We start from the raw sequence: 104,683 nt of genomic DNA on the forward strand, positions 1-104,683 counted from the left end.
TCGCAACTATCGTGCGGCGCTCCGCGTCGCATGCCTTTCTGGACGCTTCGCGTCCTCTTGTGGCGTACGGCGACTAAAGCCTCACACTCGCGAACGTCGATTCATTACGCGCCTGACTCAACGCCGACATCGGTCCGGACAATGGGGCGAGCACCATTGCCTGTGGGATCGGCATCATCGCGACCTGCTGTGCGGTGTTGGAACCTACGCGCTCGTCACGCGGCGGAATGCCAAAGTATTCGCGGTAGCATTTTGAGAAGTGTGGCGTCGATACGAAGCCGCAAACCGACGCCACTTCGATGATCGACATCGGTGTCTGCTTGAGCAGTTGCCGGGCGCGGATCAGGCGCAGTTTCAGGTAATAGCGCGACGGCGAGCAGTGCAGGTATTTCTGGAACAGTCGCTCCAGCTGCCTGCGCGACACGGCGACGTACACCGCCAGCTCGTCAAGGTCGATCGGCTCTTCAAGATTGGCCTCCATCAACGCCACAATTTCCTGCAGTTTTGGCTGATTGGTACCCAGCATGTGCTTGAGCGGCACGCGCTGATGATCCTGTTCGTTGCGAATGCGCTCGTAGACGAACATCTCGGAAATCGCGGCCGACAATTCACGACCATGATCGCGGCTGATCAGGTGCAGCATCATGTCCAGTGGTGCGGTGCCACCCGAACTGGTGAAGCGGTTGCGGTCCAGGGTGAACAGCCGGGTGCTCATCGACACGCGTGGAAAGGCTTCCTGCATTGAAGCCAGACACTCCCAATGCACACTGCAATCGAAGCCATCCAGCAAGCCGGCACACGCCAGCGCCCAACTGCCGGTGCACACCGCGCCGAGGCGACGTGACTGACGCGCCTGGCTCTGCAGCCAACTCACGTGTTCACGCGTTACGGTGCGCTGAATGCCGACACCACCACAGACGATGACGGTGTCGAGTGCCGGGGCCTTGTGCATGGCGGCATCCGGTGTGATCTGCAAACCGTCACTGGCCCACACCTGACCGCCGTCCACGCTCAACGTGGTCCAGCGATACAGCTCGCGGCCCGACAGCTGATTGGCCATGCGAAGAGGTTCTACCGCCGATGCGAGGGAGATCAGGGTGAAGTTATCCAGCAGCAGAAAGCCGATGGATTGTGGCGCGCGGTTCTGAGGTTGAGCCCCTTGATTGAACGATGTCATCACACTATCTCCTCACATATGGCATAGGTTGGCCCCAGGACAGGCTCTTCTTATAGCCCTCGTCATTGATGGGCTTTGTGATGACATCGCAAATCCCATGCCGGAAATTGATCAGCCATTCAATAACACCTGAAAACGACGTCGCGAAGTGTCTATCCGGCAGCGACCCGAGTGTCTGTTTGCGACGCCAAGGCGCGCTGGCCGTACTCCTGATGAGCAATTCGGTAGCACACTGGGAAACGCCATCGGGCTGAACGTGCACCAAGTGCTACTCAAGGCACTCCCTGAAAAATCAGGTCGTCAGCAGGTTTTCGCGCTAAAAGGTGGCGGCCACCGAGACGTGTGATCAAAAACCGCGCAGCCATCAAAAGTGATGGTCAGACCTGGCGTCACGACCGCATGGGCTGACCCGATAATGAACTTGTCGGCGTTACCTCCCTCCAAAAGACCGCGTTCGCGCAGGCACCGACCTGCCAACCGACCGCTGCCGACCTGCGCAGCGACTGTGTAACGTACTGGCCGCTTTTCAGCAGTTCCAACACTGCAACCGGGCGTGTGTACGATGCAACGAATCTGTAAGCGACCTTGCGCGCACTGGATACGACGCCTCCTGCACTGGATACGACGCCCCCTGTAGGCGTTTGATTTTCCCTGTTACATGATCGGTTCCGACTCGATCGCCCGGCGCAGTGATGGAGCTTCGCGAAAAGCCTCGCCAACCCATAAGCCGCGTCAGCGTTCACCTGCTGATGACTAGAAGAAACTCACAGGAGTCCACCCATGAAAGGTTCCAAATCGTTGCTGTTGGCCGCTACGCTCTGTATGCCGGTGCTTGCTCAGGCAGCCGAGCCAGAGGCCTGTCATACGGTCAACTTCTCCGACGTAGGCTGGACCGATATCACCGTTACCACTGCGGTCACCAGCGCTGTACTCGAGTCACTGGGCTACAAGACCAAGACCACCATGATTTCCGTACCGGTGACCTACAAGTCGCTGGCCGACGGCAAGAACATGGACGTGTTCCTCGGCAACTGGATGCCGACCATGGAAAACGACATCAAGCCTTACCGCGAAGCCGGGACCGTCGAAACCGTGCGTGCCAACCTGGAGAACGCCAAGTACACCCTGGCCGTCCCGGAAGCGCTCTACGACAAAGGCCTGCATGACTTCGCCGACATCGTCAAATTCAAGAAGGAGCTGGGCGGCAAGATCTACGGCATCGAGCCCGGCAACGACGGCAATCGCCTGATCCAGAGCATGATCGACAAGAACGCCTTCGGCCTGAAGGACGCAGGCTTCAAGGTTGTAGAGTCGAGCGAAGCCGCAATGCTTTCGCAGGTTGACCGCGCCGTGAAACGCAAAAACGACGTCGTGTTCCTCGGCTGGGAACCGCATCCGATGAACACGCGTTTCAAGATGAAATATCTGACTGGCGGTGATGACTTCTTCGGCCCCAACTATGGCCAGGCGACCATCTACACCAACACCCGCAAAGGCTACAGTCAGGAATGCAGCAACGTAGGTCAGTTGCTCAAGAACCTGTCCTTCACACTGGACATGGAAAGCACCCTGATGGGCAACGTCCTGGACGACAAAATGAAGCCTGATGCCGCCGCCAAGGCGTGGATCAAGAAAAACCCGCAAGTACTCGACACCTGGCTCGCCGGCGTGACCACCGTCGATGGCAAGCCAGGCCTGGAGGCAGCCAAAGCCAAGTTGACCCAGTAAGCCGACAGCAGGCGGGGCTGACCCGCCTGCTGCCCTCTTCACCTTCCGCAAGCGGACACCCGAAATCATGCTGACTGACCATAAAATCCCTCTGGGCGAGTACATCGCCGCATTTGTCGATTGGTTGACGGCCAACGGCGCCGACTACTTCGACGCGATTGCCTCGACACTGGAAATGATGATCCACGGGTTCACTTTCGCGCTGACCTGGTTCAATCCATTCGTACTGATCGGCCTTATCGCCGCCCTCGCGCATTTCATCCAGCGCAAGTGGGGCCTGACGGTTTTCGTCATCCTTTCGTTTCTGCTGATCCTCAACCTGCATTACTGGCAGGAAACCATGGAAACCCTGGCGCAGGTGCTCTTCGCCACGCTGGTGTGTGTCGTCATCGGCGTGCCGCTGGGCATCATTGCCGCGCACAAGCCGCTGTTCTACACCATCATCCGGCCATTGCTCGATCTGATGCAGACTGTTCCCACGTTCGTCTATCTGATCCCGACCCTTACGCTATTCGGTCTGGGCGTGGTGCCCGGCCTGATCTCGACCGTGGTCTTCGCCATTGCTGCACCGATTCGCCTGACGTATCTGGGCATCCGCGATGTACCCCAGGAATTGCTGGACGCCGGCAAGGCCTTCGGCTCGTCGCGCCGCCAGTTGCTGACCCGCATCGAACTGCCCTACGCCATGCCCAGCATCGCTGCCGGGATCACCCAGTGCATCATGCTGTCGTTGTCGATGGTAGTGATTGCCGCGCTGGTCGGTGCCGATGGTCTGGGCAAACCCGTGGTCAACGCACTGAACACAGCCGATATCGCGCTCGGCTTCGAAGCCGGTCTGGCAATCGTATTGCTGGCCATCATGCTCGACCGTATCTGCAAACAACCCGAAGCCAAGGTAGGGTCCGACGCATGAGTATCATCAAATTCGACAAGGTAGACGTCATCTTCTCCAAGGACCCGCGTGAAGCCCTCAAGCTGCTGGACGAAGGCCTCACGCGTGACCAGATTCTGAAGAAAACCGGGCAGATCGTCGGCGTCGAGAACGCCAGTCTGGACATCGAGAAAGGCGAAATCTGCGTGTTGATGGGCTTGTCCGGCTCGGGTAAATCCAGCCTGTTGCGCTGCATCAACGGCCTCAATACCGTCAGCCGTGGCTCGTTGTTCGTCGAGCATGAAGGCTCGCAGATCAACATCGCCAACTGCAGCGCGGCCGAGCTGAAAATGATGCGCACCAAGCGCATTGCTATGGTCTTTCAGAAGTTCGCCCTGATGCCTTGGCTGACAGTACGCGAGAACATCAGCTTCGGCCTGGAAATGCAGGGTCGCCCGGAAAAGGAACGACGCAAGCTGGTCGATGAAAAGCTCGAGCTGGTGGGCCTGACACAGTGGCGCAACAAGAAGCCGGACGAGCTGTCCGGTGGCATGCAGCAGCGAGTGGGGCTGGCCCGCGCACTGGCAATGGATGCCGACATTCTGCTGATGGACGAACCGTTCTCGGCGCTTGACCCGCTCATCCGCCAAGGCTTGCAGGACGAACTGCTGGCCCTGCAAAGCAAGCTGAGCAAGACCATCGTCTTCGTCAGCCACGATCTGGATGAAGCCCTGAAGCTCGGCAGCCGAATCGCGATCATGAAAGATGGCCGCATCGTCCAGTACAGCGTGCCGGAACAGATCGTCCTCAACCCGGCAGATGAATACGTTCGTACCTTCGTTGCGCACACTAATCCACTGAACGTGCTGTGTGGTCGTAGCCTGATGCGCACGGTCGATGAGTGCACGCACGTCAACGATTCGGTGTGCCTGGACCCGAGCGGCGACTCATGGCTCGACCTGGCCGAAGGCAATGTGATCAAGGGCGCACGGCAAGGTGCTACGCCCCTCGATCTGCAGAACTGGACCCCCGGCCAGGACGTCGGCACGCTCGACCGTCGCCCTACCCTGGTGCACTCCAACATCGGCATGCGCGACGCATTGCAGATCCGCTACCAGACCGGCAACAAGCTGGTCCTGCAGGACGGCAACAAAGTGGTCGGCATTCTCGGGGATACCGAGCTGTATCACGCACTGCTGGGCAAAAACCACGGCTAAGGCCTGAAAATTAAAGTCTGAAACCGACAAGCCCGCTTCCCTGTGCTGGAATCACTCCAGCCGGGAGCGGGCTTTTTCGTTTGCGGCCTCGTCACTGCACAACGCCTCTTCTGCTATTTCCGTTCCCTTGGCCCCCATGTCGTAAACGCACCTTTGTGTGGCGTCCATAGGCATTTGGCGACTTCGGTCCGGCCCTACCATCGCTCTCAGAGGGCTCTGTTCGGCCCTAACGACAAGTCAGGCGCCGCGCCGCCGCTGGGAGATCCGCGATGTTCAGCAAGCAAGACCAGATCCAGGGTTATGACGACGCACTGTTGTCGGCAATGAACGCCGAGGAGCAGCGTCAGGAAGACCATATCGAGCTGATCGCCTCGGAGAACTACACCAGCAAACGCGTGATGCAGGCGCAGGGCAGCGGCCTGACCAACAAGTACGCAGAGGGCTACCCTGGCAAGCGTTACTACGGCGGCTGCGAGCACGTCGACAAGGTCGAGCAACTGGCCATCGAGCGCGCCAAACAGCTGTTCGGGGCCGATTACGCCAACGTCCAGCCACACTCCGGCAGCCAGGCCAACGCAGCGGTCTATCTGGCGTTGCTGCAAGCAGGCGACACTGTATTGGGTATGAGCCTGGCGCACGGCGGTCATCTGACCCACGGTGCCAAGGTCAGCTTCTCGGGCAAACTCTACAACGCCGTGCAGTACGGCATCGACACCACCACCGGGCTGATCGATTACGACGAAGTCGAACGCATCGCCGTCGAATGCCAGCCGAAAATGATCATTGCCGGTTTCTCGGCCTATTCGAAGACGCTGGATTTTCCGCGCCTCCGTGAAATAGCCGACAAGGTAGGTGCCTACCTGTTCGTCGACATGGCACACGTTGCAGGTCTGGTGGCTGCCGGTCTCTATCCGAACCCGCTGCCGTATGCCGATGTGGTCACCACCACCACGCACAAGACACTGCGTGGCCCACGCGGCGGCCTGATTCTCGCCAAGGCCAACGAAGAGCTGGAGAAGAAATTCAATTCTGCCGTCTTCCCCGGCGGTCAGGGCGGCCCGCTGATGCACGTTATCGCCGCCAAGGCCGTGTGCTTCAAGGAAGCGATGGAGCCAGGTTTCAAGGCTTATCAACAGCAGGTCATCGACAACGCACAAGCGATGGCGCAGATATTCATCGACCGCGGCTTCGATGTGGTTTCAGGCGGGACCGACAACCATTTGTTTCTGGTCAGCCTGATCCGTCAGGGCCTGACCGGCAAGGACGCCGACGCCGCTCTGGGCCGTGCGCACATCACCGTCAACAAGAACTCGGTGCCCAACGACCCGCAGTCGCCGTTCGTGACCTCCGGTCTGCGCATCGGCACGCCGGCCGTCACCACCCGCGGCTTCAAGGTGACCCAATGCGTCGAGCTGGCGGGCTGGATCTGCGACATTCTCGATAACCTCGGTGATGCCGATGTCGAGGCCAACGTCGCCAGCCAGGTAGCAGCCTTGTGCGCCGATTTCCCGGTTTATCGCTGAGTCAGGAGTAGCCTTACATGCAGCATTACTCAGGCTTCGGCCTTCTCAAGCATTCCCTCAGCCATCACGAAAACTGGCAGCGCATGTGGCGCACGCCGACCCCGAAAAAGGTCTACGACGTGGTCATCGTCGGCGGTGGCGGGCACGGTCTGGCGACTGCCTACTATCTGGCCAAGGAGCACGGCATCACCAATGTGGCCGTGGTCGAGAAAGGCTGGCTGGGCGGCGGCAACACCGCGCGTAACACCACCATCGTGCGCTCCAACTACCTGTGGGACGAGTCGGCCCACCTTTATGAGCACGCGATGAAACTGTGGGAAGGCCTGTCTCAGGACCTGAACTACAACGTCATGTTTTCCCAGCGCGGCGTCTACAACCTGTGCCACACCTTGCAGGACATGCGCGACTCCGAGCGGCGTGTCAGCGCCAACCGCCTGAACGGTGTAGATGGCGAACTGCTCAACGGCAAGCAGGTCGCTGAGGAAATCCCATACCTGGACTGCTCGAAAAACACCCGCTACCCGATCATCGGCGCAACCGTTCAGCGCCGTGGCGGCGTAGCTCGTCACGACGCAGTGGCCTGGGGCTTTGCGCGTGCCGCCGACGCCCTGGGCGTGGACCTTATCCAGCAGACCGAAGTCATCGGCTTTCGCAAGGAAAACGGCGTGTGCATCGGCGTCGAAACCAACAAGGGTTTCATCGGTGCCAAACGTGTCGGCGTGGTAACCGCCGGTAACTCCGGGCACATGGCCAAACTGGCGGGCTTTCGTCTGCCGATCGAATCACATCCTTTGCAGGCACTGGTCTCCGAGCCGATCAAGCCGATTATCGACAGCGTCATCATGTCCAACGCCGTGCATGGCTACATCAGCCAGTCCGACAAGGGCGACTTGGTGATCGGTGCCGGTATCGACAGTTGGGTCGGTTATGGCCAGCGTGGCTCTTACCCGGTGATCGAACACACTATTCAGGCCATCGTTGAGATGTTTCCGGTGCTGTCGCGTGTGCGCATGAACCGCCAGTGGGGCGGCATCGTCGACACCACGCCGGACGCCTGCCCGATCATTTCCAAGACGCCGGTGCCGAACATGTTCTTCAACTGCGGCTGGGGCACAGGCGGCTTCAAGGCCACGCCGGGCTCGGGCAACGTGTTTGCCGCCAGTCTGGCCAAGGGCGAGATGCACCCGCTGGCCAAGCCGTTCTCCATCGACCGTTTCCACAACGGCGCGCTCATCGACGAACACGGCGCTGCAGCCGTAGCCCACTAACAGGAGAACCCGACCATGCTGCATATCTTCTGTCCTCACTGTGGCGAACTGCGCTCCGAAGAGGAATTCCACCCGTCCGGTCAGGCGCATATCCCGCGCCCGCTGGACCCCGGTGCCTGCACCGATGAGCAATGGGGCGACTACATGTTCTTTCGCGATAACCCGCGCGGCCTGCACCACGAGCTGTGGATACACGCTGCCGGTTGCCGCCAGTACTTCAACATGACGCGCAATACCGTGACCTACGAGATTCTCGAAACCTATCCGATTGGTACGAAACCGCAGTTCACGGATCAGGGAGACAAGGTATGAGCCAGACCCAGCGCCTGCCCAACGGCGGCCGTATCAATCGCAGCAAGGTGCTCAACTTCACCTTCAACGGCCAGACCTATCAGGGCTTTGAAGGCGACTCGCTGGCCTCTGCCCTGCTGGCCAACGGCGTCGATATCATCGGCCGCAGCTTCAAATACTCCCGCCCGCGCGGCATCTTCGCAGCGGGTTCGGAAGAGCCAAACGCCGTGTTGCAGATCGGCGCGACCGAAGCGACGCAAATCCCCAACGTGCGCGCCACGCAACAAGCGCTCTATGCGGGACTGGTAGCCACCAGCACCAACGGCTGGCCAAGCGTGAACACCGACGTCATGGGCATTCTGGGCAAGGTTGGCGGCAAGCTGATGCCACCGGGCTTCTACTACAAAACCTTCATGTACCCGCAATCGTTCTGGATGACTTACGAGAAGTACATCCGCAAGGCAGCGGGCCTGGGGCGCTCGCCGACCGAGAATGATCCGGACAGCTACGACGCGATGAACCAGCACTGTGACGTGCTGATCGTCGGCGCAGGCCCTGCCGGTCTGGCCGCCGCGCTGGCTGCGGGCCGCAGTGGTGCCCGGGTGATCGTTGCGGATGAACAGGAAGAGTTCGGCGGCAGCCTGCTCGACAGCCGTGAAAGTCTCGATGGCAAACCCGCTGCCGAATGGGTGGCTACGGTGGTCGCCGAGCTGAAAAGCCTGCGCAACGTGACATTGCTGCCGCGCGCCACGGTCAACGGCTACCACGATCACAATTTCCTGACCATTCACGAACGTCTGACCGATCACCTCGGTGATCGCGCCCCTATCGGCATGGTTCGCCAACGCATGCACCGGGTACGCGCCAAGCGTGTGGTGCTGGCTGCCGGCACTCACGAGCGCCCGCTGGTTTACGGCAACAACGATGTGCCGGGAAACATGCTGGCCGGCGCCGTTTCGACCTATGTCCGGCGTTACGGCGTAGCGCCGGGAAAAAAACTGGTGCTGTCCACGAACAACGACCATGCCTACCGCGTTGCGCTGGACTGGCTCGACGCCAGCCTGCATGTGGTTGCGATTGCCGATGCGCGGCACAACCCGCGCGGCCCGCTGGTTGAGGAAGCCCGTGCCAAAGGCATTCGCATCCTGACCGGCAGCGCAGTGATTGAAGCGCGTGGCAGCAAACGCGTGACAGCTGCCCGCGTCGCCGCAATCGACGTCAAGACGCACGCAGTCACCAGCCCCGGCGAATGGCTTGATTGCGATCTGGTGGCCAGTTCCGGCGGCTACAGCCCGATTGTGCACCTGGCCTCGCACTTGGGTGGCAAGCCGGTATGGCGTGAGGACATCCTCGGGTTTGTACCGGGCGAAGCACCGCAGAAACGTATCTGCGTAGGCGGCGTCAACGGCGTCTACAGTCTGGCTGACAGCCTGGCCGATGGCTTCGAAGGTGGCGTGCGCGCGGCCAGCGAAGCGGGCTTCAAGGTGGTCGAAGGCGTGATGCCCAAAGCCCTCAGCCGTGCGGAAGAGCCGACGCTGGCGTTGTTTCAGGTGCCGCACGAGAAAGGCACCGCTCGGGCCCCCAAGCAATTCGTCGACCTGCAGAACGACGTGACCGCTGCCGCCATCGAGCTGGCGACCCGTGAAGGTTTCGAGTCGGTCGAGCACGTAAAACGCTACACCGCGCTGGGTTTCGGTACCGATCAAGGCAAGCTGGGCAACGTCAACGGTCTGGCCATCGCCGCGCGTTCGTTGAACGTGCCGATCCCGGAAATGGGCACCACCATGTTCCGCCCCAACTACACGCCGGTCACGTTCGGCGCGATAGCCGGGCGTCATTGCAAACACATCTTCGAACCCGTGCGTTTCACCGCACTGCACGCCTGGCATGTCAAAAACGGTGCCGAATTCGAAGACGTCGGTCAGTGGAAACGCCCGTGGTACTTCCCGAAAAACGGTGAAGACCTGCCCGCAGCCGTCGCTCGCGAATGCAAGGCTGTGCGTGACAGTGTGGGTCTGCTGGACGCTTCGACGCTGGGCAAGATCGACATTCAAGGCCCGGATGCCCGCGAATTCCTCAACCGCATCTACACCAACGCGTGGACCAAACTGGACGTGGGCAAGGCCCGCTACGGTCTGATGTGCAAGGAAGACGGCATGGTCTTCGATGATGGCGTGACTGCCTGCCTTGCCGACAACCACTTCCTGATGACCACCACTACAGGCGGCGCTGCACGCGTCCTGCAATGGCTGGAAATCTATCAGCAGACCGAATGGCCGGACCTGAAGGTGTATTTCACATCAGTGACCGATCACTGGGCGACCCTGACGCTGTCCGGCCCCAACAGCCGCAAGCTGCTCAGCGAAGTCACCGATATCGATCTGGGCCGTGAAGCCTTCCCGTTCATGACCTGGAAAGAAGGTCTGGTCGCAGGCGTGCCGGCACGCGTGTTCCGTATCTCGTTTACCGGTGAGCTTTCCTACGAGGTCAACATTCAGGCTGACTACGCCATGGGCGTTCTGGAAAAGATCGCCGAGGCAGGCAAACAGTACAACCTGACGCCTTACGGCACTGAAACCATGCACGTACTGCGCGCTGAAAAGGGCTTCATCATCGTCGGCCAGGACACCGATGGCTCGATGACCCCGGACGACCTGAACATGGGCTGGTGTGTCGGCCGGACCAAGCCATTCTCCTGGATCGGCTGGCGCGGTATGAATCGCGAAGACTGTGTACGCGAACAACGCAAGCAACTGGTCGGCCTCAAGCCTGTCGACCCGACCAAATGGCTGCCAGAGGGTGCGCAACTGGTGTTCGACACCAAACAGACCATCCCGATGAGCATGGTCGGTCACGTGACCTCCAGCTATGCACACAACTCGCTGGGCTATTCGTTCGCGATGGGCGTGGTCAAAGGCGGCCTGGCGCGTATGGGCGAGCGGGTGTTCGCGCCTCTGGCAGACGGCAGCGTGATCGAAGCCGAGATCGTTTCCTCGGTGTTCTTCGATCCAAAGGGTGAGCGCCAGAATGTCGAGTAACACGCGGAGCGCCGATCATCAGCAGCACACAGAATTCAAGGCAGGTGATTCATGACCACAGCGAACGTTTACCAGCAGCGCCCGACCACCGATGTCAAAGCCGAGTCGCCGCTGTTCCATGCAAACCTCGACAGCCTGATCGGCAAGGGTCGCGCCAGCCCCGGCGTGTTCCTGCGCGAGAAAAAGCTGTTGGGCCATCTGACTATTCGCGGTGATGCCCACGACCAGGCCTTCGCCGCTGGCGTGCACAAGGCGCTGGGCATGGAACTGCCAGCGGCACTGATGCTGGTGGTCAACGGCGAAAGCTCACTGCAATGGCTTGGCCCGGATGAATGGCTGCTGATCGTGCCGAGTGGCGAAGAGTTTGCGGCAGAGCAAAAGCTGCGCGAGGCGCTGACCGGGCTGCATATCTCCATCGTCAACGTCAGCGGCGGCCAGTCGATACTTGAACTGACCGGGCCGAAAGTGCGTCAGGTGCTGATGAAGTCCACCAGCTACGACGTGCACCCGGACAACTTCCCGGTGGGCAAGGCCGTCGGCACGGTGTTCGCCAAATCACAACTGGTGATCCGCCGCACTGGCGAAGAAACCTGGGAACTGCTGGTCCGCCGCAGCTTCTCGGATTACTGGTGGCTGTGGTTGCAGGATGCGAGCGCAGAGTACGGGCTGAGCATTCAGGCGTGAAGAGCCGGGAACCGGGGCTGAAACCGTAGCGTCGGTCTCAATGAAGACTCTTGGATTATCGTTCCCACGCTCCGCGTGGGAACGCAGTTCCGGACGCTCTGCGTCCTGCCCAAGCCTACAGGCTGGCACTGTCAGTCATATTTGCGGATAACAAATACTCTGGAGCATTGATTCAATGAGCCGCGCGCCCGATACATGGATTTTGACCGCCGACTGCCCCAGCATGCTGGGTACGGTAGACGCAGTGACGCGCTTTCTGTTCGAGCAGGGTTGCTACGTCACAGAACATCACTCCTTCGATGACCGTCTCTCGGGACGCTTCTTCATCCGTGTGGAATTTCGTCAGCCCGAGGCTTTCGACGAGCAGGCGTTCAGGGCCGGGCTGAGCGCGCGCGGTGAAACGTTCGGCATGATCTTCGAACTCACGGCGCCCAACTACCGGCCAAAAGTAGTAATCATGGTCTCGAAAGCCGATCACTGCCTCAATGACCTGCTCTACCGCCAGCGTATCAATCAACTGTCCATGGACGTGGTCGCGGTGGTGTCCAATCACCCGGATCTTGAGCCATTGGCTGGCTGGCACGGCATTCCGTACTACCATTTCCCACTGGACCCGAACGACAAGCCCGCGCAGGAAGCCAAAGTCTGGCAGGTCATTGAAGAGTCTGGTGCAGAACTGGTGATTCTTGCCCGCTACATGCAGGTCCTTTCACCCGATTTGTGCCGCAAGCTGGACGGCAAGGCGATCAACATCCACCACTCGCTGCTGCCCGGTTTCAAGGGTGCCAAGCCTTACCATCAGGCTTACAACAAGGGTGTGAAACTGGTGGGTGCCACCGCGCATTACATCAACAACGATCTGGACGAAGGCCCGATCATTGCTCAAGGCGTGGAAGTGGTTGATCACAGCCACTATCCCGAAGACCTGATTGCCAAAGGTCGAGACATCGAAGGACTGACACTGGCCCGTGCGGTCGGTTATCACATCGAACGGCGGGTGTTTCTCAACGCCAACAGGACGGTGGTTTTATAGCTGCAACGGCTTCTCTCTGCTCCACCACAATAAAAGCGAGGTGACATGTATGTCTGGTAATCGCGGTGTAGTGTATCTCGGCGCTGGCAAGGTCGAAGTGCAATCAATTCCTTTCCCGAAAATGGAAGACCCACGCGGCAAGCGCATCGAACACGGCGTGATCCTGCGCGTAGTCTCCACCAATATCTGCGGCTCTGATCAGCACATGGTGCGTGGTCGCACGACGGCGCAAACCGGGTTGGTACTCGGTCATGAAATCACCGGCGAGGTGCTGGAAGCCGGGCGCGACGTGGAACATCTGAAAGTCGGTGATCTGGTTTCTGTGCCGTTCAACGTGGCGTGCGGTCGCTGCCGCAGTTGCAAGGAACAGAACACCGGCGTCTGCCTGACGGTCAACCCGGCCCGCCCCGGCGGTGCATACGGCTACGTCGACATGGGCGACTGGGTCGGCGGTCAGGCCGAGTACGTGCTGGTGCCTTACGCTGACTTCAACCTGCTCAAACTCCCGGACCGCGACGCGGCAATGGAAAAAATCCGCGACCTGACCTGCCTGTCCGACATCCTGCCCACCGGCTACCACGGCGCAGTGACTGCCGGGGTTGGCCCTGGCAGTACGGTTTATGTTGCAGGCGCCGGCCCGGTCGGCCTGGCTGCGGCGGCGTCAGCACGCTTGCTGGGCGCTGCCGTGGTGATCGTCGGCGACGTCAACCCGACGCGTCTGGTTCATGCCAAGGCTCAGGGCTTCGAAATTGCCGACCTGTCCCAGGACACCCCTTTGCACGAGCAGATCGCTGCCCTGCTCGGCGAGCCTGAAGTGGATTGCGCCATCGACGCGGTGGGCTTTGAGGCTCGCGGCCACGGTCACGCCGGAGCACAGGCCGAAGCACCCGCCACCGTTCTCAACTCGTTGATGGGCGTGGTGCGCGTCGCAGGCAAGATCGGCATCCCCGGCCTGTACGTCACCGAAGACCCGGGAGCCGTGGACGCCGCCGCAAAAATGGGCAGCCTGAGCATTCGCTTCGGCCTGGGCTGGGCCAAATCCCACAGCTTCCATACCGGCCAGACCCCGGTCATGAAATACAACCGCCAGTTGATGCAGGCCATCATGTGGGACCGCATCAAGATCGCCGACATAGTGGGTGTCGAGGTGATCAGTCTGGATGAGGCTCCGCGGGGTTATGGCGAGTTTGATTCGGGCGTGCCGAAGAAGTTTGTGATTGATCCGCATGGGTTGTTCGGTGCTGTGTAGGCATCTAACAGCAAATGGGTTTATTGACTAATTACGTCAGCAGATTCAAGAGCGGGGAATGCTCTTTCACATCTGCTGGCGTATTAATCTTAACTCTTTTTCAGCACTAGCAATTTTAGGGGCTAATTTGTAAGAGGGTGGCGTCGATAGATCCTGAATAGGGTTAGCGAGGTTTTTCTGCGATTTCTTGTATTGTTGAACCAGATCATACTCATAAGGGAGACCATCCTCATCATACAAACTTAACGCAGTGTTTGCCTCTTTTTTCAGCTGTGTAGCCCTTTCAACATACTGACGATAAAGCTTATCGTTGGCCTTAAACTCTTTTGCAGATTTTCTATAGTCAAGACCTGCTTGTTTATTCAATTTTTTTGCAGACACACTCACTGACTTGACTTGTCGCACCGCTGCAGAGCGACTTAACTGTGGCGCACTCGCACTTAAGTTCATCCCGTCAGAACCGCGCAACATAGAACTACCAATAACGCCATCCGTAGACAAACGCCGGGAAGGCTTCATTATTTTAAAAGCTCTTAAAAGTCCCTTCATCAAGGTTGGTGTACTCCCTGTCAAGTCAACCCAATTAACCGGATCCCCCTCACAATACCCATACGCATTCACCCCACCCTCACCAAACGGGCTCAGACTGTCCGGGCTGTTGAACCTCATCAACACCGGGTTAAACGCCCGATACCCATTCCCCAGCAAATAGTGCCCCGTCACCGGGTCAACTCGCTGGCCGGTAAAGCCCGGCAGGCTTGCGGGGCCTGAAGGATGACGATGTCCGTAAGGCGTGTAGGCAAACTCCAACCCCTGAGCGGCAATCACTGACTGCTGTTGATCCGTCGCCAACAACGCGCCGTCGCGCTGATTATTTTCTGCACTCAGGCACGCCAGCAAATGCTCATCCGTGCGCATAAGCGTGTGCTGGACCTGCCCCTGAATCTGCGTAGCCAAGAGTATCTTCTGATAAAAAAGGCGAGTGCTGCCCTGCCCCGCAGCCGAAGAATCGGCCAGGCGATCCAATGGATCGTAGCGGTAGACACAGAGCACGGATTGCCCGGACGAAGCCATGGTTTCACTCCTTTGAAGTCAGCCATGGCAGCAAGTCTGGGCTGAGTCCGTGCTTCCGCACAGCTAGCAGAACTAATAGGTGCCAGGCCGAAAGGCGCTGAACACAGTCATGCCGGCGCTCAGACCGAAGCGCCCGCCATCGTGGAGTTTGATGCGGACGTGACGAAGAAATTTGTAATTAATCCGCATAAGTTGTTGGGTACGACTTGAGCACTGCAACCTTACTATCGCCTTCATGATTAAAAGCCCCCCACCTAACCTCTAACCAACCGGGTGATTGGCCTTTATCCGAATCGACTTGGCACGTCTACAGGCTTGTGCAACGCGCCATTGCCATGTCGAAGTTTTTAACGACCGTTTTATAATAGCTAACATAATTAACTACAACACGCGATACCTGCTTACCCTTGCCAGCAAATTATTCACGCTTTCGGGATCCATTGTTCCAACTTTCTAACGGCTTCACGAATATCCATTTTTTCACCTGCTATAGACACAATCGTTCGACGAGGGGGTGATGGGGAATTAACGGCCTGCCCGTTCTTGGGAGGAAGGGGTGGTGGTGGCATGTTTTTGGGAGGACGGGGTGGTTGGGGTGGGATAACACTCGATCGCGCGTTTCTGGGAGGAAGGACCGGCGGAATGCCGTTCAGCTGTCCTGTCTTGGGAGGGCGGGGTGGTGGGACAACAAATTGTGACCCATCGATAACATCAGGTGCAGACGTATGCGAGCTCACCGAGTTAGTTGAAGTAGTTACCTGTGTGGACCCGGAACGATCAAGCAACGGGGAAGATAGAGAATCCTGGCTACCTTTTCGACCAAGTAAACGCTGTTTCACACGGCTTGCTCTTTTCAAAATTTTCACTAAAAACGTTGGCCAATGTCCGCCCGGATCAACCCGATTAACCGGATCCGCCTCACAGTACCCATACGCATTCACCCCGCCCTCACCAAACGGGCTCAGACTGTCCGGGCTGTTGAACCTCATCAACACCGGGTTAAACGCCCGATACCCATTCCCCAGCAAATAGTGCCCCGTCACCGGGTCAACTCGCTGGCCAGCGTAGCCAGGCAGGCTCATCGACCCTGCTGATGGATGACGATGGCCGTATGGCGTATAAGCAAACGCCGAACCCTGAGCCACAATCACGGATTGCTGTTGGTCCGTCGCCAGCAAAGCACAGTCGCTCTGGTTGTTTTGCGTACGCCGTTGCGCCAGCAAATGCTCGTCCGTACGCAGAAGCGTGTGCTGTATCTGCCCCTGAATTTGCGTCGCCAAGCGGCTCTTCTGATAAAAAAGCCGCGTCCTGCCCTGCCCCGCAGGCGAGCAGTCGGCCAAGCGATCCGTTGCGTCGTAATGGTAAGTGCAGAGCACTACAGGGCTGGCAGAAGACATGAACATCACCTGCGGCGATCGATGATAGAACCGTAATTCTGGGCGTGTGATCTCGTGCTGCACAGCTAGCAGAAATGCTAGGGAGCCCACCTCGTCTGCCAGAGCCGATTCAGGCAAATGAAATAACTGCCTGTCTTCAGCGCGTTGGGAACAAGCCTCTGTTGATCACAGTCAAACCGTCTGCTTTACCGCCCACTCATGGGCGGTTCAGGTTTGATAAGGGTGACGCAATGAAAACTGCACGCGGTATGGCTTTGGTAACGTTGATGGCACTGGCTGCAAGCCCGGTGTTTGCCTTCAATCTGAATGACGCCGCAAATGCGGTTTCCAATGCCACGAGTGGCAATCAGAAAGCCACGGCGGCCCCTGAAGTCGCAGGACTGCTTAATACCCTTGGCACCCAGCTCAATGTCACCCCTGAACAAGCCGTTGGCGGAACAGGCGCATTGCTCGGGCTGGCAAAAAATAAACTGACCAGCACTGATTACTCGCAACTGGCCAAATCCGTTCCTGGCCTGGAGCAGATGTCCGGCACCTCCGCACTGGACAGCCTGGGAGGCGCAAACGGGCTGGGCAGTCTGCTCGGTGGCAAGTCCGGCGATAACTCGATGCTCAACAGCGCACTGGGCAACGTGCAGAGCATGGGTGATGTGAATAACGCCTTCAAGGCACTGGGCATGGACAGCACAATGGTCAGCCAGTTTGCCCCGCTGATTCTGCAATACCTCGGGCAGCAAGGTGCCAGCGGTTCGGCGTTGCAGAGCCTGAGTGGGTTATGGCGTACCGGCAGCTGATTCAAGCCGCAACGCCGCAATACGCGCATCTTTCTCCACCCAGAGCTGGTTGACCCAGCTCTGGATTTTCTCGCGAAACACCGGATCGTTCTCGTAATCGCCCTGCCACAGTGCCGGGTCCATTTCGCGAGTCCTGATGTCGACGATCACCTTGGGCACGCGTCCGCACAGCATGTCCCAGAACCCGGGAATGCCTGAACCCGGATAGACCACAGTGACATCCAGAATGGCGTCCAGTTGCTCACCCATGGCAGCCAGCACGAATGCGACGCCACCGGCCTTGGGCTTGAGCAGATGGGTATAGGGCGATGCTTGAGTCGCATGTTTGCCCGGAGTAAAGCGCGTGCCTTCCAGATAGTTGACGATGGTCACTGGCTGACGCTTGAACAGCTCGCAGGCGGCCTTGGTGATTTCCAGATCCTTGCCCTTCAGTTCCGGGTGCTTCGCCAGAAACGCCTTGCTGTAGCGCTTCATGAACGGGTAATCCAGCCCCCACCACGCCAGGCCCAGCAGGGGCACCCAGATCAGTTCTTTTTTCAGGAAAAACTTGAAGAAGGGTGTGCGCCGGTTGAGTGCCTGGACCAGCGCAGGAATATCCACCCACGACTGATGATTGCTGATGACCAGATACGAAGTATCACTGCGCAACCCCTCATCGCCACGAATATCCCATTGCGTCGGTACACAGGTTGCGAAGATAACCTTATCAATCTCGGCCCAGGTTTCGGCAATCCACATAACGGCGACTGAACAGCGATCGCGCATTCGGCCTCTGAACAGCAGCTTGAGCAAGGCAAAAACCAATAACGGACCTATCAACACCAGCGTATTGATCAGTAACAGCAAAGCAACAAAACAGCCGGTGAGCAGACGGCGCATGGCGGACTCTTGAAGGTTCAGGGGCGGCAATAATAAAGACCCACGCGTTTTACGCCAATTACACAGGTGCTTACAAATGTTTCACGTCCGGGCATTTATGCTGGCCTGACACTCTTGCTGGCGAACCTACTGCAGGTTCGCTGTCTAAAAACGCGCGCCAATCAGGCGCTGACCATTGCGAGGAACCTCTCACGTGAAACCGATCCTGGCGCTATTGTCGTTGCTGGCCCTGCCGGTCATGGCTGCTGAACCGACGCTGTATGGCCGCTACGAGAACATCAAGGTTCTGGACGTAGACCAGACCTTCAAGGCCAAGATGGACACCGGCGCACTGACTGCATCGCTGTCGGCCAAGGACATCGAGCTGTTCCAGCGTGATGGCGATGACTGGGTGCGATTCCGTCTGGCAACCAAGGGCGCCGACAACAAGGTGTATGAGCACAAGGTGTCGCGGATCAGCAAGATCAAAGGGCGTGCAGAAGGTGATGACGAAGACGACGAAGGCATCAACCCTGCCAAGCGTCCTGTTGTAGACCTGGAACTGTGCCTGGGAAACAAGAAGCGTACGGTCGAAGTCAACCTGGTCGATCGCAGCCACTTCAACTTCCCGCTATTGATCGGCGCCAAGGCGCTGCGCGAGTTCGACGCAGCGGTTAATCCGGCACGCCGCTATACCGCTGACCAGCCTGACTGCTGAGGCGTCTCTCATCCCCAACTATCGTGCGACGCTCCGCGTCGCATGCCGTTCTGGACGCTCTGCGTCCGATCTTGAGGGCGTGGCGCGGCGCAGATCTGTGACGCAGAGCGTCACCCACGGCATTCCCACGCTGGAGCGTGAGGAACGATAGCCGCACGCGAGAACACCATCGTGCCCATGCTCCGCGTGGGTACGCCGTTCTGAGCGTGAGGCGCGACGCAGATTGACTCAAACTGGCGGCAGGGTCGCGATCATCGACGGGCGTTGACTGACGTCCAGATACCAGGCGGCCAGTCGCGGATAAGTGCTGCGCCAGTTCAGATCCGGCTGGCGAAAGTCCAGATAACCGAGCGCCACGGCGACGCTGATCGATGCGACATCGAAGGATGTGCTGAGCTCGGTGACCGCATCGCTTTCGAAGTAATGCAGCGAGCGTTCAATCTTCTGCTGCTGGTTGTCCAGCCACTGGTCCCAGTGTTTTTCCTGCGGACGCAAGGCAGTTTCGTAGCGGATCATTACCGCTGCATCCAACACCGCATCGGCCAGCGAAGCCAGGGTCAGGCGCCTCCAGCGTGCCGAGCCTTCCCGGGGGATCAGTGGCAGGCCCACGTGCTGGTGGTCGAGATAATCAAGAATCACCCGGCTGTCGTGAATGACGTTGCCGTCAGCCAGCCTTAGCGCGGGAAGTTTACCGGCCGGGTTGTCTTCATTGAGCTCGGCAGACGGGCTGATCGGTGTCAGCACTGTGGTCTGCAACTCGACGCGATCGAGCTGAGCGGTTTCATGAAGCATCACCATCACCTTGCGGGCAAAAGGCGAGGCGGCGTTGAAGTACAACGTCATCGTGGGCGCTGACATGGGTGTTCCTCGAATGAGACAGGATCCTAGACTAGTCAGCCTGTGACGCGCCTGCAATGAGCGTTTCAATCAGCCGCGCCGCACCAGCAAGCCCTTGATGCTCAACAGGGCAGCCGTCCCCATGCCCAGCCACGCCAGCGTATCCCACCAGCCATCACCCAGCAGCGCGGCGAACAAGCCGACGCCGATAAGCAGCGCTATCAAGGCGGGTATCGCAATGGTCTTCCAGAATCGCGATGGCCTGGAACTCATTGCGCCGCCTGAGCGCGAATCACGCTCACCGAGCGCGTGGCACGCCGTCTCACCCACCACAGGTACACCCCGCTGCCGAGCACAATGATGGTCAGCACATCCAGTACCGCCCAGAGAATCTTCATCGGCATGCCGCCATAATCACCGAAATGCAGAGGCTGCGACATACCCAATGCATCCATGTACCAGGGACGCTCGACCACGGCCGTGACTTGCAGCGTCTGCGCGTCGATCAGCACTGGCGTGGCCAGGTGCGCAGTCAAGTGCGTGTTGCCTTTGAGGAACACCGCGTAATGATGCTCGCTGGAGAAGCGCGTACCGGGGAAAGCGATGAAATCGGCCTGCATGCCGGGCGCAGCGGATTCAGCAATTTCCAGCAATCGAGTCGCCGGGGCGCGCTGGGTCAATGGCGGCGCGTCCTTGTAAGGGGCGATCATGGTGGCCAGCGCATCATTGCGCCAGGAGGCAATCAGCAGATCGGCACAGGCACTGATCACCCCCGTCACGCCCACCACCAGCGCCCAGGTCAATGTGACTACGCCAATCAGGTTGTGCAGGTCCAGCCAACGCGTACGCCTGGATTTATTGACCCGCACCTGGCCGAACTCCAGCTTGCGCATGAACGGCGCATACAACACGGTCCCGGAAACAATCGCCACCACAAACAGCAAACCCATGAACGCCAGCAGCAATTTGCCGGGCAGGTTGGCGTACATGTCTACGTGCAGGCGCAGCATGACCATCATGAAGCCGCCATTGGCAGAAGGCATTTCCAGCGCTTCACCGGTGCGTGCATCAAGGGCGAAGGTATGCGATGAGTTGGGCTCGGTATCTGCGGTTGCCGCGGTGATGGCCATCACGCCATTGGGGTCTTCGTCATCCCAGCCGAAATACTGCATCACCTCGCCGGGGCGATGCGCTTCGGCAGCCCTGGCCAGTTGCTCCAGGTTCAGATGCGGCGTGTCGGCAGGCATCTCCCGGTAATGCGGAGCGTCGCCGAGCAGATGATCGATTTCATGATGAAAGATCAACGGCAGGCCTGTAACCGCGAGCATCAACAAAAACAGGGTGCACATCAGGCTGCTCCAGGTATGCACGATGGACCAGCGGCGTACGGTTTGGCTTTTCATGGTTTATCCACAGGCGAAGGGACGCAAAACCGAGCGTGCCCCCGAAATGACTTGTAAGACTAAGCCGCTCGAAACCGGAAAAGTGTCAGGGCGATCCGGTGCAGGCATGAAGAGGTATGTTTCAGAGTTTTGCCGGATTGCTGCTGGCCTGCTCATCCCTGGCCAGCACAGTGACCCACCACGCGGTGTGCTGTTCGATCTGCACGGGCAAGGTCGGCAACAACGCCTTGAGCGCCAGGTCAGTGTCGGCCAGCGGGAATGTGCCGGTAATACGCAGATCAGCCACGGTCGAGTCGACACCCAGATGGCCTGTACGGTAACGACCCAGTTCAGCAAGCATGTCCGCCAGCCGGGCGTTGTCCACCACCAACATGCCGCGCGTCCAGGCGTCGACGCCGGAAGGCATGCTGAGCAACGGGCCAAGGCCATTGCGCGTGAGGAGAACCTGCTGGCCCTCGCGCAGAACCTGTTCACCGGACGCATTGCGCGCATTGGCGGCAACCGCTGATTGCAGCACGCTGAGCAGTGTTCCGTCTGGCTCGCGACGGACCAGAAAGCGCGTACCCAGGGCGCGCATTTTGCCATCCGCAGTTTCGACGATGAAGGGACGCGGATCGTCATGATTGCCGGTCTGCACCATTATTTCGCCGTCCTGCAGAATCACCCGACGTTGCTGCGCATCGAAGCGCACATCAATCGCGCTGTGGGTGTTAAGGCGAATCAGGGTGTTGTCCGCCAGACGCACGTCACGCTGTTCACCGGTGGCGGTGCGCTGATCGGCAAGCCAGTAATCTATCGGCAGGTAGCGGTCGCCGACGAATAATGCCAGCCCCAACGCCATGAACACGCCGACCAGACCGCCGCCAAGCTTGCGCAAGCTATGCCGCTGGGCACCAGGCGAGTGCTGCAATGCCTTGCGCGCCGGACCTGCTGGCAAGGCAAAACGCTGATTGACCATGCCCAACTGGCTCCAGGCCCTGGCATGCTCTTCGTCGGCGGCCAGCCAGCGAGCAAGTTCAGCGTCATTGCCGCTGCTGCCATCCATGTTCAATTGCCACTGGATCGCGGCGTCCAGAACATGAGCGGATACCGGCCTGGTGTTCATGTCGGCTCACCGTAGAGCGCCACATAGCACTGACGCATGGCTTGAGCCAGGTATTGCCTGACGCGCGAAACCGAGACGCCCAGCCGCTCGGCAATTTCGCCGTGGCTCAGCCCGTCGAGGCGACTGTACAGAAAGGCTGCCCGTGCTTTGCTGGAGAGACTGCCCAGCATACGGTCGATCGCTTTGAGATCTTCCAGAATCAGCATCTGCTCTTCCGGCGAAGGCTGCTCGGCCTCGGGAACCTGCATCAACTCCACGAGATAAGCCTGCTCCAGCGCAGCGCGGCGGAAGTAGTCGAACATCAGCCCCTTGGCAACGGCTGCCAGGTAAGCTCGCGGTTCTCTGGGCGTCAGCAATTCCTGACGCCCGAGCAAACGCAAGAACGTGTCCTGACTCAAATCCTGAGCACGCTGTGGACAGGCGACATTGCGTCTGAGCCAGGCCAGCAGCCAACCACGATGATCGCGATACAGCGCGCCAACAATCTCGCTATGAGTGCTTGGGACTGACGACACGAATAGCCTCGATGAGAAAGATCTAACTAAAGAGAATCATTCGCGATTGTGGCAGAGCGGAGGGATGGTGGCAATTCGCGTCTGTCGGGAGGAGGGTCTGAATCGAGTTGGCGCTCGTACCAATGCTCCGCGTCCATTGCGACGCGGAGCGTCGGGAAATGCATTCCCACGCTGGAGCGTGAGGAACGAGAATCTTATAACTATCGTGCCCATGCTCCGCGTTGGCATGCCGTTCTGGACGCTCCGCGTCCATTGCGACGCGGAGCGTCGAGAAATGCATTCCCACGCTGGAGCGTGAGGAACGAGAATCTTATAACTATCGTGCCCATGCTCCGCGTTGGCATGCCGTTCTGGACGCTCCGCGTCCATTGCGACGCGGAGCGTCGAGAAATGCATTCCCACGCTGGAGCGTGAGGAACGAGAATCTTGTAACTATCGTGCCAATGCTCCGCGTTGGCATGCCGTTCTGGACGCTCCGCGTCCTCTTGCGACGGGAACCGCCGTGAAATGCATTCACGCTGGAGCATGCACAACGAAAGGCGTCCAGGGAGGACGCCCATCGTCAGATCAGGCCTGGTGGCTGATTTCGCGCAGCGGCTTGCCACGTGCAGGTTTGTCGCCTGCAACGAAGTAGTCGGCGGTGCTGCGAGGCAGGGGCTGACGACCGCGGATCTTGTCGGCGATTTTCTCGGCGATCATGATTGTCGGTGCATTCAGGTTGCCCGTGGTGATGATCGGCATGATCGAGGCATCGACTACGCGCAGGCTTTGCAGGCCATGCACACGGCCCTGACCGTCGACAACGGCCATCTCGTCGGTGCCCATCTTGCACGAGCAGGACGGGTGGTAAGCCGTTTCGGCATGCTCACGTACGAACTGGTCCAGCGCTTCATCAGATTGCACATCGATACCAGGGCTGATTTCGCGGCCACGGTACGGGTCCAGAGCCGGTTGCTGCATGATCTCGCGCGTCAGGCGGATGCCATCACGGAACTCCTGCCAGTCCTGCTCGCTGGACATGTAGTTGAACAGGATGCTCGGGTACTCGCGCGGGTCTTTGGATTTGACCTGCACACGACCACGGCTCGGCGAACGCATGGAGCCGACGTGAGCCTGGAACCCGTGTTCCTGAACGCCCTTGGTGCCGTTGTAGTTAATCGCGACCGGCAGGAAGTGGTACTGAATGTTCGGCCATTCAAACGCTTCGCTGGAGCGAATGAAACCACCGGCTTCAAACTGGTTGCTCGCACCGATACCCGTACCGAGGAACATCCACTCGGCACCAATGGCAGGCTGGTTCCACCACTTCAGCGAAGGGTACAGCGACACCGGCTGGGTGCAGGCGTACTGCAGGTACATCTCCAGGTGATCCTGAAGGTTCTGGCCAACGCCCGGCAGGTCATGAACCACCGGAATATCCAGCTTGTTCAGCACTTCGGCCGGGCCGACACCGGAACGCTGGAGAATCTGCGGCGAAGCGATTGCGCCGCCACACAACAGCACTTCCTTGCGGGCACGGGCCTGGATGCGGGTGTCGCTGTCGCCTACCAGGTACGCCACGCCGACGGCACGCTTGCCTTCGAACAGAATGCGATCGGTCAGCGCGTGAGTGACGATGGTCAGGGTCGAGCGCTTCTTGGCCTCGTCCAGATAACCACGGGCGGTACTGGCACGACGACCGTTAGGCGTCACGGTGCGGTCCATCGGACCGAAGCCTTCCTGCTGATAACCATTGAGGTCGTCAGTGCGCGGGAAACCGGCTTGCACGCCCGCCTCGACCATCGCATGGAACAGCGGATTGTTGCCCGCCTTGGGCGTGGTCACGCTGACCGGACCTTCACCACCGTGGTAGTCATTCGGGCCGATGTCGCGGGTTTCGGCCTTGCGGAAGTACGGCAGGCAGTCGACGTAGCTCCAGTCTTCGAGACCCGGCTCCTTGGCCCAGCCGTCATAGTCCATCGCGTTGCCGCGGATGTAGCACATGCCGTTGATCAGCGACGAACCGCCCAGGCCTTTACCACGACCGCATTCCATGCGGCGGTTGTTCATGTGTGGCTCTGGCTCGGTCTCGTAGGCCCAGTTATAGCGGCGTCCCTGTAGCGGGAATGCCAGTGCGGCTGGCATCTGGGTACGGAAATCCAGACGATAGTCCGGGCCACCGGCTTCCAGCAGCAGAACAGTGACGCCCGCGTCTTCGGTGAGACGGGCTGCCAGGGTGTTACCGGCAGAGCCGGCACCAATGATGATGTAGTCGTATTCGGATTGAGTCGTCATAGAGGCTCCCTCATAGAGCTGCAAGTCTCAAGCCTTGGCTGCAAGCAGAAGCAGCGAGGCGATACTTGTGAAAATGGGGTGCGGCAAACCGCTTTTGATTGCGTCTGCTTGAGGTTTGCCGCGTGCCACTTGAACCGTGTTTAGAAAACCGAGGCGTAGTCGCCCAGTTCGATCTGTACCGACTTGATCCGCGTGTACTGCGCCAGCGAGCTGATACCGTTTTCACGACCAACCCCCGACTGCTTGTAACCGCCGACCGGCATTTGTGCCGCCGACTCGCCCCAGGCGTTGATCCAGCAGATACCGGCTTCCAGCAGATGAATCACGCGGTGTGCGCGGTTCAGGTCACGGGTCACGATGCCTGCGGCCAGACCGAAATCGGTGTCGTTGGCGCGGCGCACCACTTCTTCTTCGGTGTCGTAGCCGAGGATGCTCATCACCGGGCCGAAGATTTCTTCACGCACGATGGTCATCTCGTCGGTGCAGTCGGTGAACACGGTTGGCGCAACGAAAGCGCCCTTGTCGAACACACCACCGGTCAAGCGATCGCCGCCGCACAACAGGCGTGCGCCCTGCTCTTTGCCCTTGGCGATATAACCCAACACGCTTTCCATGTGCTCGAAGCTGACCAGCGGGCCGAAATTGATATTTTCGTCTTCCGGGTTGCCGGCGCGGATGCGCTTCACACGCTCGAGGATTTTCGCTTCGAACTCGGCTTTCAGAGCGTTCGGCACGAACACGCGGGTGCCGTTGGTGCAGACCTGACCGGAACTGTAAAAGTTGGCCATCATCGCGATATCGGCCGCACGGTCCAGATCGGCGTCGTCGAACACGATCAGCGGTGATTTGCCGCCCAGCTCCATGGTCACTTCCTTGAGCGACGAGCTCGAGGCGCTGGCCATGACTTTCTTGCCAGTGTCAGTACCGCCGGTGAAGGAGACTTTCTCGATGCGCGGGTGCTCGGTGATCCAGGTACCTACTTCACGGCCGCTGCCGGTCAGCACGTTGAATACGCCGTTCGGTACGCCCGCTTCGGTGTAGATTTCTGCCAGCTTCAGGGTGGTCAGCGAAGTGACTTCACTCGGCTTGAAGATCATCGCGTTACCCGCGGCCAGCGCCGGGGCGGATTTCCACAGTGCGATCTGGATCGGGTAGTTCCAGGCGCCGATACCGGCCACCACACCCAGCGGCTCGCGGCGGGTGTACACGAATGAAGAGTCGCGCAGCGGAATCTGCTCACCTTCGATGGCGGGTACAAGACCGGCGTAGTATTCCAGCACGTCGGCACCGGTCACGATGTCCACGTAGCGGGTTTCGGAGATGGCTTTGCCGGTGTCCAGCGTTTCCAGCGCGGCCAGTTCGTCGTTGCGCTCACGCAGGATATCGACAGCACGACGCAGGATGCGCGAACGCTCGACAGCGGTCATGGCAGCCCAGATCTTCTGGCCTTTTTCAGCAGCAACGACTGCGCGCTCGACGTCTTCCTTGCCGGCACGCTGGATCTGCGCCAGTACTTCGCCGTTCGCCGGGTTGATGGCATCGAAGGTTTCAGTGTTGCTGGCATCGACGTAACCGCCATCGATGTAAAGTTTCTGCAGTTCAAAACGGGCCATAAAGTCCTCGCAAATTCAATTGGGGGGGGCGATGACTGATTTCAGCGTGCCGGAAACATTGGGCAACACGGTTTTGCAGTCGTTCGGCAGGCAGGCTTCTAAAGCTCTCAGCCAGCCGATTTCGCCAGTTGAAAATCCATGTATTCGTAGGCAATCCGTTGTGCTTGCTCGGTGTCGAATGCATCGCCTGACAGCGCGCCTCTCAGCCACAGCCCGTCTATCAGGGCGGCAAGCCCGCGGGCGGCGCTGCGTGCCTGTTCCAGTGGCAAGGTGCGGCGGAACTGACAGCACAGGTTCGAATACAAACGGTGGTCGTTGATACGCTGCAATCGGTGCAGCGAAGGGTGATGCATGCTGGTCGCCCAGAAGGCCAGCCAGGTTTTCATGGCCGGGCCGCTGACCTGACTGGCATCGAAGTTACCTTCGATGATCACTTGCAGATGAGCCCTTGGGCTGTCTTCGGTCAGCGCCTGCCGACGTTCGCGGACGTTCAGAATCAAGGCGTTCATCAGATGCCGCATGGTGGCGGCAATCAGGCCGTTCTTGTCCTGAAAATAGTGACTGATGATGCCGTTGGACACGCCCGCCAGTCGCGCAATCAGAGCAATGCTGGCGTCGCCCATACCGACCTGATCGACCGCTGTGAGCGTGGCCTGGATCAGTTGTTGGCGGCGGATGGGTTGCATTCCGACCTTGGGCATTGGCGCGATTCTCCCGGGTGTCTGCAATGATCGTTGTACCAAAACGGTGAGGCCAGTCTAAAGATTTTTTATTGAACGATCAATCAATAAAAAATAATCGGCAGGTTTTCGCCGGTAAACGGCACGCTGAAAAGCGCCTGAATGCGGGGGTTCTGGAGGATGCGTCAAGGCGCAGATTTGTGACGCGGAGCGTCACCCACGGCATTCCCACGCTGGAGCGATATCTCAACTATCGTGCGACGCTCCGCGTCGCATGCAGTTCTGGACGCTCTGCGTCCGGTCTTCAGCGCCGGAACAGTCAATCCTGCAAAACCACATCCGCCAGTTGATCAATCGCTTCCTGCCGCTCAGCCTGATTCGGTTTGGCGTGCGGGTTGAGTGTTGACCATTGCGGGTGGGCACGGGCGCGGGTGAGCGGCTCGGGGATTTTGCCTTTGCGCCAGGTTTTGTCCTGCGGCGTGGTCAATTCCATGCTGTGAATGGCCGCATGGCCTCTCACTCCCAACGCCAGCAACAAGTGCCCCTGTCGCAGAGCAAGCAGGCGCAACACTGCATCGTCCACCGTCAACTCCCTGCGGCCCTTCAACTTGCCCAGCAAGCGTCCGCCGTAGCTGCGCGCCGTCAACAGGGCACCGCCTGCAATCGCACCGACCAAAGCCGCCGCGCCAAGCGTTACGCCGCCGACCATCAGATCGACCCCTGCCCCGGCCGCCGCACCGGCTGCCACGCCGCCACCAACCCGTACGCCCATCAACCTGAGGGTTTCCGGATTGAACAGATCATCGCCCCAACGGCCGTCCATCAACGGCAAATCGCTGGTAGACACGTCGTCCTTGCGAAAGGCGTACAGCTTGAGCAGCGCCTCGACACATTGCTGCTCACGCTGACGAACAGCCTTGCGCAACGCTTCCACCGCCTGCTGTTCCTGCTCGGCACTGGTCTCGACGCTACGCCGACACGCTGCACAGTCAATCAACAGTTCGGCGATGAGACGAGCCGCGCTGTGTTTTCTGGCTCGACGTTGTTTCTCCTGATCCTCAATCAAACGTTCAAGCCGAGGCCGCGCGCTTTCCAGCAGCAGCGCCAGGCTTTCATACAGACGACGGCCGCCATCTTCCGGCGGTGCGACGCTGTCGAAGCGCACCAATGCATGCAGCCCCAGGCGTGAAAGTGCCTCTCGCCATTCCGGCTCGCGGTGCTCGCGCGCACTGACGAAATTCAGCACCGGCAGCAACGGCTTGCCACAACTGGCCAGCACCACCAGCTCGTCACGGTACTTGGCGAGCACCGGTTCGCGTGCATCGATCACATACAGCCCGGCGTCCGAGCCGAGCAACTGGCGCATGACCTTGGCCTCTTGCTCAAAGCGCTGGCGTGCTTCACTGCCCTCCAGAAAACGCGCCAGTCGCGCCGGGCCATCCAGACGTTCGCCGGGACGATCCAGGCGTTCCAGATAATCGAGCAGCGCAATGGCGTCTTCCAGACCGGGCGTGTCGTACAGATCGACCAGCGCCTGACCGTCCACCGACAGGCGCGCGCCTTCCACATGACGGGTGGTGCTGGGCCGGTGAGACACTTCACCGAAGCTGACATCGCCGGTCAGGGTGCGCAGCAGCGAGGTCTTGCCGACGTTGGTGTGGCCGACCACCGCCAGCTTGATGGCACGGGCATTGTCTGCTTCAGTCATGGCCTGTCTCCAGCCAGTTCAAGGGCGCGCTGTCGGTGCGCGGCAACTGCAACCCATCCAGAGCGGCGTGCCAGTCGCCCAGACGCTCCAGATCGAGCACCTGCCCGGCAGGCGCGGGCAGCAGCCAGACGCGTGTCGCCCCCGCGCTGCGCGCCAGTTCGGCCATCAGCGCCAGACTGCCGCGATCCGGTGAACGGCGAGGATCACAGGCGACCACTATGCGCGCAGGCGGATAGTGAGTCAGTTGTTCCAGCAGCTTGTGTCGCGACTCGCGGCTGTCGAGAATGCCCGCATCGACCACGCCGGACGGCAGTTCTGGCGGCCAGACGTGTTGATCATCCAGCTCGATGGCCACCAGCAACGCGCCATTGCTGTCGGACGCACCTACGCCGGGCTGAACCTGATGCAACGCGGCGGGTTCGACGTCATTGACGCCCAATCGCTCGCTGCTGGGCATCAATCGTTCACGCAGTTCAAGGTACTCGGGCAATTCAAGATCGAGACGCAACCCCGCACGCCCCTGCTTCCAGCGCCACAGGCAGAACGCTGCCAGCAACAGACGCGGCACAATGCCGTAGACCAGCAGCACGCCCACCAGCCACGCAGCCCAGGCCTGACGCGCATTCTCGATACTCAAAGCGCCATTGCCGCTGGCGCGAATCATGGCTTCGTCCGGCACACTGAAGCCCAGCCACGCCGGGACGGTACTGAGTGTCTGGGTCATGCTGACAAAAGTGTCGCTGCTCAAAATGGTGGTTTCCCAGACAAACCCGTAGCGTCGGGTCGCCATCAGCATCAACAGCACCACCAGCGCACTGACCAGCGCCAGCAGCCACAGGCTGTGAACCACCAGGCCGAGCACCCAGCGATTCAGGCGCTTGCGTTGCAGCAGCAGAACCAGCGCGGGGGCGAGCTGCGCAGCCTGGGCGTCACGGGCAAGCTTTTCACTCAACCACAGCCATAACCGGCCCAGCCCACTGTTGCTGCGGCCAGCGAAGATCAAGCCCAGCGCCCACGCAGCCAGCAGCACCAGATTAAGCCCAAGCAGACTGCCCAGTGCCCAGAACACATTGACCGGTGCCTGCCCGTCGCCCATTGCGGCGAAGGCCAGGCCCGCGCCACTGATGACAGCGAACACCGCCAGCGCAACCAACGCCAACCGCGCGCCCTGCTTCCAGTGGTGCAATGCGCCGAGCATGCCGTCACGCTGTGCCAGCCCAAGGGCGCGATGGGTAATACGGGCAGTCAGGTCGCCTCCAGCGGCCCGGGCGCGGCGATTGGCTTCCTGATCATCCAGCACGCCAGCCTGTTGTTCACGCAGGCGCACGGCTTCGGTCAGCCAGAGGGTATCGAGTGGGGTCAGTGCAGTCACACAGTGTCTCTTGGTTGAATTCAGCGGTGAGCATAACCGCAGTCATGGGACTGAGCACGGCGCATGTCAGTTCATTCGCCTGCCCCGCGACCTCTGATATCCTCGGCGCATGAAAACTCATCTCCCCCTCAGCCTGATTGCCGCCCTTGGTGAAAACCGAGTGATTGGCGTCGACAATTCCATGCCCTGGCATTTGCCGGGGGATTTCAAATACTTCAAGGCCACGACGCTCGGCAAGCCGATCATCATGGGTCGCAAGACCTGGGATTCGCTGGGCCGCCCGCTGCCCGGTCGCCTCAACCTGGTGGTCAGCCGCCAGACTGATTTGCAGCTTGAGGGCGCGGAAGTCTTCCCTTCGCTGGACGCCGCAGTCGTGCGCGCCGAGCAATGGGCGCAAGAACAGGGTGTCGATGAAGTGATGCTGATCGGCGGCGCGCAGCTGTACGCCCAAGGCCTTGCACAGGCGGATCGCCTGTACCTGACTCGCGTAGCGCTTAGCCCTGATGGCGACGCGTGGTTTCCAGAAATCGATACGGCGCAATGGGCGCTGGTGTCCGATACCGAGAACGCGGCTGTCGATGACAAGCCTGCTTACAACTTTGAAGTCTGGGAACGCGTCTGATAAGCGTTTTTCGGCGCATTTGAGGTCGCTGACGAAAAACTGCAATAAAAGTGTCGCTTTTGGTTTAACTGTCGCAAATAAAGGGGCAAACGGCGTCTTTTGGCCTTTTTCGGGTCGCTGACGTACTTTTGCCTTCACAATAATTTGTTACGGTCTGCCCCTTCGTTTTTTCGACAAGGGGAAATCGCCTATGAAACTCGTGCCAAAACTGTTGGCTGCTGCCGTCTGCTTCGGGCTTGCCAGCCAGGCTATCGCAGCCACCGAATTGAAGCATTGGCCCGAGCCTGCCGCCAAGGCGCTCGACGCGATGATTGCGGCGAATGCCAACAAGGGCAATTACGCAGTCTTCGACATGGACAACACCAGCTACCGCTTCGACCTCGAAGAGTCGCTGCTGCCGTACATGGAAAACAAAGGCCTGATCACCCGCGAAAAACTCGATCCCTCGCTCAAGCTGATCCCCTTCAAAGACACCGCCGAGCACAAGGAAAGCCTGTTCAGCTACTACTATCGCCTTTGCGAAATAGACGACATGGTCTGCTACCCGTGGGTCGCGCAGGTGTTTTCCGGCTTTACGCTGCAGGAGCTCAAAGGCTATGTCGATGAGCTGATGGCCCTGAAAAAGCCGATCCCGGCGACCTATTACGACGGCGATACCGTCAAGCAGCTCAATGTCGAGCCGCCGCGCGTATTCACCGGGCAGACCGAGCTGTACAACAAGCTGATGGAAAACGGCATCGAGGTGTATGTGATGACCGCCGCGTCCGAAGAGCTGGTGCGTATGGTCGCTGCCGATCCGAAGTACGGCTACAACGTCAAACCGCAGAATGTGATCGGCGTGAGCACGCTGCTCAAGGACCGCAAGACAGGCGAGCTGACCACGGCACGCAAGCAGATCACGGCGGGTAAATACGATCCGAAAAGCAACATGGGTCTGGAGCTGACGCCATACCTGTGGACACCGGCAACCTGGATGGCGGGCAAGCAGGCGGCCATTCTGACCTACATCGACCAGTGGAAAAAACCGGTCCTGGTCGGCGGCGATACCCCGACCAGCGACGGCTACATGCTGTTTCACAGCGTCGACGTGAGCAAGGGCGGCGTGCACTTGTGGATCAACCGCAAGGACAAGTACATGACCCAGCTGAACGGCATGATCAAGGACAATGCCGAAGCTCAGGCCAAGGAGAAGCTGCCGGTCACGGCGGACAAGAACTGGGTGATCGTCAAGCCGGACGAGATTCAGTAACGGGCTTCATACTGCGTGATCGTGCCCATGCAACCGGGCACGATCAGCACGCTCAGTCGACTTTCTCGAACTTCAGATCCCATACGCCGTGTCCGAGCTTCTCGCCACGGCGCTCGAACTTGGTGATCGGCCGTTCCGCAGGGCGCGGAACGTACTGGTTGTCTTCAGCCTGATTGCGATAACCAGGCGCTACGCTCATCACTTCCAGCATGTATTCCGCGTAAGGCCCCCAATCGGTGGCCATGTGGAACACGCCGCCTGCCTTCAGCTTGCTGCGCACCAGTGCGGCGAATTCAGGCTGCACGATGCGGCGCTTGTGGTGACGGCTCTTGTGCCACGGATCCGGGAAGAACAGCATCAGGCGATCAAGGCTGTTATCGGCGACGCAGCGGTTCAGCACTTCAATGGCGTCGCAATCGTAGACGCGCACATTGGTCAGCCCTTGGGTCAGCACACCGTTGAGCAGCGCGCCTACGCCTGGGGAATGCACCTCGACACCGATGAAATCGTGCTCGGGAGCCGCTGCCGCCATTTCCAGCAACGAGTGGCCCATGCCGAAGCCGATTTCCAGCGTGCGCGGCGCAGCGCGACCGAACACCTGATCGAAATCCACCGGCGCATCGGTCAGCGACAGGCCATACAGCGGGAGACCTTGATCAAGGCCGCGCTGCTGACCTTCGGTCATGCGACCGGCACGCATCACGAAACTCTTGATGCGGCGGTGCGGGCGCTCTTCGCCTTCTTCGACAGCAGGCGACTCTGGGTGCGGAACGTGCGAATCAGTCATCAACGGGCTCTTACTTGATCAGGCCATCCAGCGGCGAAGATGCGCTGGCATAGAGTTTTCGAGGCATGCGTCCGGCGAGGTACGCCAGACGACCGGCAATTACAGCGTGCTTCATGGCTTCGGCCATCATCACCGGCTGCTGGGCATGGGCGATGGCCGAGTTCATCAATACGGCTTCACAGCCCAGCTCCATTGCGATGGTGGCGTCGGAGGCAGTGCCGACACCGGCATCGACCAATACCGGGACCTTGGTTTCTTCAAGGATGATCTGCAGGTTGTATGGGTTGCAGATCCCCAGACCACTGCCGATCAGCCCTGCCAGCGGCATGATCGCGATGCAGCCGATTTCGGCCAGCTGGCGGGCGATGATCGGGTCATCGCTGGTGTAGACCATCACGTCGAAACCGTCCTTGACCAGGATCTCGGCGGCCTTGAGGGTTTCGATCACATTCGGAAACAGGGTTTTCTGGTCAGCCAGGACTTCGAGCTTGACCAGATTGCGACCGTCGAGCAGTTCCCGCGAAAGGCGGCAGGTGCGCACGGCCTCGGTTGCATCGAAGCAGCCAGCGGTGTTCGGCAAGATGGTGTAGCGATCAGGTGGCAGCACATCCAGCAGGTTCGGCTCGCCGGGGTTCTGGCCGAGGTTGGTGCGACGCACGGCAACAGTCACGATCTCGGCACCCGAGGCTTCAATGGCCAGACGGGTCTGTTCCATATCGATGTACTTGCCGGTGCCTACCAACAGACGCGACTCGAAAGTCCGACCGGCCAGGACGAAGGGCTTGTCGCTGCGAACATTGCTCATCGGAAATCCTCATAACGTGCAGATGGGGGTTGGGCTGAGTGCAGGTTGCGAGCTAGCCACCGCCAATGGCATGAACCACTTCGACCTGATCGCCTTCACTCAGGACGGTCGCCGCATGCTGACTGCGCGGCACGATATCCAGGTTCAGTTCCACCGCAACCCGGCGTCCGGCAAGGTCCAGGCGGGTCAGTAATGCCGCGACGGTTTCGCCATCGGGCAATTCAAAGGGTTCACCGTTCAACTGAATGTGCATGCGAGAGCAGCCATCATTTTTGGGGGGCCAGCATTCTAGCCCGATCAGCGGGTATGACCAAGGCAAAGCCACGCCATTCGTCTCAAGCGCGATCTGCCGTGCAAGCCGTCACTCAAGGAGCAGAGCCCAACCGCCAGGCAGCCAGACCCAACATCGACCAGCCAAACAGAAAGGCCAGACCACCGAACGGGGTGATGATGCCCAGCTTGCCGATGCCGGTCAGGGTCAGCGCGTACAGGCTGCCGGAGAACAACAGTATCCCGATAGCGAACGAGAATCCGGCCCAAGTGACGAGACGCCCGGGGATGTGCGTCGCCAGTATCGCCACACCGAGCAGGGCCAGCGCGTGGATTAGTTGATAAAGCACACCCGTATGGAACACCGCCAGGTACTCGGCACTCAGGCGTTCCTTGAGACCGTGAGCGGCAAATGCGCCCAACGCCACACCCGTGAAGCCGAAGAAGGCAGCAAGCATCAAAAAGCTACGAAGCATCAGGAACTCCAGTGAAAAATCGTCGAAAGGCGCACGGTCTGTATAATGGCCCGCTCAACGGGTTCGGCCAAGCCATCTCTATGCTGCAGTTTATCCTTCGTCGCATCGTCAAAGCCCTGCTGTGGTTCGCCGCAGGCAGTGTTCTCGTGGTTCTGGTTCTGCGCTGGGTACCGCCACCAGGCACCGCGCTGATGGTCGAACGCAAGGTCGAATCCTGGGTTGACGGCGAGCCTATCGACCTGCAACGCGACTGGGAACCGTGGGACAGGATCTCCGACAACCTTAAAATTGCGGTCATTGCCGGCGAGGATCAGAAATTCGCCGAGCATTGGGGTTTCGACGTCGACGCCATTCAAGCGGCCATCCTGCACAACGAGCGCGGCGGCTCGATCCGTGGCGCCAGTACGCTTAGCCAGCAGGTATCGAAAAACCTGTTCCTTTGGTCCGGCCGCAGCTACCTGCGCAAGGGGCTGGAGGCGTGGTTCACTATGCTCATCGAGCTGCTGTGGTCCAAGGAGCGCATCCTTGAGGTGTACCTGAACAGCGTCGAATGGGACGAAGGCGTATTCGGCGCGCAGGCAGCAGCGCAACATCACTTCCGCACCAGCGCCAGCGCGCTTTCTGTACAACAGGCCAGCTACCTCGCCGCCGTCCTCCCCAACCCGCGCGAGTGGAGCGCCAGCCACCCGAGCAGCTACGTCTCGCGTCGCGCCGGCTGGATTCGTCAGCAAATGCGTCAGTTGGGTGGGGATGAGTATTTGCAGGGACTCAATAGCAGCCGTCGGTGGTGATTGCGTCACAAAAGGTGATTGCGTCACAAAAGAGGACGCGAAGCGTCCGAAGCGGCATGCGACGCGGAGCGACGCACGATAGCTGGTACACAAACAAAAACGCCCCGATCATCTCGGGGCGTTTTTCGTTGCCGGGTAGCCTTACGCAGCTATCGACGTCTTGAGCTTGTTCATCGCGCTTTTTTCCAGCTGACGAATACGCTCGGCGGAGACGTTGTACTTCTGCGCCAGGTCGTGCAGCGTGGCTTTTTCTTCTGCCAGCCAGCGCTGGTAGAGGATGTCGCGGCTGCGTTCGTCCAGCACGTCCAGCGCCTGATGCAGGTTGGCGGTGGAGTTGTCGGTCCAGTCGGAATCTTCCAGCTGACGCGCCGGGTCGTAGCGGTGGTCTTCCAGATAGTTGGCTGGAGACTGGAACGCACTGTCGTCGTCTGCTTCGGCTGCCGGGTCAAAGGCCATGTCATGACCGGTCAGACGGCTTTCCATCTCACGCACTTCACGCGGCTCGACGCCCAGGCTTTCAGCGACGCGATGCACCTCGTCGTTGTTCAGCCAGGCCAGACGCTTCTTCTGGCTGCGCAGGTTGAAGAACAGCTTGCGCTGCGCCTTGGTGGTGGCGACCTTGACGATGCGCCAGTTACGCAGGATGAACTCGTGAATCTCGGCCTTGATCCAGTGCACGGCAAAGGACACCAGACGCACGCCCATTTCGGGGTTGAAGCGCTTCACGGCCTTCATCAGACCGACGTTACCTTCCTGAATCAGGTCAGCCTGAGCCAGACCGTAACCCGAATAACTGCGCGCGATGTGCACGACAAAGCGCAGGTGGGCGAGGACCATTTGTCGGGCCGCGTCCAGATCCTGCTCATAGTAGAGACTTTCAGCCAGTTCACGCTCCTGCTCGGGCGTCAGCAAGGGAATGCTGTTGACCGTGTGCACATAGGCCTCAAGGTTCGCACCCGGGACTAAAGCATAAGCAGGTTGCAAAGAAGTGGTCATACGAAAAAACCTCCAGCGCACAGGTTATGTGCAGTTCAGCAATAGCCAGATTGACCCGGAACCGCTAACCAAGTTCCTTGATTTTCAGAAGCCAGTCTGGTGAACGAAAAATTTGCCTCTAACGGGGCGCCAGTTCACGCAAGTGACGAGCGACCGCAATCCAGGCACCGATATACCCTAACAGAACCGCTCCAAGCAAGAGCGAAAGACCATCACCCATCGGAACACCTGCCAGCGCAAAGTCGCTTCCATAGAGACCTGCCAGCCCGACGACCGCACCGTTCAGCCAGTTCAGGCCATAAGCCAGAACGCCCCAGGACAGGATACCTGCCCCGAAACCGTACAGCGCGCCCATATAAAGGAAGGGTCTGCGCACGTAGCTGTCAGTACCGCCCACCAGCTTGATGACTTCGATTTCGATACGGCGGTTTTCAATATGTAGACGAATTGTGTTACCAATTACTAACAGCAAAGCTGAGACAAGCAAAACCGTCAAGCCGAAAACGAATCGGTCACCCAGCTTGAGGATCGCGGCCAGTCTTTCGACCCAGACCAGATCCAGTTGCGCCTGCTCGACTTTAGGCAGTTCTGCCAAGCGCGTGCGCAAGGCTTCCAGTGCAGGTTTGTCCACTTCATCCGGCGTTACCAGTACCACACCCGGAAGCGGGTTCTCTGGCAATTCCTTGAGCGCCTCGCCAAGACCGGACTGTTGCTTGAATTCACCCAATGCCTGCTCGCTGCTGATGTACTCGGCATCTGCGACGCCGGGCATCGACTTGATTTCATCACGCAGGCGAGTGCCATCAGCAGTATTGGCATCCAGCTTCAGGTAGATGGAAATCTGTGCAGCGCGCTGCCACGAACCACCCAGACGCTCGACATTGCTCAGTAGCAATGACAGGCCCATCGGCAAGCTCAAGGCAATCGCCATCACCAGACAGGTAAAGAAACTGCCAATCGGTTGTTTTCCCAGACGTCGCAGGCTGTCCAGCAGACTGGAACGATGGCTTTCCAGCCACGCCGACAACAACGCACTGAAATCCGGGCCATCGTCATCGTGGTCGTGGCGCTGTTTTTTCTGTTTCGGCGGTAGCGGATCGGCCGCTTTTGGCGCGACGCGCTCTGAAACCTTGGGGCTGCGTGTGGCACTCATACTCCGGCCTCCCCATCACCGATCAGACGACCGCGCTGCAGGGTCAGCATGCGATGACGCATGCGGGCGATCAATGCCAGGTCGTGACTGGCAATCAGCACGCTGGTCCCCAGTCGGTTGATATCTTCAAACACGCCCATGATTTCCGCCGCCAGACGTGGGTCGAGGTTACCGGTAGGTTCATCGGCCAGCAGCAAGGCCGGGCGATGGACAATGGCGCGGGCAATCCCGACACGCTGTTGCTGACCGGTGGACAGGTCGCCGGGGTACAGCTCGGCCTTATCGGATAGCGCCACACGCTCAAGGGCCGAATCGACCCGTTTGGCAATCTCGGGCTTGGACAGACCAAGGATCTGCAAGGGCAAAGCGATGTTGTTGAACACCGTGCGATCGAACAGCAACTGGTGATTCTGGAACACCACGCCGATCTGACGACGCAGAAACGGGATCTGTGCGTTGCTGATCTGCCCAAGGTCCTGGCCGGCAAGCATCAGTTTGCCGGTAGTTGGACGCTCCATGGCCAGCAACAGGCGTAACAGCGTGCTTTTGCCGGCACCGGAATGACCAGTGACAAACAAAAACTCGCCGCGACGTACTCGAAAGCTCAGTTCATGCAACCCGACATGTCCATTCGGGTAGCGCTTACCGACCTGCTCGAATCGAATCATGGACGCTCCCGCTCCGCAAACAGTGCCTGAACAAAGGGTTCGGCCTCGAAGGTACGCAAGTCATCGATACCTTCACCGACGCCGATATAGCGAATCGGCAAGCCGAACTGCTTGGCCAGGGCGAAAATCACGCCGCCTTTGGCTGTGCCATCCAGCTTGGTCAGCGCCAGCCCGGTCAACGTAACCGTCTGGTTGAATTGCTTGGCCTGATTGATAGCGTTCTGCCCGGTGCCTGCATCGAGGACCAGCAGGACTTCGTGAGGAGCATCTGCGTCCAGCTTGCCGATCACGCGGCGAACCTTCTTCAACTCCTCCATCAGGTTGTCCTTGGTGTGCAGGCGACCTGCGGTGTCGGCGATCAACACATCAATGCCACGGGCCTTGGCGGCCTGCACGGCATCGAAAATCACCGAGGCGGAATCGGCACCGGTGTGCTGGGCGATCACCGGAATGTGATTGCGCTCACCCCAGACCTGCAACTGCTCGACGGCCGCAGCGCGGAAGGTGTCGCCCGCTGCCAGCATGACTTTCTTGCCTTCCAGTTGCAGCTTCTTGGCCAGCTTGCCGATGGTCGTGGTCTTGCCCGCGCCATTGACGCCGACCACCAGAATCACGAACGGCTTGTGCTCGACCTTGATCACCAGCGGTTGCTCGACAGGCTTGAGCATCGCGGCCAGTTCACCCTGCAACGAGGTGTACAACGCCTGGGCGTCGGTCAACTGCTTGCGCGCGACTTTCTGGGTCAGGCTCTTGATGATGACTGAGGTGGCTTCAACGCCGACATCGGCGGTCAGCAGACGGGTTTCGATTTCTTCCAGCAGATCATCATCGATGGCCTTCTTGCCCAGAAACAGGCTGGCCATGCCTTCGCCGATGCTGGCGCTGGTTTTCGACAGCCCCTGCTTCAGACGAGCAAAAAAGCCGACCTTGCCGGTTTCGGGCTCTTGTACCGGAGCAGAGGCCAGAGCAGGAACCACTTGCGGAACAGGCGCTACCGGTTGTGGCACAGCCTGCGCGACGACGGGTTCTGGTTCTGGTTCTGGTTCTGGTTCTGGTTCTGGTTCTGGAACAGGCTGAACCAGCAGCGGCTCGGGAACACTCAGCGGCACGATATCGGCCACAGGTTCCGCCGCGACCGGCTCGGGCACGGCCTGAGCCTGACTTTGCTCCGGGATTGGCGGGGTGATGTGCGGCTCGCGCTCGTCACTCAGTGCCACTGGCTCTTCGGTTACCGGCAAGGTCAGCCACGGCTGAGGCGACGGCGCACCCGGCTCGACGTGGCCTTGCTGCGAATGCGCAACCGGTTCGACGATGCTCTCGGGTACAGATTGCGAGGCAACAGGAGGCTCAACCTGCGGCGTGGTCACAACCGGGTCGTGGACCGGATCGGGTTGCGTCGGGGATGATTCTTGTGGCGCTGGCTCGGCTTGCTGCGGTTTCTTGCGCAGCCATCCGAACAGGCCTTTCTTCTCTCCAGCCTCGGCTGGGGTCTTCTTGTCGTCGTTGGAACCAAACATGGAGGACGGCTATCTCAAGGTTGCGGGGCGCCAGAGGGCGACCCGGAAAAATTCGGACATGCAAAACAGACTGCGTTTAGGACTTCTTGTTCACTCAACGGCCGCGTGAAGCGCTACCTTTACCTGCGTTTCAGACAGGTTTCACTCGCAATCGGCCAGTGAAGGCTGTCTCTGAAGCAAACGGATCAGTATCCTAACACCCCCGCGCCCGCCGACGCTAAGTTCACGCGGGCCGTCCTACAGGTTCAAACTACGAATGAATGCTCTAGCCCGCCGCGCCGCAGGCCTGCTGCTCAGCACTATTTGTCTGCCTTTGACAGCATTGGCTGCTGATTCGCAACCGACCCATGAATTTACCCTGGACAATGGCCTGAAGGTTGTCGTCCGCGAAGATCACCGCGCTCCGGTGGTGGTTTCCCAAATCTGGTACAAGGTCGGCTCCAGCTACGAAACACCCGGCCAGACCGGCCTGTCCCATGCCCTTGAACACATGATGTTCAAGGGCAGCAGCAAGACCGGGCCGGGTGAGTCTTCACTGATTCTGCGCGATCTGGGCGCTGAAGAGAATGCGTTCACCAGCGATGACTATACCGCCTACTATCAGGTCCTGGCCCGCGATCGTCTGAGCGTCGCCCTGGAACTGGAAGCCGATCGCATGGCAACCCTGAAATTGCCCGCCGATGAGTTCAGCCGCGAGATCGAAGTCATCAAGGAAGAGCGTCGCCTGCGCACCGATGACAAGCCGATGGGCAAGGCATTCGAACGTTTCAAGGCGATGGCCTACCCTGCCAGCGGCTACCACACGCCGACCATTGGCTGGATGGCGGATCTGGAGCGCATGAAGGTTGAAGAGCTGCGCCACTGGTACGAATCCTGGTACGCACCGAACAACGCCACGCTGGTGGTGGTTGGCGATGTGCAACCGGACGAGGTCAAAGCCCTGGCAGAGCGTTTCTTCGGCCCGATCCCGCGCCGCGACGTGCCGCCCTCGAAAAAACCGCTGGAACTGGCCGAGCCGGGCGAGCGCAAGATCACTCTGCACGTCAAAACCCAGTTGCCGAGCCTGATTTACGGCTTCAACGTGCCAAGCGTTGCGACCGCTGAAGACCCACGTTCGGCGAATGCCCTGCGCCTGATTGCGGCACTGCTCGACGGTGGTTACAGCGCACGCATTTCCTCACGCCTGGAACGTGGCGAAGAACTGGTCTCCGGCGCATCGTCGCGCTACGACGCATTTGCTCGCGGCGACAGCCTGTTCATGATCAGCGCCACACCCAACCTGCAAAAGAAAAAGACCCTGGCCGATGTGGAAGCCGGCATCTGGCGTCTGCTCGACGAGCTGAAAACCAAGGCACCGTCCGCCGAAGAACTGGAGCGCGTTCGGGCTCAGGTCATTGCCGGTGTGGTCTACGAGCGCGACTCGATTACCAGCCAGGCGACCATGATCGGCGAGCTTGAAACCGTCGGCCTGTCCTGGAAGCTGATGGACAATGAGCTGGAAGCCCTGCAGAGCGTAACCCCGCAGGACATCCAGAAAGCAGCCAACACCTATTTCACCCGTGAGCGCCTCAGCGTTGCGCACGTTCTGCCTGAGGAGAAAGCCAAATGATCACGCGCAACGCTCCACGTCATGCGCTGCTTGGCCTGATCCTGGCCGGTTCGCTCGGCACCTTTGTCGCACTGCCAGCCGTGGCCGACAACGCCGCCCCTGCCGAGCCTGGCCAGGCTGCTCCGGCACTGGGCAGTAACCTGCAAACCCTCAAGGAGCTGGACGGCAAGGCACCGGCCCGTCGCGCCCTGAACATCCAGACCTGGAATACCGCCGAGGGTGCCAGGGTGCTGTTCGTGGAATCGCGCGAATTGCCGATGTTCGACATGCGCCTGACATTCGCCGCAGGCAGCAGCCAGGACCAGAAATCGCCCGGCATTGCCCTGTTGACCAACGCCATGCTCAATGAGGGCGTCAAAGGCAAGGACGTCAACGCCATCGCTCAGGGCTTCGAAGGCCTGGGAGCGGATTTCAGCAACGGTTCCTACCGCGACATGGCGGTCACGTCCTTGCGCAGCCTGAGTACTGCCGACAAACGCGACCCGGCCCTGAAGCTGTTCAGCGAAGTCGTGGGCAAGCCTACCTTCCCTGCCGATTCTCTGGCCCGTATCAAAAACCAGTTGATCGCCAGTTTCGAGAATCAGAAACAGAACCCCGGCGCTATCGCCAGCAAGGAACTGTTCAACCGTCTGTACGGCGACCATCCCTACGCTCATCCGAGCGAAGGCGACGCAAAAAGCATCAATGCCATTACCCTGGCTCAGCTCAAGGCTTTCCACGCCAGAGGCTATGCGGCAGGCAACGCGGTGATTGCTCTGGTAGGCGATCTGTCGCGGGACGAAGCGCAAGCCGTCGCGGCGCAGGTTTCCGCCTCGCTGCCCAAAGGCCCGGCACTGGCGAAGGTCGCTGATCCGGTTGAGCCGAAGGCAGGCACCACGCATATCGAATTCGCGTCCAACCAGACCCACCTGATGCTCGCGCAACTGGGCATCGACCGTAACGACCCGGACTACGCGGCGCTGACCGTGGGTAACTCGGTATTGGGTGGTGGCGGCTTCGGCAGCCGACTGATGACCGAAGTGCGGGAAAAACGCGGCCTGACCTACGGCGTGTCATCTGGCTTCACCGCCATGCAGGTTGCCGGACCGTTCATGATCGGCCTGCAAACGCGTGCGGAAATGAGCGAAAACACCCTCAAGCTGGTGCAGGACATCGTTCGCGACTTCCTCGCCAACGGCCCGACCCAGAAAGAAGTCGACGATGTGAAGCGCGAACTGACCGGCAGCTTCCCGCTTACCGCAGCCAGCAATTCGGCCATCGTGGGTCAGCTAGGTGCAATCGGCTTCTACAACCTGCCGCTGACCTACCTTGAGGACTACATGGCCGCCGCCCAGAGCGTGACCGTCGAACAGGTGAAAGCTGCGATGAGCAAGCACCTGAGCGCCGACAAGATGGTCATTGTTACCGTTGGCCCGACCGTGGAGCAAAAGCCATTGCCAGCGCCGACCGACAAACCCACCCGCCAACCTGTAGGGGTCCCGGAACACTGATGGCCAATCCACGTCCGAAGGGCCACAACGGCCTGGGTCAGCTTCGTATCATCGGCGGAGAATGGGGCAGCCGTCGCCTGACCTTCCCCGACGCCCCCGGCCTGCGCCCGACGCCTGACCGGGTGCGCGAAACCCTGTTCAATTGGCTGGCACCCTACATCGCTGGTGCCAGGGTGCTGGACGTTTTCACTGGCAGCGGCGCACTGTATTTCGAAGCCCTGTCCCGTGGCGCCAGCATGGGCCTGGCGCTGGACAGCAACGCGGCGGCCATCGCCAGCCTGCGCCAGAACCTCAACGCACTGAACTGCACCAGCGGCCAGGTCTCCCAGACCGACGCCCTGCGCCATCTGGAAACCGCCACGGCATCGCCCTTTGACGTGGTGTTCCTCGACCCGCCCTTCCATCAAGGCCTGCTGGCTTCAGCCTGCAACCTGCTGGAAAGCCACGGCTGGCTGGCCGACACCGCCTGGATCTACACCGAAAGCGAAACCCCGCCATCGACCACCGGCTTGCCGGGAAGCTGGCGATTGCACCGCGAGAAAAAGGCTGGTCAGGTGTATTACGCGTTGTGGCAGCGGGGCTAGGCCGCTTTCATACGCTACTGGGTGGAGCGCATGGCGCGCTCCATTCTTGCCTCAATATCCCTCTCAGATCATGCGACCTACTTGAATTAAAGACCCATCCTACGTCGCACTCGTTGACCCGTAATCGCAAAAATAGTCCCATTTGCTCACGACATTTACACGTTCTGCATGGCCTCTGCGTGCATGAAGGAAAGTTATGAACAAAGAAAACAGGACAGCAAAATGGCGATTGCGGAGTGTGATGTGCCGCATCACAATCACAGCTTGATTGTCAGCTGGAGACACAAGGGTCTCAGGATTTTTTTTGAAACCGGCTCTACAAGCGGAATCAGGGCAGATCATTCAAGACGTATCGCACATGTCCTGATGGTTCTGAATCGAGCGAAAGTGCCAGCTAACATCAATATACCCGGCTGGCGGCTTCACCCCCTCAGGGGAGAACTGGAAGGGTTCTGGTCAATAACTGTAAACGCCAACTGGCGTATTATTTTTCGTTTCCTAGAGACAGATGTCGAGCTGGTCGATTATCTGGATTACCACTGAGCGGAGGTCCCTGTGGAAATGCATAACCCCCCACATCCGGGTGAAATCCTGCTTGAAGAGGTGATTCCTGGTCTGCAGACCACCGTTTCGGAGTTCGCCAGTCATCTGGGCTTTGCCAAAGAGACCCTTTCAGAAATACTGAATGGGCTTGCACCTGTGAGTCCTGACCTGGCAGTAAGGCTTGAGCGGGCGGGCATCAGCAGCGCGCGTCTTTGGCTGAGCATTCAGGCTGATCACGACCTGTGGCAGGCCGAGCGTCGCGAGCAGCCGCCAATCGAGCCTTACGTCAGAGCGGGTCAAGGTTAGCAACGCATCACGGGGACACGCCACCACGCTACTTGAATCTCCCCTTACATCCCGGTCCACTTAATGGCAACGTACAGCTTCAGTCACTGCACCGATCGTTGAGCAAGCACGTGTCCACACGCCCTACCTTTCTGTCCCATGCCAATCCATTCATCCCGGCCGTCGGCATGGGCAATCCGCATTTGCAGACGCTGTGGGGGCCGCTGCTGCGCAGGCCGACGTTGCTGGCGCGCACTCGCGAGCGGTTGTGGTTGAAGGATGGGGATTTTCTGGACATGGACTGGCATGGTCCGGATGAGCCCGATAAACCCCTGGTTCTTGTACTGCACGGCCTGACCGGGTCGTCCAATTCGCCGTATGTAGCCGGTCTGCAAAAGGCCATGGCGGCGCAGGGCTGGCCCAGTGTGGCGCTGAACTGGCGCGGGTGCTCGGGAGAGCCGAACCTGCTGTCGCGCAGCTATCACTCAGGCGCGAGCGAGGATCTGGCCGAGGTGATCGCTCATTTGCGTTCGCTGCGGCCATTGGCTCCGATTTATGCGGCGGGGTATTCGCTGGGCGGCAATGTGTTGCTCAAGTACCTGGGGGAGTCCGGCGCCAGCAGTGATCTTCGGGGCGCGGTGGCGGTGTCAGTGCCGTTTCGGCTGGACGAATGCGCCAACCGCATCGGCCAAGGGTTCTCCAGGGTTTATCAACGACACTTCATGCGCGAAATGCTGGCGTATATCCGTGACAAGCAGCACCGCTTCCAGCATGAAGGCATCAGCGAGGGGCTGGCCGAACTCGCCGCGCTGGGCTCGCTGGAGAACATGCGAACGTTCTGGGACTTCGATGGACGGGTGACTGCACCGCTGCATGGTTTTACCGACGCCACGGATTACTATCGCAGGGCATCCAGCCGCTACTATCTGGGTCAGATTCAGACGCCGACGCTGATCATCCAGTCCAGCGACGACCCGTTCGTGTTCCCCCACAGCCTGCCCGAACCGAGCGAGCTGTCGCCCTGCACCGAGTTTGAGCTACACGCCAGAGGCGGGCATGTCGGTTTCGTCGACGGCTCGTTGCGCAATCCGGGCTATTACCTTGAGCGCCGCATCCCGCTTTGGCTAAGCGCCGCACATCAGCGCGAAAACGCCTGATCAGGCTGACGACGGATCAAGCGGCGCCCGTGGCGATTTCATGCTCAGGATCGTTGATCCACTCGCTCCACGAGCCCGCATAAAGCGTTGCCAGCGGATACCCGGCCAGACACAGGGCGAACAGGTTATGGCAGGCCGTGACGCCTGATCCGCAGTAAGACACCAGACTTTCCGGCGGACGACCCTGCAGTTTTTCGGCAAAACGCTGCCTGAGCTGCTCAGGTGGCAAAAAGCGTCCATCCGGCCCGAGGTTATCGGTGCAGGCCGCACACTGAGCACCGGGAATATGCCCGGCGACCGGGTCCAGAGGCTCTACTTCACCTCGGAAGCGCGCTTCGGCGCGGGCGTCGATCAAGGTCATTTCCGGGCGACCGAGGCGGCCGTGCAGGCGACTGCCGCTGAGCACCATCGACATGTCCGGCTCACCGCTGAAACTGCCCGGTTCACGATTCGGCGCGTCGAGGCTCAACGGCAGGCCTGCAGCGTGCCAGGCTTTCAGCCCTCCATCGAGCAGGTACACGCCTTCGCGCTTGCCCATCCAGGCCAGCAACCACCAGGCGCGCGCGGCATACATTCCAGGTCCGTCGTCGTACAGCACGACATCGCTGTCAGCGTTGATGCCCCATGCCTGAAAACACTGTAACAAGACTTCCGGGTCCGGCAGCGGGTGGCGGCCTGTTTTGCCTTTGATCGCTGGCCCGCTGAGGTCGCGCTTCAGATCGGCAAAGGACGCGCCCTCGATACGCCCCTGGGCGTAACTGCGCTGACCGTAATCGGAATCTTCAAGCGCATAACGGCAATCGAGAATCACCAGACCTGGGGTTTTCTGTCGTGCAGCCAGTTGCTCGGGGCTGATCAGTTGCGCAATGGACATGACACACTCCTGTGGCAGAGAACCGACAAGCGGGCCGCTCATCGGCTCTGAAATTCACATCAGAACCTCAGGCAACGTCGAGTGAAACGTTTCGCATAGCGCGTCGAACGCTTCGCGAGCCTGAGGCGCGACAAACACAGATTCGAGCATAAGTACCTGATAGACGCCACGTCGAATCGCCGATTCGTTCAACTCTGTAGCGTTTTCCCGGTTGGTGCACAGAAAACGCACCCACGACGTCAGAACGATCCAGGTGTTGAGACTGGTCCACTCGATCTGCGATTCATCCATTTTCAGGATGCCAGCCTTGATAAACCCCCGATAGATAGTCATCGCCTGCATCAGGCAGCGATACGAAAAGCGCCGGTAACGCCTCGCCAGCTCTGCATCCGACGTCAGTAGATGCTCAAGGTCGCGGTGCAGAAAACGGTAGCGCCACATGGCGTCCATTATCGCCAGAAAATAGTCGCGCTTGTCTTCGATGGTCGGCGGGCGGTCGGCAGGCAGGGTCAGAAAACTGCCCACCAGCGTTTCATACTCGGTGAACAGCTCGGCGATGATCACCTGCTTGTTGGCGAAGTGGTAATAGAGATTGCCGGGCGAGATTTCCATGTGCGCAGCAATATGATTGGTGGTCACGCTTCGTTCGCCCTGCTGATTGAACAGCTCCAGACTGGTTTGCACGATGCGTTCACGGGTTTTGGTACGGGTTGCCATGCGGACAAGGCCACTCTAAGTGCTAATCAGATGATGGCAATCTTAACGCAGGCAGATGCCGCAATGGTGGCAGAATCGAAGCAGCACCAGTGACGAGTCGACGCAGGCAAGCTGAACACAAGGTGTCTTAGCCAATTGCTGCGCGTCGAGCATCATCCGCACCACAGTAAATAGCCCCAAAATCGGGGGTTTGGGCTGAAACATGGCCGATAATCGGCGCAATACGACACTTGGCGCTTATTACGCAGCTTGGCCCATCGGGAAGGCTGCGATACCATCCGAGTCCCACAACGGACTCCGACCAGGACGACGCGATGAACCGAGTGTTGTACCCAGGCACCTTCGACCCGATTACCAAGGGCCATGGAGATTTGGTCGAGCGCGCCTCGCGCCTGTTCGACCACGTGGTCATTGCGGTTGCCGCCAGCCCGAAGAAAAACCCGCTGTTTCCTCTGGAACAACGTGTCGAGCTGGCCCGCGAAGTCACCAAACACCTGCCTAACGTAGAAGTTGTCGGCTTTTCGACGCTGCTCGCGCATTTTGCCAAGGAACAGAATGCCAACGTCTTTCTGCGCGGTCTTCGCGCGGTGTCGGACTTCGAGTACGAGTTTCAGTTGGCCAACATGAATCGTCAGCTGGCACCGGACGTCGAAAGCCTGTTCCTCACACCTTCAGAGCGCTACTCGTTCATTTCCTCGACGTTGGTGCGTGAAATCGCGGCGTTGGGCGGTGATATCACCAAATTCGTTCATCCTGCTGTCGCTCAGGCGCTGACCGAACGTTTCAAGCGCTAGACGCACTGCATGTGAAGGTGCATCCCGAAGCCTAATGCGGCACAATTCGCCGCATTGGTTTTAATGTGCCCCGGCGTCGGCTGCGGCAGGAGCAATTCATGTCCCTTATCATCACTGACGATTGCATCAACTGCGACGTCTGCGAACCCGAGTGCCCAAACGAGGCGATTTCACAAGGCGAGGAGATCTACGTGATCAACCCGAACCTGTGCACCGAATGTGTGGGTCACTACGACGAGCCTCAATGCCAGCAGGTTTGCCCGGTCGACTGCATCCCCCTGGATGAAAATCACGTCGAGAGCAAAGAACAGCTGATGGACAAGTACCGGATCATCACCAGCAAAGCCTGATACAGCCTTTACTGCTGCTTGCCATACCCGTCACCGGTGCAACCCAGGCAACGCACAAAGGCTGCCTTGCCCGGATCGACCACCAGCGCCTTGCCCGTTGCGCCGAGGTTGCCGCCTGCCGCTGCAAAAGGCGCAGCAATCACGAACAGCCCTGTACCGATGACCGTGGCCGCGATCAACAGCGGTCGGGCGATCAGCAGATCGCCGATCATCGCGAACGCTGGCGGGTTCTGAATGGTGTAGACCGGATCGCCGCTGCCGGTGGAGACATCGGCGGCAATCGCAGGCAGTGCCTGCAGGCCGACAAACAGCGCCAGCGTGGCAGCAAGAATACGAAACGGGCTCATGGCTTGGTCCTTCAGGCGTAGCAAATAATTAAGGTGCCATCACTATAAACAGGGGTGCAGCTTAAGCAAGTGGCCTTATGCTCTGCGCCTCTCGTATTTCAGCGCTGGCATTTTGGACAATAAACACTGGCGCGCTGCCCCAGCTTGATTTCACGCAACGTTGTACCGCAGACCTTGCATGGCTGGCCGCCACGCCCGTAGACAAACAATTCCTGCTGGAAATACCCCGGCTTGCCGTCGCCGCCGATGAAGTCACGCAGCGTGGTGCCGCCGCGTTCTATAGCGTAGGCCAGAATGCGCTTGATCTCGATGGCGAGCTTGAGATAACGCGCCCGTGAAATTCCTCTGGCTTCGCGTCGCGGGTCTATACCTGCCGCGAACAGCGCTTCGGTCGCGTAGATATTGCCCACCCCGACCACCACGGCGTTGTCCATGACAAACGGTTTGACCGCAATCGACTTGCCGCGCGAGCGCTCGTAAAGGCGCTCACCGTCGAACAGATCGGTCAGCGGCTCCGGCCCCAGACGAATCAACAATTCGTGGTTATGCGGATCAAGGCTCCAGAGCATCGCCCCGAATCGACGCGGGTCGGTATAGCGCAAGGCCAGCCCGGACTCCAGTTCGATATCGACATGCTCGTGCTTGAGCGCCGGAAGCCCGGCCTCGACGAGGCGCAGATTGCCCGACATGCCCAAGTGGCTGATCAGCGTACCCACTTCGGCCTGAATCAGCAGGTACTTGGCGCGCCGGTCCACCTGCACGATGCGCTGTCCGGAAAGTCGGATGTCCAGGTCTTCGGGAATGGGCCAGCGCAAACGGCTGTCGCGCACGATAACGCGGCTGACACGCTGACCTTCAAGATGGGGCGCAATGCCGCGACGGGTGGTTTCTACTTCGGGTAATTCAGGCATGGATAACTCGGTTTTACAGGGATGACAAGCCAGCGCACAGACTCAACGTGCGCCCAGCTCGCGGATGCTTTCCCTCAGGTATTCAAAGTCATATTCGGACAAGCCCACGTAGTCCAGCACCAGCGCACCAATGCATTCCCATTCGTGATCTTCGTCCTGATTGCCCAGTACCTGGTAGGACTGGCAGATGTGCTCAGCCATTTTCAGGGGCGCCAGGAGGTTCTTGAGCGGGGCATTGCGACTGGTATCGTCCTGAAAAATCGCCAACGCGTTGTGATGATTGGCGATCGCGTCAGTCACGTGCGCAGGCAAGCGCCATGACTTGGCCGTGTAATAGCCGACCACCGAGTGGTTGGTATCGAACGCGGCGTTTTCAGTATCGACGATGCGACAATCAGGCCCTGCGTTGGCGTAGGCTTCTTCAAGGACCGGCATGTAATTCGGGAAACGCTTGAGCATCAGCGGAATACCGCAGTCATGGAACAGGCCCAATGCGTAGGATTCATCCACAGTCTGCGAGCCAATGCGCTTGGCCAGGGTCAGACTGGTCATTGCGACATCCTGCGCGGTATCCCAGAAGCGGTTGAGCGCGACGATGGTCTCATCGGTCATCTCGCCCCTGATCGACTGCGCGTTGATCAGATTGATCACGGTACGGCTGCCCAGCAGATTCACAGCCTTGTCAATCGAGGCGATCTTGTTGGACAGGCCATAGTGCGCAGAGTTGACGATCTTCAGCAGCGCCCCGGACAACCCCGGATCTTGCGCAATCAACCGCGCAATTACACCCAGGTCCGGATCGGGCATGTACTGCTCCATCTGCAGATCCACCATGATCTGCGGCTGCGGAGGCACACTGATGCCCTGCAACGCTTGCTGGATCTGTTCTGGGCTTAGCTCTTCGGACATAGGAATTTACTCACCGTAATGACTGGATTCTGACCCCTTGCGGGGAAACGGTCCATCACCCGAGACGAAGATATTCTCGGAACTTTGCCACATGCCAGGCTTCGGACCTTGTGTTGAGGGCGTATATAGCGGCCTCAAAACGGCCGCCAGACGCCACCCTGAAAGCCCGACACTGGAGGATCCCATGTCTAAAGCACTGACTGGCAAACGCATCGCAATTCTTGTAACCGACGGTTTCGAACAGGTCGAACTGACCGGTCCGAAAGAAGCGCTGGAGCAAGCAGGTGCCACCGTGGAAATCCTTTCCACCGAAGAAGGCCAGGTCAAAGGCTGGAATCACGACAAGCCTGCCGATGATTTCAAGATCGACCGCACGTTCAAGGCGGCCAACGCCAGCGACTACCATGGCGTGGTTCTGCCAGGCGGCGTACAGAACTCCGACACCATCCGCATAGACACTGACGCCCAGAAGCTCGTCAAGGACATTGAGGGTTCCGGCAAACCAGTGGCGGTTATCTGCCACGGCGGCTGGCTGTTGATATCTGCAGGCCTGGTGAAGGGTAAGACCCTGACCAGCTTCAAGACGCTGAAAGATGACCTGGTCAACGCTGGCGCCAAGTGGGTTGATCAGGAAGTTGTCACCGACGGCACGCTGATCAGCAGTCGTCAGCCTGATGACATCCCGGCCTTCAACAGCAAATTGATTGAAGCGCTGTCGGCTTGATCGGTTGCGATTATTGCAGTCATCCCGGCGCACTACCGGGATGACGCGCTATAATCCCGCTCTTTTTTCAGGAGCGACGTCATGTCCCTGCCTAGCTTGCGCCTCAAAGCCAACGCCGACCGCCGCCTGCGCGCCGGTCACTTGTGGGTCTACAGCAACGAAATCGACGTAGCCGCCACCCCGCTGCATGGTTTTGCAGCCGGTGATCAGGCAATCCTCGAAGCTGCTGGCGGCAAGCCGCTGGGCATTGTCGCCATGAGCCCCAACAACCTGATCTGCGCACGCTTGCTGTCGCGCGATATCAAGCTGCCGCTCGATAAGTCTCTGCTGGTCCATCGCCTGAACGTGGCGCTGTCGCTGCGCGAGCGCCTGTTCGACAAGCCTTTCTACCGCCTGGTCTACGGCGATTCAGACCTGATGCCGGGTCTGGTGGTGGATCGGTTCGGTGACATTCTGGTTGTCCAGCTGGCGTCGGCCACCATGGAAAACCACAAGGAAGACATCATTGCCGCGCTGGTTCAGGTCATCAAGCCAAGCGGCATCCTGTTCAAGAACGACTCAGCCGCGCGCGATGCGGAAGGCCTGAATCGTTATGTCGAAACCGTGTTCGGCCTGGTTCCCGAATGGGTTGCGCTGGAAGAAAACGGTGTGAAGTTCGAAGCACCGGTGATGGCCGGGCAGAAGACCGGCTGGTTCTACGACCATCGCATGAACCGCGCGCGCATTGCCCCCTACGTCAAAGACAAGCGTGTGCTGGACCTGTACAGCTACATCGGTGGCTGGGGAATTCAGGCAGCAGCCTTCGGTGCCAGCGACGTGACCTGCGTCGACGCATCGTCCTTCGCCCTTGATGGCGTGGAGCGCAACGCAGCCCTGAATGGCTTCGCAGAAAAAATGACCTGCATCGAAGGCGATGTCTTTGAAGCGCTGAAAGAGCTGAAGGCCGGTGAAGAGCGTTTCGACGTGATCGTTGCCGACCCGCCTGCGTTCATCAAACGCAAGAAAGATATGAAAAACGGCGAAGGCGCTTACCGCCGCCTGAACGAGCAAGCCATGCGCCTGCTCAGCAAGGACGGCATTCTGGTCAGCGCTTCCTGCTCCATGCACCTGCCGGAAGACGACCTGCAAAACATCCTCCTGACCAGCGCCCGCCATCTGGACCGCAACATCCAGCTACTGGAACGCGGCGGCCAGGGCCCGGATCACCCGGTACACCCGGCAATTGCCGAAACGCGCTACATCAAGAGCATTACTTGCCGGTTGCTGCCTAATAGCTGATGCCTCCAGCATCGGAATGCAGTTCACGACGCTCTGCCTTGCAAGAGGACACAGAGCGTCCGGAACGGCATGCGACGCGGAGCGTCGCACGCACGATAGTTGAAGTTATCGTTCAGCCACGCTCCAACGCCGTCCGCAAACCCAGCAATACCATAAAGTGCAGCGGGTAGATCGCATAGGCCCAGCGCCGCATCGGGATCACTGCGAACTTCGGTTTGGTGCGCAGTAGCGCTATGCCCAGCGCAGGTGCCACCAGGCAGGCGGCTATCGAGCCAATGGAAATCGGGTCGCCCCAGCTCGCGCCGGCAATCATCTGCGGCCAGGCATTGGCTGCGAGACAGAAAACTGCCGGAAACACCGAATACCAAAGGCGCTTTTGCAGCACCAACAGAAAAACCAGCGGTAGCAGCACGCCAGCAAAACCAAACATCAATTGTTGCTGAAAAACCGCCCCAAACAGCAGGGCCACGATGGCCATGATCCGCGTCGTCACGTTGCGATGCTGCCAGCCTTGAGCAATCAGCAGCCCCAGCAACAGGGTCGGCATCACGTTCAGCACGGTCACGTCCGCCATGAACAGCCGATACGGGATTTCTGCTAGCGCTGCGAATACCAGCAGCCAGCCCAGATAGCGCCATTGCACCCGCGGGGCCAGAATGGCTGCGCTGCGCCGGGAAAGGTTTACGGCAATTGCCAGACAGAACCAGGGAAAGGCGAAACGCCCCGGTACGTAAAGAAAATCAACTGACCAGCCCACATAGCGAAGATGATCGAGCACCATGCTCAGCATCGCCAGCCACTTGAGCAGGTCCAGCGCCTTGTTGCGTCCGGGCAGAAAAGGCGGGTTGGACAGATCCATATCGCTCCTGAATAGGGAATTGCGTCATGCAGTCAACACATGACCGAACCTTATATTGTCGCTACAGTGCGCACCATAATCGCCCATAAGGAATCGGCCATGACAGACCAAAGCCAACAGTTCGCCAGCGACAACTATTCCGGTATCTGCCCTGAAGCCTGGGCAGCCATGGAGCAGGCGAACAAGGGGCATCAACGTGCCTATGGTGACGATCAATGGACTGCACGCGCATCAGATGATTTCCGCCGTCTGTTCGAAACCGACTGCGAAGTGTTTTTTGCCTTCAACGGCACAGCGGCCAACTCGCTGGCGCTGTCATCGCTGTGCCAGAGTTACCACAGTGTCATCTGTTCGGAAACGGCTCACGTTGAAACCGATGAATGCGGCGCGCCGGAGTTTTTCTCCAACGGCTCCAAACTGCTGACAGCACGCAGCGCAGGCGGCAAGCTGACCCCGGAGTCGATTCGCGAAGTGGCGCTCAAGCGTCAGGATATTCACTACCCCAAACCGCGCGTCGTGACGCTGACCCAGGCCACCGAGGTAGGCGGCGTTTATCAGCCCGAAGAACTCAAGGCAATCAGTGCGACCTGCAAGGAGCTGGGCCTGCATCTGCACATGGACGGTGCCCGCTTCTCCAATGCCTGCGCCTTTCTGGAGGCCTCACCGGCAGAACTGACCTGGAAATCCGGCGTCGATGTGCTGTGCTTCGGCGGTACGAAAAACGGCATGGCGGTGGGTGAAGCCATCCTGTTTTTCAACCATGACCTGGCTGAAGACTTCGATTACCGCTGCAAACAGGCCGGGCAACTGGCGTCGAAAATGCGCTTTCTGTCTGCCCCGTGGGTCGGGCTGCTGGAAAACGACGCCTGGCTCAAACATGCACGCCACGCCAACCATTGCGCACAACTGCTGGCCGAACTGGTCAAGGATATTCCAGGCGTGGAGCTGATGTTTCCGGTACAGGCCAATGGCGTGTTTCTGCAATTGTCGGAACCGGCCATTGCAGCATTGACCGCCAGGGGCTGGCGTTTCTATACCTTCATCGGCAACGGCGGCGCACGCTTTATGTGCTCTTGGGACACCGAAGAAGAGCGCGTGCGTGAACTGGCCGCCGATATCAAGCTGGTGATGCAGGGCTGAAGCGTCTGGCTCAAAGCTTGCAGGTGCAGCCTGGCAATCGTGGAGGGTAATCTCCCTCTCAACGGTAATCGGCTCAAAAGGCCGCCCGGACTTCACTGACCACCCTCAAGAAGGAGCTTGTCTGCATGTTCGATTTCTCCGCCCGGCTCAAGCAGCATTTCGCTGCTCTGCAGAGTGAAGCGCAATTTTTTTCCGTACGTTACGTGCACCGCACCGGCCAGCGCCTGTGCGTGCGCAAGAATGTGGCCGAGCCACCGTCGCTGAGCAGCGACGAGGGCGCAATGCTGACCGTGCGCCTGAACGGTGTTGAAGCCTACGCCGCCACCAACGACATTTCCCTTCGGGGTTTGCAAGCCGCCTTGCAGCAGGCCGAAGCGCTGGCACGTCGCCTGGCACCACACGCGTTGCTGAACCTGAGCGATCAAGCCGTCTCGGCTGCCAAAGCTGACTATCTGTCGCCACACATGGATCAGGCCTTCCCGCCACTGAGCGACTGCATCGGCCTGCTGATGGCCGAGTCCAGCGCCGTCCCGAAAGACGAACGGCTGGTCAACTGGCAGGCCGTACTGGGGCTGGAAACGGTTGAGCAGATTTACCTGAACACCGCGGGCGCAGAGCTTCGTCAGGCGCAGCGCTTCGTTTTTCCGGGCCTGAGCGTCACCGCCTACGATGGCCGTGACAGCCAGACGCGTAACCTGGGCGGCGACAACTTCGGCCAACAGGGCGGTCTTGAAGTGCTGAGCAGTTGCGGTCTGATCGGCTCTGCGGCCAACGTCGCCGATGAGGCCTTGCAGCTTATCCTCGCCCCCAACACACCGTCAGGCCCACGCGACCTGCTGCTGATGCCGGATCAGATGGTGCTGCAGATTCACGAGTCCATCGGCCATCCGCTGGAACTGGACCGGATTCTCGGCGACGAGCGTAATTACGCAGGTACCAGCTTCGTCAAGACGACCGATTTCGGCACCCTGCAATACGGCTCCAGCCTGCTGAACGTGACGTTCGACCCGGACATTCCTGAACAACTGGCCAGCTACGCGCACGACGACGATGGCACGGCCGCCAGTAAACAGTTCCTGATTCGTGACGGCCTGTTGCAACGCCCGCTCGGCGGCGCACTGTCGCAATACCGCAGCGGCCTGGACGGGGTCGCCAACAGCCGCGCCTGCGGCTGGAACCGTGCGCCCATCGATCGCATGGCCAACCTGAACATCGAACCGGGCGACCAGTCACTGGACGGCCTGATCGGTAACATCGAGCACGGCATCCTGATGTCGAGCAATCGCTCCTGGTCCATCGACGACGCGCGCAACAAGTTCCAGTTCGGCTGCGAATGGGGCCAATTAATTGAAAACGGTGAACTCAAGGGCGTGGTGAAGAACCCCAACTATCGGGCGATTTCTGCTCAGTTCTGGAAAAACCTCAGCGCAGTCGGTGACGCCAGTACCTTCAAAGTGCTGGGCACGCCCAACTGTGGCAAGGGTGAACCCAATCAGGTGATCCGTGTAGGCCATGCCTCTCCGGCGTGTGTGTTTGCCAATGTCGATGTGTTTGGAGGGGATGCCTGATGTCACACCAACAGCAGTTCGAGGCGCTGGTCGCCGTGCTCAAGGCTGCCATCAGCCCGACGGAACACTTCACCCTCGCCTACGACGCCGAAGCGTCCGATTTCATTCGTTTCAACCACGGCCAGGTTCGGCAGGCCGGGAGCGTGCAGCAGGTCATTGCGACCTTCAAACTGATCGACGACGGGCGTCATGCCAACCTGGAAGTGACCCTGTCCGGAGATCAGGAGACCGACACTCGGCGCCTTTCCAACGCCTTGCAGCAGTTGCGCGAAACCCTGCCTTCGCTGGCGAAAGACCCGTATCTGTTGCCTAACACACAGGCCTGGCAGAGCATCAATGTGCAGGACTTACCGCTGCCGGACAGTGCAAAAGTGGTCGAGCAGATCAGCCAACTGTCAGGCGACCTCGATCTGGTGGGTTTTTACGCGGCTGGCCCGCTGTACCGGGGTTTCGCCAGTTCGTGGGGAGCGCTGGGCTGGCATCAGGCCAACAGCTTCAACTTCGACTGGAGCCTGTTTCATGAAAACGGCCAGGCGGTGAAAGCCAATTACGCAGGTCACGACTGGAACAACGAAGCGTTCGTGCAACGCTTTCAGCAGGCCCGTGAGCAGCTCGAATTTCTCGGCCGCCCACTGCACACCCTCAAGCCCGGTCAATACCGAGCCTATCTGGCTCCGGCGGCGCTGGACGAAGTCATTGGCATGCTCAGCTGGGGCGGCTTTTCCGCGCAAGCGGTGGCCAGCAAGCGCAGCCCGTTGCAAAGGCTGTATGACGGCGAGACTCATTTCAGCCCGCTGATCAGCTTCGACGAGCAAGTCAGTGGCTCGCTCTCGCCAGCCTTCTCGCGCGAAGGCTACCCGCGCAAGGACCTGAAGCTGATCGTCAACGGGCAGGCCCGCGAGCGACTGGTGGACTCGAGCAGCGCCGCTGAGTACGACCTGCCTGCCAACGGCGCGGATTATGGCGAAGGTCCAAGCGCGTTGAGCATTGCCGGCGGCTCGCTGGAGCTGGACCAGATCCTTGAAAAGCTAGGCACAGGCCTTTACATCAGCAACCTGTGGTACCTGAACTTTTCGGATCGCGCTGCCGCACGTCTGACCGGGATGACACGTTTCGCAACATTCTGGGTCGAAGACGGCAAGATCGTCGCACCGGTCAGCACCATGCGTTTCGATGACAGCGCCTACAGCCTGTTGGGTAGCGCACTGGAGGACCTGACTCGCGAGCGGGAACTGATTCTTCAATCGAGTACCTACACTCAGCGCCAGACGGGGTCGATTCAACTGCCCGGCGCTCTGATAAGCCGACTCACCCTAACCTTGTAGCAGGAGCTTATGTCGAACTCAGCAGCGCCAATCATGGATGAAAAGACCCTGCGCTGGATGCCCTGGGTCATCGCCATTGCGTTCTTCATGCAAAGCCTGGACGGCACGATCCTCAACACCGCCCTGCCGTCCATGGCCAGCTCGCTGGCGCAAGACCCCCTGCGCATGCAGTCGGTGGTTATCGCCTACATGCTGACCATCGCACTGCTGATCCCGGCCTCGGGCTGGATTGCCGATCGTTTCGGGATCAAGCGCATCTTCTTCAGCGCCATTTTGCTGTTCAGCTTCGGCTCGCTGCTGTGCGCGCTGTCCTGGTCGCTCAATGTGCTGGTGGCGGCGCGGGTGATTCAGGGGCTGGGTGGCGCGCTGATGCTGCCCATCGGACGCCTGATCGTCTTACGTGCGTATCCGCGGTCGGAGCTGGTACGGATCATGGGCTTTATCACCGTGCCCGGTCTTCTGGGACCGTTGCTGGGGCCGACGCTTGGCGGCTGGATGGTCGAGTACCTGAGCTGGCACTGGATTTTCCTGCTCAATATTCCAGTCGGGATTATCGGCTGCTATGCCGTCAAACACTTCATCCCCGACCTTCCCGGAGGCGGTCGAACGCGTTTTGACGGCATCGGGTTCATCCTGTTTGGCGCGGCAATGGTGCTGATCACCATTGCCCTCGAGGGGCTGGGCGAGCTGAACCTGCCACACATGCGCGTGGTGCTTCTGCTGTTTGCCGGGATGGGCTGCCTGGCAGCCTACTGGCTGCGCGCCGGGCACATTGAATCGCCATTGTTTGCCCCTTCGCTTTTTCGCACCCGCACGTTTGCCGTTGGCATTCTGGGCAATCTGTTCGCCCGTCTGGGCAGCGGAGCCTTGCCGTTCCTGATCCCGCTGCTGCTGCAAGTGGCGCTGGGGTATTCGCCCTCCGAGGCGGGCATGAGCATGTTGCCGCTGGCAGCTGCAGGAATGTTCGCCAAGACGGTAGCGCGTTGGCTGATCGAGCATATGGGCTATCGCCTCATTCTGACCGGTAACACATTGCTGCTGGGCATCCTGCTGGCAAGCCTGGCACTGGTCGATGTGCAGACGCCGTACTGGGTTTTGCTGGTGCATCTGGGCCTGCTCGGCGCGGTCAACTCCTTGCAGTTCACAGCGATGAATACCGTCACCCTGATCGATCTGGACGATGCCAGCGCGGCAAGCGGCAACAGCCTGCTCTCGGTGGTGGCCCAACTCTCACTGAGCCTTGGGGTCGCAAGCGCTGCGGCCTTGCTGGGCGGTTTCAGCGAAGAAGTTGCCACCGGCGAGCTCAGCAGCGTGCTGGAGGCTTTCCAGCTGACGTTCCTGAGCGTCGGAGTTCTGGCCATGTTTGCCGCCGGGATTTTCCTGCAGTTGCCAGCGAAGGAGGCCAAGGCCGCGACAACCTGATTGACAACCCTTCTGGACAAGAGCAAACCTGCATGGCGAAATCCCCCTTTAAAACAGGGACTTTGCCCGAAAAACGAGCAGTTTCAAGTATCCGACCAGATACATTGAAGAACCTGGGCAACCGGCCGACACTTTTATAGCACTAAGCCACTGTGGTCTCTTGTAAGCACGAGCCGCATCATGCAACCTTGCCATACGCGAAAGTGGGGTTTACGCCCGTCGCGACTAGTATTTCGGAAGCGAGTTTGTTCATGAAAAGCCAAACCGATGCTGCCGGTAGATCCGCAGCCGAGGTAGTGACGCAATTGCCAGTGCCTTCGCGCCTGGGCATGCTGCGTTTCGAGCGGCTGAATGAAGCCAATTGGGCGCTATTGTTTCTCGATCCGAATTGCGAAAAGCAGTTCGGCCTGCCCGCCGTCGACCTTTGCGCCTTGATTGGATCCCCTTATGCCAGCCTCATGGAGCCGCAAGCACGTTATCAACTGCATGACGACATCCAGCAGCAACTGGCTTCTTCTCCGAATTACCTGATTCGCTACACCCTGCACAGCCCCAAGGGTACGCTTGGTTTGCTGGAAATCGGCGAAGCCTACAAGCAGCACAATCGTCATCTGCTGCGTGGTTATTTTCTGATCGTCGATGGCCTTGTCACAGAAAGCGAGAGCGCCACTGACTCCGATCTCGAAACCCGCAACCTGCGCCTGCAGATTGCCCTTGAACTCAACCAGCGCGCCCAGCGTGACCAGTTTGCCCACCTGGAACGCGTGCGTGCCCAGCAGGACCTGATCCTGCGCCTGACCCGGCATCGTTACACCACAGCCAATACGCTGCTGGAAGCGGCAAAGCTGATCACCAAAAGCGCTTGCGACATTTATGACGTCGATCATGTCAGTATCTGGAACCTCACCGACAAGCGTCTGGAGCCGATCACCGACTATCGTCGCGAAAGCGGCGACTATCAGTCGCGTACTCCGATTGATATCAGCGCCTACCCCACCTATCTGCAAGCGCTTAATACCAGCAGGGCGATTGACGCCAGCAATATCCAGACCGACCCGCGCACCCGCGAAATGGCCGAAAGCCTGACGCCTGGAGAAGACAAGGCGGTCCTCGATGCGAGTATTCGTATCGATGGCCAGGTCATTGGCGTGCTTTGCCTGGAACAGTCCGGCTCGATACGCGAGTGGCAGTCCGACGAGATCGCCTTCGCTGGCGAGTTGGCCGACCAGTTCGCCCAGGTCATCAACAACCACAACCGTCGGGCCGCGACCAATGCGCTGCACCTGTTCCAGCGTGCGGTCGAACAAAGCGCCAACGCCTTTCTGCTGGTCAACTGCAACGGCGTGGTCGAATACGTCAACCCAAGCTTCACGGCGATCACGCAGTACAGTTCCGATGAGGTCTCCGGGCACAAGCTCTCGGAACTGCCTGCGCTGGAAAACCTCAACCAGTTGTTGCTGGAAGCCAACTCCAGCCTGACCAACAGCAACAGCTGGCAGGGCGAGTTCAAAAGTCGACGCAAGAACCTCGAACCCTACTGGGGCCAGCTGTCGATTTCCAAGGTGTATGGCGATAATCGCGAGCTGACGCACTACATCGGCATCTATGAAGACATCACTCAGAGCAAGCTGGCCCAGCAGCGTATCGAGCGCCTGGCCTACACTGACAACCTGACCAATCTGGGCAACCGTCCGGCCTTCATCCGCAACCTGGACGAACGTTTTGCCCGTGACACCGACACGCCGATGAGCCTGTTGCTGGTCGACATCGACAACTTCAAGCGCATCAACGACAGCCTCGGCCACCAGACCGGCGACAAACTGCTGATCAGTCTGGCGCGCCGCCTGCGTAACACCCTGAGCCCGACCGACGTGCTGGCGCGCTTTGCCAGTAACGAATTCGCCGTTCTGCTCGACAACACGGATCAGGAAGCCGGACAGGCCACCGCCAGTCAGGTACTGGCCACGCTGGACAAGCCGATGTTCGTCGATAATCAGCTGATCAGCGTTACCGGCTCGGTGGGCCTTGCCTGCGCGCCGCTGCACGGCCGTGACCCGCAGACCTTAATGAAAAACGCCGGCCTGGCCCTGCATAAGGCCAAAGCCAACGGCAAGCACCAGGTTCAGGTGTTTACCGAAGCCTTGAATGCCGAGGCCAGCTACAAGCTGTTTGTGGAAAACAATCTGCGCCGCGCCCTGACCCAGAACGAGCTGGAGGTGTTCTACCAGCCCAAGCTGTGCCTGCTGACCGGTCGTCTGCTGGGCATGGAAGCGCTGCTGCGCTGGAATCATCCTGAAAAAGGCATGATCCGCCCCGATCAGTTCATCAGCGTGGCGGAAGAAACCGGCCTGATCATCCCCATCGGCAAGTGGGTCGCTCGCCAGTCCTGCCGCATGAGCAAGGACCTCACCGCCGCTGGTTTCGGCAATTTGCAGGTGGCGATCAACGTGTCACCCAAGCAGTTTTCCGACCCCGAACTGGTGTCATCGATTGCCGCTATCCTCAGAGAAGAAGAGCTGGATCCTTCGCTGCTGGAACTGGAACTGACCGAAGGCCTGCTGTTGGAAGCCACCGAAGACACGCGCCAGCAGCTGGACTCGCTGAAGAAGCTTGGCCTGTCGTTGGCCATGGATGACTTCGGCACCGGTTACTCCTCATTCAGCTACCTGAAGAAATTCCCCATTGATGTGATCAAGATCGATCGCAGCTTCATCCGCGATATTCCGGATGATGAAGACGACATGGAAATCACCTCTGCGGTCATCGCGATGGCCCACAACCTCAAGCTCAAAGTGGTCGCCGAAGGCATTGAAACCGCTGCACAGCTGGCGTTCCTGCGCCGTCATCGTTGCGATGTGGGCCAGGGCTATCTGTTCGACAAGCCTATCCCTGGCGAAGAGCTGATCGAGAAACTGAAGCGCTACCCGCGTCGTCCGTCCGCCTGACAACCTTCCCTGCACCCTGCTCTCTCGGGCACACTGTCAGGCTGTTATTACACGGCAGCACTAGTTTGTGCGTGTAACGGGACCTATGTAACTCTGCTCATCTGTCCTGGCCCCTGCTGCCTGTCTCTAAACGAGAGGATATGGTTCATGACTCTGCGCTCGGAAATTCTAGTGAACAAAAACGTACTGCCCACCGCCGAACAAGCACTGCCAGGTCGTGAAACGCCTATGGCGCTTCCGGAAACTCATTTCGTCAACGGCAACCCGTTGCTGGGACCGTTTTCGAGCAATGTGGAATTCGCCATCTTCGGCCTGGGTTGCTTCTGGGGCGCAGAACGCCGCCTTTGGCAACAGGAAGGTGTGGTGAGCACCGTCGTGGGGTATGCGGGCGGATTTACCCCGAACCCGACTTACGAAGAAGTCTGCTCCGGTCTGACTGGCCACACTGAAGTGGTGCTGGTTGTCTACGAGCCCGAGAAAATCAGCTACAAGTCGTTGCTCAAGGTGTTCTGGGAAGCGCACAACCCGACCCAGGGTATGCGTCAGGGTAACGACATCGGTACTCAGTACCGCTCGGTGATCTACTGCACCACTCCCGAACAGCTCGACGCCGCCAAGACCAGCGCTGCAGAATTCCAGGCGGAACTGAGCAAGGCCGGGCTAGGCGCAATTACCACTGAAATAGAAGAAGCTCCGACGGTCTACTTTGCCGAGGCATACCACCAGCAATATCTGGCCAAGAACCCTCAGGGTTATTGCGGCCTTGGTGGTACCGGAGTTTGTCTGCCAGCTTGAGCTGGCTGATTGGCAGGAAAAGGGGACTGATGCCTTGTTAGCAGGATAAGTGGGAGCGAGCTTGCTCGCGAAGGCAATGGTTCAAACGCCCTGTTTTCGAGGACTGCACTGGCCCTTTCGCGAGCAAGCTCGCTCCCACAAAAGCTCATTCATTGCTGCGTTTGGGAATACAAGAGCTATCTCCTGAACCTCTCGCACCCTTCGGGCTTCAGAGTGGTCACGACTGGTTCAATTACTCGGCGATCAACCAGTCCATCTTCCAGCCGCCCTGGGTCTGGCCCAGTTTGTCTGCCAGATAAGGCATCAGTTCACGCAGCTCTTCTTCCAGGCCCCACGGCGGGTTGGCGATGGCCAGGCCTGAACCGTTGAGGCTGGCCGGGGTATCCAGCGGGTGGACGAACAGCTCGACGCGCAACAACTTGGGTGCGCCGGTCTCGGCCAGGTCCTGATAAAAACGCCGCAGCAGGCGCGGGTCCTTGATCGGGTACCAGATAGCAGCCACCGTTTGACGCATGCGTCCGATGGTTTCCTTGAGCGCTACAGCGCAGCGTTTCATTTCATCGAGCTGCTCGAACGGCGGGTCGATGAGCATCACGGCACGCTTTTCAGCCACCGGCAGCAAGGCGCGTGGCACATGCCAGCCCTCCCCCAGATGCACCGCCACGCGGCGGTCGCCCTTCATGTTTTCCTTGAGCAGACGCCCGTCTTCGGGGTGCTTCTCGTTGAGCAGCACACGCTCGCGCTCGCGGGTCAGGCGACGGGCCAGCTCCGGCGAGCCGGGGTAGTAGCGCAGCTCGCCGTCGGGGTTCATGTCGTGCAGCACTTGCAAGTAATCGGAGGCCAGCGCGGGCAAATCCGGTGCATCCCAAAGACGGCCGATACCCTCCAGCCACTCTCCGGTGCGGGTGGCCTGATCGCCCTTGAGGTCGTATAACCCCAACCCCGCGTGGGTGTCGAGATAGGCGAACGGCTGCTCCTTGCGCGCCATGAGGGCGATCAAGCGAGTCAGAGTCAGGTGTTTGAACACGTCGGCGTGGTTGCCGGCATGGTAGGCGTGACGGTAATTCATGGCAGCTCCTGGCAAGCTGCGCAGTTTAGCAAACCTGAGCAATGAACAAGAATTTGTAACGAATTTGCGGGACTCGTCTCTTTCGTTTGAAGGAAATTTCCGAGAAACTCCCGCCCCCTTGTGCCTGCCGATTTCGATCACTACTCTGCGCCCGTCGCTGCATATTCAGCGATGAGGATTAGTAGCCCTCGTTAAATCCAGGCGCATTGCGCCACCTTGTGCAGGTGCCCTTTCACGGCCTGCATTTTTTATGGTGGTCGTGCGTGGGGCATCTTCGGATGCACCGGGGTTCCTGGACCGGGCTACTACCTGCGCATGATCACCACCCTCGCTTAGTAGCCGACGGTGATGGTCTTCTAAAACTCCAGGAGATACATCACATGCTGAAAATCGTCCCCGACCCACCCCTCTTCAACGCCCGCCCCAAAGTCAGCCATGAAGATGCGCTGATGTATGCCAGCGACCTGCTGCGCTGTGCTGCAACCAGCGCCTTTGAATTCAGCGACAGCATGACCGGCGCGCAGCGAGACATGACGCTCACCATCATGCACCTGGTGGACATGGCAAAGGTCATGGTCGACAACACAATAGAAAACCTGCAAATCGAATAGCATGACCTGAACTGAAAACGACGTACCTGTAGTCAATCCTGCCATGCGCGACGCACAGGACTTGCCCTTGGCAGTCTGCCCTACCAGAATCGGAAAAAAGCCCGATCAAAGGAACAGAAGCCATGATGCACGCAGATTTGATTGACCAGGAAGACCTGCTCGGCCAACTCAGAGCCCTGGGCTTCGAAGCACCCGGCGGCGCAACCGCTGAACAAGCCTGCGCGCAAGCCGTTTGCGGCCTGAACGTTGAACGCGCTACAGCCCTGCGACGTCTGGTAGAGCAACTCCTGACCGGCAGTGCCACCCTCCTCCCCGCCGTCCGCCAGGCCATCGACCAGCAACTGCTGCCAGCGCTGGCGGCTTATAAGCAGAGTCACAGTGGGTCATGAAGTCCCGGCTAAATCCTGACTACGCAGCGCGACGCAGATGTATGACGCAGAGCGCCACGACAGGCATTCCGATACCGGAGCGTGCGCAACGATAATCTCGACTATCGTGCGAAGCTCAGCGTCGGAATGCACTTCCGGGCGCTCTGCGTCCGGTCTTGAACAGGCAACAGCCCGGATAAAAGGGCTGCTGCTGATGAAGGAAGGAGGGAAGTAAGGAAGAAACGCTACAGGCGGCTAATGACTTGCACTGCAATCAATGTGGCAAGCGCGGCCAGGGCTCCTGTGGCGAACGGCAAAAGGCCTATGCGCGATGCAAACGACTCCTTTGCATTCATGCGTGCGTCCAGATCGGCTATTTCACGACTTACGGGTGAATCAACTTTTGAAGTTAAGGTATCCATGATTCGTCCTGTAAAAATATAGTGCAGGCCTATCGCGAGCCCTATGAAAGCAATCTGAACCGTTCACCCGCAAATTTCAAGAGATCGCCTGGACTCCTCGTCGGTCGGTCAGCTTGGCGCAAGCAGCTTGAGGACTGCGCTACCTGCAGTTATAAGTCCCGCGCCCACCAGAAACGGATACCAGAAAGCCTCTCGTTTCAGTTTTTTGTCTTCAGACAACAGCTTTCGCGTTTCTGCAACGAGCTTGCGACATTCCAATTGCAGCTTCTCAAGCTCAAGATTGTGACGATTATTTTGTAACATCACACGTCCTGTGGAATACCGGCATTGCAGCTCGCAATGCCCTAAACAGAAAACCGATGATTACCCTTCGAGGTCATTGTGTAAATCATCTTTATGATACAGAAACACATTAAATCTAAAGACACGAGACGAATGCCTCAATACTCAATCCGCACATCCCCCTTCGGTACGCTGCAGCAGGACAGAATGTAGCCCTCTGCAACATCCTCGTCGGTGATACCGCCGTTGTGCTCCATTTCCACTTCGCCGCTCAGCTTCATAACCTTGCAGGTGCCGCAAATGCCCATACCGCAAGCTTTGGGGATCATCAGGCCGAGTTTGGCGGCGGCGGCGTGGACGGTTTCGCCCGGGGCCACGCGAATGCTCTTGCCGGTGTCGGTGAACTCCACCTGATGCAGGTCGGCGGCGTCGACATCCGGCGCGTCGGCTGCGATTTCAGCCTGCTCGACTGCATCGGCCCGCGCCTCAGGCGGTGTCGCGCCGAACGACTCTTCATGGTATTGCGCCATGTTGAAGCCGTTTTCCAACAGCAGTCGCTTGACCGCCGCCATGTAAGGCGTCGGCCCGCAGCAGAACACCTCGCGGTCCATGAAGTCCGGGGCCATCAGTTCAAGCATTTTCTGGTTCAGGTAGCCGCGATAACCGGCCCACGGTTCACCCAGCCCATGCTTTTCGCAGACCAGATGCAGGCTGAAGTTATCGATCCGCGATGCCATGTGCTCCAGCTCACGGTGATAGATGATGTCCTTGGGCGAGCGGGCGCTGTGCACAAACACCATGTCGACATTGGCGTTGGTGTCATAGAACCAGCGCGCCATGGACATCACCGGCGTGATGCCGACGCCACCGCTAAGGTAGAGAATCTTCGGGTTGGGGAAATCGATGGCATTGAACAGCCCGACCGGCCCGTGCACGGCCAGTTCCTGACCCTCACTGAGTGTGTCGTGCAGGTAGTTGGAGACCTTGCCGCCCGGTACGCGTTTGACGGTGATCGAAAAGCTGTAGGGCACCGACGGTGAGCTGGAGATGGTGTAAGAGCGCATGATCGGCAGACCATCGATCTCCAGCTCCAGGGTCACGAACTGCCCTGGCTTGAAAAAGAACATGATCGGCTGGTCGGCCATGAAGCAGAAAGTGCGCACATCCCAGGTTTCCTGGATGACTTTGACGACACGTACCAGGTGGCGACCGTTGGCCCATGTCTGGGTCGTGACCGGGCTCAGGAAACTTTGCGACATACTCGATCTCCACGGCCGACTGTCGGCCTCTCATGCTGCGGATTCTGCGTAACGCGCGAGGCGGCCATTTACCTATCAACGACATTCACGTACTTACCGCGACCAGCCCCGTGCAACAAGGCCTGTCGCGTCGGGAACGGATGCGGCCATGTCGCCCATGGATAAGGTTCACTCAGCGCCCGGCTCCACACTCGCCACCAAGGGTCATGAGCATAATTGACTGATCTATCGTCATGCGTGCAACGCGATCACACCCGTATCAGCCACATTCGCAGGCCGCCCATGCCGCGGTCATGAGGGATTTAATCGATGGACGTCACCGCAACCTTGAGCCTGGGCGATCCGCTGGAACCTGCACGCAAGGCCACTGCCGAGATGCTGCAGAATCGCGAGCGCACCTACTCGCTGCCGCAGCCTTTTTACAGTGATGACCGACTGTTTGAAATCGACATGCAGGAAATCTTTCACAAGGAGTGGCTGATTGCCGGGATGACGTGCGAGATCCCGACCAAGGGCAATTACCTGACGCTGCAGATCGGCAAGAACCCGATCCTGGTGGTTCGCGGCCCGGACGGTGCAGTCAACGCGTTCCACAACGTATGCCGCCATCGCGGCTCGCGCCTGTGCACCGCAGAGAAAGGCAAGGTCGCCAAACTGGTTTGCCACTATCACCAGTGGACCTACGAGCTGGATGGCCGCCTGCTGTATGCGGGCACTGAAATGGGCGACGACTTCGACATGAAGCAGTTCGGCCTCAAGCCGGTGCACGTCAAGACCGCAGGCGGTTACATTTTCATCAGCCTGGCGGAGAACCCGCCTGCCATCGACGAGTTCCTGTCGACGCTGCGGCACTACATGGAACCCTATGATATGGAGAACACCAAGGTGGCGGTGCAAACCACCTTGATGGAAAAGGCCAACTGGAAGCTGGTGCTGGAGAACAACCGCGAGTGCTATCACTGCGGTGGCTCGCACCCTGAGCTGCTCAAAACCCTGCTGGAATGGGACGATGTCACAGACCCGCGCGCCGATCAGGCCTTCAAGGACCATGTAGCCGCATCCGCCGCCGCCTGGGACGCCGAGAAAATCCCCTACGCCCACGCCAGTTTCGGCCTGCGTAACCGTATCGTGCGCATGCCGCTGCTCAAAGGCACGGTGTCGATGACTCTGGACGGCAAGGTTGGCTGCAAGAAACTGATGGGCCGCATCCAGAACCCGGACCTCGGCTCGATGCGCATTCTGCATTTGCCGCACTCCTGGAACCACTGCATGGGCGATCACATCATCGTATTCACGGTGTGGCCGATCAGTGCGCAGGAAACCATGGTCACCACCAAGTGGATTGTCCACAAGGATGCAGTCGAAGGCGTTGACTATGACGTGGAACGCATGCGCCAGGTCTGGGATGCCACCAATGATCAGGACCGCCGTCTTGCCGAAGAAAACCAGCGCGGCATTAACTCTACCGCCTATCAACCCGGGCCTTATTCGAAAACCTATGAGTTCGGCGTGGTCAACTTCGTCGACTGGTACAGCTCGCGCATGCTGGAAAACCTCGGGGCAGAGCCTGCACCCTATCTGAAGGGCGTGGCGGTGAATCACGAGTAGAGGGCACACCTGCCCTTGGCAATACTGAGTACGGCTCACTCTCCAGCGAGGTGAGCCTGCTCAAACGATCGTCGACTGACGAATTTCCCGTTTCCCCCGCACAACAACTCCTCCGCCGATACCGTCATTTCTGACAGTTACCTGAAAACCCCTCTCGTGATCAACTCTCGTTGAAGTCAATCCAACGGAAGGAGACACGGACTATGCTCAACCCAAAAATCATTAATCAATATAAAAACAAAACAACCGATGCCGCCTCGGCCATGCCGGATATAAGGGGCAAAAATATTCTCATGGGGTTCTGGCATAACTGGCCTTCCGAACCCGGTCAAGGTTACCAGCAAGGCCTCTTCAAAGAGATGGCGCTGACCGACATACCCGAAGCGTATAACGTCGTGGCCGTGGCCTTTATGAAAGGTGCCGGCATTCCCACCTTCAAACCTTATAACCTGAGTGATGATGCGTTTCGCGCTCAGGTGGCAGCACTGAATGCACAAGGCCGTGCAGTGCTGATTTCTCTTGGCGGGGCTGACGCGCATATTGAGTTGCATGCCGGTCAGGAAGATGCACTGGCCTATGAAATTATTCGTCTGGTTGAAACCTATGGCTTTGACGGCCTGGATATCGACCTTGAACAAGCTGCTATTACCTTTGCCGATAACCAGACCGTATTACCCGCTGCGTTGAGGATGGTGCGCGAGTATTACGAGACAGAAGGCCAGCACTTCATCATCAGCATGGCCCCGGAATTTCCTTACCTTAGAGTCAGCAAAAAACTGCCTTTATTGAAAGAAATCACTGCGTACTTTCCGTTTCTAAAAGACGTCGTGACGTTCCTGGAATCGTTGAAAAGCGGCGGCGCTTACCTGGCCTACATCAACGCTCTGGAAGACATCTATGACTTTATTGCGCCACAGTATTATAACCAGGGCGGCGATGGCATATGGGTCGATGAGCTGAACCTGTGGGTCACTCAAAACAACGACGCCCATAAGAAAGAGTTTATTTACTACCTGACCGACAGCTTGATCCACGGTACGCGTGGCTTCACTAAAATTCCGGCCGACAGGCTGGCCATTGGTCTACCGACCAACAATGACGCCGCCGCCACCGGTTACGTGGTTGATCCGCAGGACGTCAAGGATGCACTGCAAGAGCTGGAAGACGCCGGCAATCCGATTCGCGGGCTGATGACCTGGTCAGTCAACTGGGACGCCGGCAAGGACAAAAGCGGCGAGGAGTACAACTGGGAGTTCGTGAACCGCTACGGTTATCTCACCGGAGGCGAAACACCTGTACCGGAAAAACCATCAGTACCTGCTGATCTCAGATCAACCGAAAAAACTGCAACGTCGGTGAAACTGAACTGGTCACTCTCGGAAGGCCCGCAACCGGTCTTGCAATATGAATTGCGTCGTAACGGTGCGGACTCCTTTCTTGTAGACAACCCTGTTTATAACAATACCGGCCTTCAGCCCGGTACTGCTTACAGTTACCAGGTGCGTGCAATTGATGTCATAGGCAACACATCCGAATTCTCGGCCGCACTCACCGTGCGTACACAGAGTGAAGGCGGAGGCGATGCAAAACCGACGACACCTGTATTGAGCCTCGCGGAGGTCACCGAGAGCAGCGTGTCGCTAACGTGGACACCGTCTACCAGCGATAGCCAAATCGTCAGGTATCAAATTGGCCGCAATGGCTGGCCTTTTCAAACGATCGCAAGCGTAACGACCGCGTATACCGATAGCGACGTCACTGCCGATACTCAGTATGAATACTACGTCGTTGCACAAGATACCGAACTTCAGTGGTCAGAGGTCAGTAATGTATTAAAGGTCAAGACCGCTGGCGAAACACCTGTTCCCGGTAACCCGTCACTGCCTCTCGACTTCAAATCCACCGAACAGACCACAACGTCGGTAACGCTCGACTGGAGCAAGGCGAAAGTTGCTCACATCCAATATGACCTCTTCAGGGATAATGTTTTTTTACAGCGCGTTGGAAGCGCACCCTTTACTGACACAAGTGTTTTGCACAGCCGTCTTTATGGTTATCAGATCCAGGCGATTGACAGCGTGGGAAACAGCTCTGAGCGCTCTGAAACGCTCTTGGTCACTACAAAGTCCGAGCCCTCTGACGATCGCCCTACGCCACCAGGCAACTTACGCCAGACCGCTGCAACAATGACCAGTGTTTCATTGGAGTGGGACGCGTCTTTCAGTGCACTGGGTGTCGCGTCCTACCGCCTCATAACCTTTGGCGGGGAGACAGTGAGTCTCGACGCCACAACACTCAAGTACACTGTGGAAGGACTAACAGCGGCTAAAACGTATCAGTGCCTTGCCGGCGCGCTCGATACAGAGAAAAACCTGTCTGGCCCAAGCAATGTTGTACACGCTTCGACCAGCGCAGCGATTTCTGAGTGGAAAACAGCTCAGTCCTATTTGGAGGGGGATAAAGTGACTTATGGCGGCGACACCTATATCTGTCTCAATCCTCACACCTCACAAATAGACTGGAAGCCAGGTAGTGCATTAACGTTGTGGGCGCTTTGGGTGGAGCAAGCAGGCGGCAAACTTTATCCCGGTTTGCCGAAAAAATGGCAGTAATCCTCGTGGCGTCAGATACCTGCTGCCATAGCCGATGAGACGGGCTTGAAAATATAGCGACGAAATGACTTATCCACACAGCCTTCAAAGCGTTCATGTGGGTGAGTCGTTGCGCTGACGCAGGAATGTACTGGATAACAATCACTTATCCAGATCACCTTGCAAACATTGCACCTGTACATTTTTTGCTCAAAACCTTGTAGCCCACAGTTTCACTGGGTTACAGAGGAGCGCGAACACCTTATCCACAGAAGCGCCAACAGACTTTGGGTACAACTTCGTCCGAATCACCCGGCCTGCTGTGGACAACGTATAAAATGGCTGAAAAACCACCCGAATGAACCAACGCTGCACGCAAAACCCTGCTTTGATCATTTTTCATACAAAACCTCCAAAGCCTTTATTTACAAGGCTTGCAGGTAATCACAAACAACTTGTCCACAAGCACGCGCACAGAGATTGTGGGCAAACCCAGTGACTGGCAGATGGCAGTGCGCATTTATCCACAAAAAAATGCAATGAAAATAAAGAGTTAGATTGATCGTTTTTTGAACACCACTCCGTAAGCCACGTTCTAAAAGCCCTTCAGACGTTCACGAACACATTATCCACAGGCACACGCACAGGGATTGTGCGTAAGTCTTCCCGAAAAGAATATTGGTCAAGGCCGTACAGGCGTGACGTTCAAACGAGCCATCTTGCTACCCCATCACCATTTCGAGTTTCACCCGCAGTTACGAAAACGCGGATGTAAAAGTCGAGGTCAGTAATGGCGGTGGTCTGAACGGGAGTATTTCCTATGCCTGCTTCCGGCCTCTCTCCAAGCAGAAAGGCAAACCGCCCATCAAAGAGGGGCAGCACAAGACCATAGCCTTACTTTACGACGCCCTCATCAATCAACAGCTTCAGAATCGCGGCTGCGCCCTCTTCCGGGCGCAGCCCCTTCAGCACTTGACCTGCGCCGCCGCTGGCCTTGGCAGTGGCGGCTTTCATGCGGTCAGCGCCGCTCTTGGCCTTGATCACTTTCAGGCGTTTGGGCCGCGGTCTGGCTGGCTGCAGCGATTGGTCGGTCAATAACTCATCGGCAACGACCTGAACTCTTTCGGTGTCCAGCGTGCCACGCTGTGCGGGCCCGAATGCGCTCTGTCGAGGTTTGGGAGCCGCGTTATCCACAGTGGCCAGAAACGGCAGGCGGACCTTCAGCCGGCGACGCTGGCCGCGAGGCAGAGCCTGCAACACCAGTGCGGTGCCGTTGTTCAACGACTCGACTTCAGCCAGACCGGTCACCAGTGGCCAGCCCAGCCTTTCAGCCAACAGAAAGGGCAGCATCCCCGACCCTTCACCGGTTTCAGCCTGACTGCCGGCCAACACCACCTGCGCGGCAGAATCCCGGAGGTAGTCAGTCAACGCAATCAGCGCATCGGCGCCCTCGGGTTGCTCCAGCACATGCAGCTCGTTGAGCCCCATGCCAAGGTAAGCGCGCAGCGCCGGTTCTTCGGCATTGCCCGCGTGCAGTACCTGCAAGTTATCCCCAGCCAGCTGCAAACCAAGCTCGACGGCCCGCGCATCCTGTTCGGCGCGGCGCGCACGACCTGATGTCGGGTGGGCCCCGATGGACACCAGACTGATGATCTGTACCGCATGCTTATCCACAGACACTTCAGGCTGCATCACGCTTACCTCCGCTGCGCCAGGCTTCGACTGCGGCGATCAGCGCCTTAAGTACTTCGGCGCTCTCGCCGATGACCGATAGATCTGCACGCTTGACCATGTCGCACCCCGCATCCAGATTGATCGCAATGACCTTGTCACAGGCGCCGATACCCTGCAGATGCTGGATGGCCCCGGAAATACCGACGGCGACATACACCCTTGCGGTCACCCAGGTGCCACTCGCGCCCACCTGACGCTCGCGGCCCATGAAACCATCGTCCACTGCGACACGCGACGCCCCTTCGGTGGCCCCGAGTGCCGAAGCGGTCTGATGAAACAGATCCCAGTCTTTGACACCATTGCCGCCAGACAGAATGAATTCGGCTTCAGCCATGGGGATAACTCCGGGATCGACGGCAACCGCTCCCAGGTCCTCTATACGCGGCAGGCTGCGCGCCACGCCTGTGGACAACTCGACCGGCACTACCTCGTGACGGGTATCGCTGACCGGTTCAGCGCACTCTACAGCGGCCAGAATCAGACGGGGCAGAGGCCGAACCAAGTCTTCGCGACCGGCGCCTGCGCGACTTATGCACAGCTGGTCCTTGACCTGCCAGACCCGCGTTGCAGGTCGCTCGCCGATGCTGGCGGCAAAACGTCTTCCCAGCTCGCCACCGCCGCTACGGCTGTCCGGCAACAGCCAGTGGCGCGGGTTGAACTGGTTATCCACAGCTCGCAAACCCTGCACGCGCTGTTCCGGTGAATAACCGTCGAACCCGGCACCGTCGATAATCAATAACCGATCCACGCCAGCAACGTCGAAAGCAGTTTCCTTGTGTTCGCCGAACACCACTGCCAGCACGGCACCTTCAACTCCGGCAAGCTGACGCGCCAGCCCCAGCAAGTCGCGATCGTGGCTGCTCAGGCGGCCGCCGACCATATCGGGCACCACCGTGATATAGAACGCTGGCTCGACGATGGTATGCAGTGGCAACTGCACGTCGACGACGGCTGAACGCTTGACCGCGCCACCCTGCTGAGCGCCGCTGCGGTCGATGCGCTTTATACCGTTTGGACCGATAAAACCCAGGCCATGCACGTTCTTGCGCAGCAAACCGTTTGGTCCCATCCAACTGCTCTGCACAGGCTGCATGGCGGCATGCAGCGGGTGCAGTCGATTGCGAGCGATCCACTCGGCACGAGGGTCGCGGCGGATAATGTCGCTCATCAGTGCACCTCCGCGGGTTCACGTTTGCTGGCAACAGACGGGCTGGGGATAACTTCTTCAATCAGCGCATCGGCCACCAGCTCGGCGATATCCTTGATCAGCGGGCGCGGTTCAACCACGCCTTCAAGCATGGCCGTGCACTGTGGACAACCGACTGCTACCAGCTCGGCAGCGGTTTCACGAATGTCGTCCATGCGCATGTCGGGAATCCGCTGTTTGCCAGGGATATCGGTAATCGGCGCGCCGCCACCACCGCCACAGCAGCGGGAACGAAAGCCCGAGCGCTGCATTTCCCTGATCTCGATCCCCAGCGCGCGCAGCACTTCACGCGGCGCCTCGTATTCGCCGTTGTAGCGCCCCAGGTAACACGGGTCGTGATAGGTCACGCTGGCGCCTTTGTGCTGGCCCAGATTCAAGGCACCATTGCGCACCAGTTCAGCCATGAAGGTGCTGTGATGCTGCACCTGATAGTCACCGCCAAATGCGCCGTATTCGTTTTTCAGCACATGAAAACTGTGCGGGTCGCAGGTCACGATACGCTTGAAACTGTAATTGGCCAGGGTCTGAATGTTGCGTCGGGCAAGTACCTGAAAGGTTGCCTCATCGCCCAGACGCCGTGCCACGTCACCGCTGTCGCGCTCTTCGAGGCCCAGCACAGCGAAATCGATCCTGGCCGCTTTGAGCACTTTGACGAAGGCGCGCAGCGTGCGCTGATTGCGCATGTCGAACGCGCCGTCCCCCACCCAGAACAGCACGTCCACACTCTTTCTCTCGCTGAGCAGACTCAGGTTCAGATCCGCTGCCCAGTTCATTCGCCCGCCCGGTGCAAAACCGCCGGGGTTATCGGTAGCGATCAGGTTATCCAGCACCTCGGCACCCTTGTTTGGCGTTGCGCCCTTTTCGAGGGTCAGGTGACGGCGCATGTCGACGATGGCATCGACGTGCTCGATCATCATCGGGCACTCTTCGACGCAGGCCCGGCATGTGGTGCAGGACCACAGCGTTTCGGCGTCCACCAGCCCGTTGACGATGGGCTGATGCGGATTACCACCATGCTCGCCCAGCGGCTTGCCTTTGCCATCCAGCGATGGATAGGGACTGCCCGCAAATTTTGCGTCGGTGCCACCGGCAAGGCCGACCACCATGTCCTGAATCAACTTTTTCGGGTTGAGTGGCTGGCCTGCCGCAAACGCCGGGCAGGCCGCTTCGCACTTGCCGCACTGCACGCAGGCGTCGAAGCCCAGCAGTTGGTTCCAGGTGAAGTCCTGAGGTTTCTCCACACCCAGCGGTGCGGTTCGATCGTTCAGGTCCAAAGGTTTCAGGCCCGTGGAACGTCCACCACCAAAACGCTCGGCACGCCGGTGCCAGGCCAGGTGCAGCGCCCCGGCAAAGGCATGCTTCATCGGGCCGCCCCAAGTCATGCCGAAGAACAGCTCGCTAACGCCCCACAACACGCCCAACCCGAGGATCACAACCAGCACCCAGCCACCAAAATGCTCGGGAAGAATGCCCGCCACCGGCAGCGTGACCAGAAAGAAACTCGCTGAAAACGCCATGAGGCTTTTCGGCAGACGCATCCACGGGCCTTTCGACAAACGCGCGGGCGGATTGAGACGACGCTTATAGACAAATACCGCTCCGACAAACATCACCGCCGTCATTAGCAATAGCGCGTAGCCAAGAACGCGGTTATGCAGGCCGAAGCCGTGCACCAGAATCGCCAGCACGATTGAGGCAACCGCCCCGCCTGCAGTGGCAAAGTGGGTGTTGGCGATGTATTTATCGCGTGCGACTACGTGGTGCAGGTCGACCATATAGCGCTTGGGCATGGCCAGCAGACCGCCGAGCAAGTCGACTTTCGAGGGCCGTCCGTTGCGCCACATGCTCACCCGCCGCCACGCACCCAGCGCCGCAAGGGCCAGGGCGCTGAACAGCAGGATGGGAAGAAGGGTGTCTAGCATCACGTTGCCCTCAAGGTGCAAGCTTTAAGCTGGAAGCCTCAAGCTGCAAGCTTCAAGAAAAAGCACCGAGCAAAGGCTTCTACTTGCAGCTTGCCGCTTGCAACTTGTAGCTGTTCTCAAAAATCCTTGCACAGGCGCAAGCCGTCATAGATCGCTGCATGAGTATTGCGCTGCGCCACGCAGTCGCCGATACGGAACAACAGGTAACCGTCGCCCGGCTGGCTCAATGAAGGCTGTGGCTGAATGGCGAACAGCGCATCGATGTCGATCTGGCCCTTGTTGCGCGAGCCTTCCTTGAGCGCGTAATAGATCGCTTCGTCCGGACGCACGCCGTTTTCCACAACCACTTGATCGACCACTCGCTCTTCCTTGGCACCGGTGTATTCGTTCTCCAGCACCGCCACCAGCTTGTCGCCCTCGCGATAGACCTTTTCCAGCATCATGTCGCCGGTCATGATCACTTCCTTGGGGTACATGCTGCGGTAGTAGGTCGGGAACGAGGTTCCGCCAATTGCCACGCCCGGCTTGATGTCATCGGTGACGATCTCGACCTGGCTGCCCTTGTCGGCCAGAAAATCGGCCACCGACATGCCGGTGAACTCGCAGATGGTGTCGTAGACCAGCACGTTCTTGCCCGGCGCAACTTTGCCATCCAGTACATCCCAGCTGCTGACCACCAACCCCTCGGCAGCACCCCAGTGTTCGTTCTGCTCCAGAAACGGATGACCGCCCACCGCCAGCACCACGATGTCCGGGTGCAGGTCGAGGATGGTTGCTGCATCGGCCGCAACACCCAGACGCAAATCTACTTTCAAGCGCGCCAGCTCCAGCTGGAACCAGCGCGTAATACCGGCAATCTGGTCGCGCTGCGGTGCCTTGGACGCGGTAGTGATCTGCCCGCCGATGAACTCCTTTTTCTCGAACAGCGTTACGTCATGGCCACGCTCGGCAGATACCCGAGCCGCTTCCATACCGGCAGGACCGGCACCGACCACCACGACCTTGCGTTTTGGCCCGGCTGATTTTTCGATGATGTGCGGCACGCCCATGTATTCGCGGGACGTCGCAGCGTTCTGAATGCACAGCACATCCAGCCCCTGATACTGGCGGTCGATGCAGTAGTTAGCACCGACGCATTGCTTGATCTGATCGATCTGGCCCATCTTGATCTTGGCGATCAGGTGCGGGTCGGCAATGTGCGCGCGGGTCATGCCGACCATGTCCACATAGCCGCCTTCCAGAATGCGCGTTGCCTGGTTCGGGTCCTTGATGTTCTGCGCGTGCAGCACCGGGGCCTTGACCACTTCCTTGATCCCGGCAGCCAGGTGCAAAAACGGCTCCGGTGGATAACTCATGTTCGGAATGACGTTGGCCAGGGTGTTGTGGGTGTCGCAACCCGAGCCCACCACGCCGATGAAATCGATCATGCCGGTGTCGTCGTAATACTTGGCAATCTGTTTCATGTCCTCGTGACTGAGGCCATCGGGGTGGAACTCGTCGCCACAGATGCGCAGGCCCACACAAAAGTCGGGGCCGACCTCCTTGCGCACCGCCTTGATGACTTCCAGACCAAAGCGCATGCGGTTCTCGAAACTGCCGCCCCATTCATCCGTGCGCTTGTTGACCCGCGGGCTCCAGAACTGGTCGATCATGTGCTGGTGCACCGCCGACAACTCGACCCCGTCCAGCCCACCGGCCTTGGCACGCGCCGCTGCGCTGGCGTAGTTGCCGATCACCCGCCAGATCTCTTCCGGTTCAATGGTCTTGCAAGTCGCACGGTGTACCGGCTCGCGAATGCCTGACGGCGACATCAGGGTCGGCCAGTGATCACCATCCCAGCGCGAGCGACGGCCCATGTGAGTAATCTGGATCATGATCTTGGCACCGTGCTTGTGCATGGCGTCGGCGAGGTTCTGGAAGTGCGGGATGATTCTGTCGGTGGCCAGATTGACCGATTTCCACCAGCCTTGCGGGCTGTCGATGGCGACACTTGATGAACCGCCGCAGATGGCCAGACCGATACCGCCCTTGGCCTTCTCTTCGTAGTACTTCACATAACGGTCGGTGGTCATGCCGCCGTCTGTGGCATAAACCTCAGCGTGCGCGGTACTCAGCACACGGTTACGGATTGTCAGTTTGCCAATCTGGATCGGCTGGAACATCGCTTCGAAAGCCATAACGCGATCCTCGATTTACAGCGGCTTGACGACAAACAGTCCGTCGTCGTGACCTTCTTCGGAGCCACCGTAAACCTGCTCGGCTACGGTACGGATCGAGCTGCCGCTGGCGGCGAGTATCTGGTCCATCGCCCCGGCAAACCAGCCGGTGAACATGTAGTCGACCTTGCGCCCGACCTTGCCGTAGACATACACGAAACAGGAGTGCTCAAGCTTCACGCTGGCGGTGCCTTTTTCGATATCGATGTCCTGAATCTTGAACAGTCCCCAGCCGCGTTGCGACAGACGCTTCATGTAGTGCTCGAACACGGCAACACCTTGCAGGCCGTGGCATTCGGCTTCCTTTTCACACCAGTGCCAGGCGGACTTGTAACCGGCTTTGTAGAGAATGTCAGCGTAGGCATCGGCACCCAGCACTTCTTCGATGCCCATGTGGTTGTTGACGAAAAAGTGCCGGGGCACATAGAGCATCGGCAACGCATCGGAGGTCCAGACGCCGGTTTCGCTGTCGACTTCGATAGGCAGTTGCGGGGCGATTTTAGCCATGGGGGTCAAACTCCAGATGATTCGGGTTACACCCACCGCCTGAAAGGCCGCGGGGGTTCAATTCGATAAGGTGTGGCTGGCGGATTACTCGCCCCAGACGTCGGCCAGTACGTTGACCCAGTTCTCGCCCATGATCTTGCGCACCACGCGTTCGGAGTGACCGCGCTTGAGCAACGTTTCAGTCAGATTGGGAAACTCGCCCACGGTGCGGATGCCTAGCGGGTTGATGATCTTGCCGAAGCTGGTCAGGCGGCGGGCGTAGCCCTTGTCGTGGGTCAGGTATTCGAAAAACTCCTGACCGTGCCCCTGGGTAAAGTCAGTACCAATGCCGATGGCATCTTCACCCACGATGTTCATCACGTATTCGATGGCTTCGGCGTAATCGTCGATGGTCGAATCGATGCCCTTGGCCAGAAACGGCGCGAACATGGTCACGCCTACGAAGCCGCCGTGGTCGGCGATAAACTTCAGTTCAGCGTCGGACTTGTTGCGCGGGTGTTCCTTGAGGCCGGACGGCAGGCAGTGGGAATAGCAGACCGGCTTTTTCGATTCGAGTATGACCTCTTCCGAGGTTTTCGAGCCGACGTGGGACAGGTCGCACATTACTCCGACCCGGTTCATTTCAGCGACGATCTCACGTCCGAAACCCGACAGCCCGCCGTCGCGTTCGTAGCAGCCGGTGCCGACCAGGTTCTGGGTGTTGTAGCACATCTGCACGATGCCGACGCCCAGTTGCTTGAATATCTCGACGTAACCGATCTGGTCTTCGTAGGCATGCGCATTCTGGAAGCCGAAGAGGATGCCGGTCTTGCCCAGTTCCTTGGCCTTGCGAATGTCAGCGGTGGTGTGCACCGGCATGACCAGGTCGCTGTTCTCGCGCATCAGTTTCTGGCTGCTGCAGATGCTGTTGATAGTGGCCTGGAAGCCTTCCCATACCGACACCGTGCAGTTGGCCATGGTCAGGCCGCCCTTGCGCATGTCTTCAAACAGCTCGCGGTTCCACTTGGCGATGATCAGCCCGTCAATAACGATGCTGTCGGCGTGCAATTCGGCTGGGCTCATCAGGCTGTCCCCTTTTTTGATTCCGGCGCGCCGAATCGGCTGTCGGCGCTAATGGGGTCAGCATATGCCGGAGGGTCGCGTGAACCGGGTGCAAAAACGACAGGGGGTTTGCCGAAAGCGTCAAGATGCGACAAAGGGTGACGGCGTATCGCCCCACGATGTCGTAAACCTGTTCATTGTCTCGCGCTTGAGACAGAATCCAGCGTATCAATGGATCGGAGCGACTCGATGAAAACGTTTTTGCTGACCCTGGCCCTGATGGCAACGGCTGTGACAGGCGTACAGGCTGCTCAGAACCCGGATGTCTCGCCTTGCGACGGTGTCGACGATGACAAGCAGACTCTGGAGTGCTCGGCTTACAGCCGCACGACTGCAGAAGAATTGCTCAAGGAAAATTTCAACAACCTGCTCAAGCGTGTTCAGTCGCAGTTCGTTGCCAACAAGACGCAGTTCAACGACTTTACCAGCAAACTCAAGACCGCCCAGCAAGCCTGGGAGAAGCTGCGTGACGCAGATTGCGCCGTTGAAGTCTTCCCTTCTGCGGCAGGCAGCAAAGCATTCACCATCAGTGAAAACGACTGCATTGCGCGCATGAGCGACGAGCGCTCGGAATACCTGGAGTCGATTGCACAGGAATAACGTCTACGATGAGATAACCTGCTTCTTTATATGAACGAGCTCATCAGGTTTTCTCATGATTATTTGCGGTGTAGAAATCAAAGGCAGCGAAGCCATATTCGCCCTTGCCACTCGGCAGAGCAGCGGGCTCGCTCATCTGCCGCTGGCCACGAAAAAGATCGCGCTGGAGGACGATGAAGAGCCTGCCAACGTCAAGGCTTTCGCTACGCAGCTCGCCAGCTTCGTACGCGAACACGGCGTCAGCCACATCGCCATCAAAAAACGCAGCAAGAAAGGCGAATTCGCCGGCGGCCCGACCACATTCAAGATCGAAACCATCTTTCAACTGATGTCCGATTGCGATGTAGCGCTTATCTCGCCGCAGACCATTAATGCGCAGAACAAGAAACACGCTTTCGCCCTGCCTGATACGCTTAACAAGTATCAGCACGAGGCTTACAAGGCAGCGTGTGCGGGGTTGATGAAGAGCGTTTAAGCACTTTAAGAGAGGACGCAGAGCGTCCAGAAAGGCATGCGACGCGGAGCGTCGCACGATAGTTGNCACGCTCCAGCGTGGGAATGCCTGTCGTGACGCTCCGCGTCACAAATCTGCGCCGCGCTGCATACTAAAAAGCGGACGCAGAGCGTACAGAACGGCATGCGGCGCGGAGCGTCGCACGATAGTTGTAGGTGTTCTCCCGGACGCCGATCGTTCCTCACGCTCCAGCGTGGGAATGCCTGTCGTGACGCTCTGCGTCACAAATCTGCGCCGCGCATTTACTTTTGACCCGACATAAAAAAACCCGCATTTCTGCGGGTTTTTTCAATGCGCAATCAACTCAGTTGATCTTGGCATCCAGTTCGCCACGCGCGTAGCGTTCGAACATGGCGTCCAGAGAGATCGGTTTGATCTTCGAGGCGTTGCCAGCGGTGCCGAAGGCTTCGTAGCGCGCGATGCACACGTCACGCATGGCCGAGACGGTTTTGGCCAGATACTTGCGCGGGTCGAACTCGCTTGGGTTTTTAGCCATGAATTCGCGGATTGCACCGGTAGAGGCCAGACGCAGGTCGGTATCAATGTTGACCTTGCGCACGCCGTGCTTGATGCCTTCAACGATTTCTTCGACCGGTACACCGTAGGTTTCTTTGATGTCGCCGCCGAACTCGTTGATGATCTTCAGCCATTCCTGTGGAACGGACGAGGAACCGTGCATCACCAGGTGAGTGTTCGGGATGCGCTTGTGAATCTCTTTGATGCGCTCGATCGCCAGGATGTCGCCAGTAGGCGGCTTGGTGAACTTGTACGCGCCGTGGCTGGTACCGATGGCAATGGCCAGGGCATCGACCTGGGTACGCTTGACGAAGTCAGCCGCTTCCTCAGGGTCGGTCAGCATCTGGCTGTGGTCCAGAACGCCTTCCGCGCCAACGCCGTCTTCTTCACCGGCCATACCGGTTTCCAGCGAACCCAGCACGCCCAGCTCACCTTCCACGGAAACGCCACAGGCGTGAGCGAAGGACACTACGCGACGGGTAACGTCGACGTTGTAGTCGTAATCGGCTGGGGACTTGCCGTCTTCACGCAGCGAGCCGTCCATCATCACCGAGCTGAAGCCCAGCTGGATCGAGCGCTGGCAGATGTCAGGGCTGGTGCCGTGGTCCTGGTGCATGACCACCGGGATGTGCGGGAATTCTTCAATCGCGGCGAGGATCAGGTGACGCAGAAACGGCGCACCGGCGTATTTGCGGGCACCGGCAGAAGCCTGGACGATCACCGGGGAGTCGGTCTTGTCGGCCGCTTCCATAATGGCGCGCATCTGTTCCAGGTTGTTTACGTTGAAGGCTGGAACGCCATAACCGAATTCGGCTGCGTGGTCCAACATCTGGCGCATGCTGATAAGTGCCATTGTCTGTCTCTCTCCCGGTAGGGTCGTTAATCGAGCAAGCCTGCCGTAGTGGCGGCTGCCATTCAAGTTATAAGCTCAGCCACGAAGGCTGTGCGTGTGTGCCCGAGATCCGACTTATCTGGCCTTGCAGCCGCGACCGATCAGATCGTTGGTAGCGTCCCAGTAGATCAGGCCCTCGCTACCCTTGTTGACGAATGCCAACACATTGTTGCTGTAAAGCGTTCCGCTGGCAGCGCCGGGTTCAGCCTTGAGCCTGAACACCTGATCGCTCTGATTCAGACGAACATCGACTTCCTTTTTGGCCGAATCGATGTAGCGCCAGTTGACCTCTGCATTGCTGTCACACACCCAACGGTTCCAGGGGTCATTGTGCTGCGATGTGCTCATGCTCGAACAACCGCCAAGCACTGCCAAAACCCCAAAGGCAATCACGCGTCTCATTACATCTCCTGGCTGCCCTGCGAAACGCGGTGTATGCCGGTCGTTTCAACTGTCAGGGGCAGTTCTGTTCCTGTTTACGGTCATCGGCCGGCTCACCCGTTACATGTGCCTCGACCCGTTGACTGTTTTCAGTCGTCGGCACATTCACAGAGGCCGGGCTGAATATCTGACAGGTCTTGGCATGCGAGCCAGAACCGGTACAACCAGCCAATACAACGCAGCTCATCAGAGCCAGGGCAGCGATCTTCATGGCGAAACTCCTTTGCCGGAAAAATATCCACTCTTTAAAGACCGCCCAAGCCCGTCAATGTTGCCAAACGGATTTCAGACCTGGCTCACAAACATCCTACATTGCCTGTTCTGGGCATGAACTCGTAACGATCCCATACCTGCGGACCGCCACGCTTGTAGATGACCGGCACCGTTTCGGCCTGCCAGCCCGCCTGATAACAGCTTAACTGGAGCGGTTGGCTCGGGGAGTCGCTCTCCACCTCTTCAACCGCAGGTTTGCCCGCGCAACCGGCCAGCAAACCTGCGATGAGAAACCACGGTAACGCCCTGACCATTGACCACTCCTTGTCCAAAGCTTTCATTCAAGCCTTGGCGCGTTGTTCGAGCACTTCTACCGCTGGCAGAACCTTGCCTTCCACGAACTCGAGGAATGCACCGCCACCGGTCGAAATGTAGGAAATCTGTTCTGCAACACCATACTTATCGATAGCCGCCAATGTGTCGCCACCGCCCGCGATGGAGAACGCCTGGCTTTCGCCAATGGCCTTGGCCAGCGTTTTGGTGCCTTCACCAAACTGATCGAATTCAAACACGCCGACTGGACCGTTCCACAGGATAGTCCCGGAAGATTTCAGTAATTCGGCGAAATGCGCAGCAGTTTGCGGGCCAATATCAAGAATCATGTCGTCATCGGCGACGTCAGCGATCAGTTTGACGGTAGCGGCAGCGCTCTCGGCGAACTCCTTGGCAACCACCACGTCCGTCGGCAATGGCACGCTGACCTTGGCGGCAATGGCACGCGCGGTATCGAGCAGGTCAGGTTCGTACAGCGATTTACCGACCTTGTGACCCGCTGCAGCCAGGAAGGTGTTGGCAATGCCGCCGCCGACGATCAACTGATTGCAGATGCCGCTCAGGCTGTTGAGTACGTCCAGCTTGGTGGACACCTTGGAGCCCGCAACGATGGCAGTCATTGGCTGAGCCGGAGCGCCCAGAGCCTTGCCCAGCGCTTCAAGCTCGGCAGCCAGCAACGGGCCTGCCGCTGCCACTTTGGCGAATTTGGCCACGCCGTGGGTCGAGCCCTCGGCACGGTGAGCGGTACCGAAAGCGTCCATCACGAACACGTCGCACAGGGCCGCATATTTCTGTGCCAGCTCGTCGGCGTTCTTTTTCTCGCCCTTGTTGAAGCGAACGTTCTCGAACAGCACGACATCGCCGGCCTTGACGTCAACGCCGTCCAGATAATCGGTAACCAGCGGAACATCACGACCCAATGCCTTGCTCAGGTACTCGGCAACCGGCTTGAGGCTGTTTTCAGCAGAGAACTCGCCCTCGGTCGGACGACCCAGGTGCGAGCAGACCATGACGGCCGCGCCTTTTTCCAACGCCAGCCTGATGGTCGGCAGCGAGGCAAGAATACGTGCATCACTGCTGACAACGCCGTCCTTTACCGGGACATTGAGGTCTTCGCGGATCAGTACACGTTTACCTTGCAGATCGAGGTCGGTCATCTTCAAGACGGTCATGAGCATTCCTGTTTTTTTACTGTTATTGGTCAGCGACGCGCAGAAAGTGATCGGCGACGTCGAGCATTCGGTTGGCAAAACCCCATTCGTTATCGAACCAGGCCAGCAGATTGACCAGCCTGGGACCGGAAACGCGGGTCTGACTCGCATCGACAATCGCCGAATGCGGGTCATGGTTGAAATCGCAGCTGGCGTGCGGCAACTCAGTGTAGGCCAGCAGTCCCTTGAGCGGGCCGCTGGTGGCGGCCTCACGCAAAATACGGTTGATCTCGACAGCGTCGGTGTCTTGCGACATTTGCAGCGTAATGTCCAGGCAAGACACATTGACGGTCGGAACACGAACAGCTTTGGCCTGAATTCGGCCGGCAAGTTCCGGAAGCAGCCGTTCGATTCCTCGCGCCAGACCGGTGGACACCGGAATGATCGACTGAAACGCCGAGCGCGTACGGCGCAGATCCTCGTGGTGATAGGCGTCGATTACCGGCTGATCATTCATCGCCGAATGGATGGTCGTAATGGTGATGTACTCAAGGCCGATGGCCTGATCCAGCAGACGCAGCAGCGGCACACTGCAATTGGTGGTACACGACGCGGCAGAGACCAACAACTCGCGGCCGGTCAGCTTGTGCTGGTTAATGCCGAACACAACGGTGGCGTCGACATCCCGTTCGCTGGCCATCGGCTGGGAGAACAGCACCCGCGGCGCACCGGCATCCAGAAAGCGCTGGCCGTCTTCGCGAGTGTTGTAGACACCGGAGCACTCAAGCACCAGATCGACCCCCAGCCCGGCCCAGTCGATACCTTCCGGTGTCGCGCTGCGCAGGACCTTGATGCGGTGATCATTGATATGCAGGTATTGCCCCTCGACCCGCACTTCGCCGGGAAACCGGCCGTGTGTGGAGTCAAAGCGCGTGAGGTATTCGAGACTGGCCATGTCGGCCAGATCATTGATGGCAACCACTTCAAACCCGGCCTTGGCCCCCCGCTCGCACAGTGCGCGAACGACGCAACGACCAATACGGCCGTAACCGTTCAGAGCAACTTTGTAAGGGCGGGGCTGGGGCATGAAGTTTTCGCCAGAGGATGGATCTGATTGCGTAAACGATAAAACCTGTGGGAGCGACCGGGGCGCGATCCGCCTTGCTCGCGAATGAGAGCACCCGGTTTGCCAGACTCACCGAGGCGCTTTCTTCGCGAGCAAGCTCGCTCCCACACAACACAACATTACATAGCTGATCAGTCTTCGAGCAGCTCTTCAGCCGTGCTCAGGACGTTTTCCAGCGTAAAGCCGAACTCTTCGAACAAGGCTGACGCAGGAGCCGACTCGCCGAACGTGGTCATGCCGATCACGCGACCTTCCAGACCCACGTATTTGTACCAGTAGTCGGCATGAGCCGCTTCGATGGCAATACGTGCACTGACCTGCAGTGGCAGAACAGCCTGCTTGTAGGCCGCATCCTGAGCTTCGAAGATGCTGGTGCATGGCATGGAGACCACACGAACGTTGCGACCCTGCTCGGTCAGCTTGTCATACGCCTGCACAGCCAGACCGACTTCCGAACCGGTCGCGATCAGGATCAGCTCAGGCTCTGCAGCGCAGTCACGCAGTACATAGCCGCCACGGGCAATGGCATCTATTTGCTGCTGTTCACGCGCTTGGTGAGTCAGGTTCTGACGCGAGAAAATCAACGCGGATGGACCGTCATTGCGCTCGATGGCGTGTTTCCAGGCCACGGCCGATTCCACGGCATCTGCCGGACGCCAGGTGTCCAGGTTCGGCGTGGTACGCAGGCTGGTCAGTTGCTCGATCGGCTGGTGAGTCGGGCCGTCTTCGCCCAGACCGATGGAGTCGTGGGTGAATACGTAGATCACGCGCTTCTTCATCAACGAGGCCATACGCACCGCGTTGCGAGCGTATTCCATGAAGATCAGGAAGGTTGCGCCGTACGGCACGAAGCCGCCGTGCAGGGCGATACCGTTCATCATGGCGCCCATGCCGAACTCACGAACACCGTAGTGCAGGTAGTTGCCGTTAGGGTCTTCGCCAGTGATGCTCTTGCAGCCTTTCCAGATGGTCAGGTTGGAGCCGGCCAGGTCGGCCGAACCACCGAGAATTTCCGGCAGCAACGGGCCCAGTGCGCTCAGGGCGTTCTGACTGGCCTTACGGCTGGCGATGGTTTCGCCTTTGGCGTTGACTTCGGCGACATAAGCAGCGGATTTTTCCGCAAAGTCAGCAGGCAACTCGCCGCTCATGCGACGGATGAAGTCGTTGGCCAGCTCAGGGAACGCGGCGGAATAGGCAGCAAAGCGCTGATCCCACTCGGCTTCGGCAGCCAGGCCTTTTTCTTTCGCATTCCACTCGGCGTAGATATCAGCCGGAATTTCGAAAGGACCGTGGTTCCATTTCAGGGCCGCGCGAGTCAGGGCGATTTCGTCCGCACCCAGCGGCGCACCGTGGGATTCTTCCTTGCCCTGCTTGTTCGGCGAGCCAAAGCCGATGGTGGTCTTGCAGCAGATCAGCGTCGGCTTGTCGCTCTTGCGCGCGGTGTCGATGGCGGTCTTGATTTCTTCAGGGTCATGACCGTCGACATTGCGGATCACCAACCAGCCGTACGACTCGAAACGCTTAGGCGTATCGTCGGTAAACCAGCCTTCGACTTCGCCATCGATGGAGATGCCGTTGTCGTCGTAGAACGCGATCAGCTTTTTCAGCTGCAACGTGCCGGCCAGGGAAGCGACTTCATGGGAAATACCTTCCATCATGCAGCCATCACCCATAAACACGTAGGTATGGTGATCAACGATGGAATGGCCTGGACGGTTGAACTGTGCGGCGAGGGTTTTCTCGGCAGCGGCAAAACCGACGGCGTTGGCAAAACCCTGACCCAATGGGCCAGTGGTGGTTTCAACGCCTGGGGTATAGCCAAACTCGGGGTGACCCGGTGTGCGGCTGTGCAGTTGACGGAAGTTTTTCAGGTCGTCGATGGACAGGTCGTAGCCGGTCAGGTGCAGCAACGAATAGACCAGCATCGAACCATGGCCGTTGGACATGATGAAACGGTCACGGTCAGCGAACGCGGGGTTTGCCGGGTTGTGCTTGAGATAATCACGCCACAGAACCTCGGCGATATCCGCCATGCCCATCGGGGCACCCGGATGGCCGCTGTTGGCTTTTTGCACGGCATCCATGCTTAGGGCACGAATAGCATTGGCACGCTCACGACGGCTTGGCATCGCTGATCTCCTGGGAATTGTAAAATTAGGATCGGAAAAAAGACGGCCATTTTCCCTCAGGGACAGGCCGGGGGCAATCACAGATAGTCGACCATAGGCTTTTTTCCGGGGTTACGGACATTATTTGCCCTGTAAAGACTGGATTACCCGTCAGCGCAACAAGTTCACAAGGCCTGACGGGTGCCACCTGTCCAGCAATATCAAAACTTTTTGATATTGCCCTTGCAGCGCTCCGGATCGCTCTCTAGACTGCGCAGCTATGAACCTGCGTGTACCTGCCATTCGCCATGATGCATGCGACGACCTCTCTGCATTGTGCAAGGCCGGCGGCGATCCCTTGCGGCTTAACGTACTGCGTGTGCTGACCAACGATTCGTTCGGCGTGCTTGAGCTGGCGCAGATTTTTGCCATCGGCCAGTCTGGCATGAGTCACCACCTCAAGGTGCTGGCGCAGGCCGATCTGGTTGCAACGCGGCGTGAAGGCAACGCGATTTTCTACCGTCGCGCCCTGCCCCACACTGAATTGCCGGGTGGCAGGCTGCATGCGGCGCTGCTTGATGAAGTGGACACGCTGAACCTGCCGGAAGACGTACAGAGCCGCATAGCTCTGGTGCATCGGCAACGTGCATTGGCCAGCCAGGATTTCTTTGCCCGTACCGCCGAAAAGTTTCGTGCCCAGCAAGACCTGATCGCCGGTCTGGCGCAGTACAGCGAAAGCCTGCTGACATTGCTCGACAAACTGAGCTTCGGCGCGCAGGCAACGGCGCTGGAAGTAGGCCCCGGCGACGGCGGCTTCCTGCCAGAGCTGGCCCGGCGCTTCCGCCAGGTTATCGCGATGGACAACAGCCCGGTGATGCTGGACCTGGCGCGTGGCGTCTGCGAGCGCAAGGCGCTGGCTAACGTTGAGCTGAGGCTGGCCGATGCACTGACGGACGCTAAAGTCAGTGCCGACTGCGTCGTCCTCAACATGGTGCTGCATCATTTCGCAGTCCCGGCCCAGGCCCTCAGGCAACTGGCCGAACACGTAAAACCCGGCGGTAGTTTGCTGGTAACAGAATTGTGTAGTCATGACCAGAGCTGGGCCAGGGAGGCCTGTGGCGATCTCTGGTTAGGTTTCGAGCAGGAAGACCTGGCCCGTTGGGCCATCGCTGCGGGGCTAGTTCCCGGGGAAAGCCTCTATGTAGGCTTACGTAATGGTTTCCAGATCCAGGTTCGCCATTTTCAGCGACCGGCTGGCGACACTCACCATCGGTAAAATGAAGGAAACCCGTAGAGATGAGCGAATATTCACTTTTCACCTCCGAGTCCGTGTCCGAAGGGCATCCGGACAAGATCGCCGACCAGATTTCCGACGCGGTTCTGGACGCTATCATCGCTGAAGACAAATACGCCCGTGTAGCCTGCGAAACACTGGTCAAAACCGGTGTGGCAATCATCGCTGGTGAAGTGTCGACTTCGGCCTGGGTCGATCTGGAAGACATCGTGCGTAACGTCATCCTCGACATCGGCTACAACAGCTCCGACGTCGGCTTCGACGGCGCCACTTGCGGCGTGATGAACATCATCGGCAAACAGTCGGTAGACATCGCCCAAGGCGTTGACCGCAGCAAGCCTGAAGATCAGGGTGCTGGCGACCAGGGCCTGATGTTCGGCTACGCCAGCAACGAAACCGACGTGCTGATGCCAGCGCCGATCACCTTCTCCCACCAGCTGGTGCAGCGTCAGGCCGAAGCGCGTAAATCCGGCCTGCTGCCGTGGCTGCGCCCGGATGCAAAATCCCAGGTTACCTGCCGTTATGAAAACGGCAAGGTTGTCGGCGTCGACGCCATCGTACTGTCGACTCAGCACAACCCGGATGTGTCCTACAAGGACCTGCGCGAAGGCGTGATGGAGCTGATCGTCAAGCACGTCATCCCTGCGCACCTGCTGCACAAGGACACTCAGTTCCACATCAACCCGACCGGCAACTTCATCATCGGTGGCCCGGTAGGCGACTGTGGCCTGACCGGCCGCAAAATCATCGTCGACACCTACGGCGGCATGGCCCGTCACGGTGGCGGCGCTTTCTCCGGCAAGGACCCATCGAAGGTTGACCGTTCGGCAGCCTACGCCGGTCGTTACGTGGCCAAGAACATCGTCGCTGCCGGTCTGGCCGAGCGTTGCGAAATTCAGGTGTCCTACGCTATCGGCGTGGCCCAGCCGACGTCGATCTCGCTGAACACTTTCGGCACCGGCAAGCTGTCCGATGACAAGATCATCAAGCTGGTCCGCGACAACTTCGACCTGCGTCCATACGCCATCACCACCATGCTCGACCTGCTGCACCCGATGTACCAGGCCACTGCGGCCTACGGCCACTTCGGTCGTACCCCGGTCGAAATGACCGTTGGCGATGACACCTTCACCGCCTTCACCTGGGAAAAAACCGACCGCGCCGACGCCCTGCGCGCCGCTGCCGGTCTGTAAAAACCCAGAAAAAAGCCCCGTACGACCTAGTCGTTTCGGGGCTTTTTTTCGTCTAGCGATTATCGTGCGACGCTCCGCGTCGCATGCCGTTCTGGACGCTCTGCGTCCGATCTTGAATACGCGGCGCGGCACAGATCTGTGACGCGGAGCGTCACGCACTGCATTCCGACGCTGGAGCGTGCGGAACGATAACCTCAACTATCTCAACTATCTCAACTATCTCAACTGCCTCAACTATCGTGCGACGCTCCGCGTCGTATGCCGTTCTGGACGCTCTGCGTCCTGCCATCAAACAGGCCGCGCAGGGCTTTGGCAAAACCCGGTAACCAAGCAACCCGCCTATAAACAACACCAGCAACTAGCCTCATCGAGCCCATTCCTAAAGCAAGGATGCTTCGATGCTGCCCACCATTCGCCTGATGACGTTCGCTCTTGTGGTTCTTCTGCCCGGCCTCGGCAATGCCAGCCAATGCCCTGACTGGTCTGCAGCCAAGGCGCGCAGCGAGGTCACAAACTTGCAACAGCAGATGGCTGCGTGGGACGACAGCTACCACCGCCAGGGCATTTCGCCCATTCCGGACGAGCTCTACGATCAGGCGCGGCAGAGGCTGAACCTGTGGCGCTCGTGCTTTGCCGTTTCCACCCCCGAGGCCGATCCGCTAAAGACAGCAGTCGGCCCGTTGCCTCATCCCGTTGCGCACACGGGCGTCAACAAGCTGGCCGACGAAAGCAGCGTCAAGGACTGGCTCAAGGGCCGCAACGATCTGTGGATCCAACCCAAGGTCGATGGCGTAGCCGTCACCCTGGTCTACGAAAACGGCCAGCTTGTGCAGGCGATCAGTCGTGGTGACGGGCGCAAAGGGCAGGACTGGACCTCGCAGGCGCGACTGATCAAGGCCATTCCTCAACAACTGCCCCAGCCTGAATCCGCAATATTGCAAGGCGAGCTGTACTGGCGTCTGGACGACCATATTCAGGCAATATCCGGCAGCGTCAACGCGCGCAGCAAGGTGGCAGGCATGCTGGCCCGGCAGACAATCAGCCCGCAGCAGGCTGATGCCATCGGGCTGTTCGTCTGGGACTGGCCGAACGGGCCTAACGATATGGCTCAACGACTCGCAGGCCTGCAAGCCATGGGCTTTGAGGACAGCGAGGCGTACACGCATCCATTGGAAAATCATGTTCAGGCTGCGAAATGGCGCGAGCACTGGTACCGCAATCCTCTGCCATTCGCGACAGATGGCGTGATCATGCGCCAGGGCCAGCGCCCACCGATGCAACGCTGGCAAGCCAGTGCGCCTTACTGGATTGCGGCCTGGAAGCACCCTTACGCCCAGGCACTGGCCGAGGTGCGCAAGGTCAGCTTCAAGATTGGTCGCAGCGGCAGGATTACCCCTGTGCTGGAGCTGACCCCGGTACGTCTCGACGACCGTACCGTCAGCAGCATCAGCACCGGTTCACTGCAACGCTGGCAAACGCTGGATATAAGGCCTGGCGATCAAGTTGCCGTAAGCCTGGCCGGGCTGACGATTCCGAGACTCGACGGCGTGATATCCCGCGCGGCCGAGCGAGTTGAAATGATCATTCCGCAAGCCGATGACTTTCATGAGTTGAGCTGCTGGCAAGCCACACCAGGCTGTGAAAGCCAGTTCCGCGCCAGACTGATCTGGCTTAGCGGCAAGAAAGGCCTTGCGCTGCCCGGCGTCGGTCCGGGGACCTGGGACAAGCTTATTGAAAACGGCCAAATAGAGAGCCTGCTCGATTGGATGACCCTGAATCATGCTGAGCTTGCTAACATTCCCGGCTTCGCAGAGCGCAGCAGCGCTAAACTGCTCGCCAGCCTGCAAACAGCGCGTGAACGCCCGTTTCAGACGTGGCTCAAGGCCATCGGACTGCCGCCTACAGGAAGCGCAACACTTCCTGACAATTGGCAGGAACTGGCCGGGCGTAGCGTTGAGCAATGGCAAGCAGAGCCGGGCATAGGGCCTGGCCGGGCAGCGAAACTGAGGTCTTTTTTTCAGGCCCCAGAGGTGCAGGCATTGAGCCATCAATTGCAGGCTCAGGGTATTTCAGGTTTTAAGTAGCGGACGTCCATTTTTTGTCCGTGTTCAAACGGAGTTCATATGCAGTTTTTATCACCACTGATCCTTTTCACCAGTTGCACGCTGCTGGCTACAACGCTGCTGGCAGATGAGCAGGCACCCGCACCTTCCGAGTGCCAGATCAAAAGCCAGGAAATCAGCAGCAAGATTCAGGACGCCAAAACTGAGGGTAACAAGGCCGAGCAGACCGGGCTTGAGAAGGCCCTCGCCGAGGTCAATGCCAACTGCACCGAGACCTCATTGATCAAGCAGAGAAAGCAGAAGGTGCTGGACGCCAAGCAGGAAGTCAGCCGCCGCCAGACCGACTTGAACAAGGCCATGGACAAGGGTGATCCGGAGAAGATCAACAAGCGCAAGGACAAGCTGGCCGAGTCGCGTAAAGAGTTGCAGGAAGCCCAGACCGACCTTGAGAAAGTCCAGCCGGACGATTGATCAAGGTCGCGGCGCTGCTGCTTATCGGCAGCGCCGCAACCTGGCTGTCAGGATACGGCCGGGAAAGCCGACACGCCGAACAGCGCGACGATGAGCCCCATGCCCACCAGCCAGACTATCGAACGCAGTGCGGCGAGGTCAGCCAGATAGAAGATGATGTAAAGCAGACGACTGGTGATGAACAGCACGGCCAGTACATCGATGGTCACCAACTGCGCATTGCCGGCAATGTGCGCAATGATGACCGCTGCGGCGAACGCCGGGGTCACTTCAAAGCTGTTCAGTTGGGCAGCATGCGCACGGCGCGGGAAACCCTCCAGCTTGTCGAGAAAGGCGCGCGGGTCATGATTGTGCCCACTGCCGAATTTGCCGCTGCCGAACTTGGCGATACCGGCACACATAATCGGCAGCAGGATCGCGACCAGCACGCACCAGAAAGCAACTGTCATACGTCCATCCTTATAGGTTCAGCTTCATCTGAAGCATCCGGGCAATACCCGCTCACAAGCTATGAGCCGGGGGGCAGCGAAAGGTTCTTGAAGAACGACCAGCAACCTGACGCATTACACCAGTTTAGGAAAGATCAGGCTGAACGTAGTGAAGTGTCCGGGCTCGCTCTCGACCGTCACCTGCCCTTCATGCAGGCTCATGATGGAACGCACAATCGCCAGCCCAAGCCCCGTCCCGCCCTGCTGTCGCGCGCGGCTGACATGAACCCGGTAGAAGCGATCGAACAGCCGCGGTAGATGTTCGGCATCGATCCCCTCGCCCGCATTGCGCACCGCCAGTGACACTTCATCTGCATGCGTGGCAAGGGTGATAGTAATGACGCTGCCGGCCAGACCGTGGCGAATAGCGTTGGACAGCAGGTTCGAAATCGCTCGCTGAATCATCAGCCGGTCGCCTGTTGCCTTCGCGTTGCCCTGAACCTGCAAGGTGATGTCGCGCTCTTCCGCCGAAGATGAAAACAGCTCGGCGACCTTGTCGGCCTCTTCGCGCAGGTCGATGACCTCAACCGGCAACGGCGCGGCAGGCTGGCTGACACTGGCCAGAAACAGCATCTGGCTGATCATGCGCGACATGCGTTCCAGTTCCTCGGTACACGATTCCAGCGCCTGCTTGTACTCTTCCGAAGGGCGCGGCCTGGAAAGCGTGACCTGCGCCTTGCCCATCAGGTTGTTCATGGGCGAGCGCAACTCATGCGCGAGGTCGTCCGAGAACTGCGCCAGCTGCTGCACATCGCCGTCCAGCCGGTGCAGCATGAAATTGACCGCATGCGCCAGGTCGCGCAATTCATCAGGCAGCCCCTTCACTTTCATGCGATGAGACAGGTCACGGGCTGAAATCAGCGCCGTTACTTTTCTGAAAGCGCCCAACGGCCTGAGACCACGACGCACCACCCACCAGGCACCGAAGCCGACCAGCAGCAAGATCACCGGCAGTATCAGGAAAGTCGATTTCAAATAAGCGTGCAGCAGCGTGCTGTCGCTTTCCCGATCCATCGACAGCCTGACGAGAATGTCCTGCCCTGTCTTGAGGTGTATTTCCCTGTAACCCATCAGAATCTTGTGGCCGTGTACCGACTGCAATTCCTGAAAGCCTTGAGGTATGTGATCTGCCTCGGGGACAGGCAGGTTCCGGCCCTCCTCGTTACCGACCATCATCAATTGCTGCCGAGGGTTGCCCGCGTCGAGCACCATCAACGAATAGCTGTCGTGTCCGATGATCTGGTCACGCAGGGTATGAGGGTATTGAACAATGTCTTCGATGCCGAGAAAGCCCTCGCTCATGCTGTGTTCGATCTGCGCGAACTTCTCGTTCAGGCTGTCTTCGGCGCGCAGATCGAGCTGACGGGAAATAGCCGCATAAGCGAGCATTTCCATTACCAGCACCAGACACGCAATCAGCGCAGTAACGGTCAGCCCCAGGCGCGTCGACAGACGCGTCGGTTTCATTCACGCACTTCCAGCACATAGCCCACGCCGCGCAACGTGTGGATCAGCTTGGTCTCGAAAGGATCGTCGATCTTCGCGCGCAGGCGACGGATCGACACTTCCACCACATTGGTGTCGCAATCGAAGTTCATGTCCCAGACCAGAGAAATGATCTGGGTACGCGACATGACTTCACCGCTGTGACGCATCAACAGGTGCAGGAGCGCGAACTCCTTGGTGGTCAGGTCGATGCGCTGGCTGCCGCGAAACGCCCGGTGCCGCCCTTGATCAAGCTCCAGATCGCCAACCTGCAACACCTTGGAGGTGGTGGTCTGCTCGCTGCGCCGCATCAACGTGCGGACCCTTGCCAATAGCTCGGGAAACTCGAACGGCTTGACCAGATAGTCATCTGCGCCCAATTCCAGGCCCTTGACCTTCTCTTCCAGGCGCCCTCGTGCAGTGACCATCATGACGCGCGTACTGACCGTCTTCCTCAGGCGACTCAATACCTCCCAGCCGTCCATTTCCGGCAGGTTCACATCCAGTATCACCACATCGTAAGCCTGATGCTGCGCGAGATAGAGACCATCGAGCCCGGTTGCAGCGATATCGACGATATAGCCACTTTCGGTCAGACCCTGATGCATGTACTCGGCAGTTTTCGGCTCGTCCTCTACGACAAGGATTCGCATAACCAGGCTTCCTGTTTGATGAACGGATGATGACGATGCCGTGCAGTGTACTGAAAAGAAACGCTTATCTTGCTGGATAACAAAATCGTAATTTTCCAGCAATCCCTCTGATAGCTCCGGTTACATAAAGTCCCCACAGCCAACTTCAGCGCCAAGGTGCCTGTTTGTTTTTTGTTTTGATGGGGTGCTTCATGGACAGGGTAATTCATGCGACTGAAGAACAACGTACGCACTCGGCGTACCGGTCTGGTAACAGGGTGCCCGGCATGAAAGTCGCTGCACTTTGCCTGCTGCTGTTGCCGTTTGCTGCTCCCGGCATCGCAGCAGCCCAGGGCATCAGCCTGGCTCAGGCGCTGGACGCAGCCTTTGCGCGCAACCCGGAACTCGCCGCCGCGCAATGGGAGATCGGCGTTGCCGAAGGTGATCGCCAGCAGGCCGGGCTGATTCCCAACCCGGTGGTGTCTTGGGAGGTTGAAGACACACGCCGCGAGACCAGCACCACCAGCGTGATGCTCAGCCAGGCACTGGAACTGGGCGGCAAGCGCGGAGCACGCATCGAAGCCGCCAGCAAGGGCCAGGACGCCGCCCGGCTGGAGCTGGAGCGACGCGGCAACGAACTGCGGGCCGAAGTGGTTCAGGCGTTCTACGCAGCGGCGCGGGCGCAGGCAGGTCTGGACCTGGCGCGCCAGTCCAGAACACTGGCCGAACGCGGCCTGCAGGTTGCCGAAGGGCGTGTTCGGGCAGGTAAGGTGTCACCGGTGGAAGCCACGCGCGCCCAGGTGCAACTGGCTGAAACCGACCTGCTGGTGCGGCGCGCCGAGACCCTGAAGATCAACAGCAACCGTGAACTGGCGCGCACCACCGGTTCGCCGGTCGCCTCTTTTGAGCGCCTGGAATACACCGATCTGTCGCCGGGCAAGCTGCCACCGGGCGCAAAGCTACTGACCGCCATAAACCAGTCTGCCGAGCTGCGCCTTGCTCAGGCGCAAATAGAACAGCGCGAAGCCGCGCTGGGTTCAGAACGCGCCAAGCGCATCCCGGACCTGACCGTCAGCGTCGGCAGCCAGTACAGCCGCGAAGAGCGCGAACGGGTCAACGTCGTGGGTCTGTCGATGCCGCTGCCGTTATTCGACCGGAATCAGGGCAACGTACTTGCAGCATCACGCCGGGCCGACCAGTCACGCGATCTGCGCAATGCCGTTGAACTCAAGCTGCGCACCCAGACCCAGTCAGCCCTCGATCAGTGGAGTACTGCCGCGCAGGAAGTCGAGTCCTTCAATCAGGTCATCCTGCCCGCCGCGCAGCGCGCCGTCGACACCGCAACGCGCGGTTTCGAAATGGGCAAGTTCGGTTTTCTGGAAGTGCTGGATGCGCAACGAACGCTGATTTCAGCGCGCAGCCAGTACCTGGAATCACTGGCGACTGCCACCGAAGCCCGAGTGGCTGTCGAGCGAATTCACGGTGATCTCAACCGGTTCAGCTTCAACCCCTGACTTTCCTTTTCCGCCTGTATCGAGCGTATCGCAAGGTGCCGCAAGCATCTGATCGCCGGGAGCCATTATGAACAACAAACGAAGCATTGCCATCACGCTGGCGGTGGTGGCCATCATTGGTCTGGGCAGTCTGACACTGAACCCGCAGATGCTGCCATTCGCAACTGGAACAGAGCCATCAGCCGATGAGCACGCGCATGAATCCGAGCAGGGCCATGCTGAAGAGCCAGACCACGGCAACGAGGCGAAAAAACCGGACGCCGCAGCCTCCGAGTCTTCCCATAAAGAAGAGGAAGAAGGACACATCGAACTGAGCGCCGAGCAGATCAAGACTGCCGGCATCGAGCTGGCAAGCGCAGAACCTCGACAGATGAGCACCACTGTGACCTTCCCCGGCGAAATCCGCTTTGATGAGGACCGCACCGCGCATGTCGTACCTCGGGTCAGCGGTGTGGTCGAATCAGTGAAGGTCGATCTGGGTCAAGCCGTGAAAAAAGGCCAGGTGCTGGCGGTGATTGCCAGCCAGCAGATCTCCGATCAACGCAGCGAACTGAACGCCGCACAACGCCGCCAGGAACTGGCCCGTCTGACGTTACAGCGCGAGAAAAAACTCTGGGAAGACAAGATTTCCGCCGAGCAGGACTACTTGCAAGCGCGCCAGGAGTTTCAGGAGGCCGACATCAACCTGGCCAACGCCCGACAGAAGATCAGCGCCATCGGTGCCAGCCTGAACCCATCCGCGGGCAATCGCTACGAATTGATCGCGCCATTTGACGCCATGGTCGTGGAGAAACACCTCGGCATCGGCGAGATGGTCAGCGAAGCGAGCAATGCCTTCACGCTGTCCGACCTGTCGCGTGTCTGGGCCACCTTCGGCGTAGCGCCCAAGGATCTGGACAAGGTGGTGGTCGGTCGTCCGGTCATCGTCAGCGCGCCCGATCTGAATGCGCGGGTCGAAGGCAAGATTGGTTACGTCGGCAGCCTGCTGGGCGAGCAGACCCGCGCCGCCGCCGTGCGCGTGACCCTTGCCAACCCGCAGGGTGCCTGGCGTCCCGGCCTGTTCGTGTCGGTGGAAGTCGCCGCCGAGCAGACCAGCGTGGCGGTCAGCATTCCCGAGTCTGCGATTCAGTCGATTGAGGACAAACCCTCGGTCTTCGTACGCAACGCTGAAGGCTTTCAACTGACACCGGTAACGCTCGGTCGCCGCGATGGCGGCCATGTGGAAATCGTCAAAGGCCTGGCTGGCGGTACACAAGTGGCTGCCGCGGGCAGTTTCATCCTCAAGTCGGAGCTGGGCAAAGGCTCCGCCGAGCACGCCCATTGATCTGCGTCACACGAGTACACCTCCATGTTTGAACGGTTGATTCAATTCGCGATTGAACAGCGCATCGTCGTGATGCTTGCTGTGCTGCTCATGGCTGGGCTAGGCATTGCCAGTTACCAGAAACTGCCTATCGATGCCGTCCCCGACATCACCAACGTACAGGTGCAGATCAACACGTCGGCACCCGGCTTCTCGCCGCTGGAAACCGAACAGCGCATCACGTTCGCCATCGAGACCAACATGGCAGGCCTGCCCGGTCTGCAACAGACGCGCTCGCTGTCGCGCTCGGGCCTGTCTCAGGTCACGGTGATTTTCGAAGACGGCACTGACCTGTTCTTTGCCAGGCAGTTGGTGGGCGAGCGCCTGCAGATTGCCAAGGACCAGTTGCCTGAAGGCGTCGACGCGATGATGGGGCCGATTTCCACCGGCCTTGGCGAGATATTTCTGTGGACGGTCGAGGCCCGAGAGGGCGCACTGAAAGAAGACGGCACGCCTTACACGCCGACCGACCTGCGAGTGATTCAGGACTGGATCATCAAGCCGCAATTACGCAACGTACCGGGCGTGGCCGAGATCAACACCATCGGCGGTTATGCCAAGCAGTATCAGATTGCGCCGGATCCGAAGAAGCTGGCGGCCTACAAACTGACACTGAACGATCTGGTGGCTGCGCTTGAGCGCAACAACGCCAACGTCGGCGCAGGCTACATCGAACGCGGCGGTGAGCAACTGCTGATACGCGCACCGGGCCAGCTCGGCACTGTGGACGATATCGCCAACATCGTCATCGCCAACGTGCAGGGCACGCCCATCAGAATCAGCAGCGTGGCGGAGGTCGGTATCGGCAAGGAAATGCGCTCCGGCGCAGCCACCGAAAACGGCCGTGAAGTGGTGCTTGGTACGGTGTTCATGCTGATCGGTGAAAACAGCCGGACGGTGTCACAGGCCGTGGCCGCCAAACTCGCCGACATCAATCGCACACTGCCCGAAGGCGTCGAAGCGGTAACGGTTTACGACCGCACCAACCTGGTCGAAAAAGCCATCGCGACGGTGAAAAAGAACCTGATCGAAGGCGCGATTCTGGTCATCGTGATTCTGTTCCTGTTTCTGGGCAACATCCGTGCTGCGCTGATCACCGCCATGGTGATTCCGCTGGCCATGCTGTTTACCTTCACCGGCATGTTCACCAACAAGGTCAGCGCCAACCTGATGAGCCTGGGCGCGTTGGACTTCGGCATCATTGTCGACGGCGCGGTGGTGATCGTCGAAAACGCCATCCGCAGGCTGGCGCATGCCCAGAAGAAATACGGCCGCATGCTGACCCGCTCCGAGCGTTTTCACGAGGTCTTCGCCGCCGCCAGAGAAGCCCGTCGGCCGCTGATTTTCGGCCAGTTGATCATCATGGTCGTGTACCTGCCGATCTTCGCCCTCACCGGTGTGGAAGGCAAAATGTTCCACCCTATGGCCTTCACTGTGGTCATAGCCCTGCTCGGTGCCATGATCCTCTCGGTGACCTTCGTGCCTGCCGCCATCGCCATGTTCGTCACCGGCAAGGTCAAGGAAGAAGAAGGCCTGGTGATGCGCACCGTTCGCCACCGTTACGCGCCGATCCTGAGCTGGGTGCTGGGGCATCGCGCCATCGCGTTCGGCATGGCCTTGGTGCTGATCGTGCTGTCCGGCTTCACTGCCAGCCGCATGGGCAGCGAGTTCATCCCGAGCCTGAGCGAAGGCGACTTCGCCTTGCAGGCGCTACGGGTTCCCGGCACCAGCCTGACCCAGTCGGTGGACATGCAGCAGCGTCTGGAAAAAGCCATCATCGAAAAAGTCCCGGAAGTGCAGCGCGTGTTCGCCCGCACCGGCACCGCCGAGATCGCCGCCGACCCGATGCCGCCCAACATCTCTGACAGCTACGTGATGCTCAAGCCGCAAAGTGAGTGGCCGGACCCGGACAAGTCCCGCGAGGCACTGATAGCCGACCTGCAAAAGGCCGCCGCCAGTGTGCCGGGCAGCAACTACGAACTGTCCCAGCCGATCCAGTTGCGCTTCAACGAGCTGGTTTCCGGTGTACGCAGTGACGTCGCGGTGAAAGTGTTCGGCGACGACATGAACGTGCTCAACCAGACCGCCGCAAAAATTGCCGCCACCCTGCAAAAAGTGCCGGGCGCTTCAGAAGTGAAAGTGGAACAGACCACGGGCCTGCCGGTACTGACCATCAACATCGATCGCGACAAGGCCGCGCGTTACGGCCTCAACGTGGCCGATGTGCAGGACGCCATCGCCATTGCGCTGGGCGGTCGTCAGGCGGGAACGTTGTATGAAGGTGATCGCCGCTTCGACATGGTGGTGCGCCTGTCCGAGCAACTGCGCACCGACGTGAACGGGCTCTCCAGCCTGCTCATTCCGGTGCCTGCGAGCGCCAACAGCAACCAGCAGATCAGCTTTATCTCGCTGTCCCAGGTCGCCAGCCTCGACCTGGTGCTCGGCCCGAACCAGATCAGCCGCGAGAATGGCAAACGTGTGGTCATCGTCAGCGCCAACGTGCGCGGTCGCGACCTTGGCTCGTTTGTCGAAGAAGCAGGCACCACTATCGATAACGGCGTGCAGATTCCGGCCGGCTACTGGACCAACTGGGGCGGCCAGTTCGAGCAACTGCAATCGGCCGCCAAACGCCTGCAGATTGTCGTGCCAGTGGCATTGCTGCTGGTACTGGCGCTGCTGTTCATGATGTTCAACAACCTCAAGGACGGCCTGCTGGTGTTCACCGGCATACCGTTCGCACTCACCGGCGGCGTCATGGCGCTGTGGCTGCGCGACATTCCCCTGTCGATCTCCGCAGGCGTGGGCTTCATCGCACTCTCGGGTGTGGCGGTGCTGAACGGCCTGGTGATGATCGCCTTCATCCGCAGCCTGCGCGAAGAAGGCCGCTCGCTGCACGACGCCATCACCGAAGGAGCCCTCACCCGCCTGCGCCCGGTGCTGATGACCGCACTGGTCGCCTCGCTGGGCTTCATCCCCATGGCCCTCGCCACCGGGACTGGTGCCGAAGTGCAGCGACCACTGGCGACGGTGGTGATTGGCGGGATTCTGTCGTCGACGGCGCTGACGTTGTTGGTGTTACCGGCGTTGTATCAGTGGGCGCATCGGCGGGAGGATGAGGTCGAGGCGTTGAAATAGGGTTTCAAGTAACCGCCAAAGCTTCAGGAGGCTAGTGCTAGAGCATCCTGAAGCTTTCACCTGCCCGCAGTGAACTTCCAGTTAAAGGAAGGTCGAAACACTCGCCATTGAAAGTAGAGTTCGTCCGTAGCTTTTGTCCCACAGGATTTTCAGGGTTTTCCTGCTCATCAGTCGGCTCAGAGATATAGGCCGGTCCCGTTAATGTGCTTATCGTCCTGTTACAAATGGGCCGCGGGGCAGTACGTTGCCTGCATAAGGAGATGTAGCAGTTGATGAACAAGGTTCAAGCCGCATGACGCGCACCAGTCTCTACGACCGTATCTCTGAACGCCGACTGGCTGACGAAGCACTGGCGCGCGAGGAAGCCGAGCGGGCTGCCGCGCAACAGGCGCTCGACATCATTCAAGCGGCTATCCCCGTCCCACAAGCCTTGCGCGACGCAACCTGCAGTTTCAATTTCGGCGGGTTCCACTTCGGCTTCCCGGAAGATTTCCAGTGCAACGCGATTGAAGCCACCGTTCAAGTGGGCGGAGAGCCTGTCGTCGTCTCCATTCAGCGTCGCGATGTGCCTGAAGAGGCAACGCTTGCCGACGCGTTCGCCGAAGCCGTCAAGGCGCTGCAGCCACTGCATGGCGAAGTCCAGGTCATTCGCCACTACGAAACGCTGTTGGCGGGCAATGCCGCGCTGGCGCTGGATTTTCATTTTCGCGCAGGCCTTGAAGAGCGGCATGGGCGCCTGATCGGTGCCATCGTGCCGTGTGCCGATCACAACGAACGCCAATGGCTGAGCGTGGGCTGCGTGATTGACTCCGAAAAGACCGCGCTGAAAACCTGGTTGCTGGATTTTGACAGCATGCTTGAAGGCCTGACCGCCCCCTGAACTCTATTTCATCGCTGACAGGACACGCTTTAATGGACTATCCGTTGCAGAACATCAGCGTCACGCCAGGTGATCGCACCTCAACTACTCGCAGCCCGCAGGAGTAACGGCGATGTTCGAGGCAGCGCGGTTACTGGATGAGATCGAACACACCGGTGCGATGGCGGGCTTTGTGCTCGGAGCGATCGTGGGCATCGCGGCAGTGGCGTATGTCTCGCTCACCTTCGCCACGTGCGGGTTCGGCGGTTTTTTACTGGCCATGGCAGTCGGCCTGGCCGGTAATGCTATCGCCAGTATCGGGGAGAGTATCGGCAGCGCCTTCAGCTCTCCCGCGGGGCAGATCGAATCTGCCTCGCCCAACGTGTTCATCAATGGCCGCCCTGCTGCCTTTGCCATCGAAAGCACCGCCGTGTGTGACAAGCACTCGCCGATCGTCAAGGTGGCCGAAGGCTCCAGCAACGTCTTCATCAACGGCCAGCCCGCTGCGCGCAAGGGCGACAAGCTGACCTGCGGCGCGAAGATCGGCACCGGCTCGCCCAACGTCTTCATTGGCGGCGGTACCCAACGCTACCTGCCGGTGGACGACGAAGTCTCGGCGATGGCCCGTTACACCGTGGATATTCTGTTGGTCGTGGCCGGCGGCGCCAAGGCCGTGCTCAGCATTGCCAAGCTGGGCATGCAGGCCGGTCTGAAAGCGGCAGGCCCTTGCGCGCTGCAGTTTATGGGCGGTGTCTTTCTCGGGGACGCCATTTTTCGCTTCGGCGTCGCCCCCGTGGCCGAAAAAGTGCTGGGCGGCCTGCACGGTAATCCGGTCGACACCACCACCGGGCGCAAGCTGCTGATCGACGAGTCCGATTTCAGCCTGCCCGGCCTGATGCCAATCGAGTGGACACGCTTCTACGCCAGCGACCTTGATGTCGACAGCGCGCTGGGCAAGGGCTGGGTGCTGCCCTGGGAACAAAGCCTGCGGCGCAAGGGCAGCTTTCTGTACCTCAGCGACAATCAGGGCCGCAGCGTGCCCTTCGTGACACTGGACTACAACCAGCGCATCTACAATGCACAGGAACAGCTGTACCTGGTGCGTACCGAGGGTGGTCATTACCTGCTGCAAACACTGGATAACGTCTTTTACTACTTCGGTGAAGTGCCCGACGACAACCAGCCAGTTCCCCTGCAACGCGTCGAAAACGCCCTCGGTCATTTTCTGCATTTCGTACGCAGCGAAGACGGCGTTCTGACAGACATCTGCGCCACTGGCGGGCAACGTGTACACCTGCACTACGACGAAGTGACCAGCCGCCTGAGTACCGTCAAGCGCATCGTCGACGACAAAGCCGTTGAAACACTGGTGCGCTATGGCTACGACAGCAACGGCCAGTTGAACAGTGTGTACAACCGCAATGGCGGTGCAGTGCGCAACTTCAACTACACCGACGGGCTGATGACCCGCCATGCCAATGCACTGGGGCTCAGTTGCGAGTACCGCTGGGAAACAATCGATGACAAGCCGCGCGTGGTCGAACACTGGACCAGTGACGGCGAGCACTTTCAGTTCGATTACGATTTCGAGGCGCGCCAGACGCGGGTGACGGATGTATTGGATCGCCGTGCCGAGGTGACCTGGAACAAGGACCGTCGCGTCGTCGCCAGCACTGATTTCGGCGGTGAGCAGTACCTTATCGCGCTGGACGACACCGGCAATATCAACGGTCTGACGCTGCCCGACGGCAATCAACTGGGCTTCGAATACGATGACCTGTCACGCCTCACGGCAGAGACCGACCCGCTGGGCCGCACCACGCGTTATCAGCATCACTACAAGACCACGCTGGTCAAACAGATCACCTACCCCGATGGCAGCACCTGGAAGGCCCGTTATGATGAGCGAGGCAACCTCGTCGCCGAGATCGACGCACTGGGCCACAAGACCGAATACCTCAACGGCGAGGACGGCTTGCCCCATACCATCGTCGACCCGACGCTCAAGTCCAAATACCTCTGGTGGAACAACCTCGCACAGGTAGAGCGCTTTCAGGACTGCTCGGGCAAAAGCACGTATTACCGTTATGACGAGCGCCATCAACTGGTTGCCGTCACCGATGCCCTGAACAACACCACCACGCTGGAGCGCAAGCCCGGCGGCGAGGTGCTGCGCATTGAGCACCCGGACGGCACCCGCGAGAGCTTCACCTACAACGCTCACGGTCAGGTCCTGACACACACTGACGGCAAGGACCAGACCACCCATCTGGCCCGCAACGCACGTGGCCTGCCGACCAGACGTCAGGACCCTAAAGGACTGATGGTCGCCTACCAGTACGACAGAGCCCTGCGCCTCGTGGCGCTGAGCAATGAAAACGACGCCACTTACACGTTCGCCTACGATCACTCCGATCGGCTGATCGAAGAAAAACGCATCGACCAGTTGACCCGCCGTTTCAGCTACAACCTTGGCGGGCATCTGACTCAGGTCGAAGAAACCGGCTACAGCGAAAAAGGCGAACGACCACAGCGCAGCACGTATTTCGAGCGCGACCCGATTGGTCGCCTGCTGGCCAGACTCAACGACGACGCCCGTCAGGATTTCACCTACGACGACAGCGACCGCCTGCTGTCCATTCAGCGCACACCCACCGACGGTGGCAGAAAAATCGGTGTCACTGCAGAAAAACTGGAATTCGCCTACGACATTCTGGGCCGCCTGACGCAGGAATCTTCGCCTCAGGGCACCCTGGCCTACGAGTACGATCCACTCAGCAACCTGACCACGTTGACCCTTCCTACCGGCCAGCACCTGAATCACCTGTATTACGGCAGCGGTCACCTGCATCAACTGAATCTCGATGGCCAGTTGATCAGCGACNAAAACTCACCAGTTGCTTCGGCTACGACGCCCTTGGCCGCAAGACCTGGCAGTACGCAACCACACTGCCCGCTGAAAAACTCTCACAGATCCAGAACCCGCTCATAAAACCAGAGCGCTACGT

Annotated in this window: 93 protein-coding genes and 1 pseudogene; 46 read left to right on the forward strand and 48 right to left on the reverse strand. The window is 59.1% G+C overall.

Going from position 1 to position 104,683, the window contains the following annotated elements; translation table 11 throughout:
* Positions 1-73: 73 nt before the first annotated feature.
* Positions 74-1,177, reverse strand: a complete 1,104-nt coding sequence (locus tag AO068_RS10220) for a GlxA family transcriptional regulator (RefSeq protein ID WP_002555597.1) — start codon at positions 1,175-1,177, stop codon at positions 74-76.
* 780 nt (positions 1,178-1,957) lie between these two features.
* On the opposite strand from AO068_RS10220, the gene AO068_RS10225 reads away from it, so the two are divergent.
* The 10 genes from AO068_RS10225 (at position 1,958) to fdhA (ending at position 14,079) form a co-directional block, all read left to right on the forward strand.
* Positions 1,958-2,905: a choline ABC transporter substrate-binding protein gene (locus AO068_RS10225; protein ID WP_058401207.1), complete on the forward strand. Its 948-nt coding sequence runs from the start codon at positions 1,958-1,960 to the stop codon at positions 2,903-2,905.
* Between the two features lie 64 nt (positions 2,906-2,969).
* Complete coding sequence (gene choW / locus AO068_RS10230) at positions 2,970-3,818, forward strand: choline ABC transporter permease subunit (protein WP_170846044.1); 849 nt, start codon at positions 2,970-2,972, stop codon at positions 3,816-3,818.
* Positions 3,815-4,993 (forward strand): choline ABC transporter ATP-binding protein, encoded by a 1,179-nt coding sequence (gene choV, locus AO068_RS10235; protein WP_002555600.1) that lies wholly within the window; start codon positions 3,815-3,817, stop codon positions 4,991-4,993. Before choW ends, choV begins: the two co-directional genes overlap by 4 nt.
* 269 nt (positions 4,994-5,262) lie before the next feature.
* Positions 5,263-6,516, forward strand: a complete 1,254-nt coding sequence (glyA, locus tag AO068_RS10240; protein WP_058408300.1) for a serine hydroxymethyltransferase — start codon at positions 5,263-5,265, stop codon at positions 6,514-6,516.
* A gap of 17 nt (positions 6,517-6,533) precedes the next feature.
* The gene (locus AO068_RS10245) at positions 6,534-7,784 is read left to right on the forward strand and encodes a sarcosine oxidase subunit beta family protein (RefSeq protein ID WP_002555602.1); all 1,251 of its coding nucleotides are present in this window, start codon (positions 6,534-6,536) and stop codon (positions 7,782-7,784) included.
* A gap of 15 nt (positions 7,785-7,799) precedes the next feature.
* Complete coding sequence (locus AO068_RS10250; protein ID WP_002555603.1) at positions 7,800-8,096, forward strand: sarcosine oxidase subunit delta; 297 nt, start codon at positions 7,800-7,802, stop codon at positions 8,094-8,096.
* Positions 8,093-11,113 (forward strand): sarcosine oxidase subunit alpha, encoded by a 3,021-nt coding sequence (locus tag AO068_RS10255; protein WP_058408301.1) that lies wholly within the window; start codon positions 8,093-8,095, stop codon positions 11,111-11,113. Before AO068_RS10250 ends, AO068_RS10255 begins: the two co-directional genes overlap by 4 nt.
* Before the next feature lie 51 nt (positions 11,114-11,164).
* The gene (locus AO068_RS10260; RefSeq protein WP_058401205.1) at positions 11,165-11,797 is read left to right on the forward strand and encodes a sarcosine oxidase subunit gamma; all 633 of its coding nucleotides are present in this window, start codon (positions 11,165-11,167) and stop codon (positions 11,795-11,797) included.
* Between the two features lie 175 nt (positions 11,798-11,972).
* Entirely contained in the window at positions 11,973-12,830 is an 858-nt protein-coding gene (gene purU, locus AO068_RS10265) for a formyltetrahydrofolate deformylase (protein ID WP_003432560.1), read from the forward strand.
* Positions 12,831-12,879: 49 nt separating this feature from the next.
* Complete coding sequence (gene fdhA, locus AO068_RS10270) at positions 12,880-14,079, forward strand: formaldehyde dehydrogenase, glutathione-independent (RefSeq protein WP_058408302.1); 1,200 nt, start codon at positions 12,880-12,882, stop codon at positions 14,077-14,079.
* A 66-nt stretch (positions 14,080-14,145) separates the two neighbouring features.
* Here the strand turns inward: fdhA and AO068_RS10275 are convergent, their stop codons facing one another.
* Positions 14,146-15,153, reverse strand: coding sequence for an RHS repeat-associated core domain-containing protein (locus tag AO068_RS10275; RefSeq protein ID WP_058408303.1), 1,008 nt, complete (start codon positions 15,151-15,153; stop codon positions 14,146-14,148).
* Between the two features lie 422 nt (positions 15,154-15,575).
* Entirely contained in the window at positions 15,576-16,550 is a 975-nt protein-coding gene (locus tag AO068_RS26815) for an RHS repeat-associated core domain-containing protein (RefSeq protein ID WP_083509068.1), read from the reverse strand.
* A gap of 230 nt (positions 16,551-16,780) precedes the next feature.
* Between AO068_RS26815 and AO068_RS10280 the strand changes: the two genes are divergently transcribed.
* Positions 16,781-17,344 (forward strand): DUF2780 domain-containing protein, encoded by a 564-nt coding sequence (locus tag AO068_RS10280; protein ID WP_058408304.1) that lies wholly within the window; start codon positions 16,781-16,783, stop codon positions 17,342-17,344.
* On the opposite strand, the gene AO068_RS10285 is transcribed toward AO068_RS10280, so the two are convergent.
* A complete protein-coding gene (locus tag AO068_RS10285) occupies positions 17,324-18,223 on the reverse strand; it encodes an acyltransferase (RefSeq protein ID WP_058408305.1) in 900 nt (299 codons plus the stop codon). The two genes, AO068_RS10280 and AO068_RS10285, sit on opposite strands and share 21 nt — an antisense overlap.
* 193 nt (positions 18,224-18,416) lie before the next feature.
* On the opposite strand from AO068_RS10285, the gene rloA2 reads away from it, so the two are divergent.
* Positions 18,417-18,920: a retropepsin-like aspartic peptidase RloA2 gene (rloA2, locus tag AO068_RS10290; protein WP_002555611.1), complete on the forward strand. Its 504-nt coding sequence runs from the start codon at positions 18,417-18,419 to the stop codon at positions 18,918-18,920.
* A 228-nt stretch (positions 18,921-19,148) separates the two neighbouring features.
* Here the strand turns inward: rloA2 and AO068_RS10295 are convergent, their stop codons facing one another.
* The 10 genes from AO068_RS10295 to AO068_RS10340 all read right to left on the reverse strand — a co-directional run bounded on the left by AO068_RS10295 (position 19,149) and on the right by AO068_RS10340 (position 30,427).
* A complete protein-coding gene (locus AO068_RS10295; protein WP_058401200.1) occupies positions 19,149-19,778 on the reverse strand; it encodes a glutathione S-transferase family protein in 630 nt (209 codons plus the stop codon).
* 69 nt (positions 19,779-19,847) lie between these two features.
* A complete protein-coding gene (locus AO068_RS10300) occupies positions 19,848-20,030 on the reverse strand; it encodes a hypothetical protein (RefSeq protein ID WP_058408306.1) in 183 nt (60 codons plus the stop codon).
* Positions 20,027-21,160, reverse strand: coding sequence for a PepSY-associated TM helix domain-containing protein (locus tag AO068_RS10305; RefSeq protein WP_058408307.1), 1,134 nt, complete (start codon positions 21,158-21,160; stop codon positions 20,027-20,029). The genes AO068_RS10300 and AO068_RS10305 overlap by 4 nt, the downstream gene beginning before the upstream one ends.
* 121 nt (positions 21,161-21,281) lie before the next feature.
* Complete coding sequence (locus AO068_RS10310; RefSeq protein ID WP_058408308.1) at positions 21,282-22,265, reverse strand: FecR domain-containing protein; 984 nt, start codon at positions 22,263-22,265, stop codon at positions 21,282-21,284.
* Positions 22,262-22,780, reverse strand: a complete 519-nt coding sequence (locus tag AO068_RS10315; protein WP_058401197.1) for an RNA polymerase sigma factor — start codon at positions 22,778-22,780, stop codon at positions 22,262-22,264. The genes AO068_RS10310 and AO068_RS10315 overlap by 4 nt, the downstream gene beginning before the upstream one ends.
* Positions 22,781-23,347: 567 nt before the next feature.
* A complete protein-coding gene (betA, locus tag AO068_RS10320) occupies positions 23,348-25,054 on the reverse strand; it encodes a choline dehydrogenase (RefSeq protein WP_058408309.1) in 1,707 nt (568 codons plus the stop codon).
* A 140-nt stretch (positions 25,055-25,194) separates the two neighbouring features.
* The gene (betB, locus tag AO068_RS10325; protein WP_004654813.1) at positions 25,195-26,667 is read right to left on the reverse strand and encodes a betaine-aldehyde dehydrogenase; all 1,473 of its coding nucleotides are present in this window, start codon (positions 26,665-26,667) and stop codon (positions 25,195-25,197) included.
* 107 nt (positions 26,668-26,774) lie between these two features.
* Positions 26,775-27,368, reverse strand: coding sequence for a transcriptional regulator BetI (gene betI / locus AO068_RS10330; RefSeq protein ID WP_057403222.1), 594 nt, complete (start codon positions 27,366-27,368; stop codon positions 26,775-26,777).
* Positions 27,369-27,666: 298 nt separating this feature from the next.
* Positions 27,667-29,055, reverse strand: a complete 1,389-nt coding sequence (locus AO068_RS10335) for a DUF3482 domain-containing protein (protein ID WP_058408310.1) — start codon at positions 29,053-29,055, stop codon at positions 27,667-27,669.
* Positions 29,048-30,427 carry a DUF2868 domain-containing protein gene (locus AO068_RS10340; protein ID WP_058408311.1) on the reverse strand — a complete coding sequence of 460 codons (1,380 nt, stop codon included), beginning with the start codon at positions 30,425-30,427 and terminating at the stop codon, positions 29,048-29,050. The genes AO068_RS10335 and AO068_RS10340 overlap by 8 nt, the downstream gene beginning before the upstream one ends.
* 109 nt (positions 30,428-30,536) lie before the next feature.
* Between AO068_RS10340 and AO068_RS10345 the strand changes: the two genes are divergently transcribed.
* Both AO068_RS10345 and AO068_RS10350 read left to right on the forward strand, forming a co-directional pair.
* Positions 30,537-31,049 carry a dihydrofolate reductase gene (locus AO068_RS10345; RefSeq protein WP_054071412.1) on the forward strand — a complete coding sequence of 171 codons (513 nt, stop codon included), beginning with the start codon at positions 30,537-30,539 and terminating at the stop codon, positions 31,047-31,049.
* Positions 31,050-31,239: 190 nt separating this feature from the next.
* On the forward strand, positions 31,240-32,298 hold the full coding sequence (locus tag AO068_RS10350) for a hypothetical protein (protein ID WP_058408312.1): 1,059 nt from the start codon (positions 31,240-31,242) through the stop codon (positions 32,296-32,298).
* 52 nt (positions 32,299-32,350) lie between these two features.
* Here AO068_RS10350 and trmB read toward each other — a convergent pair whose 3' ends face one another.
* From trmB to AO068_RS10370, 4 genes are all read right to left on the reverse strand, one after another.
* Positions 32,351-32,998: a tRNA (guanosine(46)-N7)-methyltransferase TrmB gene (gene trmB, locus AO068_RS10355; RefSeq protein WP_221034609.1), complete on the reverse strand. Its 648-nt coding sequence runs from the start codon at positions 32,996-32,998 to the stop codon at positions 32,351-32,353.
* Positions 32,999-33,095: 97 nt separating this feature from the next.
* Positions 33,096-33,890, reverse strand: a complete 795-nt coding sequence (locus AO068_RS10360; RefSeq protein WP_003304387.1) for a thiazole synthase — start codon at positions 33,888-33,890, stop codon at positions 33,096-33,098.
* 52 nt (positions 33,891-33,942) lie between these two features.
* The gene (thiS, locus tag AO068_RS10365) at positions 33,943-34,143 is read right to left on the reverse strand and encodes a sulfur carrier protein ThiS (protein ID WP_003372514.1); all 201 of its coding nucleotides are present in this window, start codon (positions 34,141-34,143) and stop codon (positions 33,943-33,945) included.
* Positions 34,144-34,255: 112 nt separating this feature from the next.
* Positions 34,256-34,636 (reverse strand): DUF423 domain-containing protein, encoded by a 381-nt coding sequence (locus AO068_RS10370; RefSeq protein WP_002555627.1) that lies wholly within the window; start codon positions 34,634-34,636, stop codon positions 34,256-34,258.
* Between the two features lie 80 nt (positions 34,637-34,716).
* On the opposite strand from AO068_RS10370, the gene mtgA reads away from it, so the two are divergent.
* Positions 34,717-35,427: a monofunctional biosynthetic peptidoglycan transglycosylase gene (gene mtgA, locus AO068_RS10375; RefSeq protein WP_058408347.1), complete on the forward strand. Its 711-nt coding sequence runs from the start codon at positions 34,717-34,719 to the stop codon at positions 35,425-35,427.
* A 141-nt stretch (positions 35,428-35,568) separates the two neighbouring features.
* On the opposite strand, the gene rpoH is transcribed toward mtgA, so the two are convergent.
* From rpoH to ftsY, 4 genes are all read right to left on the reverse strand, one after another.
* A complete protein-coding gene (rpoH, locus tag AO068_RS10380; protein WP_002555629.1) occupies positions 35,569-36,423 on the reverse strand; it encodes an RNA polymerase sigma factor RpoH in 855 nt (284 codons plus the stop codon).
* Positions 36,424-36,541: 118 nt separating this feature from the next.
* Positions 36,542-37,576, reverse strand: a complete 1,035-nt coding sequence (ftsX, locus tag AO068_RS10385) for a permease-like cell division protein FtsX (protein ID WP_058408314.1) — start codon at positions 37,574-37,576, stop codon at positions 36,542-36,544.
* Positions 37,573-38,244 carry a cell division ATP-binding protein FtsE gene (gene ftsE / locus AO068_RS10390; protein ID WP_002555631.1) on the reverse strand — a complete coding sequence of 224 codons (672 nt, stop codon included), beginning with the start codon at positions 38,242-38,244 and terminating at the stop codon, positions 37,573-37,575. The genes ftsX and ftsE overlap by 4 nt, the downstream gene beginning before the upstream one ends.
* The gene (gene ftsY / locus AO068_RS10395; RefSeq protein WP_058408315.1) at positions 38,241-39,761 is read right to left on the reverse strand and encodes a signal recognition particle-docking protein FtsY; all 1,521 of its coding nucleotides are present in this window, start codon (positions 39,759-39,761) and stop codon (positions 38,241-38,243) included. The genes ftsE and ftsY overlap by 4 nt, the downstream gene beginning before the upstream one ends.
* Positions 39,762-40,017: 256 nt before the next feature.
* Here ftsY and AO068_RS10400 point away from each other — a divergent pair, with 256 nt between their 5' ends.
* The 6 genes from AO068_RS10400 to AO068_RS10425 all read left to right on the forward strand — a co-directional run bounded on the left by AO068_RS10400 (position 40,018) and on the right by AO068_RS10425 (position 45,429).
* Positions 40,018-41,370: a M16 family metallopeptidase gene (locus tag AO068_RS10400; RefSeq protein WP_002555633.1), complete on the forward strand. Its 1,353-nt coding sequence runs from the start codon at positions 40,018-40,020 to the stop codon at positions 41,368-41,370.
* A complete protein-coding gene (locus tag AO068_RS10405; protein WP_058408316.1) occupies positions 41,367-42,860 on the forward strand; it encodes a M16 family metallopeptidase in 1,494 nt (497 codons plus the stop codon). Before AO068_RS10400 ends, AO068_RS10405 begins: the two co-directional genes overlap by 4 nt.
* Positions 42,860-43,444, forward strand: a complete 585-nt coding sequence (rsmD, locus tag AO068_RS10410; RefSeq protein ID WP_003411937.1) for a 16S rRNA (guanine(966)-N(2))-methyltransferase RsmD — start codon at positions 42,860-42,862, stop codon at positions 43,442-43,444. Before AO068_RS10405 ends, rsmD begins: the two co-directional genes overlap by 1 nt.
* A 264-nt stretch (positions 43,445-43,708) precedes the next feature.
* A complete protein-coding gene (locus AO068_RS10415; RefSeq protein WP_058401209.1) occupies positions 43,709-43,987 on the forward strand; it encodes a type II toxin-antitoxin system RelE/ParE family toxin in 279 nt (92 codons plus the stop codon).
* A 12-nt stretch (positions 43,988-43,999) separates the two neighbouring features.
* Positions 44,000-44,293, forward strand: a complete 294-nt coding sequence (locus tag AO068_RS10420) for a HigA family addiction module antitoxin (RefSeq protein WP_058401186.1) — start codon at positions 44,000-44,002, stop codon at positions 44,291-44,293.
* A 110-nt stretch (positions 44,294-44,403) separates the two neighbouring features.
* A complete protein-coding gene (locus AO068_RS10425) occupies positions 44,404-45,429 on the forward strand; it encodes a hydrolase (RefSeq protein ID WP_058408317.1) in 1,026 nt (341 codons plus the stop codon).
* A gap of 16 nt (positions 45,430-45,445) precedes the next feature.
* Here AO068_RS10425 and AO068_RS10430 read toward each other — a convergent pair whose 3' ends face one another.
* Together AO068_RS10430 and AO068_RS10435 are read right to left on the reverse strand one after the other, a co-directional pair.
* Positions 45,446-46,303 carry a sulfurtransferase gene (locus tag AO068_RS10430; protein WP_058408318.1) on the reverse strand — a complete coding sequence of 286 codons (858 nt, stop codon included), beginning with the start codon at positions 46,301-46,303 and terminating at the stop codon, positions 45,446-45,448.
* 54 nt (positions 46,304-46,357) lie between these two features.
* Entirely contained in the window at positions 46,358-47,020 is a 663-nt protein-coding gene (locus AO068_RS10435; protein WP_005744091.1) for a TetR/AcrR family transcriptional regulator, read from the reverse strand.
* A 314-nt stretch (positions 47,021-47,334) separates the two neighbouring features.
* Between AO068_RS10435 and coaD the strand changes: the two genes are divergently transcribed.
* A complete protein-coding gene (gene coaD, locus AO068_RS10440) occupies positions 47,335-47,814 on the forward strand; it encodes a pantetheine-phosphate adenylyltransferase (RefSeq protein WP_002555639.1) in 480 nt (159 codons plus the stop codon).
* Between the two features lie 98 nt (positions 47,815-47,912).
* Entirely contained in the window at positions 47,913-48,164 is a 252-nt protein-coding gene (locus AO068_RS10445) for a YfhL family 4Fe-4S dicluster ferredoxin (RefSeq protein ID WP_003316325.1), read from the forward strand.
* A gap of 8 nt (positions 48,165-48,172) precedes the next feature.
* Here the strand turns inward: AO068_RS10445 and AO068_RS10450 are convergent, their stop codons facing one another.
* From AO068_RS10450 to AO068_RS10460, 3 genes are all read right to left on the reverse strand, one after another.
* Positions 48,173-48,511 (reverse strand): hypothetical protein, encoded by a 339-nt coding sequence (locus tag AO068_RS10450; protein WP_004663352.1) that lies wholly within the window; start codon positions 48,509-48,511, stop codon positions 48,173-48,175.
* Positions 48,512-48,609: 98 nt separating this feature from the next.
* Complete coding sequence (gene mutM / locus AO068_RS10455; protein ID WP_058408319.1) at positions 48,610-49,422, reverse strand: bifunctional DNA-formamidopyrimidine glycosylase/DNA-(apurinic or apyrimidinic site) lyase; 813 nt, start codon at positions 49,420-49,422, stop codon at positions 48,610-48,612.
* Between the two features lie 42 nt (positions 49,423-49,464).
* Positions 49,465-50,277, reverse strand: coding sequence for an HDOD domain-containing protein (locus AO068_RS10460; RefSeq protein WP_172680529.1), 813 nt, complete (start codon positions 50,275-50,277; stop codon positions 49,465-49,467).
* Between the two features lie 238 nt (positions 50,278-50,515).
* Between AO068_RS10460 and AO068_RS10465 the strand changes: the two genes are divergently transcribed.
* The gene (locus AO068_RS10465; protein WP_005735018.1) at positions 50,516-51,055 is read left to right on the forward strand and encodes a type 1 glutamine amidotransferase domain-containing protein; all 540 of its coding nucleotides are present in this window, start codon (positions 50,516-50,518) and stop codon (positions 51,053-51,055) included.
* An 81-nt stretch (positions 51,056-51,136) separates the two neighbouring features.
* On the forward strand, positions 51,137-52,333 hold the full coding sequence (locus tag AO068_RS10470) for a class I SAM-dependent rRNA methyltransferase (protein WP_058408320.1): 1,197 nt from the start codon (positions 51,137-51,139) through the stop codon (positions 52,331-52,333).
* Between the two features lie 112 nt (positions 52,334-52,445).
* Here AO068_RS10470 and AO068_RS10475 read toward each other — a convergent pair whose 3' ends face one another.
* The gene (locus tag AO068_RS10475; RefSeq protein WP_058408321.1) at positions 52,446-53,192 is read right to left on the reverse strand and encodes a TraX family protein; all 747 of its coding nucleotides are present in this window, start codon (positions 53,190-53,192) and stop codon (positions 52,446-52,448) included.
* A gap of 99 nt (positions 53,193-53,291) precedes the next feature.
* Here AO068_RS10475 and AO068_RS10480 point away from each other — a divergent pair, with 99 nt between their 5' ends.
* The 6 genes from AO068_RS10480 (at position 53,292) to msrA (ending at position 62,387) form a co-directional block, all read left to right on the forward strand.
* On the forward strand, positions 53,292-54,332 hold the full coding sequence (locus AO068_RS10480) for a threonine aldolase family protein (RefSeq protein WP_058408322.1): 1,041 nt from the start codon (positions 53,292-53,294) through the stop codon (positions 54,330-54,332).
* 125 nt (positions 54,333-54,457) lie between these two features.
* Entirely contained in the window at positions 54,458-55,900 is a 1,443-nt protein-coding gene (locus AO068_RS10485) for a TldD/PmbA family protein (protein WP_058408323.1), read from the forward strand.
* The gene (locus AO068_RS10490; protein ID WP_058408324.1) at positions 55,900-57,225 is read left to right on the forward strand and encodes a TldD/PmbA family protein; all 1,326 of its coding nucleotides are present in this window, start codon (positions 55,900-55,902) and stop codon (positions 57,223-57,225) included. Before AO068_RS10485 ends, AO068_RS10490 begins: the two co-directional genes overlap by 1 nt.
* Before the next feature lie 9 nt (positions 57,226-57,234).
* On the forward strand, positions 57,235-58,647 hold the full coding sequence (mdtD, locus tag AO068_RS10495; protein WP_058408325.1) for a multidrug transporter subunit MdtD: 1,413 nt from the start codon (positions 57,235-57,237) through the stop codon (positions 58,645-58,647).
* A gap of 251 nt (positions 58,648-58,898) precedes the next feature.
* A complete protein-coding gene (locus tag AO068_RS10500; RefSeq protein ID WP_058408326.1) occupies positions 58,899-61,592 on the forward strand; it encodes a sensor domain-containing phosphodiesterase in 2,694 nt (897 codons plus the stop codon).
* A gap of 147 nt (positions 61,593-61,739) precedes the next feature.
* On the forward strand, positions 61,740-62,387 hold the full coding sequence (gene msrA, locus AO068_RS10505; RefSeq protein ID WP_058408327.1) for a peptide-methionine (S)-S-oxide reductase MsrA: 648 nt from the start codon (positions 61,740-61,742) through the stop codon (positions 62,385-62,387).
* 232 nt (positions 62,388-62,619) lie between these two features.
* Here msrA and AO068_RS10510 read toward each other — a convergent pair whose 3' ends face one another.
* Positions 62,620-63,456 (reverse strand): 23S rRNA (adenine(2030)-N(6))-methyltransferase RlmJ, encoded by an 837-nt coding sequence (locus tag AO068_RS10510; RefSeq protein ID WP_002555652.1) that lies wholly within the window; start codon positions 63,454-63,456, stop codon positions 62,620-62,622.
* Between the two features lie 380 nt (positions 63,457-63,836).
* Here AO068_RS10510 and AO068_RS10515 point away from each other — a divergent pair, with 380 nt between their 5' ends.
* Positions 63,837-64,067 carry a DUF6124 family protein gene (locus AO068_RS10515; RefSeq protein WP_058408328.1) on the forward strand — a complete coding sequence of 77 codons (231 nt, stop codon included), beginning with the start codon at positions 63,837-63,839 and terminating at the stop codon, positions 64,065-64,067.
* A 122-nt stretch (positions 64,068-64,189) separates the two neighbouring features.
* A complete protein-coding gene (locus AO068_RS10520) occupies positions 64,190-64,456 on the forward strand; it encodes a hypothetical protein (protein ID WP_058408329.1) in 267 nt (88 codons plus the stop codon).
* 224 nt (positions 64,457-64,680) lie between these two features.
* Here the strand turns inward: AO068_RS10520 and AO068_RS28795 are convergent, their stop codons facing one another.
* The 3 genes from AO068_RS28795 to gbcB all read right to left on the reverse strand — a co-directional run bounded on the left by AO068_RS28795 (position 64,681) and on the right by gbcB (position 66,398).
* Positions 64,681-64,857 (reverse strand): hypothetical protein, encoded by a 177-nt coding sequence (locus AO068_RS28795; RefSeq protein ID WP_160329158.1) that lies wholly within the window; start codon positions 64,855-64,857, stop codon positions 64,681-64,683.
* A 108-nt stretch (positions 64,858-64,965) separates the two neighbouring features.
* On the reverse strand, positions 64,966-65,160 hold the full coding sequence (locus AO068_RS10525) for a hypothetical protein (protein ID WP_058408330.1): 195 nt from the start codon (positions 65,158-65,160) through the stop codon (positions 64,966-64,968).
* A 137-nt stretch (positions 65,161-65,297) separates the two neighbouring features.
* Positions 65,298-66,398 (reverse strand): glycine-betaine demethylase subunit GbcB, encoded by a 1,101-nt coding sequence (gbcB, locus tag AO068_RS10530; RefSeq protein WP_005758176.1) that lies wholly within the window; start codon positions 66,396-66,398, stop codon positions 65,298-65,300.
* Between the two features lie 309 nt (positions 66,399-66,707).
* Here gbcB and gbcA point away from each other — a divergent pair, with 309 nt between their 5' ends.
* Together gbcA and AO068_RS10540 are read left to right on the forward strand one after the other, a co-directional pair.
* Positions 66,708-68,006, forward strand: a complete 1,299-nt coding sequence (gbcA, locus tag AO068_RS10535; protein WP_002555658.1) for a glycine-betaine demethylase subunit GbcA — start codon at positions 66,708-66,710, stop codon at positions 68,004-68,006.
* A 203-nt stretch (positions 68,007-68,209) separates the two neighbouring features.
* Positions 68,210-70,618 carry a fibronectin type III domain-containing protein gene (locus AO068_RS10540; RefSeq protein ID WP_058408331.1) on the forward strand — a complete coding sequence of 803 codons (2,409 nt, stop codon included), beginning with the start codon at positions 68,210-68,212 and terminating at the stop codon, positions 70,616-70,618.
* 873 nt (positions 70,619-71,491) lie between these two features.
* Here the strand turns inward: AO068_RS10540 and etfB are convergent.
* The 6 genes from etfB to AO068_RS10570 form a co-directional block, all read right to left on the reverse strand.
* On the reverse strand, positions 71,492-72,289 hold the full coding sequence (gene etfB / locus AO068_RS10545) for an electron transfer flavoprotein subunit beta (RefSeq protein WP_058408332.1): 798 nt from the start codon (positions 72,287-72,289) through the stop codon (positions 71,492-71,494).
* The gene (gene etfA, locus AO068_RS10550; RefSeq protein ID WP_058408333.1) at positions 72,279-73,499 is read right to left on the reverse strand and encodes an electron transfer flavoprotein subunit alpha; all 1,221 of its coding nucleotides are present in this window, start codon (positions 73,497-73,499) and stop codon (positions 72,279-72,281) included. The genes etfB and etfA overlap by 11 nt, the downstream gene beginning before the upstream one ends.
* The gene (gene dgcB, locus AO068_RS10555; protein ID WP_058408334.1) at positions 73,499-75,460 is read right to left on the reverse strand and encodes a dimethylglycine demethylation protein DgcB; all 1,962 of its coding nucleotides are present in this window, start codon (positions 75,458-75,460) and stop codon (positions 73,499-73,501) included. Before dgcB ends, etfA begins: the two co-directional genes overlap by 1 nt.
* Before the next feature lie 116 nt (positions 75,461-75,576).
* A complete protein-coding gene (gene dgcA / locus AO068_RS10560) occupies positions 75,577-77,637 on the reverse strand; it encodes a dimethylglycine demethylation protein DgcA (RefSeq protein WP_058408335.1) in 2,061 nt (686 codons plus the stop codon).
* Positions 77,638-77,652: 15 nt separating this feature from the next.
* Positions 77,653-78,183 (reverse strand): DUF5943 domain-containing protein, encoded by a 531-nt coding sequence (locus tag AO068_RS10565; protein ID WP_005613912.1) that lies wholly within the window; start codon positions 78,181-78,183, stop codon positions 77,653-77,655.
* 84 nt (positions 78,184-78,267) lie between these two features.
* Complete coding sequence (locus AO068_RS10570) at positions 78,268-79,245, reverse strand: dipeptidase (protein ID WP_004663330.1); 978 nt, start codon at positions 79,243-79,245, stop codon at positions 78,268-78,270.
* Positions 79,246-79,473: 228 nt separating this feature from the next.
* Here AO068_RS10570 and AO068_RS10575 point away from each other — a divergent pair, with 228 nt between their 5' ends.
* Both AO068_RS10575 and AO068_RS10580 read left to right on the forward strand, forming a co-directional pair.
* Positions 79,474-79,884, forward strand: a complete 411-nt coding sequence (locus AO068_RS10575) for a lysozyme inhibitor LprI family protein (RefSeq protein WP_058408336.1) — start codon at positions 79,474-79,476, stop codon at positions 79,882-79,884.
* A gap of 55 nt (positions 79,885-79,939) precedes the next feature.
* Positions 79,940-80,359 (forward strand): DUF3010 family protein, encoded by a 420-nt coding sequence (locus AO068_RS10580; RefSeq protein ID WP_002555669.1) that lies wholly within the window; start codon positions 79,940-79,942, stop codon positions 80,357-80,359.
* 343 nt (positions 80,360-80,702) lie between these two features.
* Here AO068_RS10580 and fba read toward each other — a convergent pair whose 3' ends face one another.
* From fba to tkt, 7 genes are all read right to left on the reverse strand, one after another.
* Positions 80,703-81,767 carry a class II fructose-bisphosphate aldolase gene (gene fba / locus AO068_RS10585; RefSeq protein ID WP_004654897.1) on the reverse strand — a complete coding sequence of 355 codons (1,065 nt, stop codon included), beginning with the start codon at positions 81,765-81,767 and terminating at the stop codon, positions 80,703-80,705.
* A gap of 114 nt (positions 81,768-81,881) precedes the next feature.
* A complete protein-coding gene (locus AO068_RS10590; protein ID WP_058408337.1) occupies positions 81,882-82,208 on the reverse strand; it encodes an MliC family protein in 327 nt (108 codons plus the stop codon).
* A gap of 52 nt (positions 82,209-82,260) precedes the next feature.
* Entirely contained in the window at positions 82,261-82,458 is a 198-nt protein-coding gene (locus AO068_RS10595; protein ID WP_004654900.1) for a hypothetical protein, read from the reverse strand.
* Positions 82,459-82,543: 85 nt separating this feature from the next.
* The gene (locus AO068_RS10600) at positions 82,544-82,774 is read right to left on the reverse strand and encodes a hypothetical protein (protein WP_044318367.1); all 231 of its coding nucleotides are present in this window, start codon (positions 82,772-82,774) and stop codon (positions 82,544-82,546) included.
* Positions 82,775-82,801: 27 nt separating this feature from the next.
* Positions 82,802-83,965, reverse strand: coding sequence for a phosphoglycerate kinase (locus AO068_RS10605; protein WP_058408338.1), 1,164 nt, complete (start codon positions 83,963-83,965; stop codon positions 82,802-82,804).
* A gap of 22 nt (positions 83,966-83,987) precedes the next feature.
* Entirely contained in the window at positions 83,988-85,031 is a 1,044-nt protein-coding gene (gene epd, locus AO068_RS10610) for an erythrose-4-phosphate dehydrogenase (protein WP_058408339.1), read from the reverse strand.
* Positions 85,032-85,201: 170 nt separating this feature from the next.
* On the reverse strand, positions 85,202-87,199 hold the full coding sequence (tkt, locus tag AO068_RS10615) for a transketolase (protein ID WP_011169753.1): 1,998 nt from the start codon (positions 87,197-87,199) through the stop codon (positions 85,202-85,204).
* A gap of 259 nt (positions 87,200-87,458) precedes the next feature.
* Between tkt and AO068_RS10620 the strand changes: the two genes are divergently transcribed.
* The 4 genes from AO068_RS10620 to AO068_RS10635 all read left to right on the forward strand — a co-directional run bounded on the left by AO068_RS10620 (position 87,459) and on the right by AO068_RS10635 (position 92,199).
* Positions 87,459-88,454 carry an ArsR/SmtB family transcription factor gene (locus tag AO068_RS10620; protein WP_058408340.1) on the forward strand — a complete coding sequence of 332 codons (996 nt, stop codon included), beginning with the start codon at positions 87,459-87,461 and terminating at the stop codon, positions 88,452-88,454.
* 20 nt (positions 88,455-88,474) lie between these two features.
* The gene (gene metK, locus AO068_RS10625) at positions 88,475-89,665 is read left to right on the forward strand and encodes a methionine adenosyltransferase (protein WP_002555698.1); all 1,191 of its coding nucleotides are present in this window, start codon (positions 88,475-88,477) and stop codon (positions 89,663-89,665) included.
* A gap of 398 nt (positions 89,666-90,063) precedes the next feature.
* Positions 90,064-91,749, forward strand: a complete 1,686-nt coding sequence (gene ligB, locus AO068_RS10630) for an NAD-dependent DNA ligase LigB (RefSeq protein ID WP_058408341.1) — start codon at positions 90,064-90,066, stop codon at positions 91,747-91,749.
* 39 nt (positions 91,750-91,788) lie between these two features.
* The gene (locus AO068_RS10635; RefSeq protein WP_005746924.1) at positions 91,789-92,199 is read left to right on the forward strand and encodes a DUF1090 domain-containing protein; all 411 of its coding nucleotides are present in this window, start codon (positions 91,789-91,791) and stop codon (positions 92,197-92,199) included.
* 47 nt (positions 92,200-92,246) lie between these two features.
* Here the strand turns inward: AO068_RS10635 and AO068_RS10640 are convergent, their stop codons facing one another.
* The 3 genes from AO068_RS10640 to AO068_RS10650 form a co-directional block, all read right to left on the reverse strand.
* On the reverse strand, positions 92,247-92,648 hold the full coding sequence (locus AO068_RS10640; protein ID WP_058402397.1) for an MAPEG family protein: 402 nt from the start codon (positions 92,646-92,648) through the stop codon (positions 92,247-92,249).
* 114 nt (positions 92,649-92,762) lie between these two features.
* A complete protein-coding gene (locus AO068_RS10645) occupies positions 92,763-94,154 on the reverse strand; it encodes a heavy metal sensor histidine kinase (RefSeq protein WP_058408342.1) in 1,392 nt (463 codons plus the stop codon).
* A complete protein-coding gene (locus AO068_RS10650) occupies positions 94,151-94,825 on the reverse strand; it encodes a heavy metal response regulator transcription factor (RefSeq protein WP_004654919.1) in 675 nt (224 codons plus the stop codon). The genes AO068_RS10645 and AO068_RS10650 overlap by 4 nt, the downstream gene beginning before the upstream one ends.
* A 266-nt stretch (positions 94,826-95,091) precedes the next feature.
* Between AO068_RS10650 and AO068_RS10655 the strand changes: the two genes are divergently transcribed.
* The 5 genes and pseudogenes from AO068_RS10655 to AO068_RS10675 all read left to right on the forward strand — a co-directional run.
* The gene (locus AO068_RS10655) at positions 95,092-96,318 is read left to right on the forward strand and encodes a TolC family protein (protein ID WP_058408343.1); all 1,227 of its coding nucleotides are present in this window, start codon (positions 95,092-95,094) and stop codon (positions 96,316-96,318) included.
* A gap of 67 nt (positions 96,319-96,385) precedes the next feature.
* Entirely contained in the window at positions 96,386-97,642 is a 1,257-nt protein-coding gene (locus AO068_RS10660) for an efflux RND transporter periplasmic adaptor subunit (RefSeq protein WP_058408344.1), read from the forward strand.
* A gap of 24 nt (positions 97,643-97,666) precedes the next feature.
* On the forward strand, positions 97,667-100,816 hold the full coding sequence (locus AO068_RS10665) for a CusA/CzcA family heavy metal efflux RND transporter (protein WP_058408345.1): 3,150 nt from the start codon (positions 97,667-97,669) through the stop codon (positions 100,814-100,816).
* A 292-nt stretch (positions 100,817-101,108) separates the two neighbouring features.
* Positions 101,109-101,696 carry a hypothetical protein gene (locus AO068_RS10670; protein WP_058408346.1) on the forward strand — a complete coding sequence of 196 codons (588 nt, stop codon included), beginning with the start codon at positions 101,109-101,111 and terminating at the stop codon, positions 101,694-101,696.
* A 112-nt stretch (positions 101,697-101,808) separates the two neighbouring features.
* Positions 101,809-104,683 (forward strand): annotated as a pseudogene (locus AO068_RS10675) (DUF6531 domain-containing protein); the annotation flags it as partial.

The organism is Pseudomonas sp. ICMP 3272 (genome assembly GCF_001466905.1).
Lineage (GTDB): Bacteria > Pseudomonadota > Gammaproteobacteria > Pseudomonadales > Pseudomonadaceae > Aquipseudomonas > Aquipseudomonas amygdali.

What these genes read in the sequence shown, in the direction of transcription:
- AO068_RS10220 (WP_002555597.1), bottom strand. Translation starts at nt 1,177, where the DNA reads ATGACATCGTTCAATCAAGGGGCTCAACCTCAGAACCGCGCGCCACAA.
- AO068_RS10225 (WP_058401207.1), top strand. Translation starts at nt 1,958, where the DNA reads ATGAAAGGTTCCAAATCGTTGCTGTTGGCCGCTACGCTCTGTATGCCG.
- choV (WP_002555600.1), top strand. Translation starts at nt 3,815, where the DNA reads ATGAGTATCATCAAATTCGACAAGGTAGACGTCATCTTCTCCAAGGAC.
- glyA (WP_058408300.1), top strand. Translation starts at nt 5,263, where the DNA reads ATGTTCAGCAAGCAAGACCAGATCCAGGGTTATGACGACGCACTGTTG.
- AO068_RS10245 (WP_002555602.1), top strand. Translation starts at nt 6,534, where the DNA reads ATGCAGCATTACTCAGGCTTCGGCCTTCTCAAGCATTCCCTCAGCCAT.
- AO068_RS10250 (WP_002555603.1), top strand. Translation starts at nt 7,800, where the DNA reads ATGCTGCATATCTTCTGTCCTCACTGTGGCGAACTGCGCTCCGAAGAG.
- AO068_RS10255 (WP_058408301.1), top strand. Translation starts at nt 8,093, where the DNA reads ATGAGCCAGACCCAGCGCCTGCCCAACGGCGGCCGTATCAATCGCAGC.
- AO068_RS10260 (WP_058401205.1), top strand. Translation starts at nt 11,165, where the DNA reads ATGACCACAGCGAACGTTTACCAGCAGCGCCCGACCACCGATGTCAAA.
- purU (WP_003432560.1), top strand. Translation starts at nt 11,973, where the DNA reads ATGAGCCGCGCGCCCGATACATGGATTTTGACCGCCGACTGCCCCAGC.
- fdhA (WP_058408302.1), top strand. Translation starts at nt 12,880, where the DNA reads ATGTCTGGTAATCGCGGTGTAGTGTATCTCGGCGCTGGCAAGGTCGAA.
- AO068_RS10275 (WP_058408303.1), bottom strand. Translation starts at nt 15,153, where the DNA reads ATGGCTTCGTCCGGGCAATCCGTGCTCTGTGTCTACCGCTACGATCCA.
- AO068_RS26815 (WP_083509068.1), bottom strand. Translation starts at nt 16,550, where the DNA reads ATGTCTTCTGCCAGCCCTGTAGTGCTCTGCACTTACCATTACGACGCA.
- AO068_RS10280 (WP_058408304.1), top strand. Translation starts at nt 16,781, where the DNA reads ATGAAAACTGCACGCGGTATGGCTTTGGTAACGTTGATGGCACTGGCT.
- AO068_RS10285 (WP_058408305.1), bottom strand. Translation starts at nt 18,223, where the DNA reads ATGCGCCGTCTGCTCACCGGCTGTTTTGTTGCTTTGCTGTTACTGATC.
- AO068_RS10295 (WP_058401200.1), bottom strand. Translation starts at nt 19,778, where the DNA reads ATGTCAGCGCCCACGATGACGTTGTACTTCAACGCCGCCTCGCCTTTT.
- AO068_RS10300 (WP_058408306.1), bottom strand. Translation starts at nt 20,030, where the DNA reads ATGAGTTCCAGGCCATCGCGATTCTGGAAGACCATTGCGATACCCGCC.
- AO068_RS10305 (WP_058408307.1), bottom strand. Translation starts at nt 21,160, where the DNA reads ATGAAAAGCCAAACCGTACGCCGCTGGTCCATCGTGCATACCTGGAGC.
- AO068_RS10310 (WP_058408308.1), bottom strand. Translation starts at nt 22,265, where the DNA reads ATGAACACCAGGCCGGTATCCGCTCATGTTCTGGACGCCGCGATCCAG.
- betA (WP_058408309.1), bottom strand. Translation starts at nt 25,054, where the DNA reads ATGACGACTCAATCCGAATACGACTACATCATCATTGGTGCCGGCTCT.
- betB (WP_004654813.1), bottom strand. Translation starts at nt 26,667, where the DNA reads ATGGCCCGTTTTGAACTGCAGAAACTTTACATCGATGGCGGTTACGTC.
- betI (WP_057403222.1), bottom strand. Translation starts at nt 27,368, where the DNA reads ATGCCCAAGGTCGGAATGCAACCCATCCGCCGCCAACAACTGATCCAG.
- AO068_RS10335 (WP_058408310.1), bottom strand. Translation starts at nt 29,055, where the DNA reads ATGACTGAAGCAGACAATGCCCGTGCCATCAAGCTGGCGGTGGTCGGC.
- AO068_RS10345 (WP_054071412.1), top strand. Translation starts at nt 30,537, where the DNA reads ATGAAAACTCATCTCCCCCTCAGCCTGATTGCCGCCCTTGGTGAAAAC.
- AO068_RS10350 (WP_058408312.1), top strand. Translation starts at nt 31,240, where the DNA reads ATGAAACTCGTGCCAAAACTGTTGGCTGCTGCCGTCTGCTTCGGGCTT.
- trmB (WP_221034609.1), bottom strand. Translation starts at nt 32,998, where the DNA reads ATGCGTGCCGGTCGCATGACCGAAGGTCAGCAGCGCGGCCTTGATCAA.
- AO068_RS10360 (WP_003304387.1), bottom strand. Translation starts at nt 33,890, where the DNA reads ATGAGCAATGTTCGCAGCGACAAGCCCTTCGTCCTGGCCGGTCGGACT.
- thiS (WP_003372514.1), bottom strand. Translation starts at nt 34,143, where the DNA reads ATGCACATTCAGTTGAACGGTGAACCCTTTGAATTGCCCGATGGCGAA.
- AO068_RS10370 (WP_002555627.1), bottom strand. Translation starts at nt 34,636, where the DNA reads ATGCTTCGTAGCTTTTTGATGCTTGCTGCCTTCTTCGGCTTCACGGGT.
- mtgA (WP_058408347.1), top strand. Translation starts at nt 34,717, where the DNA reads ATGCTGCAGTTTATCCTTCGTCGCATCGTCAAAGCCCTGCTGTGGTTC.
- rpoH (WP_002555629.1), bottom strand. Translation starts at nt 36,423, where the DNA reads ATGACCACTTCTTTGCAACCTGCTTATGCTTTAGTCCCGGGTGCGAAC.
- ftsX (WP_058408314.1), bottom strand. Translation starts at nt 37,576, where the DNA reads ATGAGTGCCACACGCAGCCCCAAGGTTTCAGAGCGCGTCGCGCCAAAA.
- ftsE (WP_002555631.1), bottom strand. Translation starts at nt 38,244, where the DNA reads ATGATTCGATTCGAGCAGGTCGGTAAGCGCTACCCGAATGGACATGTC.
- ftsY (WP_058408315.1), bottom strand. Translation starts at nt 39,761, where the DNA reads ATGTTTGGTTCCAACGACGACAAGAAGACCCCAGCCGAGGCTGGAGAG.
- AO068_RS10400 (WP_002555633.1), top strand. Translation starts at nt 40,018, where the DNA reads ATGAATGCTCTAGCCCGCCGCGCCGCAGGCCTGCTGCTCAGCACTATT.
- AO068_RS10405 (WP_058408316.1), top strand. Translation starts at nt 41,367, where the DNA reads ATGATCACGCGCAACGCTCCACGTCATGCGCTGCTTGGCCTGATCCTG.
- rsmD (WP_003411937.1), top strand. Translation starts at nt 42,860, where the DNA reads ATGGCCAATCCACGTCCGAAGGGCCACAACGGCCTGGGTCAGCTTCGT.
- AO068_RS10430 (WP_058408318.1), bottom strand. Translation starts at nt 46,303, where the DNA reads ATGTCCATTGCGCAACTGATCAGCCCCGAGCAACTGGCTGCACGACAG.
- AO068_RS10435 (WP_005744091.1), bottom strand. Translation starts at nt 47,020, where the DNA reads ATGGCAACCCGTACCAAAACCCGTGAACGCATCGTGCAAACCAGTCTG.
- coaD (WP_002555639.1), top strand. Translation starts at nt 47,335, where the DNA reads ATGAACCGAGTGTTGTACCCAGGCACCTTCGACCCGATTACCAAGGGC.
- AO068_RS10445 (WP_003316325.1), top strand. Translation starts at nt 47,913, where the DNA reads ATGTCCCTTATCATCACTGACGATTGCATCAACTGCGACGTCTGCGAA.
- AO068_RS10450 (WP_004663352.1), bottom strand. Translation starts at nt 48,511, where the DNA reads ATGAGCCCGTTTCGTATTCTTGCTGCCACGCTGGCGCTGTTTGTCGGC.
- mutM (WP_058408319.1), bottom strand. Translation starts at nt 49,422, where the DNA reads ATGCCTGAATTACCCGAAGTAGAAACCACCCGTCGCGGCATTGCGCCC.
- AO068_RS10465 (WP_005735018.1), top strand. Translation starts at nt 50,516, where the DNA reads ATGTCTAAAGCACTGACTGGCAAACGCATCGCAATTCTTGTAACCGAC.
- AO068_RS10470 (WP_058408320.1), top strand. Translation starts at nt 51,137, where the DNA reads ATGTCCCTGCCTAGCTTGCGCCTCAAAGCCAACGCCGACCGCCGCCTG.
- AO068_RS10475 (WP_058408321.1), bottom strand. Translation starts at nt 53,192, where the DNA reads ATGGATCTGTCCAACCCGCCTTTTCTGCCCGGACGCAACAAGGCGCTG.
- AO068_RS10480 (WP_058408322.1), top strand. Translation starts at nt 53,292, where the DNA reads ATGACAGACCAAAGCCAACAGTTCGCCAGCGACAACTATTCCGGTATC.
- AO068_RS10485 (WP_058408323.1), top strand. Translation starts at nt 54,458, where the DNA reads ATGTTCGATTTCTCCGCCCGGCTCAAGCAGCATTTCGCTGCTCTGCAG.
- AO068_RS10490 (WP_058408324.1), top strand. Translation starts at nt 55,900, where the DNA reads ATGTCACACCAACAGCAGTTCGAGGCGCTGGTCGCCGTGCTCAAGGCT.
- mdtD (WP_058408325.1), top strand. Translation starts at nt 57,235, where the DNA reads ATGTCGAACTCAGCAGCGCCAATCATGGATGAAAAGACCCTGCGCTGG.
- AO068_RS10500 (WP_058408326.1), top strand. Translation starts at nt 58,899, where the DNA reads ATGAAAAGCCAAACCGATGCTGCCGGTAGATCCGCAGCCGAGGTAGTG.
- msrA (WP_058408327.1), top strand. Translation starts at nt 61,740, where the DNA reads ATGACTCTGCGCTCGGAAATTCTAGTGAACAAAAACGTACTGCCCACC.
- AO068_RS10510 (WP_002555652.1), bottom strand. Translation starts at nt 63,456, where the DNA reads ATGAATTACCGTCACGCCTACCATGCCGGCAACCACGCCGACGTGTTC.
- AO068_RS10515 (WP_058408328.1), top strand. Translation starts at nt 63,837, where the DNA reads ATGCTGAAAATCGTCCCCGACCCACCCCTCTTCAACGCCCGCCCCAAA.
- AO068_RS10520 (WP_058408329.1), top strand. Translation starts at nt 64,190, where the DNA reads ATGATGCACGCAGATTTGATTGACCAGGAAGACCTGCTCGGCCAACTC.
- AO068_RS28795 (WP_160329158.1), bottom strand. Translation starts at nt 64,857, where the DNA reads ATGGATACCTTAACTTCAAAAGTTGATTCACCCGTAAGTCGTGAAATA.
- AO068_RS10525 (WP_058408330.1), bottom strand. Translation starts at nt 65,160, where the DNA reads ATGTTACAAAATAATCGTCACAATCTTGAGCTTGAGAAGCTGCAATTG.
- gbcB (WP_005758176.1), bottom strand. Translation starts at nt 66,398, where the DNA reads ATGTCGCAAAGTTTCCTGAGCCCGGTCACGACCCAGACATGGGCCAAC.
- gbcA (WP_002555658.1), top strand. Translation starts at nt 66,708, where the DNA reads ATGGACGTCACCGCAACCTTGAGCCTGGGCGATCCGCTGGAACCTGCA.
- AO068_RS10540 (WP_058408331.1), top strand. Translation starts at nt 68,210, where the DNA reads ATGCTCAACCCAAAAATCATTAATCAATATAAAAACAAAACAACCGAT.
- etfB (WP_058408332.1), bottom strand. Translation starts at nt 72,289, where the DNA reads ATGCAGCCTGAAGTGTCTGTGGATAAGCATGCGGTACAGATCATCAGT.
- etfA (WP_058408333.1), bottom strand. Translation starts at nt 73,499, where the DNA reads ATGAGCGACATTATCCGCCGCGACCCTCGTGCCGAGTGGATCGCTCGC.
- dgcB (WP_058408334.1), bottom strand. Translation starts at nt 75,460, where the DNA reads ATGCTAGACACCCTTCTTCCCATCCTGCTGTTCAGCGCCCTGGCCCTT.
- dgcA (WP_058408335.1), bottom strand. Translation starts at nt 77,637, where the DNA reads ATGGCTTTCGAAGCGATGTTCCAGCCGATCCAGATTGGCAAACTGACA.
- AO068_RS10565 (WP_005613912.1), bottom strand. Translation starts at nt 78,183, where the DNA reads ATGGCTAAAATCGCCCCGCAACTGCCTATCGAAGTCGACAGCGAAACC.
- AO068_RS10570 (WP_004663330.1), bottom strand. Translation starts at nt 79,245, where the DNA reads ATGAGCCCAGCCGAATTGCACGCCGACAGCATCGTTATTGACGGGCTG.
- AO068_RS10575 (WP_058408336.1), top strand. Translation starts at nt 79,474, where the DNA reads ATGAAAACGTTTTTGCTGACCCTGGCCCTGATGGCAACGGCTGTGACA.
- AO068_RS10580 (WP_002555669.1), top strand. Translation starts at nt 79,940, where the DNA reads ATGATTATTTGCGGTGTAGAAATCAAAGGCAGCGAAGCCATATTCGCC.
- fba (WP_004654897.1), bottom strand. Translation starts at nt 81,767, where the DNA reads ATGGCACTTATCAGCATGCGCCAGATGTTGGACCACGCAGCCGAATTC.
- AO068_RS10590 (WP_058408337.1), bottom strand. Translation starts at nt 82,208, where the DNA reads ATGAGACGCGTGATTGCCTTTGGGGTTTTGGCAGTGCTTGGCGGTTGT.
- AO068_RS10595 (WP_004654900.1), bottom strand. Translation starts at nt 82,458, where the DNA reads ATGAAGATCGCTGCCCTGGCTCTGATGAGCTGCGTTGTATTGGCTGGT.
- AO068_RS10600 (WP_044318367.1), bottom strand. Translation starts at nt 82,774, where the DNA reads ATGGTCAGGGCGTTACCGTGGTTTCTCATCGCAGGTTTGCTGGCCGGT.
- AO068_RS10605 (WP_058408338.1), bottom strand. Translation starts at nt 83,965, where the DNA reads ATGACCGTCTTGAAGATGACCGACCTCGATCTGCAAGGTAAACGTGTA.
- epd (WP_058408339.1), bottom strand. Translation starts at nt 85,031, where the DNA reads ATGCCCCAGCCCCGCCCTTACAAAGTTGCTCTGAACGGTTACGGCCGT.
- tkt (WP_011169753.1), bottom strand. Translation starts at nt 87,199, where the DNA reads ATGCCAAGCCGTCGTGAGCGTGCCAATGCTATTCGTGCCCTAAGCATG.
- AO068_RS10620 (WP_058408340.1), top strand. Translation starts at nt 87,459, where the DNA reads ATGAACCTGCGTGTACCTGCCATTCGCCATGATGCATGCGACGACCTC.
- metK (WP_002555698.1), top strand. Translation starts at nt 88,475, where the DNA reads ATGAGCGAATATTCACTTTTCACCTCCGAGTCCGTGTCCGAAGGGCAT.
- ligB (WP_058408341.1), top strand. Translation starts at nt 90,064, where the DNA reads ATGCTGCCCACCATTCGCCTGATGACGTTCGCTCTTGTGGTTCTTCTG.
- AO068_RS10635 (WP_005746924.1), top strand. Translation starts at nt 91,789, where the DNA reads ATGCAGTTTTTATCACCACTGATCCTTTTCACCAGTTGCACGCTGCTG.
- AO068_RS10640 (WP_058402397.1), bottom strand. Translation starts at nt 92,648, where the DNA reads ATGACAGTTGCTTTCTGGTGCGTGCTGGTCGCGATCCTGCTGCCGATT.
- AO068_RS10645 (WP_058408342.1), bottom strand. Translation starts at nt 94,154, where the DNA reads ATGAAACCGACGCGTCTGTCGACGCGCCTGGGGCTGACCGTTACTGCG.
- AO068_RS10650 (WP_004654919.1), bottom strand. Translation starts at nt 94,825, where the DNA reads ATGCGAATCCTTGTCGTAGAGGACGAGCCGAAAACTGCCGAGTACATG.
- AO068_RS10655 (WP_058408343.1), top strand. Translation starts at nt 95,092, where the DNA reads ATGAAAGTCGCTGCACTTTGCCTGCTGCTGTTGCCGTTTGCTGCTCCC.
- AO068_RS10660 (WP_058408344.1), top strand. Translation starts at nt 96,386, where the DNA reads ATGAACAACAAACGAAGCATTGCCATCACGCTGGCGGTGGTGGCCATC.
- AO068_RS10665 (WP_058408345.1), top strand. Translation starts at nt 97,667, where the DNA reads ATGTTTGAACGGTTGATTCAATTCGCGATTGAACAGCGCATCGTCGTG.
- AO068_RS10670 (WP_058408346.1), top strand. Translation starts at nt 101,109, where the DNA reads ATGACGCGCACCAGTCTCTACGACCGTATCTCTGAACGCCGACTGGCT.